Origin of the sequence: Pseudomonas morbosilactucae (assembly GCF_023241665.1) — a bacterium.
Lineage (GTDB): Bacteria > Pseudomonadota > Gammaproteobacteria > Pseudomonadales > Pseudomonadaceae > Aquipseudomonas > Aquipseudomonas morbosilactucae.
Window position 1 is genome coordinate 1 of the sequence record NZ_JALQCX010000033.1, and the last position, 111,686, is coordinate 111,686.

Annotated in this window: 103 protein-coding genes, 1 other RNA gene and 5 pseudogenes (1 of these 109 running past the window's edge); 48 read left to right on the plus strand and 61 right to left on the minus strand. The window is 60.8% G+C overall.

The genetic code is table 11. The annotated features are described in order from the left end of the window. Positions 1-272: 272 nt before the first annotated feature. Positions 273-845, minus strand: coding sequence for a xanthine phosphoribosyltransferase (locus tag M1B35_RS17490; RefSeq protein ID WP_123327812.1), 573 nt, complete (start codon positions 843-845; stop codon positions 273-275). A 127-nt stretch (positions 846-972) separates the two neighbouring features. Continuing rightward, positions 973-2,981: pseudogene (rep, locus tag M1B35_RS17495) on the minus strand (DNA helicase Rep). A 269-nt stretch (positions 2,982-3,250) separates the two neighbouring features. Here rep and M1B35_RS17500 point away from each other — a divergent pair. Then, positions 3,251-4,921, plus strand: a complete 1,671-nt coding sequence (locus M1B35_RS17500; RefSeq protein ID WP_268262625.1) for a putative bifunctional diguanylate cyclase/phosphodiesterase — start codon at positions 3,251-3,253, stop codon at positions 4,919-4,921. On the opposite strand, the gene M1B35_RS17505 is transcribed toward M1B35_RS17500, so the two are convergent. Next, positions 4,918-6,330 (minus strand): NorM family multidrug efflux MATE transporter, encoded by a 1,413-nt coding sequence (locus M1B35_RS17505; protein ID WP_268262626.1) that lies wholly within the window; start codon positions 6,328-6,330, stop codon positions 4,918-4,920. The genes M1B35_RS17500 and M1B35_RS17505 overlap by 4 nt on opposite strands. A gap of 151 nt (positions 6,331-6,481) precedes the next feature. On the opposite strand from M1B35_RS17505, the gene M1B35_RS17510 reads away from it, so the two are divergent. The 3 genes and pseudogenes from M1B35_RS17510 to M1B35_RS17520 all read left to right on the plus strand — a co-directional run bounded on the left by M1B35_RS17510 (position 6,482) and on the right by M1B35_RS17520 (position 10,956). Continuing rightward, the gene (locus tag M1B35_RS17510) at positions 6,482-7,402 is read left to right on the plus strand and encodes a LysR substrate-binding domain-containing protein (RefSeq protein ID WP_123327808.1); all 921 of its coding nucleotides are present in this window, start codon (positions 6,482-6,484) and stop codon (positions 7,400-7,402) included. 191 nt (positions 7,403-7,593) lie between these two features. Further along, positions 7,594-9,570: a methyl-accepting chemotaxis protein gene (locus M1B35_RS17515; protein WP_123327807.1), complete on the plus strand. Its 1,977-nt coding sequence runs from the start codon at positions 7,594-7,596 to the stop codon at positions 9,568-9,570. A 172-nt stretch (positions 9,571-9,742) separates the two neighbouring features. Next, positions 9,743-10,956, plus strand: a pseudogene (locus tag M1B35_RS17520) (aldose 1-epimerase family protein). A gap of 9 nt (positions 10,957-10,965) precedes the next feature. On the opposite strand, the gene M1B35_RS17525 reads toward M1B35_RS17520, so the two are convergent. After that, on the minus strand, positions 10,966-11,643 hold the full coding sequence (locus tag M1B35_RS17525) for an ATP-binding protein (RefSeq protein ID WP_268262739.1): 678 nt from the start codon (positions 11,641-11,643) through the stop codon (positions 10,966-10,968). Between the two features lie 225 nt (positions 11,644-11,868). On the opposite strand from M1B35_RS17525, the gene M1B35_RS17530 reads away from it, so the two are divergent. From M1B35_RS17530 to M1B35_RS17545, 5 genes are all read left to right on the plus strand, one after another. Then, on the plus strand, positions 11,869-12,417 hold the full coding sequence (locus tag M1B35_RS17530; protein ID WP_341870152.1) for a TnsA endonuclease N-terminal domain-containing protein: 549 nt from the start codon (positions 11,869-11,871) through the stop codon (positions 12,415-12,417). Beyond that, complete coding sequence (locus tag M1B35_RS17535) at positions 12,414-14,339, plus strand: Mu transposase C-terminal domain-containing protein (RefSeq protein WP_268262628.1); 1,926 nt, start codon at positions 12,414-12,416, stop codon at positions 14,337-14,339. Before M1B35_RS17530 ends, M1B35_RS17535 begins: the two co-directional genes overlap by 4 nt. After that, the gene (locus M1B35_RS17540; RefSeq protein ID WP_268262629.1) at positions 14,336-15,226 is read left to right on the plus strand and encodes a TniB family NTP-binding protein; all 891 of its coding nucleotides are present in this window, start codon (positions 14,336-14,338) and stop codon (positions 15,224-15,226) included. Before M1B35_RS17535 ends, M1B35_RS17540 begins: the two co-directional genes overlap by 4 nt. Beyond that, entirely contained in the window at positions 15,184-16,305 is a 1,122-nt protein-coding gene (locus M1B35_RS32295) for a TniQ family protein (RefSeq protein WP_425273422.1), read from the plus strand. Before M1B35_RS17540 ends, M1B35_RS32295 begins: the two co-directional genes overlap by 43 nt. 466 nt (positions 16,306-16,771) lie before the next feature. Then, positions 16,772-17,737: a hypothetical protein gene (locus tag M1B35_RS17545; protein ID WP_268262630.1), complete on the plus strand. Its 966-nt coding sequence runs from the start codon at positions 16,772-16,774 to the stop codon at positions 17,735-17,737. A gap of 1 nt (position 17,738) precedes the next feature. Here the strand turns inward: M1B35_RS17545 and M1B35_RS17550 are convergent, their stop codons facing one another. The 7 genes from M1B35_RS17550 to M1B35_RS17575 all read right to left on the minus strand — a co-directional run bounded on the left by M1B35_RS17550 (position 17,739) and on the right by M1B35_RS17575 (position 24,779). Then, entirely contained in the window at positions 17,739-19,463 is a 1,725-nt protein-coding gene (locus tag M1B35_RS17550; RefSeq protein WP_268262631.1) for a hypothetical protein, read from the minus strand. 170 nt (positions 19,464-19,633) lie between these two features. After that, the gene (locus tag M1B35_RS17555) at positions 19,634-19,978 is read right to left on the minus strand and encodes a ubiquitination-like system serine protease family protein (protein ID WP_341870150.1); all 345 of its coding nucleotides are present in this window, start codon (positions 19,976-19,978) and stop codon (positions 19,634-19,636) included. Continuing rightward, positions 19,978-21,354, minus strand: a complete 1,377-nt coding sequence (locus tag M1B35_RS17560; protein WP_268262632.1) for a ThiF family adenylyltransferase — start codon at positions 21,352-21,354, stop codon at positions 19,978-19,980. The genes M1B35_RS17555 and M1B35_RS17560 overlap by 1 nt, the downstream gene beginning before the upstream one ends. After that, positions 21,351-22,442: a multiubiquitin domain-containing protein gene (locus tag M1B35_RS17565; RefSeq protein WP_268262633.1), complete on the minus strand. Its 1,092-nt coding sequence runs from the start codon at positions 22,440-22,442 to the stop codon at positions 21,351-21,353. The genes M1B35_RS17560 and M1B35_RS17565 overlap by 4 nt, the downstream gene beginning before the upstream one ends. Before the next feature lie 242 nt (positions 22,443-22,684). Continuing rightward, positions 22,685-23,104 (minus strand): YegP family protein, encoded by a 420-nt coding sequence (locus tag M1B35_RS32300; protein ID WP_425273426.1) that lies wholly within the window; start codon positions 23,102-23,104, stop codon positions 22,685-22,687. A 20-nt stretch (positions 23,105-23,124) separates the two neighbouring features. After that, a complete protein-coding gene (locus M1B35_RS17570) occupies positions 23,125-23,688 on the minus strand; it encodes a MarR family transcriptional regulator (RefSeq protein WP_268262634.1) in 564 nt (187 codons plus the stop codon). A 23-nt stretch (positions 23,689-23,711) separates the two neighbouring features. After that, positions 23,712-24,779 (minus strand): ATPase, encoded by a 1,068-nt coding sequence (locus M1B35_RS17575; protein WP_268262635.1) that lies wholly within the window; start codon positions 24,777-24,779, stop codon positions 23,712-23,714. A 788-nt stretch (positions 24,780-25,567) separates the two neighbouring features. Here M1B35_RS17575 and M1B35_RS17580 point away from each other — a divergent pair. Beyond that, positions 25,568-25,864: a helix-turn-helix domain-containing protein gene (locus tag M1B35_RS17580; RefSeq protein ID WP_268262636.1), complete on the plus strand. Its 297-nt coding sequence runs from the start codon at positions 25,568-25,570 to the stop codon at positions 25,862-25,864. Further along, a complete protein-coding gene (locus M1B35_RS17585) occupies positions 25,864-27,147 on the plus strand; it encodes a type II toxin-antitoxin system HipA family toxin (RefSeq protein WP_268262637.1) in 1,284 nt (427 codons plus the stop codon). Before M1B35_RS17580 ends, M1B35_RS17585 begins: the two co-directional genes overlap by 1 nt. Positions 27,148-28,360: 1,213 nt before the next feature. Here the strand turns inward: M1B35_RS17585 and M1B35_RS17590 are convergent. The 17 genes and pseudogenes from M1B35_RS17590 to M1B35_RS17670 form a co-directional block, all read right to left on the minus strand. Continuing rightward, positions 28,361-28,870 carry a hypothetical protein gene (locus M1B35_RS17590; RefSeq protein WP_268262638.1) on the minus strand — a complete coding sequence of 170 codons (510 nt, stop codon included), beginning with the start codon at positions 28,868-28,870 and terminating at the stop codon, positions 28,361-28,363. A 68-nt stretch (positions 28,871-28,938) separates the two neighbouring features. Then, positions 28,939-29,193, minus strand: coding sequence for a hypothetical protein (locus tag M1B35_RS17595; protein WP_268262639.1), 255 nt, complete (start codon positions 29,191-29,193; stop codon positions 28,939-28,941). A 1,073-nt stretch (positions 29,194-30,266) separates the two neighbouring features. Then, positions 30,267-30,626, minus strand: a complete 360-nt coding sequence (locus tag M1B35_RS17600; protein WP_268262640.1) for a hypothetical protein — start codon at positions 30,624-30,626, stop codon at positions 30,267-30,269. Positions 30,627-30,848: 222 nt separating this feature from the next. Next, positions 30,849-32,195 (minus strand): phospholipase D family protein, encoded by a 1,347-nt coding sequence (locus M1B35_RS17605; RefSeq protein ID WP_268262641.1) that lies wholly within the window; start codon positions 32,193-32,195, stop codon positions 30,849-30,851. 66 nt (positions 32,196-32,261) lie between these two features. Continuing rightward, the gene (locus tag M1B35_RS17610) at positions 32,262-33,692 is read right to left on the minus strand and encodes a hypothetical protein (RefSeq protein ID WP_268262642.1); all 1,431 of its coding nucleotides are present in this window, start codon (positions 33,690-33,692) and stop codon (positions 32,262-32,264) included. 50 nt (positions 33,693-33,742) lie between these two features. Further along, the gene (locus tag M1B35_RS17615) at positions 33,743-34,903 is read right to left on the minus strand and encodes a S8 family peptidase (RefSeq protein ID WP_268262643.1); all 1,161 of its coding nucleotides are present in this window, start codon (positions 34,901-34,903) and stop codon (positions 33,743-33,745) included. Between the two features lie 69 nt (positions 34,904-34,972). After that, a complete protein-coding gene (locus M1B35_RS17620; RefSeq protein WP_268262644.1) occupies positions 34,973-37,183 on the minus strand; it encodes a S8 family peptidase in 2,211 nt (736 codons plus the stop codon). Next, positions 37,180-38,352 carry an AAA family ATPase gene (locus tag M1B35_RS17625; protein WP_268262645.1) on the minus strand — a complete coding sequence of 391 codons (1,173 nt, stop codon included), beginning with the start codon at positions 38,350-38,352 and terminating at the stop codon, positions 37,180-37,182. The genes M1B35_RS17620 and M1B35_RS17625 overlap by 4 nt, the downstream gene beginning before the upstream one ends. A 212-nt stretch (positions 38,353-38,564) precedes the next feature. Next, a pseudogene (locus tag M1B35_RS17630) lies at positions 38,565-39,416 on the minus strand (YifB family Mg chelatase-like AAA ATPase); the annotation flags it as partial. 114 nt (positions 39,417-39,530) lie between these two features. Further along, positions 39,531-40,280: a phosphocholine cytidylyltransferase family protein gene (locus M1B35_RS17635; protein WP_268262646.1), complete on the minus strand. Its 750-nt coding sequence runs from the start codon at positions 40,278-40,280 to the stop codon at positions 39,531-39,533. A gap of 6 nt (positions 40,281-40,286) precedes the next feature. After that, on the minus strand, positions 40,287-40,925 hold the full coding sequence (locus tag M1B35_RS17640) for a gamma-glutamyl-gamma-aminobutyrate hydrolase family protein (protein WP_268262647.1): 639 nt from the start codon (positions 40,923-40,925) through the stop codon (positions 40,287-40,289). Continuing rightward, the gene (locus M1B35_RS17645) at positions 40,922-43,318 is read right to left on the minus strand and encodes a PEP/pyruvate-binding domain-containing protein (protein WP_268262648.1); all 2,397 of its coding nucleotides are present in this window, start codon (positions 43,316-43,318) and stop codon (positions 40,922-40,924) included. Before M1B35_RS17645 ends, M1B35_RS17640 begins: the two co-directional genes overlap by 4 nt. After that, positions 43,315-44,040, minus strand: coding sequence for a formyltransferase family protein (locus M1B35_RS17650; protein WP_268262649.1), 726 nt, complete (start codon positions 44,038-44,040; stop codon positions 43,315-43,317). The genes M1B35_RS17645 and M1B35_RS17650 overlap by 4 nt, the downstream gene beginning before the upstream one ends. Then, a complete protein-coding gene (locus M1B35_RS17655; protein ID WP_268262650.1) occupies positions 44,037-44,642 on the minus strand; it encodes a hypothetical protein in 606 nt (201 codons plus the stop codon). Before M1B35_RS17655 ends, M1B35_RS17650 begins: the two co-directional genes overlap by 4 nt. Next, on the minus strand, positions 44,603-45,130 hold the full coding sequence (locus M1B35_RS17660) for an adenylyl-sulfate kinase (RefSeq protein ID WP_268262651.1): 528 nt from the start codon (positions 45,128-45,130) through the stop codon (positions 44,603-44,605). Before M1B35_RS17660 ends, M1B35_RS17655 begins: the two co-directional genes overlap by 40 nt. 4 nt (positions 45,131-45,134) lie before the next feature. After that, positions 45,135-46,202 carry a CDP-glycerol glycerophosphotransferase family protein gene (locus tag M1B35_RS17665; protein ID WP_268262652.1) on the minus strand — a complete coding sequence of 356 codons (1,068 nt, stop codon included), beginning with the start codon at positions 46,200-46,202 and terminating at the stop codon, positions 45,135-45,137. Between the two features lie 264 nt (positions 46,203-46,466). Further along, a complete protein-coding gene (locus tag M1B35_RS17670; protein WP_123327797.1) occupies positions 46,467-46,727 on the minus strand; it encodes an accessory factor UbiK family protein in 261 nt (86 codons plus the stop codon). A gap of 418 nt (positions 46,728-47,145) precedes the next feature. Between M1B35_RS17670 and glnK the strand changes: the two genes are divergently transcribed. The 4 genes from glnK (at position 47,146) to sutA (ending at position 49,920) form a co-directional block, all read left to right on the plus strand. Next, positions 47,146-47,484 (plus strand): P-II family nitrogen regulator, encoded by a 339-nt coding sequence (glnK, locus tag M1B35_RS17675; RefSeq protein ID WP_002555808.1) that lies wholly within the window; start codon positions 47,146-47,148, stop codon positions 47,482-47,484. Between the two features lie 33 nt (positions 47,485-47,517). After that, complete coding sequence (locus tag M1B35_RS17680; RefSeq protein WP_123327796.1) at positions 47,518-48,855, plus strand: ammonium transporter; 1,338 nt, start codon at positions 47,518-47,520, stop codon at positions 48,853-48,855. Between the two features lie 213 nt (positions 48,856-49,068). After that, positions 49,069-49,494 carry a secondary thiamine-phosphate synthase enzyme YjbQ gene (locus M1B35_RS17685; protein WP_268262653.1) on the plus strand — a complete coding sequence of 142 codons (426 nt, stop codon included), beginning with the start codon at positions 49,069-49,071 and terminating at the stop codon, positions 49,492-49,494. A 102-nt stretch (positions 49,495-49,596) separates the two neighbouring features. Further along, a complete protein-coding gene (gene sutA, locus M1B35_RS17690; RefSeq protein ID WP_123327794.1) occupies positions 49,597-49,920 on the plus strand; it encodes a transcriptional regulator SutA in 324 nt (107 codons plus the stop codon). An 84-nt stretch (positions 49,921-50,004) separates the two neighbouring features. On the opposite strand, the gene M1B35_RS17695 is transcribed toward sutA, so the two are convergent. The 6 genes and pseudogenes from M1B35_RS17695 to lptM form a co-directional block, all read right to left on the minus strand. Continuing rightward, positions 50,005-50,700, minus strand: a complete 696-nt coding sequence (locus M1B35_RS17695) for an HAD family hydrolase (RefSeq protein WP_123327793.1) — start codon at positions 50,698-50,700, stop codon at positions 50,005-50,007. Next, positions 50,700-51,594, minus strand: a pseudogene (xerC, locus tag M1B35_RS17700) (tyrosine recombinase XerC). Before xerC ends, M1B35_RS17695 begins: the two are co-directional and overlap by 1 nt. 2 nt (positions 51,595-51,596) lie before the next feature. Next, a complete protein-coding gene (locus M1B35_RS17705; protein WP_123327791.1) occupies positions 51,597-52,322 on the minus strand; it encodes a DUF484 family protein in 726 nt (241 codons plus the stop codon). Positions 52,323-52,335: 13 nt separating this feature from the next. After that, positions 52,336-53,166 carry a diaminopimelate epimerase gene (gene dapF, locus M1B35_RS17710; RefSeq protein WP_268262654.1) on the minus strand — a complete coding sequence of 277 codons (831 nt, stop codon included), beginning with the start codon at positions 53,164-53,166 and terminating at the stop codon, positions 52,336-52,338. Positions 53,167-53,170: 4 nt separating this feature from the next. Then, on the minus strand, positions 53,171-54,418 hold the full coding sequence (gene lysA, locus M1B35_RS17715; protein WP_123327789.1) for a diaminopimelate decarboxylase: 1,248 nt from the start codon (positions 54,416-54,418) through the stop codon (positions 53,171-53,173). Between the two features lie 9 nt (positions 54,419-54,427). Continuing rightward, positions 54,428-54,586: an LPS translocon maturation chaperone LptM gene (gene lptM / locus M1B35_RS17720; protein WP_020295979.1), complete on the minus strand. Its 159-nt coding sequence runs from the start codon at positions 54,584-54,586 to the stop codon at positions 54,428-54,430. A gap of 239 nt (positions 54,587-54,825) precedes the next feature. Here lptM and cyaY point away from each other — a divergent pair, with 239 nt between their 5' ends. The 3 genes from cyaY to rnk all read left to right on the plus strand — a co-directional run bounded on the left by cyaY (position 54,826) and on the right by rnk (position 55,948). Next, entirely contained in the window at positions 54,826-55,158 is a 333-nt protein-coding gene (cyaY, locus tag M1B35_RS17725) for an iron donor protein CyaY (RefSeq protein WP_123327788.1), read from the plus strand. A 2-nt stretch (positions 55,159-55,160) separates the two neighbouring features. Next, positions 55,161-55,394 (plus strand): DUF1289 domain-containing protein, encoded by a 234-nt coding sequence (locus tag M1B35_RS17730; protein ID WP_123327787.1) that lies wholly within the window; start codon positions 55,161-55,163, stop codon positions 55,392-55,394. Between the two features lie 140 nt (positions 55,395-55,534). Then, positions 55,535-55,948 (plus strand): nucleoside diphosphate kinase regulator, encoded by a 414-nt coding sequence (gene rnk / locus M1B35_RS17735; RefSeq protein ID WP_123327786.1) that lies wholly within the window; start codon positions 55,535-55,537, stop codon positions 55,946-55,948. A gap of 7 nt (positions 55,949-55,955) precedes the next feature. On the opposite strand, the gene M1B35_RS17740 is transcribed toward rnk, so the two are convergent. The 3 genes from M1B35_RS17740 to M1B35_RS17750 form a co-directional block, all read right to left on the minus strand. Further along, on the minus strand, positions 55,956-58,802 hold the full coding sequence (locus M1B35_RS17740) for a class I adenylate cyclase (RefSeq protein WP_268262655.1): 2,847 nt from the start codon (positions 58,800-58,802) through the stop codon (positions 55,956-55,958). A gap of 174 nt (positions 58,803-58,976) precedes the next feature. Further along, entirely contained in the window at positions 58,977-59,222 is a 246-nt protein-coding gene (locus M1B35_RS17745) for a TIGR02647 family protein (RefSeq protein WP_123327784.1), read from the minus strand. Positions 59,223-59,457: 235 nt separating this feature from the next. Further along, on the minus strand, positions 59,458-59,742 hold the full coding sequence (locus M1B35_RS17750) for a hypothetical protein (RefSeq protein ID WP_123327783.1): 285 nt from the start codon (positions 59,740-59,742) through the stop codon (positions 59,458-59,460). A 124-nt stretch (positions 59,743-59,866) separates the two neighbouring features. On the opposite strand from M1B35_RS17750, the gene M1B35_RS17755 reads away from it, so the two are divergent. Next, positions 59,867-60,526 (plus strand): glutathione S-transferase family protein, encoded by a 660-nt coding sequence (locus tag M1B35_RS17755; protein ID WP_123327782.1) that lies wholly within the window; start codon positions 59,867-59,869, stop codon positions 60,524-60,526. A 60-nt stretch (positions 60,527-60,586) separates the two neighbouring features. Here the strand turns inward: M1B35_RS17755 and argH are convergent, their stop codons facing one another. Further along, positions 60,587-61,981 carry an argininosuccinate lyase gene (gene argH / locus M1B35_RS17760; RefSeq protein ID WP_123327781.1) on the minus strand — a complete coding sequence of 465 codons (1,395 nt, stop codon included), beginning with the start codon at positions 61,979-61,981 and terminating at the stop codon, positions 60,587-60,589. 627 nt (positions 61,982-62,608) lie between these two features. On the opposite strand from argH, the gene M1B35_RS17765 reads away from it, so the two are divergent. The 7 genes from M1B35_RS17765 to rsd all read left to right on the plus strand — a co-directional run bounded on the left by M1B35_RS17765 (position 62,609) and on the right by rsd (position 68,913). Next, positions 62,609-63,355, plus strand: coding sequence for a LytR/AlgR family response regulator transcription factor (locus tag M1B35_RS17765; RefSeq protein ID WP_123327780.1), 747 nt, complete (start codon positions 62,609-62,611; stop codon positions 63,353-63,355). Between the two features lie 127 nt (positions 63,356-63,482). Next, on the plus strand, positions 63,483-64,424 hold the full coding sequence (hemC, locus tag M1B35_RS17770; RefSeq protein WP_268262656.1) for a hydroxymethylbilane synthase: 942 nt from the start codon (positions 63,483-63,485) through the stop codon (positions 64,422-64,424). Next, the gene (locus M1B35_RS17775) at positions 64,421-65,188 is read left to right on the plus strand and encodes a uroporphyrinogen-III synthase (protein ID WP_268262657.1); all 768 of its coding nucleotides are present in this window, start codon (positions 64,421-64,423) and stop codon (positions 65,186-65,188) included. The genes hemC and M1B35_RS17775 overlap by 4 nt, the downstream gene beginning before the upstream one ends. Before the next feature lie 16 nt (positions 65,189-65,204). Beyond that, positions 65,205-66,344, plus strand: a complete 1,140-nt coding sequence (locus tag M1B35_RS17780; protein ID WP_123327777.1) for a uroporphyrinogen-III C-methyltransferase — start codon at positions 65,205-65,207, stop codon at positions 66,342-66,344. Then, a complete protein-coding gene (locus M1B35_RS17785; RefSeq protein WP_268262658.1) occupies positions 66,341-67,579 on the plus strand; it encodes a heme biosynthesis protein HemY in 1,239 nt (412 codons plus the stop codon). The genes M1B35_RS17780 and M1B35_RS17785 overlap by 4 nt, the downstream gene beginning before the upstream one ends. 145 nt (positions 67,580-67,724) lie before the next feature. Further along, on the plus strand, positions 67,725-68,246 hold the full coding sequence (locus tag M1B35_RS17790; protein ID WP_123327775.1) for a disulfide bond formation protein B: 522 nt from the start codon (positions 67,725-67,727) through the stop codon (positions 68,244-68,246). Positions 68,247-68,454: 208 nt separating this feature from the next. After that, positions 68,455-68,913, plus strand: coding sequence for a sigma D regulator (rsd, locus tag M1B35_RS17795; protein WP_123327774.1), 459 nt, complete (start codon positions 68,455-68,457; stop codon positions 68,911-68,913). Between the two features lie 60 nt (positions 68,914-68,973). Here the strand turns inward: rsd and M1B35_RS17800 are convergent, their stop codons facing one another. After that, positions 68,974-69,639: an FKBP-type peptidyl-prolyl cis-trans isomerase gene (locus tag M1B35_RS17800; protein ID WP_268262659.1), complete on the minus strand. Its 666-nt coding sequence runs from the start codon at positions 69,637-69,639 to the stop codon at positions 68,974-68,976. Between the two features lie 193 nt (positions 69,640-69,832). Here M1B35_RS17800 and M1B35_RS32305 point away from each other — a divergent pair, with 193 nt between their 5' ends. Together M1B35_RS32305 and M1B35_RS32310 are read left to right on the plus strand one after the other, a co-directional pair. After that, positions 69,833-70,372: an AlgP family protein gene (locus tag M1B35_RS32305; RefSeq protein ID WP_425273423.1), complete on the plus strand. Its 540-nt coding sequence runs from the start codon at positions 69,833-69,835 to the stop codon at positions 70,370-70,372. Continuing rightward, positions 70,366-70,908, plus strand: a pseudogene (locus M1B35_RS32310) (hypothetical protein); the annotation flags it as partial. The gene M1B35_RS32305 and the pseudogene M1B35_RS32310, both read left to right, overlap by 7 nt. On the opposite strand, the gene M1B35_RS17810 reads toward M1B35_RS32310, so the two are convergent. Beyond that, positions 70,905-71,369, minus strand: a complete 465-nt coding sequence (locus M1B35_RS17810) for a TIGR02444 family protein (protein ID WP_268262660.1) — start codon at positions 71,367-71,369, stop codon at positions 70,905-70,907. The pseudogene M1B35_RS32310 and the gene M1B35_RS17810 overlap by 4 nt on opposite strands. 50 nt (positions 71,370-71,419) lie before the next feature. Here M1B35_RS17810 and M1B35_RS17815 point away from each other — a divergent pair, with 50 nt between their 5' ends. The 3 genes from M1B35_RS17815 (at position 71,420) to M1B35_RS17825 (ending at position 74,640) form a co-directional block, all read left to right on the plus strand. Next, positions 71,420-73,330, plus strand: coding sequence for an ATP-binding cassette domain-containing protein (locus M1B35_RS17815; protein WP_123327770.1), 1,911 nt, complete (start codon positions 71,420-71,422; stop codon positions 73,328-73,330). Further along, a complete protein-coding gene (locus M1B35_RS17820; RefSeq protein ID WP_123327769.1) occupies positions 73,330-73,911 on the plus strand; it encodes a mechanosensitive ion channel family protein in 582 nt (193 codons plus the stop codon). The genes M1B35_RS17815 and M1B35_RS17820 overlap by 1 nt, the downstream gene beginning before the upstream one ends. Before the next feature lie 96 nt (positions 73,912-74,007). After that, positions 74,008-74,640, plus strand: a complete 633-nt coding sequence (locus M1B35_RS17825; RefSeq protein WP_123327768.1) for a LysE family transporter — start codon at positions 74,008-74,010, stop codon at positions 74,638-74,640. Positions 74,641-74,698: 58 nt separating this feature from the next. Here the strand turns inward: M1B35_RS17825 and M1B35_RS17830 are convergent, their stop codons facing one another. The 5 genes from M1B35_RS17830 to M1B35_RS17850 all read right to left on the minus strand — a co-directional run bounded on the left by M1B35_RS17830 (position 74,699) and on the right by M1B35_RS17850 (position 79,517). Beyond that, on the minus strand, positions 74,699-75,442 hold the full coding sequence (locus M1B35_RS17830; protein WP_123327767.1) for a penicillin-binding protein activator LpoB: 744 nt from the start codon (positions 75,440-75,442) through the stop codon (positions 74,699-74,701). Between the two features lie 3 nt (positions 75,443-75,445). Next, positions 75,446-76,033, minus strand: a complete 588-nt coding sequence (gene lpoB / locus M1B35_RS17835) for a penicillin-binding protein activator LpoB (protein WP_123327766.1) — start codon at positions 76,031-76,033, stop codon at positions 75,446-75,448. A gap of 33 nt (positions 76,034-76,066) precedes the next feature. Next, positions 76,067-76,438: a YcfL family putative periplasmic lipoprotein gene (locus tag M1B35_RS17840; RefSeq protein WP_268262661.1), complete on the minus strand. Its 372-nt coding sequence runs from the start codon at positions 76,436-76,438 to the stop codon at positions 76,067-76,069. Between the two features lie 12 nt (positions 76,439-76,450). Continuing rightward, positions 76,451-77,932 (minus strand): COG3014 family protein, encoded by a 1,482-nt coding sequence (locus M1B35_RS17845; RefSeq protein WP_268262662.1) that lies wholly within the window; start codon positions 77,930-77,932, stop codon positions 76,451-76,453. 220 nt (positions 77,933-78,152) lie between these two features. Continuing rightward, complete coding sequence (locus M1B35_RS17850) at positions 78,153-79,517, minus strand: COG3014 family protein (RefSeq protein ID WP_268262663.1); 1,365 nt, start codon at positions 79,515-79,517, stop codon at positions 78,153-78,155. Between the two features lie 230 nt (positions 79,518-79,747). On the opposite strand from M1B35_RS17850, the gene M1B35_RS17855 reads away from it, so the two are divergent. Together M1B35_RS17855 and M1B35_RS17860 are read left to right on the plus strand one after the other, a co-directional pair. Then, positions 79,748-81,646: a cytochrome c/FTR1 family iron permease gene (locus tag M1B35_RS17855; protein WP_123327762.1), complete on the plus strand. Its 1,899-nt coding sequence runs from the start codon at positions 79,748-79,750 to the stop codon at positions 81,644-81,646. Positions 81,647-81,729: 83 nt separating this feature from the next. Then, positions 81,730-82,185, plus strand: coding sequence for a YaiI/YqxD family protein (locus tag M1B35_RS17860; RefSeq protein ID WP_268262664.1), 456 nt, complete (start codon positions 81,730-81,732; stop codon positions 82,183-82,185). Between the two features lie 44 nt (positions 82,186-82,229). Here M1B35_RS17860 and elbB read toward each other — a convergent pair whose 3' ends face one another. Then, entirely contained in the window at positions 82,230-82,898 is a 669-nt protein-coding gene (gene elbB, locus M1B35_RS17865; RefSeq protein ID WP_268262665.1) for an isoprenoid biosynthesis glyoxalase ElbB, read from the minus strand. A 113-nt stretch (positions 82,899-83,011) separates the two neighbouring features. Between elbB and M1B35_RS17870 the strand changes: the two genes are divergently transcribed. Then, positions 83,012-84,244, plus strand: coding sequence for a sterol desaturase family protein (locus M1B35_RS17870; RefSeq protein ID WP_268262666.1), 1,233 nt, complete (start codon positions 83,012-83,014; stop codon positions 84,242-84,244). Here the strand turns inward: M1B35_RS17870 and M1B35_RS17875 are convergent. Then, positions 84,228-84,851 (minus strand): DedA family protein, encoded by a 624-nt coding sequence (locus M1B35_RS17875; RefSeq protein WP_268262667.1) that lies wholly within the window; start codon positions 84,849-84,851, stop codon positions 84,228-84,230. The genes M1B35_RS17870 and M1B35_RS17875 overlap by 17 nt on opposite strands. A 207-nt stretch (positions 84,852-85,058) precedes the next feature. Here M1B35_RS17875 and hemB point away from each other — a divergent pair, with 207 nt between their 5' ends. Both hemB and ppk1 read left to right on the plus strand, forming a co-directional pair. Next, positions 85,059-86,072 (plus strand): porphobilinogen synthase, encoded by a 1,014-nt coding sequence (hemB, locus tag M1B35_RS17880; RefSeq protein ID WP_268262668.1) that lies wholly within the window; start codon positions 85,059-85,061, stop codon positions 86,070-86,072. A gap of 18 nt (positions 86,073-86,090) precedes the next feature. After that, the gene (gene ppk1, locus M1B35_RS17885) at positions 86,091-88,313 is read left to right on the plus strand and encodes a polyphosphate kinase 1 (protein WP_123327756.1); all 2,223 of its coding nucleotides are present in this window, start codon (positions 86,091-86,093) and stop codon (positions 88,311-88,313) included. Between the two features lie 87 nt (positions 88,314-88,400). Here the strand turns inward: ppk1 and ppx are convergent, their stop codons facing one another. The 5 genes from ppx to M1B35_RS17910 form a co-directional block, all read right to left on the minus strand. Beyond that, complete coding sequence (gene ppx, locus M1B35_RS17890) at positions 88,401-89,903, minus strand: exopolyphosphatase (protein ID WP_123327755.1); 1,503 nt, start codon at positions 89,901-89,903, stop codon at positions 88,401-88,403. A 155-nt stretch (positions 89,904-90,058) separates the two neighbouring features. After that, positions 90,059-90,793 carry an amino acid ABC transporter ATP-binding protein gene (locus tag M1B35_RS17895; RefSeq protein ID WP_123327754.1) on the minus strand — a complete coding sequence of 245 codons (735 nt, stop codon included), beginning with the start codon at positions 90,791-90,793 and terminating at the stop codon, positions 90,059-90,061. Next, positions 90,780-91,430, minus strand: coding sequence for an amino acid ABC transporter permease (locus M1B35_RS17900; RefSeq protein ID WP_123327753.1), 651 nt, complete (start codon positions 91,428-91,430; stop codon positions 90,780-90,782). Before M1B35_RS17900 ends, M1B35_RS17895 begins: the two co-directional genes overlap by 14 nt. Then, positions 91,427-92,095, minus strand: coding sequence for an amino acid ABC transporter permease (locus M1B35_RS17905; RefSeq protein WP_123327752.1), 669 nt, complete (start codon positions 92,093-92,095; stop codon positions 91,427-91,429). The genes M1B35_RS17900 and M1B35_RS17905 overlap by 4 nt, the downstream gene beginning before the upstream one ends. 21 nt (positions 92,096-92,116) lie before the next feature. Then, entirely contained in the window at positions 92,117-92,902 is a 786-nt protein-coding gene (locus tag M1B35_RS17910) for a transporter substrate-binding domain-containing protein (RefSeq protein WP_268262669.1), read from the minus strand. A gap of 255 nt (positions 92,903-93,157) precedes the next feature. On the opposite strand from M1B35_RS17910, the gene M1B35_RS17915 reads away from it, so the two are divergent. The 6 genes from M1B35_RS17915 to M1B35_RS17940 all read left to right on the plus strand — a co-directional run bounded on the left by M1B35_RS17915 (position 93,158) and on the right by M1B35_RS17940 (position 99,249). After that, entirely contained in the window at positions 93,158-93,862 is a 705-nt protein-coding gene (locus tag M1B35_RS17915; RefSeq protein ID WP_123327750.1) for a FadR/GntR family transcriptional regulator, read from the plus strand. A gap of 120 nt (positions 93,863-93,982) precedes the next feature. Next, on the plus strand, positions 93,983-94,312 hold the full coding sequence (gene trxA / locus M1B35_RS17920) for a thioredoxin TrxA (protein ID WP_003206727.1): 330 nt from the start codon (positions 93,983-93,985) through the stop codon (positions 94,310-94,312). A 249-nt stretch (positions 94,313-94,561) separates the two neighbouring features. Then, positions 94,562-95,821 carry a transcription termination factor Rho gene (gene rho / locus M1B35_RS17925; protein WP_017125454.1) on the plus strand — a complete coding sequence of 420 codons (1,260 nt, stop codon included), beginning with the start codon at positions 94,562-94,564 and terminating at the stop codon, positions 95,819-95,821. A gap of 127 nt (positions 95,822-95,948) precedes the next feature. Further along, positions 95,949-97,415: a 4-hydroxy-3-polyprenylbenzoate decarboxylase gene (gene ubiD / locus M1B35_RS17930; protein ID WP_123327749.1), complete on the plus strand. Its 1,467-nt coding sequence runs from the start codon at positions 95,949-95,951 to the stop codon at positions 97,413-97,415. Then, a complete protein-coding gene (locus M1B35_RS17935) occupies positions 97,415-98,383 on the plus strand; it encodes a CDP-6-deoxy-delta-3,4-glucoseen reductase (protein ID WP_268262670.1) in 969 nt (322 codons plus the stop codon). Before ubiD ends, M1B35_RS17935 begins: the two co-directional genes overlap by 1 nt. Before the next feature lie 215 nt (positions 98,384-98,598). Then, positions 98,599-99,249 (plus strand): gamma-glutamylcyclotransferase, encoded by a 651-nt coding sequence (locus M1B35_RS17940; protein ID WP_268262671.1) that lies wholly within the window; start codon positions 98,599-98,601, stop codon positions 99,247-99,249. A gap of 5 nt (positions 99,250-99,254) precedes the next feature. Here M1B35_RS17940 and M1B35_RS17945 read toward each other — a convergent pair whose 3' ends face one another. Continuing rightward, entirely contained in the window at positions 99,255-100,232 is a 978-nt protein-coding gene (locus M1B35_RS17945) for an NADPH:quinone oxidoreductase family protein (RefSeq protein WP_268262672.1), read from the minus strand. A 158-nt stretch (positions 100,233-100,390) separates the two neighbouring features. On the opposite strand from M1B35_RS17945, the gene M1B35_RS17950 reads away from it, so the two are divergent. Beyond that, complete coding sequence (locus M1B35_RS17950; RefSeq protein WP_123327745.1) at positions 100,391-100,801, plus strand: flagellar basal body-associated protein FliL; 411 nt, start codon at positions 100,391-100,393, stop codon at positions 100,799-100,801. 130 nt (positions 100,802-100,931) lie between these two features. Here M1B35_RS17950 and M1B35_RS17955 read toward each other — a convergent pair whose 3' ends face one another. The 4 genes from M1B35_RS17955 to M1B35_RS17970 all read right to left on the minus strand — a co-directional run bounded on the left by M1B35_RS17955 (position 100,932) and on the right by M1B35_RS17970 (position 106,307). Continuing rightward, positions 100,932-102,050 carry an ABC transporter permease gene (locus tag M1B35_RS17955; RefSeq protein WP_268262673.1) on the minus strand — a complete coding sequence of 373 codons (1,119 nt, stop codon included), beginning with the start codon at positions 102,048-102,050 and terminating at the stop codon, positions 100,932-100,934. Beyond that, on the minus strand, positions 102,050-104,773 hold the full coding sequence (gene rbbA, locus M1B35_RS17960; RefSeq protein ID WP_268262674.1) for a ribosome-associated ATPase/putative transporter RbbA: 2,724 nt from the start codon (positions 104,771-104,773) through the stop codon (positions 102,050-102,052). Before rbbA ends, M1B35_RS17955 begins: the two co-directional genes overlap by 1 nt. Continuing rightward, positions 104,770-105,735, minus strand: a complete 966-nt coding sequence (locus M1B35_RS17965) for an HlyD family secretion protein (protein WP_268262675.1) — start codon at positions 105,733-105,735, stop codon at positions 104,770-104,772. Before M1B35_RS17965 ends, rbbA begins: the two co-directional genes overlap by 4 nt. A 122-nt stretch (positions 105,736-105,857) precedes the next feature. After that, the gene (locus tag M1B35_RS17970) at positions 105,858-106,307 is read right to left on the minus strand and encodes an EVE domain-containing protein (RefSeq protein ID WP_268262676.1); all 450 of its coding nucleotides are present in this window, start codon (positions 106,305-106,307) and stop codon (positions 105,858-105,860) included. A 196-nt stretch (positions 106,308-106,503) separates the two neighbouring features. Between M1B35_RS17970 and M1B35_RS17975 the strand changes: the two genes are divergently transcribed. Continuing rightward, positions 106,504-106,650, plus strand: a complete 147-nt coding sequence (locus tag M1B35_RS17975) for a hypothetical protein (protein ID WP_268262677.1) — start codon at positions 106,504-106,506, stop codon at positions 106,648-106,650. Between the two features lie 34 nt (positions 106,651-106,684). On the opposite strand, the gene M1B35_RS17980 is transcribed toward M1B35_RS17975, so the two are convergent. The 4 genes from M1B35_RS17980 to M1B35_RS17995 form a co-directional block, all read right to left on the minus strand. Continuing rightward, positions 106,685-107,290, minus strand: coding sequence for a 5-formyltetrahydrofolate cyclo-ligase (locus M1B35_RS17980; protein ID WP_123327740.1), 606 nt, complete (start codon positions 107,288-107,290; stop codon positions 106,685-106,687). A gap of 91 nt (positions 107,291-107,381) precedes the next feature. Further along, a non-coding RNA gene (gene ssrS, locus M1B35_RS17985) (6S RNA) lies at positions 107,382-107,560 on the minus strand. Between the two features lie 23 nt (positions 107,561-107,583). Beyond that, a complete protein-coding gene (locus M1B35_RS17990) occupies positions 107,584-107,907 on the minus strand; it encodes a cell division protein ZapA (protein ID WP_123327739.1) in 324 nt (107 codons plus the stop codon). Continuing rightward, a complete protein-coding gene (locus M1B35_RS17995) occupies positions 107,904-108,113 on the minus strand; it encodes a TIGR02449 family protein (RefSeq protein WP_123328119.1) in 210 nt (69 codons plus the stop codon). The genes M1B35_RS17990 and M1B35_RS17995 overlap by 4 nt, the downstream gene beginning before the upstream one ends. Positions 108,114-108,253: 140 nt before the next feature. Between M1B35_RS17995 and M1B35_RS18000 the strand changes: the two genes are divergently transcribed. The 4 genes in view from M1B35_RS18000 to M1B35_RS18015 are tightly spaced (at most 27 nt apart) and all read left to right on the plus strand, a layout consistent with a single transcriptional unit that may run on beyond the window. Continuing rightward, entirely contained in the window at positions 108,254-108,811 is a 558-nt protein-coding gene (locus M1B35_RS18000) for a YecA/YgfB family protein (protein ID WP_123327738.1), read from the plus strand. A 27-nt stretch (positions 108,812-108,838) separates the two neighbouring features. Next, on the plus strand, positions 108,839-110,173 hold the full coding sequence (pepP, locus tag M1B35_RS18005) for a Xaa-Pro aminopeptidase (RefSeq protein WP_268262678.1): 1,335 nt from the start codon (positions 108,839-108,841) through the stop codon (positions 110,171-110,173). Next, positions 110,170-111,357 (plus strand): 2-octaprenyl-6-methoxyphenyl hydroxylase, encoded by a 1,188-nt coding sequence (ubiH, locus tag M1B35_RS18010; protein WP_123327736.1) that lies wholly within the window; start codon positions 110,170-110,172, stop codon positions 111,355-111,357. Before pepP ends, ubiH begins: the two co-directional genes overlap by 4 nt. Further along, positions 111,350-111,686: the 5' portion of a DUF4442 domain-containing protein gene (locus tag M1B35_RS18015; RefSeq protein ID WP_268262679.1), read on the plus strand. Its footprint extends 149 nt past the window's final position; only the first 337 of its 486 coding nucleotides appear in the window; it begins with the start codon at positions 111,350-111,352; its stop codon lies off the right edge, out of view. The genes ubiH and M1B35_RS18015 overlap by 8 nt, the downstream gene beginning before the upstream one ends.

Below are 111,686 nucleotides of genomic sequence, written 5' to 3' on the forward strand. Positions count from 1 at the left end.
CCGTCTGAAACCGCCATCGCCGGCAAGCCGGGCTCCTACAGGTGTGGGGCGTACGGGTTTCTTGTAGGCGCTGGCTTGCCAGCGATAAGGCCCGCAAGCACGCCGCTCCGTCTGAAACCGCCATCGCCGGCAAGCCGGCTCTTACAGGTGTGGGGCGTGCGGGTTTCTTGTAGGAGCTGGCTTGCCAGCGATAAGGCCCGCAAACCCGCCGCTCCATCTGAAACCGCCATCGCCGGCAAGCCGGTTCCTACAGGTTTGATACAGGGCATCGATTACTCGATGAAGGTGACCACGCCGCCAGCCAGGGATTTGACCCGGGCCAGGGATTCCACGCGGTAACCCTGGGCGTCCAGTTCGGCGCGGCCGCCCTGGAACGACTTCTCGATCACGATGCCCAGGCCCGCCACGGTGGCGCCAGCTTGCTTGATGATCGAGATCAGCGCCTGGGACGCCTTGCCATTGGCCAGGAAGTCGTCGATGACCAACACCCGGTCGCTGCTGGTCAGGTGCCGTGGGGAAATGGCCACGGTGCTTTCCACTTGCTTGGTGAAGGAGTACACGCTGGCCGACAGCAGGTTCTCGGTCAGGGTCAGGGACTGGTGCTTGCGGGCGAAGATCACCGGCACGCCCAGGTTCAGGCCGGTCATGATCGCCGGCGCAATGCCCGAGGCTTCGATGGTGACGATCTTGGTAACCCCGGAATCCTTGAACAGCGTGGCGAATTCGTCGCCGATCAGCTTCATCAACTGCGGGTCGATCTGATGGTTCAGAAAGGCATCGACCTTCAGGACTTGATCGGAAAGCACGATGCCTTCTTCGCGAATTTTCTTGTGCAGTGCTTCCACGGAACATCCTCAAGTAGCTATGGCCTCCTGTAGAAGCGGGCTTGCCCACGATGCGTTTGGCGGCCTTGGCGCCTCATCGCGGGTTTGCCCGCTCCCACAGGGGTGATTGTTTAAAAAGTAGTCAATTCTAGCGTTTTAACATGGCGCGTATATCTGCCAGCGCGGTGTTGCCGCGAACGGCTTTGACCTCGGTCGGCGTGTCGTCGGTGCCTTCCCACGCCAAATCGTCTGGCGGCAACTCATCGAGAAAGCGGCTGGGCGCGCAGTCGATGATTTCCCCGTACTGCTTGCGCTTGGCCGCAAAGGTAAAGGCCAGGGTCTGACGCGCACGGGTAATACCCACGTAAGCCAGGCGCCGTTCTTCCTCGATGGTGTCGGCTTCGATGCTGGAGCGGTGCGGGAGGATTTCCTCTTCCATGCCCATGATGAACACATAGGGGAACTCCAGTCCCTTGGACGCATGCAAGGTCATCATCTGCACGCCTTCGGCACCGTCTTCCTCTTCCTGCTGGCGCTCCAGCATGTCGCGCAGCACCAGCTTGCCGATCGCGTCTTCGACGGTCATCTCGCCGTCTTCGTCTTTTTCCAGGGTGTTCTTCAGCGCTTCGATCAGGAACCAGACGTTGCCCATGCGGTAATCCGCGGCCTTGTCGCTGGAGCTGTTGGTGCGCAGCCAGTTTTCATAGTCGATGTCCATGACCATGCTACGCAGGGCGCTGATCGGGTCTTCTCCGGCGCACTGCTCGCGCACCTTGTCCATAAAGCGCTTGAAGCGCGCCAGGCGATCGGTGAAGCGCGTATCGAGGTGTTCGCCCAGGCCGATTTCGTCGGTGGCGGCGTACATCGAAATCTTGCGCTCGGTGGCGTAGTTGCCGAGTTTTTCCAGGGTCGTGGAGCCGATTTCCCGGCGCGGCACGTTGATCACCCGGAGGAAGGCGTTGTCGTCGTCCGGGTTCACGATCAGGCGGAAGTAGGCCATCAGGTCTTTCACTTCCTGACGTCCGAAGAAGCTGTTGCCCCCCGATAGGCGATAGGGAATCTGATGATGCTGCAGCTTCAGCTCGATCAGCTTGGCCTGGTAGTTGCCGCGATAGAGGATCGCGAAATCGCTGTAGGGGCGGTCGGTGCGCAAGTGCAGGCTGAGGATTTCCATGGCCACGCGCTCGGCTTCGGCGTCTTCGTTGCGGCAGCGGATTACCCGGATCTCGTCACCGTGGCCCATCTCGCTCCACAGTTGTTTTTCGAATTCGTGGGGGTTGTTGGAAATCAGCACGTTGGCGCAGCGCAGGATGCGGCTGGTAGAGCGGTAGTTCTGCTCCAGCATCACCACTTTCAGGGACGGGTAGTCGACCTTGAGCAGCATCAGGTTTTCCGGCCGGGCACCGCGCCAGGCGTAGATCGACTGGTCGTCGTCGCCCACCACGGTGAACTGGTTGCGCTTGCCGATCAGCAACTTCACCAGCAGGTACTGGCTGGCGTTGGTGTCCTGGTATTCGTCCACCAGCAGGTAGCGCACCTTGTTCTGCCACTTTTCCAGGATGTCGGCGTGGTCCTGGAACAGCTTCACCGGCAGCAGGATCAGGTCGTCGAAGTCCACCGCGTTGAACGCCTTGAGCGTGCGCTGGTAGTGGGTGTAGACGATGGCGGCGGTCTGTTCCTTGGGGTTGCGCGCGGCTTCCAGGGCTTCGGCGGGCAGGATCAGGTCGTTTTTCCAGGCGCCGATCATGTTCTTGATCTCGTCGACGCCATCGTCGCCTGCATACTCCTTCTGCATGATGTCGGTCATCAAGGCCTTGACGTCGGTCTCGTCGAAGATCGAGAAGCCCGGCTTGTAGCCCAGCCGCACATGCTCCTTGCGGATGATGTTCAGGCCCAGATTGTGGAAGGTGCACACGGTCAGGCCACGGCCTTCTCCACCCTTGAGCAGGGTGCCGACCCGTTCCTTCATCTCCCGCGCGCCTTGTTGGTAAAGGTCATAGCGACGATGTACTGGGCGCGGATACCGCAGTTCTGGATCAGGTGGGCAATCTTGCGGGTAATCACGCTGGTCTTGCCGGAGCCAGCACCGGCGAGCACCAAAAGAGGGCCGCCGACATAGTTCACGGCTTCTTGCTGCCGGGGATTGAGTCGGGACATGACGGTCAGGGGAGTCGGTTACGAAATGGGCGGGCATTTTAACAGGCTGGGCGGATTCTGCTGCCTCTCTCCGACTTGTGACGCAAGACGCTATCTAAATTTGCCGGTTTTGATACTTTCCCGCAGGATGCGCGCTGAATATGCGTCTAATGTTCGAGTTAGAGCGTCGGAAGAAACTGCGTTTGATAATCAATATCATCTGTTATTGTTTATTCGCACCCCCACTAATGCCCACCGCCACCTTCTTTTGCAGAGTCTAGGGAGCTAGCTTGTCCAAGCCTGTCGAACCCTTGCGTTTGCTGCTACTGGCCGAAGAGCCAGCGTGGGCAGCGTTGTTGCGTGAGTGTCTCGCTCCATTGGGAGACTCGGTTGTACTGATCAGCGCCCCCACCTGGGATGCTGTCAGCCGTCTGTTCGATGACGACCGCAATGCGGTGTTGTTGAGCGTCCCCCACCTGCAACCGCAGCCGGGTCGTTGCAGCCTGCCCACCGTGTTGCTGCTGGATCAGGAGCCGACAGCGGCCCCTGTGGGTGCGAGCGACTGGCTGGTGCGCGATGTATTGAATGTGGATACCTTGCGCCGTTGCCTGCGCCATGTGCGCGAGCGCGGCGTGCTGGAAAACACCCTGCAGCGCCTGGCCGAACAGGACCCGTTGACCGGCATCGCCAACCGCCAGGGCTTCCAGACCCTGCTGGCAGCGCGCCTGGCGGAAAACGAGGGGCGCGGCCTGGCCCTGGGTCATCTGGACCTGGATAACTTTCGCCACGCCAACGATGCCCTCGGCCACCAGGCCGGCGACCGGCTGATCCTGCAAGTGGTGTCGCGGCTCAAGAGCCAGCTCGAGGCCGGCGACCAGTTGGCGCGGCTGGGCAGCGATGAGTTCGCCTTGCTGATCGACACCCGCCGAGCCCCGCAGCGGGCCGAGTGGATGGCCGAGCGCATCACCGAAGTCATGGCCGAGCCCTACTGGGTCGATGGCGAGAGCCTGTTGATTGGTTGCAGCCTGGGCGTGGCCCACGCCCGGGCCAATGCCGGTGCGGACCCGCTGATGTGGCACGCCCACATCGCCATGCAGCAAGCCAAAAGCACCCAGGGCTGCACCTTTCATATCTTCAACGAGCGCATCAACCGCAATGCCCGCAGTCTTGCCGACCTGGAAAGCGAACTGCGCCGGGCCCTGCGGCGGGACGAGTTGGAGTTGCATTACCAGCCGCGCCTGAACCTGCACGACGGGCAGATCGTCGGCCTCGAGGCCCTGGTGCGCTGGCGCCATGGCGAGCGGGGGCTGTTGCCGCCCAGCGAGTTCGTGCCACTGGCCGAGCAGAGCGGGTTGATCGTGCCCCTGGGCTACTGGGTGATCTCTCGTGCCCTGCGGGATATGCAAGCCCTGCGTGAGCGCGGCCTGCCGCCCCTGCACATGGCGGTCAACTTGTCGTTTCGCCAGTTCCAGGACAGCCAGTTGCTCTCCACCCTGAGCCGGCTGATTGCCGAGCGTGGGGTCGAGGCGCAGTGGCTGGAATTCGAACTGACCGAGACCGCCGTGATGCGTCGCAGTGACCTGGTGAAACAGACCATGGATGCGCTGGGACGCCTGGGCGTGCGCTTTTCCCTGGATGATTTCGGCACCGGCTTCTCGTCCTTCGTTCACCTCAACAGCCTGCCGATCGCCTTGCTCAAGGTCGACAAAAGCTTTGTCGGCGGCATGGAGCAACGCGAAGAGAACCGCAAACTGGTGCACGCAATGATCAACCTGGCCCACAACCTCAACCTGGAGGTGGTGGCCGAGGGCGTGGAAACCCCTGAGCAACTGGCGCTGCTGCGCGGCTTCGGGTGTGACCAGGCCCAGGGCTACCTGATCAGCAAACCCTTGCCCCTCGCCGAACTGGTGGATTACCTGACCTTCGGCGCCCAGCAGCAAACCGTTTTGGGTGCGGTCTAGACCGACAGGTCAGCCACGCCTTGAGCGTTGGCCCGGAGGGACTCGGGCTGGCGTTTGACCATGCGCTTCATCCGCCATTCGAAGGCCAGCGTCAGGCTGATGGCGGCACACGCCAGCCCCAGCGCTAACCCCCACCACACCCCCGTCGGTCCCCAACCCAGGGTGAACGCCATCAGCCATGCCGCCGGTGCGCCGATCAGCCAATAGCAACCCAGCCCTACCAGGAACGTGGTCTTGGCGTCTTTGAGCCCGCGAATCGCGCCCATGGCGATGGTCTGGGTGCCGTCGAACAGTTCGAACCAAGCCGCCACCGCCAGCAGGCTCACCGCCAGGTTGATCACGTCGCGGAACGCCGGATCGTCATGGTCGAGAAACAGCCCGATCAACTGCTGGGGCAACAGCCAGAACACCAGGGCGAAGCCGAGCATGGCCACGGCACCGAAGGCGATCCCCACACGCCCGGCCAGGCGCGCCGACAGTAATTGTCCGGCGCCGTAGTGCTGGCCGATGCGCATGGTGATGGCGTAGGAAATGCCGGCGGGCACCATAAACGCCACCGAGACGATCTGCAGGGCGATCTGGTGCGCGGCCAACTGGGTGCTGCCCATGGTGCCCATGCACAGGGCGGCGAAGGCGAAGAGCCCGACTTCCACCGCGTAGGTGCCGCCAATCGGCAGGCCCAGGCGCCACAGTTCCTTCAAGTACTGCCGGTTGAGGCGCAGCAGCCCCTGGCGCAGCGGGTAGGCGGCGTAGGCCGGGTGCCGGTGGATGTGCCAGGCCAGGGCCAGGGCCATGCAGTTGGCCACGACGGCGGTGACCAGGCCGATGCCCATCAGCCCCAGTTTCGGTAGGCCGAACATGCCGGTGATCAAGGCGTAGTTGAGCAGGAAGTTGGCCACGGTGCCCGCCAGGCTGATGACCATCACCGGCGTGGCGCGGCCAATGGCGCTGGTGAAGCCGCGCAAGGCCATAAAGCTCAGGTAGCCGGGCAGGGCGAAGGGCAGGATCAGCAGGAACTCGCCCGCGGCGACGACGTTGTCGGGCGTTTGGCCGAACAGCAGCAAGACCGGCTTGAGGTTCCACAGCAACAGCCCGGCCACCAGGGCCATCAGCCACGCCAGCCAGAGCCCGGCCTGGGTCAGGCGGGCCGCGCCCGGGATGTCCCCGGCGCCTTGGCGGATGGCAACCAGGGTGCCGACTGCGGCGATCACGCCGATGCAGAAAATCGATACGAAGGAGTAACTGGCCGCCCCCAGGCCGCCGCCGGCCAGGGCTTGCGGACTGAGCCGGGCCATCATCAGGGTGTCGGTGAGGACCATCAGCATGTGCGCCAACTGCGAGGCGATCAACGGCCCGGCCAGCCGCAGGATGGCCCCGAGTTCAATACGTGCTGGATGCTGCTTGGTCATCAGGCTCGGTAGCTCGAAGAGGGGGGAGAGCGCTGATTTTCGGCGCTCTCGGGCGGATGCACAAAGGGATAAAAACGATTGCTCACATGATTAAAACTCATGCAAAGCACTTTCTGGTAGGTTAGCCCTCTCGCGTTATCGGAGTGCCGTGATGTCCCGCCGTCTTCCCCCGCTCTACGCCTTGCGTGCCTTTGAGGCCGCGTCCCGACACAGCTCGTTCACCCGGGCGGCCGAGGAGTTGTCGATCACCCAGAGCGCGGTCAGCCGGCATATCCGCACCCTGGAGGAGCACTTCGCCTGCCGGCTGTTCCTGCGCAGCGGGCGCAACCTGCAACTCACCGAGGCCGCGCGCCTGCTGCTGCCGGGGATTCGCGAGGGCTTCGGCGCCCTGGAGCGCGCCTGCAATACCTTGCGCGCTGAAGATGACATCTTGCGCATGAAGGCCCCTTCGACCCTGACCATGCGTTGGTTGCTGGCGCGCCTGAGCCGCTTCCGCCACTTGCAGCCTGGCAATGAGGTGCAGTTGACCAGCGCCTGGATGGACGTGGACGCCGTGGACTTCAACCAAGAGCCGTTCGATTGCGCGGTGCTGCTGAGCAATGGTCATTTCCCCCCGGATTGGGAGGCCAGTTACCTGTTCCCGGAGTTACTGATCCCGGTGGGCGCACCGAACCTGCTCAACGATCAGCCCTGGGACGTGGAGCGCCTGGCCGCCACCGAGTTGTTGCACCCCACCCCCGACCGTCGCGACTGGCGCAGCTGGCTGGAGCGCATGGGGTTGTCCGAGCGGGTTTCCCTCAAGGGCGGGCAGGTGTTCGACACCCTAGAGCTGGGGATGATTGCCGCCGCGCGAGGGTACGGCGTGTCCATGGGGGATTTGCTCATGGTGGCCGAGGACGTGGCCCAGGGTCGCCTCAGCCTGCCTTGGCCCACCGCGGTGGCCAGCGGCGAGAATTATTACCTGGTTTGGCCGAAAACCCGGCCTGGAGGTGAACGTTTGCGCCGCCTCAGCGATTTTCTCCAGAACGAGGTAAAAGCCATGCAATTGCCCGTTGTAGAGCGGTTGGGCTGAATCGATGAAGCGTCCGTGTGCTCGGCGTTGCAAGATACCTGTCCAGATTGCTCAAGTATTCAAGCTTGCCGCCGAACTCTAGGGAAAGTGGAACCTCCGTTCTGGAAGGTTCGAGCCTTTCTTCCTACTAAAAAATGTTGCCGAGCCGATGACGCGATCAGGACGATCCGGTTGCTTGGCCAGGAGCCGTCATGCCTCAACCTCGTGCCCGGATCGCCTCGCAGCTGGGTCTTGCCCTTGCTGTGATACTGGCGGTCGTGATCAGCGGCAGCGCCCTGTTTGCCCTGCGCTCCCTGGATTCCGCCAACCTCGATACCCGGGAAGAACACCTGGCCAGTGAGGCCCGTTTGCTGGCCGACCAGCTCAACACCTTTCACGGCACCCTGCGCGAAAGCACCCAGCGCCTCAGCGGCCTGTTTGAAAAGCGTTTCAGCGGTGGCTTGAGCGTGCACCCGGATGAACCCGTGACTGTGGCCGGCACCCCGACCCCAGGGTTGCACTTGGGCAACGAAGTGTTGAACAACAACTTCAAGGAAGTTGACGAGTTCAAACAGATGACTGCCGGCGTGGCGACCCTGTTTGTGCGCAGCGGCGAGGACTTCATCCGGGTCAGCACTTCCCTGAGCAAGCAGGACGGCACCCGTGCCATCGGCACCTTGCTGGACCATGCCCACCCGGCTTATCAGAAACTCATGGCGGGCCAGAGTTATGTCGGCCGCGCCTTGCTGTTCGAACGGTCCTACATGACCCAGTACACACCGGTGCGCGACAGCAGCGGGCGAGTGATTGCGGTGCTGTTCGTGGGGTTCGACTATACCGACGCGCAAAACGCCCAGTTCGCCAACCTCAAGCGCTTCCGTATCGGTCACACCGGCTCTCTGGCGCTGCTGGACGAGCAAAAGAAATGGCTGGTGCCGCCCGCGGGCGTGCAGGACCTGGAACAGGCGCTGCCGACCATGCTTGAGCTGGCGCAGACGCCAGGCCAGGGCCGCTTCTGGAGCGACAAGTCCGAGGACTTCTACAGCCTTGCAGTGCCGTTCGAAGGCGGCCCGTGGTCGGTCGTGGCGAGCATGCCCAAGGCGGAAATCCGTGCCGTGACCTGGAGCGTCGGCATTCGCCTGGTCATTGGCAGCCTGTTGGCGATGTTGCTGGCAGTGGGGGCAACGGTCTGGCTGTTGCGCAGCAAGCTGGCGCCCCTGGGTGACCTGGTGCGCCAGGCCGAGGCGTTGGGCGCGGGAGACCTGAGCGTGCGCCTGAAAGTCGCCAGCCACGACGAGATCGGTCAGTTGGCCCGCAGCTTCAACCAGATGGGCGAAGCGCTGTCGACCATGGTCGAGCACATTCGCCAGGCGGCCCAGGACGTCAATGGTCGGGCCCAGGCGTTGTCCGGCTTGTCCGGCGGGGCCTACGAAGGCATGGAACAGCAGTCCGGGGAAATCACCAGCATGGCGGGCGCGGTCGAGGAGTTCAGCGCCACGTCGCTGAACATCGCCGACAACATGGGCAACACCGAGCGCCTGGCCCAGGAGAATGCGCAGCAAACCCGCATTGGCCGGACCTCCATGGAAGAGGCGTCGGCCTCCCTGGAACAGATCGCCGGGGCCCTGAACAGCACCGCGACGGTGATCAATACCCTGGGGCAACGTTCCCAGGAAATCGGCGGCATTGTCGGGGTGATTACCGCGATTGCCGACCAAACCAACCTGCTGGCCCTCAACGCCGCCATTGAAGCCGCCCGTGCCGGCGAGCAAGGTCGGGGTTTTGCGGTGGTGGCCGATGAGGTGCGCAACCTGGCCTCGCGGACCCGCGAGGCGACCGATGAAATCTCGCAGATGATCAACAGCATCCAGCAGGAAACTGGTAACGCCATCAGCACCATGGAGCAGGGCAAGCGGTTGATGCAGGAAGGCCTGTCGCGCAACGCCGACGTGGCTTCGGCGCTGGCACAGATCGACGAGCAAAGCCGTTCCGCGGGCCAGCAGTTCGCTGCCATCACCACGGCCACCCAGGAGCAGAGCAGCACCGCCACCTTGCTCAGCAGTAACCTGCAGAGCATCGCCCTGGCCAACAGCGAGCAGCGCGAAGTGGTGTCGAACCTGGCCGTCACCGCCAAAGAGCTGGAGAAGCTCGCGGCGGACCTGCGCCACGAAGTCGATCGCTTTCGCTGAGCACCCAGTCTGACCGTCCACCCCACGCCTGCACCGAGAGGGACAGGCGTCGGCGGTTCGGCGGTCAGCGCCTCCCCGTGTCGTGCTGGTCTTGGAGTGCTGTTCTTTTAGCTTGCTGAAACGTTTCATCAGCGCTATAAAAATTGCACAACTCCAAGAAAGGCACCCGTTCATGACTCCGCTCAAACTGCTTGTCACCCTTGGCGCCCTGAGCGCTGCTTCCCATGCCATGGCCTGGGACTACGTGCTGCTGGACAGCGACAAGGCCCCGCAAAACCTGCACATCACCAGCGAACAACTGGGGGTCAAGACCGCCCAGCCGTTCTCCGTGACCCTGCGCACCCTCCACGGCGGCCGCAGGAAGGGGTGAGCATTGTCGACATCGACAATGGCGCCATGAAGCTGTCTGTGGTCCCAACCCGGGGTATGAACGTGCTCCAGGCGTCGGTTGGCGATATCCGCCTGGGCTGGGATTCGCCGGTCAAGGAAGTGGTCAACCCGGCTTTTATCGAGCTCAACGGCCGGGGCGGCCTGGGTTGGCTGGAAGGTTTCAACGAACTGGTGACCCGTTGCGGTTACGAGTGGGTCGGCCACCCGGGCATGGACAACGGCGAGCTGCTGACCCTGCATGGTCGGGCGGCGAACATTCCGGCCAGCAAGGTCACCCTGCACATCGATGAAAAGCCGCCCTATGCCATCACCCTGCGCGGTGAGCTCAAGGAGCAGGCGTTCAAGAAGGTGGACTTCTCGGTGGCCACCGAACTGCTCACCGAGCCGGGCAGCGTCAGTTTCAGCCTCAACGACACCCTGACCAACAACGGCGACTACCCCAAGGAATACCAGGCGCTTTATCACAGTAACTTCAGCACCCCGTTCCTCGAACAAGGGGCGAAGTTTGCCGCGCCGGTGAAGCAGGTCTCGCCATTCAACGACAAGGCCAAGGCTGACCTGGGAGATTGGCAGACCTACCGCGGGCCGACCCGTGACTACGACGAAACCGTCTACAACGTGGTGCCGTACGCCGATGCCAAGGGTCAGACCCTGGCCGTGCTGCACAACAAGGCGGGCAGCCTGGGCGTGTCCCTGGGTTTCAACACCCAGCAGTTGCCGGTGTTCTCCCTGTGGAAAAACACCGACACCCAAGGCCAGGGCTACGTCACGGGGCTGGAGCCGGGCACCAGCTTTTCCTACAACCGCCGTTATCAGCGGCCGCTGAACCTGGTGCCGACCATTGGTGCCAAGGAGCAGCGCCAGTTCCAGATCCGCTACAGCCTGCTGGCGGACAAAGGGGCTGTGGATAAGGCACTCAGCCAAGTCAGCCAGATCCAGGATGGTCGTCAGACTGAAGTCCGTCCTACGCCTCTGGTCGACTTGACCCAGGAGTGATCGCCGCGCTCAAGAGCCCGGGCGGTATTGCAGGGCTTCGGCCAAGTGCTGGCGGCTGATCGCCTCGGCTTGCTCCAGGTCCGCCAGGGTTCGGGCGACCTTGAGCAAGCGATGGGCAGCACGCAGCGACAGGGCCAGGCGCTCGCAGGCGCTTTCCAGCCAGTGCTCGTCAGTGCGGGATAACCGGCAGTGGCACCTGAGTTGGTGCAGGTCGAGAAAGGCATTGGCGCAGCCCTGGCGTTGCAGTTGTGTGTTCCGTGCCCGGGCCACCTGGGCGGCGGCCTCGGCACTGTCGGCGCCGGGCCGGTCAGGTGGGTTGAGCGCAGTGGCTTCCCGGGCCACGGTCAGGTGCAGGTCGATGCGATCCAGCAGGGGCCCGGAAAGCTTGTTGCGATAACGCTGGACCTGTTCCGGGGTGCAGCGACAGCGCCCGCTGGGTTCACCCAGGTAGCCGCAAGGGCAGGGGTTCATCGCGGCCACCAATTGAAAGCGTGCAGGAAACTGCACCCGGTCGCGGGCGCGGGCAATGACAATCTGTCCCGATTCCATGGGCTCCCGTAAAACCTCCAGCACCTTACGATCGAACTCGGGCAACTCATCGAGAAACAGCACGCCGTTGTGGGCCAGGGTGATTTCACCGGGCTGGGGTTTTGAGGCAGTGTAGGCTTTCGAATTAGCTGCGAAAATGCCAGGCTAAAGACCTCGAATCACCGTTTCCGTCTACACAAATAGCTGCGAATAATTTTCGAATTTGATACGACAGGATTGGTAATGACTCGAAATAGCTGCGACCAGCCTAAACAAGTTCGCGCGATAAAGCCGACGCGCCGAAGCGTCTCAGGCTTTCTGCCCTTCCGAGGCACAGGTGGCGTGCCGTTCGAGTCGTTGCTCGAGCGTGATTTCCTCAAGCGGATGAGGTTTTCTCATCGGGTCGAGTCTGTGATCGCTCAGCCAGTCCGCGTCGATTTCATCGACTCGCTCGGGCGCGCACAGGTTTATACCCCTGACTTCCTAGTGCATTACCGTCAGCCTGAGGGTATCGACTACAAGGATTACTTCAAGCCGATGTTGGTCGAGGTTAAGCCAGCCTATGAGTGGCGGCAGCACTGGCGCGCCTGGCTCGGTAAATGGAAGGCCGCGCGCCGGTATGCGCGGGAGGAAGGCTGGACTTTCAGCATCTACGACGAGTCGCGCATCCGCGGACTCCCGCTCGAAAACATCACCTTCCTAGAGCGGTTCGAGCGCCTCGACTTTGACCGGGAAGACATCGAGATGGTCCTGAAAACGCTTCGAGAGATGGAGTTCGCACCTGTGCACTACCTGCTGGCTCGTCATTTCAAGGGCCTTTACCGCGATCGTGGTGTAGCGCTGTTGTGGCACCTGATCGCAACTGGCCGGGTGGAGTGTGATATCACCGAACCTTTGAACGAGTACCTTGAGCTTTGGTTGGCCACGCCATGAACATCTATGAAATCGACACGGATGAGCATTTGGTCCCGTTCGAACCGTCAAGGGAGCGCGTACGGGTCGAGATTGGGGAGATGGTCAGGCGCGACAAGCAGATTTTCAGGATCGTCCATTTGCTTGACCTTCAGACCATTGTTGGCGTGGAAGTGGAGAGCGGCCGAAGTTTTTCTCTTCGAATTTCCGAGCTGCAGCCTGTTGAGCTAGAGCGAGTCGAGGGGCTGTACGTCAACCACGATATCTCGACCATCAGCTCTGACGATTGGGCAGTAGCGCAGCAGCGGTTCTCTGCGATCAAGCCGCTGTTACGTGACTCGGTCCTGCCCAGGGGCTGCGTAGAGGAACGTGCCAAAGAGGTAGGCGTCGATACCGCCACGCTGTATCGGTGGCTTGACCGTTATCAAAGTTGGAACGAGGTGCTTGCGCTCGTTCCGCGCAAGCGCGGTTGGCAATCTGGCAACAGCCGGCTGAGCGCTCAGACGGACAAGCTCATCGATGACGTGATTGAGCAGCACTACCTGACGATTCAGCGAAGGACTGTCCAGTCGACCATTGCTGAAATCAGTAGGCAGGCCAAATCACTTGGAATCAGAGCCCCCAGCGCCTCTGCCATCAGGGCCCGGATCAAGCGTATTCCTGAGAAGATCTTTCTGCGCTCGCGCGGGTTCGCCGACCGGGCTCGGAACCGACACACACCTTCTGTAGGTAAATTCCCTGGTGCTGACTATCCCCTGGCGGTCATCCAGATTGACCATACCCCAATCGACTTGATCATTGTGGATGACCGACATCGCAAGCCGATCGGTCGTCTGTGGTTGACCCTGGCGATCGACGTGCATTCTCGAATGATCGCCGGCTACTACCTGGCTCTTGAGGATCCATCGGAGATCTCCGTGGGCATGTGTCTGGCGCACTCGATTCTGCCTAAAGAGAGGTGGCTGGACCTTCACAAGGTCGAGGGCGAGTGGCCAGTCTGGGGCTTCCCTCGCGTAGTACACACGGATAATGGACCTGACTTCCAGGCTGAGAACTTCCGTCGCTCATGTGCGAACTACAACATCGAGAACCAGTTCCGACCAGTGAAGCGGCCCAAGTACGGCGGTCATATCGAACGCCTGCTTGGCACTTTCATGCGGGAGTTGCATGAGCTGCCGGGCACCACCCACAGCAACATTCCTGATCGTGATGGTTACGATTCGGACAAGCATGCCGCCCTTACGATGAGTGAGTTTGAAGAGTGGCTGGTTCGCACCATCATTCTTTACCACAACCGGGTTCACTCAGTGCTCTTCATGAGCCCTGCGCGCAAATGGCATCTGGGTTTTTTCGGCAGTCTTGAAACCGATGCGTTGGTTAGCATCCCGCCGCGGCCGGCGGATTCGATGACTGTTCAGTTGGACTTCATGCCTTCGTACCGTCGAACCGTCCAGCACTATGGGGTTCAGTTGGACGTCTACTACTACTCGGAGGCTTTGCGGCATTGGATCGGTGCGAGTGACCCCGATACGGGCATGGCGCGGAAATTCGTTTTCAGGCGAGATCCTCGTGATATCAGCGTAATCTGGTTCTACGACCCTGTGCTCAAGCAGTATTTCAGGGTGCCGGTGGCTAATCAGGCCTTCCCTGCGGCGACTCTGTGGGAATTTCGGGCGGCAAAGAAACAGGCGGTCGATGAAGGACGCAAGCATGTCGACGAGGCGGTGATCGGCAGGCTGATTTTGGAGCGTCGCCAGATCGTAAACGAGGCCTCTGCCAGTACCAAGAAGGCACGTCGTGATGCCCAGAAGCACAAGGTACACAGCAAAAACACTACGCCGGCGCGGCCTGTCAAAGCGCCTGTGGAAGCGGCGCCTCCTATTCCAGCAGTCGAGGGGCTGTTGCTCGGCGACGATGTTGACCTCACCGGTGATATCCAATGACTGAGTACGCACACCTGCACGCCGACTTCAGACCTGTGCTGCAGCTATCCGCTCGAGAGCGCATTCGCTTCATGGGTGAGCCTCGATGGATTGGCTATAGGTCCGCCCACTACATCTTGGACACCCTTGAATGCTTATTGGACGCGCCCAAGCGGCCGCGGATGCCAAACTTGCTGGTCGTTGGCGATCCGAACAACGGCAAGACCACAATCGTCCGGCATTTCGAGAAGTTGCAGGGCCAGGGCTACGTCGACGAGAACGCTGAGCCAGTGCGGCCAATTATCCTGGCCGAGGCACCGCCATCCGCAGAGGAGAAGGACCTCTATATTGCTATCCTAGAGCGGTTGTGGATGCCGTACAAAACCACCGACTCCAAGGTCACGCTGAGGTTCCAGGTGATCCACGCGCTGCGTGAGCTCAAAGTGCGCATGCTGATCGTCGACGAGATTCACTCGTTGCTGACAGGCTCCGCCACGAAGCAGCGCGAGGTCATGAACGCTCTCAAAATGCTGTGCAACACCCTGGTGATCCCGATCGTCGGTGTAGGTACACCCGATGCAGTGCAGATCCTGCACCTTGATCCACAGCACGCCAGCAGGTTTGACGTGATCAAACTGGAGACCTGGAAGTTGAACCCGGACTTCCAACGCTTGCTGAAGGCGTTTGAAGCTGTGTTGCCACTCAAGCGGCCTTCGGAGATTTACAAGCCAGAGCTGGCCCAGTTGATCCATTCCATCTCAGGTGGCAACACAGGTGACCTCCACAGTCTGCTGATCGAGTGTGCAACGGAAGCAATCAACTCGGGTAAGGAATTTATCGACCGACAACTCATTGAGAGCAAGTCGTGGAAGCGCCCTACACGTGGCATCCGGGAGCGTGTTGTCTAAATCCACGCTGGCCGCTGACACCGCCGATCCTGCCTGATGAGCTGTTCTCCTCTTGGCTAGTGAGAACAGCTCATGCTCACGGGTGTTCCCCCAACACATTGACGAGCGCCGTCTGGCCAAGAGCCCGTGCGTGGGCCTGTGATGTTGACCGGCAACTCTCTGAGGCCAGGATTGATGCGCTGGCAAGGGTAACTGGCTTTAGCGCACAAGCCTTAGCAGCGAGCACGCTATGGCAGCCTACGAGAGTGCTTCACCCAAACCCGATGATGAGACGGATGGGAAATCAGCCTTGGGTTTTGCCGCTGGGGAGTCGTAATCAATCACATGCAGGTGGGCTGTTGTGCTGTCCCCTCTGCATCTGCGGACCGGTTCCTCATTATTTGCTGCAGCACAGGCTTGCTTGGCATACGGCCTGCCCCAGGCATCGAGTGCTGCTGGTTGATCGCTGTCCCACCTGCATGTCTGCCCTCCAGCCAGCCCGTCTTCGTTTTGATACCCCCCTCCATTTATGCCATCACTGTGGTCAATCGTTCGGTAAGCACCCGACTGAGCCAATGGTTATATCTGCGCTCTCCTTTCAGGCGTTTGCGGATGCGGCCAGCCGATCACCAGCGCAGTTCGGACAAGCGTCTGTCAGCTTTTCTGATTGGATGAACATCGCTAGGGTAATGGTCAGCTTCCTCGAATATGCGATACGTCATCCGTCCGATTCTACACGGCGTTTTTGCCAAACCATGGGCGCAGATACCGGGTCATTGGAGCCTTCAGCACTGGGGCTACCTTTCGAATTTCTGGCACCTGCCGAGCGCGCAGGGCTGTTGGGTCAGGCTTGGGTGATAATGCAGGCCGGCCCAGAGCGGTTTATGGAAGCTGCGGCGGAAGCCCGCCTTCCTGTTTCTGCTTTCCCGCTGTCGGCAGTTGGGGGGCCCGAGCTTCTCCTTCAGATGGTCTCGGTACTCGTTCGACACAGTCATCACAGCCCCGGCCGGCTCCCCCATAGACAGTCCCGCACGCCACTCGAAGTGTGGCGTATGTGGCACCGGTTGCAGAGAAGGACGCGTAGAAGTGGTATCTCCTGACTCACTCACCCGCTCTTGTTGCCATGAGTGCGGCCGTGAAATGGCAAAAGCCAAGAAGGTCTATGCGGGCAATCGGTACTGTGAGACGTGCTATCCAAGACTATTCAAACGGCGCATGTGCCGAGGCTGCGGTAATCTTGCGCGCCTGCCCATCTTTGACCCGACCGCCGATTGCACTGTCTGTGAATGCGCCGGGCCCTGCGTGCGCTGCGGCAAGGTTGAGTTCGTAACCGCTCTGCGCGTTCAGTCTGGGCCGGTATGCAAGAGTTGCGTACCCTATTTTCGCGACATAGGGTTGTGCGAAAAATGCGGCAAAGTCACGCAGCGTCTGGCTCGCAGCAAGACCACCGGTCTACGTTGCTGCCCTGCGTGCAGAGGCTCTGCCAAGGCTACATGTCCGAGTTGCCGGCGTCATCGAGTTCTGATTTCTGGGGCCGACGGCGTGTCGCGTTGTCAGCCATGCACCATGAAACCCGCACAACCCTGTGATTTCTGCGGTGCGCTCACGCCGGCGGGGCGCGGTAAGGAGTGTGAGCGGTGTTACTGGCTTAAGAACTTCCAGCGCCGATTGGCGATCAACAGCAAAGGCTTTAGCGCTGACGAAATAGCCACGGTATTTACCCTGTTCGGTCAGTGGCTGCTTGAAAGATCCGGTGCACATAAAGCGGCGCTGAGCATCAACGATCACTACCAGTTCTTCCATCAACTCGATGTCACCTGGCGTTCAGTACCGTCTTACCAGGAGCTCCTTGCGCATTTCGGTGCTGCCGGGCTGCGCAAGGCTGAAAACCCTATGCGCTGGCTGACAGAAACGGGAGCGGTGACCGTCTGTGCGCAGTTGAAAGATCAGCTCACGGAACAGCGCCGCCTTGAAGCGATTCTGGCTGAGCCTGGCGATGGTTGGTCAGCCCAGCTGCTGTCCGGGTACGTCACTGCACTCAAAGCGAGGATGGAACGAGGAGGTACCGATTTGCGCTCAATCAGGCTGGCTGCGCGTACTGCAGCCAACCTACTCAAAAGCGCTCGGCTGAAGGGGCGCACGCTGCCGACACAGAAAAACATTGAATCGTTCTGGAAAAAATCACCCGGCCAGGTTGCGGCAATCACGGGATTCATCAACTACATCAACAAATGCCATGACCTGCAGCTGCAGGCGAAGCCTGACGAACGCCTGCTGCACCAGGCCAAGCGACAGAAGGCAGAGCGCGAGCTCGTGGCGCTGTTGAGTGAGACTGGGGACGCGGAATTCGAAAGGCGGTGGATCGTGAAAGGGCTCGCTTACTTTCATGGCGTGATGAGGGCGAGCTGCAAAAAACTGGTTTACCAGCCCCAGGACTATCGGGGCGTCGCCGGCTACAACATCACCTATGGAGACAAGGTGCTTTGGGTGCCTTCAGCCGGAAGTTATCAGCACGGCGACTACTCTGCCTGAGCTATTTAAGCTCTACGCCAACGTCCTTGAACGCGTTGATCAACCTGCTGCGATAGAGCACCTTGGCGTCATTGCGATGATGTTTAAAGATCTTTGAGCCCGGTGGAAAGAACGACTCCATATGTTTGAACCTCCCCACCACGAATCGAACTTTCGAGCACAACTTTCGAACGAATTCGTCGAACTCTTCGGTGCTGGCGACGTGGGATTTCATGAGCACGCCTGCGTACGCTGGTTTTTCAGGCTTGTCAGGCTGAATCTCGAAGCAAAAGTAATTCTCCCCATCAACCTGGATACGTAGCACCATCAAGCCTCTGCGTGTGCCAGTGGCCCGATCCAGGTATACCCACCAGCGACCGGCTTTATCATCGCTGGGCCACTCAACAGGGGGCTGCAGCAAAATAGCCTTTGGCAGCCCCTGATCACGGAATTTGCTAGGTGTATACCAATTCACTTGGGTTACCCGATCAGGGTTATCCGCCATGATCGACTTGAAGGCGTTCCAGATGTCCATGAGGAAGCCACGCGATTCCAGCTCTCCCTCGGCAGCATGTTCTAGCTTTCCGATGTTCTTGCCCGCGCCGGTGCCCTGTCCAGAGGAATGCGACGTCGCTTCTTCTGGGCGAGGCCCGAGGCGTCCGCGATCGGTTTGGATGACCTCTTTCTTTTTTTGAACCTTGCGCTTTGCTCCGAGGATCTCGAAGGGTGGCGTTTTAACGATGACAGTTTCGGAATGGCCGTCCGGTTCGGCGTGTGAGTGCTCGCTGAGAAACTCTTCTGCTTCGGCGGTGCGGACAGGTCTTGGGAGGACAAGTCGGCCACCCTCTTGACCCTCACTGCTGTCAAATCTTTTGGTCTGCCACTCGATTTCGTCCCCGTCCGGCTGGTTCGTGCCTACGAGATCCAAGCAGAGGAAAGTTTTACCATCATTGATCCACTTGCCGAAGCACTTGATTTTACCTTTGCCCTGAAACCATGGAGTCGCCTTGAGAAAAATCTTCTCGGAAGGATCTCTTGAAATGAATTGTGCGTTGATGTGTTTGATACACCTGGCCGTGTGGTCGTCGTACAGCAAGTGGGCGAGAAAAACTGCGTCAAAATTGCGCATGTACCGTGCGGGCTTTACCAGCCAGCGGAGTTCGTCGCGCCGGGGGGCATCGAAAAGCACTGACATCATGTCTGACCATTTTAGGGTAGCTACGGCGCGGCAAACCTCCATGTTTCTCGCGTAGGCGCGCACGAAGTACTCAGTGCAGGGGATCAACAGGTGCTCGTCGGAGCCGAGCTTGAATTCGAGAAGTTGGCCGTGGTCCTGCGGATATTTGAGTTCATACTCGCTGTTGTGAAAGACGTGAGCTCTATCTTGCTTGAGCAGGTCCCCTCTTGAGGTGAGTGACCAGCCGCCTTCTCCGAAATCGACATCGAAAACACCCTTGTCCAAGCGAGTGTTGGAGATACATTTCCCTTCGCGCCAGATGGTACCGATTCGGTAGTGGGGCAAGCTGCTGAGGGGAACTAGTACAGGGGTGAAGGGCCCTGGTTCGTCCTCGTAGAGCCGTCTGAAGTAGATCTTGGCCAGGGGGATGGATCGGGGCCTGGTATTTTGCTGTATGGGGCCGTACCACCACACGATGTAGTCCCCTTTAAGCCGCATCACCTGGCTATCGGGATGTCGCAAATTAGGACGTCGGTACGAAAAATCAATGCGTTCAACCGTAGCAGCCAAGCCAAGCTCCTTTTCATTTTAGATCGCCATCTATTTGAGTGAGCCGACTCACCGGGGAGAGCTCGACGCAAAATTGGCGCAAATATTGGTTCAATGTGAGAAGTCAGCACTGCTTCACCGAACTATCGACGGCGCTCCTCCAATAAGCGCTTTTCTTCGACAGTAGTCGCTCACTTGCACCAGTTAATACGGCCGTTTTTGAGCCAAAAATGCGATCGGCAGCCGTTGTTCAGCCACACCGAGGGATGAAGCGAAGGATGTCCATTAGAATCGACGCTGTAATCCCACCTAGGCCTGGCTTCATCAATCACCAGAAGCTCGATCGTGCGGCCGCACCCGCAAGGGCACTGCATTCCGACACACCAGTCTTCGCTCCCATCCTTTGCGAGAAGGATCGCGCGGATTGGCATCTTGGAGGGCAGGGAATCCCCCTTGACGACAATGAGTCGCCGAGGGGGAAGCAGGTGTTCAAACCTCAGAACGAGTTTGCGAAAGAATGTCTTGAACACGCTCATCAAGGTGCTCCCAGGGCAGGAAGGCCTAGCAGAGGCTCGTAATTTCCTTGAGCAAGAGTAGGGTTCTCGCCTTTCGGAAGGCCGCTTTCGGCTTCGTACTCCTCATAGCACCCGGAGAGCGAAAACTGAATGCGCGCATACTTGTGGTTGGGGTCTTCCCGGAACGGGAATGCGCGAGCGATAAACTCGTTCACGCATACGCTGGCTGCCCGCATATTCAACGTGATAACGGACGGTGCCTCTTCCGGAATCCCCGAGATGTACCCCTGTTTTACCTGCTCACTGTGGGCCTTGGGGTCCGTGTTTCTCAGTTCCTCGGCACTAAGCGATTGGACGGTGTAGACGTCTCGGTCGAAAAGCGTTGAGCCGCCTGGCTGAACATAGTCGATCCGCCCCTGCACATCATGGATCTGTCGTATGCCCTTATTGGACAAGCGCGTCGGGATGGTCACACCGACATCGAACAGTGGGAGAAGGAAGCTCGAGGCCATAAGGTCGCAGATCAACCTTCCCTGATGCGAGTCCACACAACAGAAGAGAACGTCGGCATCGGCCACAGCCACCACGGATTCCCTGCTGAACACCGTCTCATTGATGGCATTGGCGATGTTAGGGCCACGGATCTGTTCGATGGCATCAGCAAAAACATCGACCTTGGGGCGGGAGTTCTTCGCGTCTGCAAGCGTGGAGTTGAGGATGCGGTTAAGATTCTTGTATTCGACGTGGTCGTGGTCGATCAAGATCAACCGGCCGAAGCCGAGTCGGGTGAGTTGTTCCGCCACAATCGAGCCAGTTCCCGACACACCAACGACCGCTGCTGTGAGATGACCGAGCCTGGCAGTCATATCGGAGGTGAAGGCCAGCGGTGGTTGCTGATCTGAGCAGTCAGGGAACCAGTAACGAATGTCGTCGCCCGGGACAGTCACCATTGCGATGTCCTCGGGAGAGCCGCCATTAGGGTAGACCCGCGCTCGCATGGCTCCATTGGGTGTCATGATCGCTGAGCCGTGGACCGCTTCGACCCCTTGGTATAGAGACACCATAGTGCTCGAGTCACTGTCATCATCGACTTGGGAGAACTGGAACAATCCTCCTGGGTGAGAATGAACAAGGATGATTGAACGCTTTTGAGGAAGCGCTTGATCAATCGCCTGTTCGAGGTAATCGCCTGGCCAGGTGATTGCGTGGGGTTGCCTGACCGCGCACTCCTCGTAGGGCACCAAAATCAGTTCCTTCGACAGGAGCTTGAATGCGGAGCCAGGGGTGCGGGTGCAGATGAGAATAGCTGCGGCCTCTTTACCGTCCCCCGGGAACAGGTATTCCCGGAGAGCTGTATAGATCTCGGCCGTCAGTACGAGGCGAGATCCGTCGTTCACAGGTCGACCTCCTTGTGAATACAGCCGTCAGCCATCGCCAGCTGGGTCATTACGTTGTCGGTCATTGGGTTCCACGCGCGGTGGCGAGACCACCGCTGGAAGGGGACCCCATCAACATCCACCGTTGCCTCCGTTTGCGGGATCAGGGCACCGTCAGCTTTACGGACAGCTGGATACAGGTAGAACATGTCCATGGCCGTGCTCGGGTAGGTCGATGGGATGTTCAAAGCCAATTGCACGACCTCCTCGGAGTAGCCTGAAGGCAATTGGTAGTCGTGGATCAGCAACCAGTGACCACCGCCGCTGGTCAGCCGGGTTTCCCAGTGATGCCCTGCGGCGTTCAGGTGTTGCTCGTCGCGGTCGAGTAGCTTGAACTCGCGACGAACCGGCATAGCCGTCTCGCCGTTGCTCACGTCCTTCTGCGTCAGACGCAGCTTCTCGATGCCTGCCGGGCGCAGGTCGATCTGGTCGTCGATGGTCAGGGCACGCTTGGGCTCATCGCGAACGATCAGGAAAATTTGCCAGTTCTGGTTCGGGTCCAGGCTCGCGGCCGAGATGGCCTCGCGTACCGAGACGATCGGCTTCGAGAAGTCGTACACCTCGCCCTGGATGTTCAGCTTCCAGATGGCCTTGCGGGTGACGAAGCGCTCGATGCCGGCGGCATCCAGATCGATGAGTTGGCTGTCTTCGACTTCCAGATCGGCCTCGTCCTCCCGCTCCAGCAACAGGCGTTTAGCCGGGTCAACCTCGGCGAGCTTGCGTACGGTATGCCCAGAGATTTTCGCGCATGGCCATTCCAGACGAGCACCGTCGACGGCCAGGATGTACTTGCGATCAGACTCGATCACGATAAAGCGGTTTACACCGTCGTGCAGCGTCACCGTTTCTTCAGGGCGGATATCTTCCTGAGCACCCGAGTCGAGAAGCTGCAACACGATCGGCAGCTGGTCGGGCTTGAAACGAGCGGCGGCGGCGATCTGCGCGCCGGTTGCAGTGCGGTCATCGAGACGGACCTGGCGGAACTCCAGATCATGGCCTGCGACCTCAACGGTGAAAAGGATGGGGTGACATGATTGTTCAGTTTGCATGGGTAAAGCTCCGAGTAATTTCCGCACACAGGCGGCTAGGTAGCTTCCTGGATGGAAGCCAGATTTAGCCGTAGAGGAGGAGAGTCCCAATCAGTTCTTGACTGGTGCGGAACACGCGGAGATACTCTTGCTTCGTTTAGAGGCATCTCGACTCAGACTTTGCGCAATGTGGCGTTGCGCTAGGTTTCTCACCTACGTTGTATCGTCCTTCTTTTAGGGCACTCTCTGTTTCTTCCTATCTCCTACTCCGTATCTGTGATCTGAGCAGCGGAAGCGTATCGCTGCACTGCGCTGATAAGTTTTTCTCTTTCTTCAGCTGAAGAGCATACTGGCCCTTGGCTGATAGCCTTGTTGTTCGAAGCTCTCAGGCGGAATGTGAAGCCCGACGCATCGTCCGACCGGATGTAAAATCTGTCGTAGGGCGAATGCTCTCGGCACGATTCAATCCCTTTGATGCAGTTGGCGAGGCTCTGGTGGGCTTCGCTTCGCAGCATCACCTGGTTATTAGCTGTCACGAACTGGTAATACCAGTCTCCTCCCTGTGGCCTGTGAATCTCGAACCTCACTTTCATTGATGAGCTCCTTGCCTTCCTTTCTCGTTCAATTATTCCGTTTAACTGAAGCCCAAAAAAAATGGAGGCATGCCCAAAGCATACCCCCATTTCTCGATAAAGCAACCCCTTTAAACAGAATTGCCGATCACCTTGTAGACGAATTCCTTGCCTCCGCTGTCAGCGGACATCTCTACGCGGGTGATGAACCCTTCCTCGGACAGTCGTTTCAGGCGGGTGCTAGCGTTTTGGACGCTCATCTCGAGCGCCTGGGCAACCTGCGTAGTGGTAACGGAGCGATTGGACATGACCACATTGAGAAGTGGGAGGCTTGACGGTGAAGGTTCTGGGCCAACGAATCTGCAGTGATCGTTCACCCAGCACGTAACTCGAAAATCGCCGGAAATCGCTGCACCCTCAAGGTTTGCAATGATGTCTTCATCAGCTAAATCGCAAATATAAAAGGAGATTTTCTTTGCGTACTGTTTAAATGTGAATATAAGTGACTCACGAAGAAAAGAAACATCGGCTCCATCAATATTCTTGAGGGATATGCCAATTGTTTTAATGCCGACTAGCTTGGCAATATACTCCAACAATTGAGCATGAGCCTTCCTACCCCTAATGGTGCCATAAGGGTTGCTGCTTCCATCCGTGAAGTCGCGAAGGGCGATTATATAAGTTTTCTCGTTCATGAGGTTAGTTTAACCAGAATCAATTAATCTGTCAAGTTGAATTCAAATACTATGTGGGTGCCTAAGAGTTTGGGTAGTCCTAAACGCCAGCTATGTTGATATAGGTCCTGATTCTTATAAGTTAGCGTTACAGAGAAATTTTCCTGCCTAATGCTAACTTTCGCATCAAGGCTCTCGGCGTATCCTGAGCTTCGGTTTAAGCCGGTGCCGCCTGCTCCTTTCCCGCGTTTGCTTAATCCACCTTTACGCATAGCATGGATGAGAAGTTTTGCGTTTGCCCCTTCAAGCGTTTCTGGGAACTGGGCCGCAATCTCAGGATAGTGTTTATCCAGCGCAGGTCTCAGTGTTGAACAGATGCCACGTCCAGAATCAGAAACCACCGCGACGATCGACGTTGAGCCTTGCAGCTTGTAGCTCTGTAGACCAGCAAAACCGGGAATGAGGGTCTCGGAATGCTCTTCTACGTTGCCAATCAACTCACCAAGTACTGTATGCAATTTGTTGGCGTGAAGTTCGCCAAAAGCCGCCATGAAGCTTAACTTAAATCGTTCAGGGACGTTCTCTTCGCCTTCTGCCTCGATTGGAAGAAGTTCAACCAGCCTCTTGTTGTTTGCTTTCAATCCTTCAGCATTAACGCTAGCGGGGCGTCGCGGAAGAACCTTGATGTTCTTGTCGAGTCGCTCGAAGAAAAAAGCTCGCTTAAGATAAGACAGTGCTTCAGGATTTTCGCTGAAGTCGAGCTCGACTATCGCTTTAACTTTCGCAAGTTGGTTGGCAAGCGCAAGAATTCGAGCGGCGGCGCAAAAAAGTACCTTGCGCTCCTTCGGGATTTTCAAAATTATGTGACCGTGGGCACAGTCCAAGGGCGAGCCATGCTTGATGAGTGACCGCTCGAAATGCTCTTGGGTGATCCAGGTGCTACTTGCTGAGAATTCGATTTGAAAGCATGCATTTTTCTTCAGTAACCATGCGGACTTTTCGTTTTGGACGAACTCCTCAAGGTTATCATAAAGAAACTTTGTGACTTCCTTGCGCTCGACATTAAGCAGCTTTGCGATTTCCCGGGCTTTCAGCGCCGGCGTATCACTCAATATCTGGACAATCCTTTTCCGCATGGGTGTTCGCTTAGCTCTCTAATAGTCGACTTTCTTAAAGGGCCCAATACCATTTAGGCCTTTCCGCACCTGAAGTCTAGCCAGATGGGGGGCTGGATTATACAGATAGGCTAGTGAAGTCGAAATGCCACTAGTCGCTTTGGCGAGTGATCCCTTAGTGGCGCCGGGCTAAGGGAGGTTCTGCTCATGTTTTCGGCCACCTTAGTGGCAGGTGCTTGCCGCGGTAAAGCTGTCAAAGGGGGCAAATTTTTAAAGAGCGTGTAGGCCGAAGCCTGAGCCAGCACTGATAGTGACGGCGTGAACAAGGATAGGTTCAATATTTTTACTGTATGGATATACAGTACACGAGAAGTCCTCAAAAGTGCAAGACCAGCACGTAGATAATTGCCAGGATGGTTGGAGCAGCTCTGCACCCCTCACTGCCGTGGCCTGCAGTAATTGAGATTTCAACGCAGAACCAACACTGGGCAGGGTGCGCCGGTACGTAAGTGCGCCGAGCCGGAAAAAGGCTGCAGCCCAGGCGATTCGCGGTTTCCAGGGATGGAGGAAAACTATTTTTTGCGCGGATTAGTACTGAAAAGGCTATATATGACCCTTTAAAGGCGTTTTTTCCTATTAATGGGTCATATATGGTCTTTTTAGATTTTCAGTTGATTTTTTGGCGCGCATATTTTTCCAAAAATGGCCGTATACGGCCAAAATTAGCCGTTTTAATGCTATAATTGGCCACATATAGCCATTAACGGAAAATTTGAAGGCCGGCCATGTCTTTCATGCACTTGCTCCATTCCCCAGCAGATATCGCCCGAGATGTCGGGGAAAACGCTAAGACCCTTCGTCTATCGAAAAACCTCTCCCGCAGGACGCTCGCAGAGAAATCGGGTGTGTCTGAGACCACCATCAAGAGGTTTGAGACCACGGGAGTAGTGACGCTCGAAGTACTGATCCTCTTGGCCACCGCTCTTGATGAGCGTACCGCCGTGACCAGGCTTTTCAGGCCTGATCACCCGAACTCAGTTGAGGAGCTCAAAAATGCCAATCGCAAGCGGGGAATGCGTTGATGTCGAAGGGGTTTAAGCACACTGAAACGCTCACCGTCCTAAAAAACGGCGTGAAGGTCGGAGAGCTTTTTAAAGCCGCTGGGAAAGGGATCTACTTTGCTTACGACCAGGGATGGCTAGCCACTGGCTACAATCTCTCGCCGCTGACAATGGATTGGGACGATAAGCCCCAGCTGGCCAAAGACCCGTCCCTCTTTGATGGGCTCCATGGGCCGTTCGCTGATTCCCTGCCAGATGGCTGGGGCATGTTGCTGATGGACAGGTTTTTCGACAGCACTTTCGGTGATGGCACCCGTTACACCGTGACCGCCCTGGATCGCCTGGCCTACATGGGGGATCGAGCGATGGGGGCATTTGAGTATCAGCCGAAGGCTGAAAAAACGGAGATGGCCGGCCCCGTTGATATATGTCAACTGTATGAAGCTTCTATCCAAGTGCAGGAAGGCGAGACCCAGGAGGTGCTTCAAAAACTACGACTGGCTGGCGGCTCGCCAGGCGGTGCGCGTCCTAAGGCGATTGTTGCCCTGTCCGCTGATGGCGGTAAAGCGACATCTGCATTCGCGCCTCTTCCGCAGGGCTATGCCCACTGGATCGTCAAATTCCGGGCTCTCCACGAGCCAGTAGAGACAGGGGGTATCGAACTCGCTTATGCCGATATGGCACGGGCGGCTGGCGTGACCATGGCCGAGTCGATGATCTTAAATATTCAGATGCCAGATCGACAGGTCGAAAACTTTTTTGCGACCAAGCGCTTCGACCGAGAGGGTGATCGAAAGATACACATGATGACGGTGTCGGCACTGATGTATGCGAATTATCGCGCCCTGTCGTCCATTGACTACCCCAACCTGCTCAAACTTACTCAGGCGATGACCAACAGCTCTGCAGAGGTCGAGAAAATGGCTAGGCTGATGATCTTCAACGCCCTGTGTCACAACCACGATGACCACGCGAAGAACTTTGCTTTCCTATGTCATGACCCTGTGAAAACTGGAGATAAAGAGGTCTGGACGCTTGCACCTGCTTACGACGTGACTTTCGCAAACGCAATGGGTGAGCACACCACCGACTTCGGCGGTCGTAACCCCGGCAAGCCAACCAGGAAGCGGATCATCGAGATCTGCAAGGACTACAAGTACCTCAAGGCAGAGGAGTACATCGAGCAGACCTTGGCCGCGCTGGGCGACTGGAAGAAGGTCTTTACCCAGCTCAAAATTCCTCACAAAGCCGGTGAGTCAATCTTCAACGTCCTAGCCAAGCTGCACCAAGACTTCGAAAAGTAGCTAAAGTGCCCCGGGCGATGCCACGCTGGCAACGCCTGGGTCTTGCGATTCAGTCGTCTTGCTGGTCCTCCACGTCACCCCTGCGCTGCTGAAATGATGAAGTTTTCGATTTGAGGCACTGGGCTTGCTGCAGCCACGTACCTGATGACGGGATTTTATGACCGCCGTCATCTCAGCGGCTGAGATATGGCCGTGACGATACTGCTCCAGAAGATCGAGAACCATCGGGCTTGGGTACACCCAGGCAAGCCGACAGGTATCGAGTACATGGTCGACATTTGCCGTTAGCTGGGACCTTTTCATCGCAGTTACCCCAGCGTGGGTTCCGACACAATTGCTTTCAGTTTAGCTGAATCAGCTCTAGGCTACGCCGAGGCTAGATCGCAAGGTTGGCTGCGGAAATTTCGGACGACTGTCGTTGTTTGAGGCGGCTGTCGCTCTTACCACAATAGAAAGAATTCTTTTAGTTGCCTACACGCCACTTACTGGCCAGGTCACCTTTAACGCTACAAGCTTATCATTATGCGTCTTATAAAGAATCCTTCCGCCTGATAGGTGAGTGTTGAGTTCTAAGCGCATCAATGCATCACGAACACTAGCTCCGATCTGTATCAGTACTTGTAAATAGTCTGCAGGGGCAAGCATTGTAGGAGGAAACGCTAGCCAGTCGACTGGAGCCTCCGATTCTGCAAAAACCGATTCGGACTTATTTACAAGGAATATGATTTCCTGCTTGTTTTCTATAGCGACTTTTATTTCATTGTAGGTTTCATGGTTTAATAACATTTTAGATGCTCTTGGTATAGTTTTTGAAAGTGGCGTTAATTTGTTTTATAGATATATTCCGAGTTTTCTATAAGTTGCGCAAGAGGTTTAAATCAAGGTTCTAGGTAAACAGCGCGAAGTTGTGATTTATTTTGGCTCTTGAGAAACGACAAGCTGTTTTTGGCGCTGTTACCCCCAAGATATACGGTTTGATGCGACCTGTAAGGTCTGGCATAAAATGAATCGTCTCCGATGGCAAGTATAAGTGTGTCCCCGGTGTTACCAAGATACGTGTACGTAGCTGATTCGCGTCAGTTCACTAATCCAGCCGCATACAGGAAGCGGTCGAGGGCGTGCTGCCTTCACATTGGATTTCTTCGCCTTGGTGCGTATCGGTTTTTTTCTCTTCATCTCCAAAATCCTCTGAAATTTCACAGAAAGCTCTCTACTACGCAAAGTAGAGAGACAGCTGTTTTTTAACTTCTTCTATTAGCGCGTTGCGAACAGTATCAATAGGCGTAGGGTTGTCTTGCTCGGAAATACCGTTGCTATAGAGATGGCCAGTCCAGATGCCATTGTTGAGTATGCCGCATATTTCGTGGCCGCCTGTTTCAATTGGTAATGCAGCAAAATAACCTAGATCGCTATGAATGACGCGGTTTTCTAACTTTGGGAAGCGAAACAGCACCGGGGGCGTATTTTTGTCGATGTTTTTGAGCCGAATAATTATTTTCCAAGCGCCAGGGTCATATGGGTACTCAGAGCCTTCTGGTTTAAAAATATGAACAGTAAACTCTTCTTTTAAATGCATCGAATGAGCATTGATAAATTCAAGTACGTGCTTTCGCAGTTGCTCTGCTGGTTTGGTTCCTAGTGCTGCGCAGATGTCCTCGAATTTTTTCTTCTCAGTTTCAGTTACTCGAGTTCTAAGGAATTCACTCCGATCGTTGTTTTCCATGATGAATCCTTTTTTGGACCACAGATAATAAATTCGTGGTCCATTTGGCCTTCCTGGTTGATCCTTTGTCAAGCGAATCCGACGGCAATCCGCAAGTCACTTGAGTATTTTCTGATGAGGAGGGCCTCTACATTCGCCGTTCCAGCCCGGTCTGTTTTTCTGGCAGGAGCAGTCAAGAGCTGCAGCAGGATATTGATGAGGAGGTTCGATTCGTCGCCTTTCTCACGCAAAGAGGAGAATGCATGTGCTACCGCGATGTTGTTTTGCAGGCCGTGCTGCGTGTGGCCGAAGTGATCGATGAAAAGCATTTCGAAGGCGCGCATCGAGCAGGATGGATTTACGCACCGTTTTCAAATAGCAGTTACGTCTGGCGCTCTCGTTGTGCTGTGCTCTATGGATAAACTCTTGGGGCGTTCTTGGGGGGGGGCTGGGATTACTGGTGAATGCCGAACACTCGGCGTGCCTGGCTCGCACCACCTGTACAAGCGAGCTTACATGAGCCTTGGCTGCCTGATTTTCTTTCGCATTAATCTCGAAAATTGCGCATTTAATTCGAAAGCCTACACCCGAGGCTTGAGTCGTCATAGAAGTGTTCCGAAACGACGAGGCGGTGTACCGCCTAAAGCCAGTGGACGTTCAAGGAGGGGCTCTGGACAGCGTCCTCTAGCAAGGCAGGCTGATACAGGATAGCGAGAGGACCTATGGGAGATTCAGAGTTGTATATGGCCGAGATCGAGTCCCAGCCAGCAACTAAAATAAGGGTGCAACAACGAACGGGAGCTGGTGCATTTGTGCTTGTTAAAAGTTTCGCGATTGGCTGCAGGAAGAGCCACTGCTAAGCCCCAGGGACTGCTACAACAGTGGGCCTAGCCGGCGACGCCGTTGGCTGGGGTCTTTATTACGCATAGCCTCTCTGAGGCGCTCAGTTACTTCTGTGAAGACCGCCGGGTCCGCCTCTCGGATAGCTTTGATTAGATCTTCGCGTCGACGAGCCTTGCCCTCAATGATCTCAGTAAAACTGTTATCTGACTGATTAAACCTATTCATTTGGGAGCCTCGTGAGTCGGTCGATGTTCTGAGCGTACCGCACAGATGGCTGGATGAGATGGAGACTACGTAATGGCCTGCGCGGACAGCTACTGCTCTCTAAACCACCTCATTCCATGCGGGCACGCTCTAAGCCCATCGCCAAATTCGCAGACATCGAACCTGCCCAAAAACAATCTGTGCGGGCATGAGCCGTGAGGCCACTGTGTCGGCCCGACTGCGAGCGTTTTCCTCATTAAATGTGGCCACCATGCGGCTATTCTGCAACAGTCCTCTATGTAAAACGAGTGGCTCCAGAGCCTGAAAGCGGTGCCGCCCTAGGAGCACACCGCCGTATGGATGAGGGCATTCAGAAGTTCAGGGAGGCGTTTAGGTCTACTTCCTCACCCCTGAACCAACCCAGAATTTGCGTTTTCTTCATTGAGCCCACAGTAAAGCGCCGTCTCGCTTCGTTCTTGGGAATGTTGTAAGCAGTTGCCAGCTCGCTATCCAATCGTCCCTGGCCGCGTTCCCATGCCAGCTCCAGATCGAGATCGTATTTCTCGAACTGTTTCACAAAGACTGCGCCGGCAGCGTTCAAGTCCTTCTTTTCATACTCGACGCGGATTTCGGCCTCACCTTCATCGAAGGCTTTGCGAACCGGTGTCTCGTCCATGCCCTTGTTAACAAGCTCGGCAATCATTTTTTTCGACCACAATGCGTAATCCATACTGACCATAAATCCTTGATTGATTGGTGATTAGCAGTTCGATGATTCCCTATTCTTGGCTCGAACAGTCTCGCCATGCAAGGCCTTCAAGCTTCGCTTCCGGGGCCGGCATCTTAGGGTGGGTTTGTTCCTTTTTAAGAATGATTTCGAGCCCCAATTTTGCGCCTGGCACGTCCATCATGAAGGTCATTTTGAGCTCAGCTGGCATCCCTGTTTTAGAGCTCAATAGACCTTCACATCATAGCCCAGTGCTCTCAACGCCTTGCTGGTGCGACCGTTGCGCGGTGGGACCACTTCCGGCCGGGCCCAGCCGATCACCTCAGCTAGCGAGTTCAGGCCGTAGCGTGGGATGCTGTACTCCCCGTCGCGCCCAGCATGGTACAGGCGCAACCAGATTTCATTATCCTGTCCTTCATAGAGCACATGGTGGAGTAGTTTACGAACATCCCATCCCTTTCGGTTGCGCTGACGCAGGATCAGTTCGGCAAAGGGCCGCACACGTGACTCCCTATCCAGCGTCTTGAGCTCAGGAAAGCCAAGCTCGGCGGTTGGCACTTTTATTATGTGATCTATGGTGGCGTGGGTGTTACGACACAGAACGGCGAATTCCTCACTAGATAGTCCGAGTACCTTGTCCTGCGCCAGCAACTCACGTACCGTCGGTGCACTCTCATAAAGCGCGTAGTCTTCGTACGATGGTGCTTCCGACAAAGACTTCCACCACCTCAGTTCAACCTCCAATGCAGCCTGCGGGTTGGCCCGATGGCGTTCGTGGAAGTCCTCGAATGGCTTGCGCTGGGCGTCGCCGACATGATTGTAGTAGTAACCATGCAGAAATTGATCGATATGCCAAGCACTTGGCACATCGGCACTCACCCATTCGGGTCGGTAGTCACCCAGTTGTTGCTGGATGCTCTGCAGAATACCGAGCGTTTCTAACCACTCCTGCTTGAAGTTGTCCTTGCGTCGGTCAAAGACGGCCTTTTCTTGGACAAAGCTCGGCCCTCCCCATTCGGGATGGCTGCGCCTCTTGCGCGACTTCTCGTAGATGTCCTTATTCCAGAGGTTGAAACGCTCCATTTCAGCGATGTAATCCTCCGAAATAGGGATGGTCACTTCCAGTTCACGCAGGTAGTCGAAGAGGTCCTCAAGCTGATTGTCCATGCCATTGGCGAGCAACTCGTCCGCTGTCAGGAAAACTCCCGCTTCAATGTTCGTAAGCCACCCGTTATCGGTATGGTTGGCCGAGCCTATGTAGGCGCCGTAGCCTTTCCACCAAATAACCTTGGGATGAAAGCGGTCGGGGACAAATCGTGTAAATACATTGTCTTTTTGATGCTTGAACAGGCGTTTAAGCAGCTCCACCGAAACGGGCACGGTGTGGTCGTAGCGCATCCATAGGTCCAGACGCAGCTTGTTATCGACGCAATGGCCGACCAGATCCTGGGTGATATCGGATGCACTGCTGCCGTAGGCCACGGCAGCCAACACGCCATCCACCTCGATATCGGCCCCAGGTAAGAGGTCGCGCAGGTGTATCCCGTTAACGCGATTGGTGATCAGCTTCATGTCGACTCCTTTCAACGTATTGCGTTGGCCTATGAGAGTTCGATTCAAGCCTCTCTGCGTTGCTGCTCAGTCACTCGGGTTTTGGGGCGAGCAAGCGGGAATATCACGAAAAACGGTATTGCCATCCTCGCCCTCATAGTGCTGTAAACGTAGCGCACAATGGATCAGAGCAACTCGTGCCAACTCAGCACCTACTGAGCGCATCTCTGCAAAGGATTGCAGTCGATCAAATACGTTGCCATGTAGGATTTTGGAGCGACCGTGGTCGTACAGTTCTTTCACCAGCCATCGAAGCGTGCGGGGATAGGGGCCGACCCGAAATTCTTTCTCCTCACGCCAGCCTGTCAGATGGGTCAGCATGTCCAAAATCTTTCCGAATTTTCCGCCCTCTGTTAGGACATCTAAACTGGTACCGATTTTCGCGAGAGCGATAGCTTCGTTTACCTCGCGTGTTCCTTCAGCGAGCCAGTCCAAGGCTGTTGCCCAGCGCATTGCCAGTAGCGGGTGGCGGTGCGAGTCGGGTGTGACCAGGCCATCTAGGATATTGGCGAGCGCAGCTCTAGCAGTGCGGGCGCCCTCTTGCTCGAGCTCTCTCTTCACCCCATGGCCTGTCAAAAAGGGAATTTGTGGAGTTAAGGCCAGGCCTGGAAGGAGGAGGAAACCATTTTGTTCAATGATGGTGTGTTGTGAGACAGGGGGCATCCGCTCATCGGCCAGGGTCTGAATGTGAAAGTTTGAGTTACCGCCCAAGATCAATGACAGCCCATCCAGCGCCGTTTTGCAGATGTGTCGAGCTGCTTTTGATGATAGGGCTCTCTCATAGCCAGACAGGGTGACCCGCACCATAGAGCGGCCAGGTTTGAGAGGGGCATACATCGAGGCGGCAAGCCACGGCATTGGCTCAGGGTCGGGTGATGCAGGGTCTTTTCGTGGCAATAGCTCTCGAAGCAAGGCCGTTTTCCAGTCTTGATTTGCCACTTCACCGTCTATGGTGTTCTGCTTAGTGCCTCTACTGAAATCTACTGTATCGAGCCATTGCTTACGGGTCATGATAGTGACCGGACCAATTACAAACGGCTCGACGCACTCCATCTCGGCTGTGCGTGCCGGGAACGAGTGGGTGAAATCGGTTGCAGTTTGGTTGAGGATCTGCTGGACGTAGTCATCGATCGCTCGCAAGTTCTGCTTAGCATCCTCGATCATCTTGCCCTCGGCATGGAAGTCAGCAACCGTTTGACGCAGCAACGTCACCAGTTCTTTGGTTTCTACTTTTATTGACAGCCGGGGTGCCTCTTTTTGCCAGGCTTGCGCCAGTGCCAGCAGCGCCCGGTCAGCAGCGTGGCTAAAGTGCCTTTGGCGCCCATTCCGAGCAGTCACAAAACCGAAAGCGCCAGTTTCTTCTCGCTTGGGCTCGGTACCTGGTTGGGGTGGCAGATGAAGCCGGTCCAATTCCTCGATCAGCTTCGCCAGGGCGTTCTTTCTGTTCAATTCATTCATGGTTTTGGCTATTGAAGAGTTGATGCGAAAACAGCTACCTAGGGTGATGGTCAAGTAGGGGCAGTCACCAAGCCGTGGCCATAGTCACTGGCATCAAACTCAGGACTGAAGCAGTCCCTCCGAGCATTAGCAACCAAGTGGGATGCAACAGCTTGGGATAGCTGAGGTGAGCGCAGGTCCCGCAGATGTTCCCACCATAGTGCAGCAACCCCCGCCACGTGAGGGCAAGCCATGCTCGTTCCGCCCATCGCCTTTAGGTTGCCGCCCGGCCATGCCGACAGCACATTGACACCAGGAGCAGTCAAGTGAGGCAGGCTGTTGGAGAAGTCTGCAATGGAGTGCAAGGGATTGGGATGTGCCGCGGCAGCGACTGACAGTACACCTTCAGCGGCTGCAGGAAGCGAAGTCGAGATCCGATAATCGTTGTTGATAGCGCGCCGGCTCTCGTTGCCGGCAGCGGCGATGACGAGGGGTGTGGCATTGAAAACTGAGTGGCTTTTGAACACTCCCATCAGCGAGTCGAACAGCCGCAGATTTCCGCAAAACACATCGAGTGCTTCGGAGGTGGCGAGATCGGCTGGCCAGCCTTTACTAATTTTCTCCTCAACCTCTCCTGGAAAATCAAAGCCGAGGGACATTGAAATGATATTGGCTCGCTGGGCCAGCGCCCAATGCATTCCTTGGAAGAGGATGTCAGAGTCTGCATTGTGCTTTCCAATCACTTTCGCAATGAAAGCCTGCTTCACCCCTCGTGCAATGCCGATGCGACGGCCGCCGACATCTCGGCCGAAGATAGTTCCTGCGCAATGAGTGCCATGCCCGTCCCAGTCGCCATCTCCCTCGCCGGTAAAATCTTGCTCCTGCAGCTCAATGCCTTCGAACGCTGGATGGGTACGATCAATGCCGGTGTCGAGCACTGCCACTCTGACTCCGGCGCCGGTGTACGGGGAAAGATGGGCATTAACCGCTGCGACACCCCATGCATCGCCAAATTCTTCAGGCTCTGCAGCTGAACTCAGCGGCCTGATCAGCTTCGTTTTCATAGGCCTAGAGATCGCGAGAACTTCAGGATCTCTACCCAATTCCGCGGCTTCGTGACGCTGCAAGCGCTCGATGACGAGCGATGGTCTCTCGCTACCGGCCTCTGCCACGCTTCGTTTCATCGAGCTAGCTGAAGAGAGCGGTTTTTTCAGGATGATGTACTTATCCATTTGCTTTCCTTGCAAACCACATTGGGCGCACTAAGCGTCGGTGGAGCATGAAGCTCCTGAGATGAGAGCTTATACCCTGACAGGGAGCGCAACCTGTGGCTGTATTTCAACCAGGGCCGAGTAGGCCTCTAGAATTTCAGTGAACAGGTTGGGGTGCTTGGGTGCTTCCAAGGTGATGATCATGGCGTACCGGATCTTCTCCGCCTTATCTGCCGTACCGCCTTTGTGCCGTGCGTTGTAATGGATGTCGAAGGTTGCATCCTTCAGGCTTGAGCCGTACATCGACTTGGAGTCGTGAAGTACGGTCTCCCATTTCCCAGCATCCGAGCGCAGCTCTTCCTCCGTCGCAAACGTCCTTTTCTGAAAGAACGACTTAGACTTGGCATTGGCTGCACCTTCTGCGATCTTGTCCTTGTGGGGGCGGAAGGTCACTTCAAGCCCTGCTCGCGTATACGAGGCGGAGTCTTGAGGGTCCGTTGTCGAGGCGAATGAGAAGGTGGCTTTGACTTTAACTTTGCCTGTGAGCGCTTCCGGAGGAAGGGGGATGGGGGCTCGGATGTATTTACCAGGCTTCAGCTCTCCTTGATACACGATGCGGGCCACACCTGATGGGCAAGTGATCACCTGCATGAGGTCTTCGGGGATTTTTCCCCAGCCAACATCGATCGTATCGTGGCCATTGCGATCAGCTGCATGGATCAGCAATGCCTTGATCGCGAGCGGCGACAAGTCCGGCCCCAAAATAGCCCTTACACCCACCGCTGCGCGAAGTACGTAAGGCGCTGCGAAGCTGGTCCCTAGCAGCGGGACCAAGGTCGGTTTAATGCCTGGAACAAGCGTGTGGAAGTATTGTTTCCCGCCCCCGAAAGCCATGAGGTCTGGCTTGATGACGCCGGGGCTACGCCCCGGACCGCGTGCGCTGTAGGAAGCTCGTGCCCAAGCATCACTGGTGCAGTTGGCGGCGCCTACAGTGACCGCGTTAACGCAGTCTGAGGGTACCAGCACCCTATCCAATTGGACTATTGAGTCACGAGTGCCGTTGTTCCCTGCGGCGATGGTCATGAACGTGTTGCCATCGCTTAGCAGGTGGTCAATCACCGAGGTCCATGCGTGAACATCATCGTCTTCGATGGCGACATCGGGGCCAATGCTCAGATTGATGAACTCGTACTGTCGAGATAGTAGGACTTCCTCGACATGACCCAGCGTGCGATACAGCTCCAATGGATTTTCGAGGCTGGCCCCCTCATCTAGGACGCGCAGATGGTCCACGAATGAGTAGGGCCGATTTGCGCTACCTTCGGGCTCGATTGGACCAAAGAGAAACGCTGAGGTGGCCGCCAGGCCATGTTCCGGTCCTTCTGGATCATCCCCCGCCCTTTCATCAAGGACTCGATAGCTTTTCAGCCACCTGCCGATGGAGTGTTCCTGCGGAAGCCCCGCATCGAGAATCGCAACCCGTGGATCAGAAGACAAAGGTGCTTGTGTTGGAAGCGTGCACTCAACAGCCGGCCCGCTACGTTTTGTAGTCGGCAACAATCCCCGCATCTTGGGAACTGGCCTAATCACTCGCAGGAAGACGAACTCCGCCAGCAACAGTGTGCTTGCTTGCTCCCCTTGTACTGGAACGAACCACAGATTCCCGACTTCGAATCCCAGATCGCTATGAACGGTTACACCTCGCTCAGTAGCAAACGCTACGAATGCCTGCTGAATGAAGGTGCTGTCTTGGTCGGGCAGCATGTGGAGGCCGCATTCGAAATACGTGTCTTGGGCTGAGCCAGGGTTCACGATCCGACCTTCAGGCTCAAATGCGAAGATGCTTTCGATCCTAGTCAGCTCGAGGGCTTCATCTGACTCGCGCTCGACGGTTTCCATCCACTGACTGAAGGCCCTAAAGGCTCTGCGCTTACCAGCGACAAAAATCTCGGTGGTCGTCGTTTCTTTTGGTGCTGTCTTCCTCGTCCAGCTTTCAGGAGTGATCTTGACCTTCCGGCTTCCGATCGACTCAAGGCCCACCGCCCGCAACATGTTGGCCGGGTAAAGGGACTTGGCGATATAGCTCGGGTTCAGGACTAGCCTAGCAACACCGAAATCCTGAGGGCATGCGGCCGGAGAAAGATTGTCGAGCGATGCTGCTGTTTCGTTCGCTTGCTCAGAAAGTCGTTCCTTAGCTCGCTGGAAGGTGTACGCATCGGCTTTATCAATTTTCCTACCAACACCCTTAATGCTTTGTGTCAGGAGCTCACCCCGACCAATGAGGAAGTTCGTTTGGCTCATGCAGTGGTACTCGTCCGTGATGATCGTTTAACAGGAGTTGAAGCAACAGAGCGGTGCTTGCGAATCGTGTCCCGGCTCACGCCAGTTATGTCGTGAATAGCGCGTTGCGAGAGAGATGTTTCGTTATCAAGTAGTAGTGCGAACTCAATCTGTTCTGCGCGTTCCAGATGCGGCGTCTTCAGGCGTACGATGTCCTCAACCAGCTTCTCGGCATTACTGCTGCCTAGCGCCAGGGACCGACGAAAGCGCTGCATATCACGCTCAATATCACTGAAAGAATGTTTCTGGAAGGCATACGAAAGTATCCCTATCCATTTTTCAAAACGCGGAAGATCCGTCCCTAGGAAGCGCTTGATCGCCACAGCCACCGCCTCCGCATCAGGCGTTTTGAACTCAATCACCAGGTCAAATCGGCGCCATAGGGCGGGGTCAATGAGCTCAGGGTGATTCGTCGCTGCAAGCAGCAGGCTCGATGAAGGCCAGTCGTCAACTTCTTGAAGGATGACGGTGACCAGGCGCTTCAATTCGCCGATGTCGCTGTCGTCGCTGCGCCGTTTCGCAATCGCATCAATTTCATCGAGGAACAAAACCGATGGCGTTCGCTTAGCGTAATCAAGGGCGGCTCTGAGGTTCGCACCGCTTTTGCCAAGGAGGCTGCTCATGACTGCAGTCAGATCAAGCACGAATAGCGGCAAGCCAAGTTGGGCCGCTATCCATCGCGCCGTGATGGTTTTTCCTACTCCTGGAGCGCCCACAAACACCGCTGATCTAGTGGGCAGCAGGCCAAGAGAAAGCAGTTTATTGGTCTGCTTTCTCTCTTTAATCAGCTGCGCGAGGCTGGTTTGCACAACCTTGTCCAGCATGGGCGCCGGAAACTCGGGTCCATCATTGAAGACCTTGAGGAGCGATAGCCTAGACTCATCATCTACAGGCAACACGCCCCCTTCGATTTTCGATGGGGCTTCTCGGCGCATAAGGTGTCCATTACCGCTGGGCGCTATGGTGCGAAGGAAGGTTTCCAGCTGCTCAGCCAGCTCTGGCTCCATTCCGCGGTACTGTCTGACAAGACGTGCAACAAAGAGCCGTACATCCTCGCTTTTTTCGCTGAGGGCCAGTCTGGCTACCTGGACTAAATCCGATTTTACTTTGGTCAACTCGTCCGTTTTCATCTGAATAGTCTGATTTTAGGGTGTTTGCGGCCACACATTGAGTGGACTAGATGGTAGCAGGTTGCGCGGTATTCGTCCTGTTGGCAATAGCTGGTTAAGCCCCTGAATTACAGAGGGTCGACGACCGGCAGGGGCCTAGCCATTGAGTTGGCGAAATGCGGCAAGATCAGCCAGTCGCATCTATTTCGATTTTTTCGCATTTAATTCGATAACCTACAGCCGCCACCCACCAGGGCTGCAGCGGAGGCCGAGTGGTGGGGCTGGCGAAACGGCCGTTGCGGCCAATGGCTCAGGGGCACGTGGCTGGTCACGGACTGGATGGCCGCAACCTCCAGGGCTTCCTGTTCTTCCAGGGGCGGCAGCAAACCGGGCAGGCGGCTGGCGAGCAGGGTCTTGCCGGTGCCCGGCGGGCCGCTGAACAGCAGGTTGTGAGTGCCGGCGGCAGCCACCAGCAAGGCACGTTTGGCGGCTTCCTGGCCCTGGACATCCTTCAGGTCGGGATAGGGCGCCTGAGCGCGCAGCAAACCGTTGGCGACAAAGGGCTCGATGGGGTTGTGGCTGTTGAGGTGGGCGGCGGCCTGCAGCAAGTGGTCGACGGCAATCACCCGCAGCCCCGAAGCCAGGCAGGCCTCCTCAGCGTTGGCTTGGGGCACCAGCAAGGTACGCCCGGCGTTGCGTGCGGCCAGGGCCGCGGGTAGCACGCCGCGCACCGGCCGCACCGCCCCGGACAACGCCAGCTCGCCGAGGCACTCGATATTCTCAAGGGCCAGGGTGGGCACCTGGACGCTGGCCGCGAGAATGCCCAGGGCAATGGCCAGGTCGAAACGCCCGCCGTCCTTGGGCAAGTCGGCCGGGGCCAGGTTGAGGGTGATGCGTCGTGCGGGGAAGTCGAAGCCGGAATTGAGGATCGCGCTGCGCACCCGGTCCTTGCTTTCCTTGACGGCGGTTTCGGGCAGCCCTACCAGGGTCAGGCTGGGCAGGCCGTTGGCCAGGTGGACTTCCACCGAGACGGCCGGTGCTTGCACGCCGACCTGTGCACGGCTGTGGACAATGGCCAGAGACATACTCGTTCCTTGAGGCTGTAAAACCGCGTCCTGCGGTTGCTCAAGCGTAGCCCTGGCAACGGGCCCTTGGGCCCGCTGACGCCTGGCAAATGTGCGCAGGATGTTGCGGGGCTATCAGCCTCGCCAGTCGTGGGACCAGCCGGGTTGGGCGATTCGCTGCTCGTAGAGAGCGATGTCCGAGGGGTTGTCCACTTCCACCCAGCCACCACGGATGGCTACGGTGGCGATGGCGATGCCGGCCTTGAGCAGGGCGCGCAGCAGGCTGGTCATGTCGAGCTTGTCGATCTGCGCGTCAGACAGGCCCGACAGCAACCTTTGGACCTGTTGCCAGCCCTGCGGGGTGAACTTCAGCAGGCCCATGTATTGCCCCTGGATATCATCGCGGCTGGCCGCGGACTCACCGATGCCGAGCAGTTGCCCATGCGCCTGGCGAAAGGTTTCGGCATCGCTCAAGGGGTCGTCGAAGCGCGCCGACCACAGGTCCCACCAGGCAAGGTCATAGGTGATGCTCAGGTCGGCGGGCGAGCGCATCAGGTCCTGGATGATGTCCGGGCGGTAGACGATGTCGCCGTAGCACACCAGGGTCGGGGCGCTGGACAGCAAGGCGTCGGCCCGCATCAGGCTGCGCACCATGTTGCTGCTGGCCCAATGGGGGTTGTACAGCCGGCTGCTGCCGTAGCCTTCGAGGGCTTCGCTGCAATAGCCGCTGACCAGGTGCACCTCGTCGACACCGGCGCTGGCCAGGGCTTGCAGCTGCCACTCCAGCAACGGCTGGCCTGCCAGGCGGGTCAGGGGCTTGGGTTGCTCGGCGGTCAGGTCTTTCAGACGGGAACCGCGGCCGGCGGCAAGAATTACGGCTCTCATGTCATTTCACTCAAATAGCCAGTGGCACAGTTGTCGATCGGATTCGTGCAGCGCCGTGTCGCGCTCGGGGTGCCACATGATCCCGGCCACCTTCAGGTGCCGATGCAACAGGGCTTCGCAATGGCCTGCCGCGTCCACGGCCCAGGGGCGCAGGACCTCAGGCACCGGGGCGAGCAATTGCTGGCCGTGAAAGGAGTTGACCGAGCGCGACGGGGGCTGACCCTGCAGCCAGGGCAGCTCTTGCAGGGCGGCGGGCAGCAAGCTGATGGGATGCCGCTGGGCCACATGCACGGCGCGTTCGGCAGGGGCCAGTTGGCCGCCGAAGAAGCGTTGGATCAATTGCAGCCCGCGACACACCCCCAGCACCGGCAAACCCTCTGCCACGCAGTGGGCCAGCAGCGCGTACTCGCTTTGATCCCGCAGCGGGTCGCTGCCGATGTCGTCGCCGCCACTGAGGATCAGCGCTTCCACACCCTGGTCCCGGGCGTAGCTCACGCTGTCATCGCCCAGGCTGGGCAGCAGCAGCCACTGATTGGCGCAGCCCAGCTCGGCCAGCAACCGATACCAGTCCCGGGCCAGACCATCCCGGGGCTCGTGATAAGCCTCGGGGTTGCAGGTGCGCAGGGTGATGCCGATGCGTTTCATGGCTGCACCGGGTTCAGGGTTTTGTCGCGGCAATTGAGGGCGATGCGCGGGCTGCGCAGGATGCGGTTGAACAGTTGTTCGCCGCAGCCAATGGCCGCCGGAATGCCGAATTCGGCACAGCGGATGGCCATGTGGGAGTTGGCCCCGCCGTATTGGGTGACCAGCCCGGCGATGCCCCGGGTGAACACCCAGTCATAGCCGGGGTCGGCATTTTCGATGCAGATGATCTTGCCCTTGAGCGGTGCCGATGCCGGCGTGTCCTGGCGCAGCTCCAGGCCGATGGCTTCGACATTCTGCCGGGTGATGAAATTGGGCAGGCTGCGATGCAAAGGCGCCACGAACACGTCGTCGACCGCGCTGATCAGGTGCCCGAGCTTCAGCGAAATGCCCTGTTCGTAGCTACGCCGAGCTTGGTTGGCGGACTCCAGCAGCACCCGGTCGATGTCATCCATCAGTGGCGCGGTCAGGCTGTCGAGCAGGCTGTGGATATCCAGGAACGACAGGTCTTCCCGGGCCAGGCCGACATCTGCACCCCACTGCACCAGCAGTTGCAGGGCATCGGACAGGTCACGGGTGAACACCAGCTTGGCGTACTCCCGGGCCTGGATCGCCTGGCTGGCGTAACTCAGCAGTTGCTCGCTCGACAGCGGCCAGTGCTGCTCGTCCAGTAGTTGTTGCAAGGCCTGTTGTTCCGTCGACGACAGCTGGAAGGGCGCCTGTTGCTCCGGGCTGGGGTGCAGTTCCACTGCCGCGGCGGCGAACAGGTCGTGACGTTCGTCATAGCGCAGGGAGGTGATGTCGTAGGTGCCGGGGCGCAGGTGGCCGAACTTGGCCACAAAGGCCGGCAGCGCCCGGGCGTCGGCGCAGACCTGGGCATAGTCGCGGGTCAGTTCGGTGGTCACGGTATGAATCGACTGCTTCCAGGCCAGCAGGCGCTCCTGGCTCAGGGCGCCACGGCGACAGGCCGAGCGCATCAGGGCCTCGGCGATGAAGGCGTGACGGGCGAGCATGGCAAACGGCACGGTGCCCTGTTCGCGGCAGTCCAGCAGCAGGCGCTGGATGCTGTCCAGGTCGGCGGGCAGGGCTTCCAGGCGTCGCTGTTGCTGGTGCCGTTCGTGAGCCCGCACCTGCTCCAGCAGGGGGCCAAGGGCGCCGTCACCGCTGCCGCTCAGGGCCTGCCGCGTCAGTTGCTCCAGGGCGCGGCGATAAGTCAGTTGCTCGGCGGGCGTCAGGAGGTTGCCGTAGCGCTCGGCGAAGTCGCTGTCGAAGGTGAAGTCCAGGCAGGTCGGGACGATCTCGAACTCGACCTTGTCGTGCCACTGCGGGTGTGCTTGCAGGCGTTGCAGCCAGGCGTTGACCAACGTGTTGCACAGCGTGGGCTCAAGGCCGGCCGGCAGGAACGAGTTGAAGCTGCAACGCACGTCGATGTACGGGTGGTGGCCGAGCATCACCATCAGCGCTTGATGTCGCGGATGGTGATAGCCCATCAGGGCCCGGGCCTCACGCCAGCTGGCGTCCGTCACCAGCCAGCGATACAGCGACGCCGCCAGGGGGCGGGGGGTGGTGCCGATGATCTCTGCGGGGTTCCAGTCGGGCATGACCCCGAGCAGGGTGCTGTCGCCGTACAGACCCGCCCGCGGGCCCAGGCGTTTGCCCAGGAAGTGCCGGATGTGTTCCAGCTGGCGCGCGACCCGGCGTTCGGTGACCGGGTGCCAGGTGTTGCACAGGGTGATACGCCGCACCTGCAGCACATACACCTGCTGGTGAAGGTCCACGGCGAATTCGATGTCCAGGGGCACGGCGCCGCACAGGGCTTCGAGTTCCCGGCAGGCCTCGAGCACGGCCTGCAGGCGCGGCGAACGCAATTGCTCGCCCTCGGTGTCGCGGTAGATCAGTACGGTTTTCTGGATGCCCAGCCCGCCAGTGATGGTATCGGTGAGCCCGCTCTCATCGTCGTAGTTGATGACGTAGTAGGGCGCGCCGTGCTCCAGGTCGTGGGTCATCACCACGCCGCTCATTTGGATCGAGGTCAGCATCGGCTGGATCAGCACCTGATTGTCTTCGCTCGGGTGCTCGGCGAAGGACGCCATCACCTGTTCGATGGCCGTGCTGAGGGCGTGGGGATCGCTGGCGCACACATTCAGGCAACTGGCGAACAGGCCCGCCATGGAGCTGTTGAAGCCGTCCTCATTCTGCGCGCTGCTGCGCACGATCACGCAGCCGCCATGCTCCATGCCGGCGATGTTTTGCAGCACCTCGGCAGGCCGGTCTCGCCACTGCCCGGCGGTAAAGAAATACAGCGGCAGGATCTGCGAGCGGGTGACTCGCGGTAGCAGGCGCTCCAGGGTTTCGGATTTGGTCCCGAAACGGATGCTCTGTACGGTGCCGCTCATGGCGTCTCCTCGGCGCGATCCACCGCCAGCAGTGCCAAGTGTTTGAGCAGCGGGTGAATGATGAAGTAGGGCGGTTGTTCGGCCTCGGCCGGCAGGGCCTGTAGGGTGCCGGGGTCGTGGCGCCAGCGGGCCAGGACCCGCACCAGCAGGTCGGCGCGGATGGCGTTGTCGTACAGGTAGTCGATGTCCATGCCCGCCGGTGGCAAGGGGTATTGCTGGCGAGCCACCACCGGCCCGGTGTCGATCTGTTCGTCGAGAAGCAAGGCGCTGGCGGCGCATTGGCGTTGTTCGAGCACCTGGTAATACAGGGTGGTGCTGCCACGGTAGTCCGGCAGCCAGCCGGAGTGGATGTGCAGCACCGGCTGGCGTCGCAGCAGGGCCGGCGGTACCAGTTGGCCGCCGTAGCCCGAATACACCAGCAAGTCCGGCGCCTGGCGCTCCACGCAGGCCAGCAGCTCGGCGTCGTCCAGGGCCTGGGCGGCGCAGACTTCGTGGGGCCACTGTAGGGCGTTCAGGCAGGCGTCGAGGTCCTGGCTCAGGTCAGGGCAGAACAGCCCCGGCAGCCGCCGGACTTGAAGGTCGCGGGTGGTCTGCAACGGGCCGCCGCCTGCGCCATAGACAATCACCGACTCAGGTTGGATGCCCGCCGCCGCCAAGCCCTGCAGATAAGCCACAGAGCGTGCGGTGTGGGCACACAAAATGACCAGACGGGGGGGACTCATAGGCCGACCTCCGCAGCGAGGGTGCCGAGCACGTGCTGTTCTTCTGCCAGCAGCCAGGCCAGGTAGGCGCCCTGATCCGCTGTCAGGCGTGCCTGCTGCGAGACCAGGGTATCCGTCAGTTTGAGCAGGGCGCTGAGGTAGTACGCCGCGCCGCTTGCGGCCCAGCCATGCAGCATGCATTCGGCCAGCAACAGGTAAGGCAGCAGGTCTGAATAGGGGCTGTGGGGCTGCGGGCGATGGGGGGCGGCGGTTTCATAGCACTCGTGCAGGCGCTTGCTGACTTCGAATTTTTTCAGCAGGCGAGGCAGCCAGTAGGCGACCCGGGGGCTGAAGGTGCTGCGGTCGGCCCGCAAGTCCAGGCACAGTTGGCTGAGCAGTGTGGCGCTGTCGGTCGTGGCTTCCGGCCCCGGGTCTGCCAGCAGCAGCGGTACCGGCGCGGGAAGTTGTCCACAGGCTTGCAGGCGCGAGGCGCGCCAGGCCTCGACAAAGGGTGCGCCCTGGTACGTGCTGTAGCGATAGGTCTGCGGCGTGGCCAGCAGGTCGCCGGTGCTGTAGGGGTAGTTCAGCATGAAGACGGATACCCGCACAGAAGACGAAGGCATTCCACGTAACCCGGAAGGTCATCGGGGTCGTGGCGATTATGCAGGACCAGGTCCGGGCGTTGCGGCGGCGGGTAGGCGATGTCCATGCCCACCACATTGCTTTGTTCGCCGCGCAGGGCGGACTGGTACAGGCCTTTGTTGTCACGGCTGACCAGGGTGCTCAAAGGCACATCGACAAAGACTTCCTTGTAACTGGAGAAGCGCTGCCGGTTGTCGTCGCTGATGTCCTGGAAGATCGACAGGATGCAGCACACCACATCGATGCCCTGGCTATCGAGCCAGCCGCACAGGGCCTGGATGCGCTCGGCATTCACCCGCCGCCCGGCGATGCTATAGGCGTCGGCCCGCTGGTCATGGCGGAACAGCGCGCGGATTTCGTCGCCGTCGACAAACACGGTCTGCGGCCGCTGCGCCTTCAGGCTGGCATACAGGGCCCGGCCAATGGTGGTTTTGCCTGCACCCGACAGGCCGACCAGCCAGATCACCATGACGTCATCCTTGTTTGATTAAGGTTTCGATGTTGCGCAGCGCCAGTACTGCCAACTCTGCAGAGAAACCATAGCTGGGAGCAAAGTAATGGCGGCGCAGGCGTTGGCGCACGGCAGCCTGTTGTTGCCAGAGCTGGTCGTCGGCCAGGCGTTCAGCCAATTGCCAGCGGGTATCCGGGTCTAGGCTGAAAATGTCGTTGCGCAGCAGGATGTCGGGCGAAGCGTCCCCCGTCAGCTCATCCTGTTCGGCGCCAGGAACATTCAACAACAGCAGGTTCTTGTCCAGGTACAAGGCGCCGAAAGCGGTTCCACCGTAGTCGCACACCACAAAGTCGGCGCAACGGAACAGCTTGAGGTTGTCGTAGACCCACGTGATCACCGCAGTGAACGGGTACTGCTTGAGCTGCTCCATGGCCCCGGCGTCGGCTGGTGCCTCGGCGGACAGCGGATGGGTTTTGACGATCACGTTGTAGCGTTCGCACAGCCCGGCCATGGCGTCGGCGTAACGGCTGATGGACGACAGCTCCAGCCAGGTGGGCAGCCACAGCACGGTTTTCTTGGTCGGGTCCAGGTTCAGGTCGGCCGGCACCGCGCCTTGCAAGGAGGTGTCGCGGAAGTAGGCGTCGTAGCGCGGATAGCCCATCTGGAACGGCACCGCGTCGCAGCACTCGCGCAAGCGCTCGGCCTGCCAGGGGCCGAAGCACAGGATCAGGTCGTAATGGGCGTTCCAACTGGCGAAGTTGTGCTTGGCCTTGCCCAGGGCATACATGAACCGCACCTGGCGGTGGCCCAGGGCTTTGGTCAGCGGCTGGGAGCGGTGGGTGTACATGCTGTGGTTGGACACCACGATGTCATAACGATGGGCGGCGTCCAGCACCTGCTCGCTGTCATGGCAGTGGTAGCCGAGGCCGCCGATCAGCTCGCGGCTTTTGGCCCGTTCTTGCGGGCTGCCGTGCAGCACCACGTCGAAGCCGTCGGCACCGAGCAACTCCCAGACCGCCTGGTAATGGTTGAGCATCTCGGCGGCATGGACGAAGAACGCCAATCGGCTGAAGGGTTTCGGCGAGGTCATAGGGCTACCTGTTGCACAACGGAAAGTCGGTCGGGGTCAGCGGCGCGTTGCAGCGGCCAGCGCATTCTAAGCGGATGTCGGCCAGGTGTGTTCCGGCAGGCGATGGTGCTGTTGAACGGTGGCGGCGAGTGCTGAGCAGGTTATCGGCGGGGGCGAAGGGAAATGAACGGATCGGGCGGAAAATCTTCGCCTGGGGGCAAGGCTCAAGCGGCGGTTACTCTGCACCGCGCTCAAGCCTGCCCCTGGAGCGCGGGGCCTGGCAGGTTACTGCTCGCTGGGATTGAGCTTCGCTTCCAGCTCGGCGACCTTGGCTTCCAGGCTTTCCAGGCGGGCGCGGGTGCGGGCCAGGACCACCATCTGGCTGTCGAATTCTTCCCGGCTGACCAGGTCCAGTTTGCTGAAGCCGCTCTGCAGGAGGGCCTTGAACTGGCTTTCGATTTCATTGCGGGGCAACGGGCTGTCATTGCTGAACAGGCGGGAGGCGTGGCCGCTCAGGGCGTCGAGAAGGTCTTTGGGCGCGAGCATGGGAAGGTCCTGAAATCAGATGGGCCGCAGTGTATCACGCAGTGTCTATAGTCATTCCTGTCGGCACGGCTGCACGCTTTTCGAGCATCCGGCCGGGCGGCTGCGCACCGTTGTTGTGCGTATCCGCGGCAGTGATGGCAAACAAGTAGCGATGCAGCCGGGCAAGGGACTGAAATCATGGGTTTTTCCCGAGCTGGCAAGGTTTCTGCTTAGTGCCTAGTGACCCATGCACTGATGCAGTCGCTGTGACGAATGCAGTGCAGCAGGCGGAGCGGGGAAGTGTTTCGTCAGGAGTGGTTTGCTGGCGTCGGTCTGGCTGAGTAGGGCCGACGATGCGTTACAAAGCCAGGCACTGCGCTTAGACTTGAGTCGGGTTTGTTTTCCTGGGGCAAGTCCACCAATTCGGGAGAGAGTTTTCATGAAGCTAGTCACTGCCATCATCAAGCCGTTCAAATTGGACGATGTGCGCGAGTCGCTGTCCGAGATCGGCGTGCAGGGCATTACCGTCACTGAAGTCAAAGGCTTCGGCCGGCAGAAGGGTCACACCGAGCTGTATCGCGGCGCGGAATACGTGGTCGATTTCCTGCCCAAGGTGAAGATCGACGTCGCCATTGACGACAAGGACCTTGATCGGGTTATCGAGGCGATAACCAAGGCAGCCAACACCGGCAAGATCGGTGACGGCAAGATCTTCGTGGTCAATCTGGAACAGGCTATTCGCATCCGTACCGGCGAAACCGATACCGACGCAATCTAAGCCGCCAAACCCAACGCCCCAGGAGAAAACAATATGACTCTGCGTAAAACCGCAGGGCTAGGAGCCCTTTTGTCCCTCGTAATGCCTGGCCTGGCCATGGCGGCAGACGAAGTGGCGGCCCCAGTCCTCAATTCCGGTGACACCGCCTGGATGCTGACCTCCACAGCCCTGGTGCTGTTCATGACCATTCCCGGCCTGGCGCTGTTCTACGGCGGCATGGTGCGCTCGAAAAACATTCTTTCCGTGCTGATGCAGTGCTTCGCCATCACCGGCCTGATCAGCATCCTGTGGGTCATTTATGGCTACAGCATTGCGTTCGACACCACCGGCATGGAACAGGGCGTCGTCAACTTCAACTCGTTCTTCGGCGGCATGGGCAAGGCATTCCTAGCCGGTGTCACCCCGGCCAGCATCACCGGCCCAGCGGCGCTGTTCCCTGAGGCGGTGTTCATCACCTTCCAGATGACCTTCGCCATCATCACCCCTGCGCTGATCGTTGGTGCCTTCGCCGAGCGCATGAAGTTCTCCGCCATGCTGATCTTCATGGGCGTGTGGTTCACCCTGGTGTATGCGCCAATCGCACACATGGTCTGGTCCGGCAACGGCGGCCTGATGTGGGACTGGGGCGTCCTCGACTTCGCGGGCGGCACCGTGGTGCACATCAACGCCGGTATCGCTGGCCTGGTGGCGTGCATCGTGCTCGGCAAGCGTAAAGGCTTCCCAACCACGCCGATGGCCCCGCACAACCTGGGTTACACCCTGATGGGCGCAGCAATGCTGTGGGTGGGCTGGTTCGGCTTCAACGCCGGTTCCGCCGCTGCGGCCAACGGCACTGCCGGCATGGCGATGCTGGTGACTCAGATCGCTACCGCTGCTGCCGCACTGGGCTGGATGTTCGCCGAGTGGCTGACCCACGGTAAACCAAGCGCTCTGGGCATTGCTTCGGGTGTGGTAGCCGGCCTGGTGGCTATTACTCCGGCAGCCGGCACCGTGGGCCCGATGGGCGCTCTGGTGATCGGCCTGGCCGCTGGCGTGGTGTGCTTCTTCTGCGCCACCAGCCTGAAACGCAAACTGGGCTACGACGACTCCCTGGACGCCTTCGGCGTGCACGGTATCGGCGGTATCCTCGGCGCGATCCTCACGGGCGTCTTCGCTGCACCTTCCCTGGGCGGCTTCGGCACCGTGACCGACATCGCGGCCCAAGTGTGGATTCAGTGCAAAGGCGTAGGCTTCACGGTGATCTACACCGCGATCGTGACCTTCATCATTCTCAAGGTGCTGGATGCCGTCATGGGCCTGCGTGTCACCGAGGAAGAAGAAGCGGTCGGCCTCGACTTGGCGCAACACAACGAGCGCGGTTACAACCTGTAACCCCCGCCCGTCAAAAAATGCCCGGCTTGCCGGGCATTTTTTTGCCTGGTGTTTGTCATTCCAGGAGTGGCTGAAAGGTTTTTTCTACGACGCTATCCGGTGTTTGTCGTAGGGATTTTCCCCAGGCCAATTGCTTACAGCAAAGCGGGAATATTAGGCTCTTTGTTTTTTCCCTGAGCGCGCTAGAATGCGCGCCGAAGCGCGGAGAACTCTATGTGGCAACAGACTCTGATTACCCTGCGGGCAAGGCCCCGGGGCTTTCACCTGGTGACCGACGAGTTGCTCGCCGGCCTGCCCGAACTGAAGGCATGCCGAGTGGGTTTGTTGCACTTTTGGCTGCAACATACCTCGGCCTCGTTGACCGTCAACGAGAATGCCGATCCGGCGGTTCGGCGCGATTTCGAACGTTTTTTCAACACCCTGGTGCCGCAAGGCGTGGCAGGGTTTGAACATGACGACGAAGGCGCGGATGACCTCCCGGCGCACTTCAAGGCCAGTTTGCTAGGCTGTCAAATCAGCCTGCCGGTGTCGGCGGGTCGCTTGGCGTTAGGCAACTGGCAAGGTGTTTATCTGGGCGAGCATCGTGATCATGGCGGTGCTCGTAAAGTCCTTGCCACCTTGCACGGTGACAAGGCTTAAGCCGCTGCCTGGCAGCGGATGTTGATTTTTTTCCAGCAGCCTTCGACAGTCGGCTCAGCTGGGCTATAACTAATCTGCTTTTCGCAAGTCATGAGGTAGAACATGAGCGACGATGATCTGGAAAACGACGACCTCGAAGTAGGCGACGAAGAAGAAACCGAAGAAGGTCTTGAAGCGGCCGCCGAGGATGTAGCGGAAGACGACGGCAGTGATGTTCCTGCCCCGACCGCCAAAGGCAAGGCCAAGGCTGCGGTCTCGGTAGACGAGCTGCCAAGCGTCGAGGCCAAGAACAAAGAGCGTGATGCACTGGCGCGTGCCATGGAAGAGTTCCTGGCCCGTGGCGGTAAAGTGCAGGAAGTCGAGGCCAACGTGGTCGCCGATCCGCCCAAGAAGCCTGACAACAAGTACGGCAGCCGGCCTATCTGAGCCTGCCTACCTGCTTGCTGAAAAAACCCGCCGTCGCTGCGGGTTTTTTCATGGGCAGAGAAAAGCTGCGGTCAGCGGCTGGGTTTACTTCCAGCGGCTGAGGAGGGCGGGGAGCTCGGTCAGGCTGCGGATCTCGGCGTCGGGTGCGCGCTCGGCCTCCCAGGTTTTGCCGCCGGGATTGAACCAGATGGCACGCAAGCCCGCTTGCTGGGCGCCGGCAATGTCGTCACCGGGGTGGTCGCCGATATGCACCGCGGTATCCGCCGTGGCCTGGCCCCGCTGCAGGGCTTCGTGGAACAGCCGCGAATCCGGCTTGGCGATGCCGATGTCTTCGGCACACAAGGCAAACTTGAAGTAATCCGCCAGGCCCAGGCGGCGCACGTCGGCGTTGCCGTTGGTGACCACACCCAGGGCGTAGTCATTGGCCAGGGCTTCGAGGGTCGGGTGTACCTCGGGAAAGATTTCCAGCTGGTGCCGGGCATGCAGGAAGACTTCGAAACTCTGGTCGGCCAGTTGATTGGCCTGGGCATGGTCATAGCCGGCCTCTTCCAGGGCGTGGAACAGCACCCGGCGACGCAAGGCACTGATCCGGTGCTTGAGGCTCGGCTCCAGGCCCAGCACCCGTTCGCGAATCGCCCACAGGTGTTCCACCGGCACGCCGCCCAGGTTTGGCGCGTGATCGGTCAGCCATTGGCGCAGCGTGGCTTCGGCGCTGACGATCACGGGCGCGGTGTCCCACAGGGTGTCATCGAGGTCGAAGGTGATCAGTTTGATCGTCATTACTCACCGCCTTTGGTGCGTTTGGCCCGTGGATGGGCGCTGTCGTAGACCGCCGCCAGGTGCTGGAAGTCCAGGTGGGTGTAGATCTGCGTGGTCTTGATGTCCGAGTGGCCCAGTAACTCCTGCACGGCGCGCAGGTCCTGGGAGGATTCCAGCAGGTGGCTGGCAAAGGAGTGCCGCAGCATGTGGGGGTGCAGGTTCTGCCCCAGCTCGCGGGCCCCCGCCGCCTTGACCCGCAGTTGGATGGCCCTTGAGCCCAGGCGCCGGCCTTGCTGGCTGACGAACACCGCCCCGTCTGGCGGGTTGCTCAAGTCCCGCAGTGGCAACCACTGTTCCAGGGCCTCGCGGGCTTTGCGGCCCACTGGCAGGACCCGGGTCTTGCTGCCTTTGCCATGCACCTGCACCAGGCCGCCGGCCAGGTCCAACTGATCCAGGTTGAGGCCGGTCAGCTCGGAAAGACGCAGACCGCAGGAGTAGAACAGCTCCAGCATCGCTTGGTCTCGGTGGGCCAGAAAGTCATCTTCCACGGCGCCGTCGAGCAGTTGCAGGGTGCGGTCGGTGTCCAGGGTCTTGGGCAGGCGCCGTTCGCCCTTGGGTGGCGCCAGGCCATTGGCTGGGTCGTGATCGCACAGGCCTTCACGGTTCAGGTAGTGGTACAGGCCGCGCACTGCAGACAGCAGGCGCGCCAGGCTGCGTGAGGACTGGCCTTGCTGATGGAGGCGGGCGATCAGGCTGCGCAGGCTTTGGATATCCAGCTGGCCAGCTGCCGACCTGCTGCTTTTGGCAGTAGGCCAGGACCTTGTTCAGGTCGCGGCGATAGGCTTCCAGGGTATGGGGCGACACCTGGCGCTCACTGCGCAGGTGCTCGCAGTAGGCGTCCAGTTGCCGTTCCATGGTCAGCGTACCGAGCGCAGCGAGTGGGTGAACCGCGGCAGTACGCGGCCCAGGACTTCGGCGATGTAGCTGAGGAACAGGGTGCCCACCGAGCTTTTGTAGTGCTGCGGGTCGCGGCTGGCGATGGCCAGGACGCCATGGACGCCTTGATGGGCCAGGGCGACCACCGCGGTAGAGCCGATTTGCTTGCGTTGTTCTTCGCCAAAGAGGAAGTCCAACTCATGTTCGCGCAGGGTGCCGCAGATGCTTTTGCCCTCCGAAAGCAGGCCGCCGATGGCTTCCTGGGCCTGGGCCGCGGTGACCCAGCGACCCACCGGCATGGCGCTGTCGTTGAACAGGATCAGGCTGACGAAGGGCACCTGGAAGTCCTGGCGCAGGCTGTCTTCGACGCTGATCACCAGGTCTTCGAGGCTGGTGGCGTCCATCAGCGCAAGAATCAGCCGGCGGGTCTTGTCGAACAGCCGATCGTTGTCCCGGGCCACATCCATCAGTTGCGAGAGGCGGTGACGCATTTCGATGTTGCGCTCGCGCAGGATTTTCATCTGGCGCTCCACCAACGAGACGGTGTCACCGCGCTGGTGGGGAATACGCAAGGCCGGGAGCAGATCGTCGTGTTCGACGAAGAAGTCCGGATGAGCCTCCAGGTACGCGGCAACGGCCGCCGCCTCCAGGCTGTCGGAAGGTGATTCGTCGGGCTGTTCGGCTGGCACCTGAGGCTTATCGGTCATGGGGTTCGCTCACTCATAGACGGACCTGTCCTTCGTATACGCGGACTGCCGGGCCGGTCATCATCACCGGTTGGCCGGGGCCTGCCCATTCAATGGACAGGCGCCCGCCTGGCAGGTCGATCAATAGTGGCGAATCCATCCACCCCTGGCTGATCGCGGCCACTGCTGCAGCGCAGGCCCCGGTGCCGCAGGCCTGGGTTTCCCCGGCACCGCGTTCCCAGACTCGCAACTGTGCGCGCTGACGGTCGATGACCTGGAGAAAACCGACGTTGACCCGGGCCGGAAAGCGCGGGTGATGCTCGATTTTCGGGCCCAGCTCATGCACCGGTGCGTTGTTGATGTCATTCACCCGCAGCACCGCATGGGGGTTGCCCATGGACACGGCTGCCAGCTCGACACTCTTACCGTCCACGTCCACTGCGTAGCTCTGGGCCTGGGCCGGGGCTTCGAAGGGGATGTCGGCCGGTACCAGGCGCGGGGCGCCCATGTTGACGCTGATCTGGCCGTCATTACGCACGTCCAGCTCAATGATGCCGCTCTTGGTCTCGACGCGGATCTGGCGCTTGGCGGTCAAGCGTTTGTCCAGCACGAAACGGGCGAAACAGCGGGCGCCGTTACCGCATTGCTCCACTTCCGAACCGTCGGAGTTGAAGATCCGGTAGCGGAAATCCACCTCCGGGTTGCTCGGTGCCTCAACGATCAGCAACTGGTCGAAGCCGATACCGGTGTGGCGGTCGCCCCATTGCTTGGCGTGCTTGGGCAGGATGTGCGCGTGCTGGCTGACCAGGTCGAGAACCATGAAGTCATTGCCCAGGCCGTGCATCTTGGTAAAACGCAGCAGCATGGTTTTACTCCGGCAGCAGGCTTTCGCCAGCGAACAACTCGGCTACCGTCTCGCGGCGACGCACTTCAACAGCCTGGTCACCATCGACCAGCACTTCAGCGGCACGGCCGCGGGTGTTGTAGTTCGAACTCATGACAAAACCGTAGGCGCCAGCGGAATGCACGGCCAGCAGGTCGCCTTCCTCCAGGGCCAATGGACGTTCCTTGGCCAGGAAGTCGCCGGTTTCGCAGATCGGGCCGACGATGTCGTAAGTGCGAGGCTGGCTGTCGCGCGGGCGTACGGCACTGACGTCCATCCAGGCCTGGTACAGCGCCGGGCGGATCAGGTCGTTCATAGCCGCATCGACGATGGCGAAGTCTTTGTGTTCGGTGTGCTTGAGGTACTCGACCTGAGTCAGCAGTACCCCGGCGTTGGCCACGATAAAGCGGCCCGGTTCGAAAACCAGGGCCAGGTCGCGACCGTCCAGGCGCTCACGCACGGCCTTGATGTAGTCGCCGGCCAGAGGAGGCTCTTCGTCGCGATAGCGCACGCCGAGGCCGCCGCCCAGATCGATGTGGCGCAGGTAGATGCCGCACTCACCGAGACGATCCACCAGGCCCAGCAGGCGATCCAGGGCATCGATGAACGGGTCGAGGGTGGTCAGCTGCGAACCGATATGGCAGTCGACACCGACCACTTCCAGGTTGGGCAGTTGGGCGGCGCGGATGTACACGTCTTCGGCGTCGGCAATGGCGATGCCGAACTTGTTTTCTTTCAAACCGGTGGAAATGTACGGGTGGGTACCGGCATCCACGTCCGGGTTGACGCGCAAGGAGATCGGCGCGCGAACACCCAGCTCGGCCGCCACCACTTGCAGGCGCTCGAGTTCGTCGGTGGATTCGATATTGAAGCAGTGCACGCCGACTTCCAGGGCGCGACGCATGTCGTCACGGGTCTTGCCGACACCGGAGAAGACGATTTTGTCGGCGCTGCCGCCAGCGGCCAAGACACGTTCCAGTTCGCCACGCGAGACAATGTCGAAACCGGCGCCCAGGCGCGCCAGGACATTCAGCACTCCAAGGTTGGAGTTGGCCTTGACCGCGAAGCAGACCAGGTGAGGCATACCGGCCAGTGCATCGGCGTAAGCCAGGTACTGGGCTTCGATGTGCGCACGGGAGTAGACGTAGGTCGGGGTGCCGAAGCGCTCGGCAATGGCGGACAGCGCTACGCCTTCCGCGAACAGCTCGCCGTCGCGGTAGTTAAAAGCATCCATGGTGTTCCCTTAGTAGGAGTCGTGCTTATGCGATTGCGATTGCGACTTCGCCTGCTCTTCAGGGGATTTGCTGTCATCAGGCAGATACAGCGGGCCTTTCTGGCCGCAGGCAGTAACAAGGCAGGCAACCGCGACGAGCGCAGCAAGGGAAGAGATCAGGCGCTTCATGGCGAAATCCTTGAGAATGCGTAAATTGCGCCCGAGTATACCGGCCACCCGGCAGCTTGCCTATGCGACTCAACTCCCGTCCGGCGGGCCTTTGCCTACGGGGCGTGGGCCGCTTGGGCGGGGTGCGGGAGGAGGGGGTGCCCCAGTTGCCCCTGTGGTCGGTATCCTTTGCATTCGCCGGGATGCGCCCGTATCTTGCGGCGCTTGAGCGTGAGTAGACACTTTTTGAGGTTCCCGCAATGAGTTTGACTGAAGCCCGTTTTCACGACCTGGTCGATGCCACCCAGCAGACGCTGGAAGACATTTTTGAAGACTGCGACCTGGACATCGATCTGGAGAGTTCGGCCGGTGTGCTCACCGTCAAGTTCGAGAACGGCAGCCAGGTGATCTTCAGCCGCCAGGAACCCCTGCGTCAGCTGTGGCTGGCCGCGCGCTCCGGTGGTTTCCACTTTGACTACGACGAAGAGAGCGAGCGCTGGATGTGCGACAAGAGCGAAGAGCAACTGGGCGAAATGCTCGAGCGCATCGTTCTGCAGCAGGCCGACATCAAGCTTGAGTTCGAAGGGCTCTGAGCATGAGCCAGGCCGCCCCGGTTCGTCCGCCAAAGCCGCTCTACAGCAATGTCAGCCCGGCTGTGGGGTCGCCCTGCATCAGCCTCTGCCGACTGGATGAAGAGAAGGTCTGCCGCGGCTGTTTTCGCCATGTGGAAGACATCCGCGAGTGGCGCTCGGCCGATGATGAGCGTCGCCGAGCGATTTGTGCCCAGGCACTCACGCGCAAGCAGGCCGCCACATCCAGCCCCGGCTAGCGGAACGGCCGTGCGGTTTGTTTATTGATGGTGCTGTGGTAGTGTCCGGAAACGCCTCGCCACACCGAGGATGTCGAGAACCCCGTCTTATTTGGCGGGGTTTTGCTTTTTTGTGCAGAAAAAAGGAGTCAGCCTGGATCATGAGCACTGCCCCTTCAATCATTCTTACCCGCCTTGACGTGCAGCGTCTGGAGCGCCTGATCGACAGCCTGGATGACACGCTGCCGGGCGTTATCGCGCTGCAAACCGAACTGGACCGCGCCGAGACCCTGGTGGGTCACGATGAAGTCCCGGCGGGTGTCGTTACCATGAACTCCCGGGTGCACTGCCGCGAAGAAGGCAGTGGCAAGGATTACCACCTGACCTTGGTCTACCCCCAGGATGCCAATGCCGACGAAGGCAAGATTTCGATCCTGGCCCCGGTCGGCAGCGCCTTGCTCGGCCTGCAGGTTGGCCAGCACATCGACTGGCCGGCTCCGGGTGGCAAGACCCTGAAGCTGGCCTTGCTCGAAGTGGAATACCAGCCGGAAGCCGCAGGCGACTTCCACCTCTGATTGACGGCTAGACCTGCTCGAGGGCGTCGTTCAGGGCGCGCTCCAGGCTGGCCTTGTATCGCAGATACACAATGCTGGGGCTTTGCACATCACCGATCAGGCCGGACAGGTCCAGGTCGGTGATATAGCAGCGATAGCGCTGCGGCTCACGGCGTTGCGAGACGATTTCCTGAGCGACCACGGCAAACAGCTGGTCGGCATATTCCAGTTCGGAAAACTCCCGTTGATTGCAGTACAGCGAGACCTGCACCTGCCCGGGTGCAGCCTTGCCGATGATCGCCTGCACGTCATAAAAGGCCTTGCTGACCTGGCTCGGTGGGGCCGGGCGCGGTTCCACGCGCCGGGCGCGGCCGCTGCCTGACGGCAGAATCTGGTAGTAGAGCGTCTCCAGGGGCATCACGTTGGGTGCCGCGTCCAAAGGCAGCAAGGCTTCGCGGCGATACAGGATCGACTGCAGGAAGCGCTGCAGCGGCACCAGCAGGCTTTGCTCGTCGTGATACGGCAGGCGCTGCAGCCACAGGGCGTTGGTTTCATCGAGCACATACAGCTCGGCTTCTTCTTCCACGATCCGGTAGAACACCTGGATGCAGTCCGGCTGGCCCATGGGCAGGATCAGCGCCAGGTCGTGGTCTTCCAGGGCCATCGGGTCCAGGTGCAGCGGGCTGTAGCGGGCCTGCTCCGCGCCAAGATAATCGAGCAGCGCCGGCAAGGTGGCCAGGGCCACATGCTTGACCTGCCCGGGTACCAATTCCAGTACGTGGTAGTGCTGCTGGACCTGCACCAGGTAGCGGTGGTTGAGCTGGCTGAGCAGCAGGTTCTGTGCGGTATCGAAGACTTCCTCGACTCGCTGAGCGATGAACTGCGCGCGGTTGTGGCAGAAACAGCGCACCCGCAGTCGCGGCTGTGGCCCGCTGGGCAGGTTGTTGAGGTAGTCGCGCAGGCAGTCCAGCAAGGCATGTTCGCCGTCGTAACGGCCCACCATGACTTCGTTCCAGCTGTTGAGTGTGACTTGGTCCAGGGTCAGGACCAGGTTCTCGCGAACACCGGCGTAACTCAGGGAGTCGGTGCGCTCGGTGGTCATCAGGATGTTCAGTTCCCGGTGATGTTTGAGCGGGTCGACGCCGACGTTGACCAGTAGCAGCACTTCGCTGGGGACGCTGGCATGCAGCAGTTGTTCTTCGCTGACGGTGGCCAGGGGCAGGGCGACCGTCTGTTGCAGGCTGCCCAGCAGGTTGAACAGCTCGAACTCGCTCAAATCACTGCTGCCGGGGTGCAGGGCCAGGCGCGTGCTGCTGTCGATCACGCCGTTGCGGTGGCACCAGGTCAGCAGTTCCAGCAGCTCGCGGCAGCGCTTGATCGGGGCGAAATGTTCCCATTCCAGGGCGTTCAGGTTGCCGTTGTACAGGCCCCAATGGGTTTGCCCCGGCTCCCGCTTGCTGGGCGACTGCACCAGGGTCAGGGTGTCTTCGGCCAGGTCGGGAGCGATCCCTGGGTTGATGAACTCGACCTTTCCGGCCTTGCGCTCGAACGCTGCATACAGGCGCCGGCCCAGCACATTGAGGTCGCGTTTGTTGATCAGGCTGACGGTCTGTTCGTTGCGGGCGAACTGGGTCAGGAAGCGATAGCTGTAGTTCAGTTCATTGACCAGGGCTCGGCGTTCGGCGCTGACCTGGCGCACTTTCCACTGGCTGCGGCTGTCGAGCATGGCCAACTGCCGTGGCTCCCAGCCCCATTCGTTGGCCAGGCGCTCCAGCAACGAGCGCTGCCAACTGGCGCTGCGGGCTCCGTTATTGCCGGTGAGCTTGCGATTGACCTTCAGGTACAGGCTGCGGCGCACCAGTTCCAGGCGCTCAGGTTCGCCCCGGGCCAGGAGGTACTCCTCGATGCGCCGGTACACCACGATGTACGGGTCCAGCTCATCGAGGTCGAGGCGGTTGGCAAACACCGCTTGCTTGAAGCGCAGGCTCAGGCACTGCACCTGCGGGTGTTCGCTGGCGTAGACCTCGGTCAGCAGCAGCTTGAGCACCGACTTGTAGGGCGACTCGATGCCCTTGAACAACTGCCAGAGCCCTGCACCGATAAACTCGCCGGGAGGGATATGGGCCAGGTGCCCCAGGTCGAGGTTTTCGTCGGCGGGAACAAAGCGCTTGGACAGCAACGTGTGGGTGTACTGCTCGTAGCGCGTCTCTTCGTAGACCGGCACCAACCACCAGAGCGGAGTACGGCCGGCCAGCCAGATGGCGGTGCGGTAAAACTCGTCCAGCAACAGGTAGTGCTGGGTGGTGCCGCAGTTTTCCGAACTTAATTGGGTGTCACGTTCGCCTTGGGCAAAGCGGCGCGGGTCGATCAGAAAGAAGTGCGCTTCGGCGCCCTGGCTGTCGGCCCAGGCTTCCAGCAGTTGGCATTTCTTCTGTAACTCCGCCAGCTCGTTTTCCCCGAGGTTTGGGGCGTGGCACACCCACAGGTCCATGTCGCTCTGATCGGCCTGGGCCAGGGTCCCCAGGCTGCCCATCAGGAACAGGCCATGAATCGGCCGTGGCACGCTGCCGGGCCGGCTCTTGTAGGAAAACGAACGGGTCAGGCGCTGGGCTTCGGCCAATGCCTGGGCGTCGGGTTCGTAATTCGATAGCCCGGCCGGCGTGCTGCCGGACACATAACCGGGCAGCAGCGGGTGATTGACGTGAAAAAACAGCGGCAGCAGGTTGAGCACCAGTTGCTGGCGCGACGACAGGCCTTCCATCGCCCGGCCCAGGCGGCCCTCATTGAGTTTCAGAAAGCGCCCACGCAGCTGGCTGAGTACCTTGCGGTCGATTCCCTCGTCCAGGTCGGGGCGGATTTCATGGGTGCGGGTCATTTCAAGCACTGCTCGAAGATAAGAGGCCTCAGGGCGCTGAGCAGTTTACCGCCAGTCGCCGGTGACCTTTAAGCTGATTTTTGTTTTTTGACGCCAGATTTTTAGCGCTAGGAAGAGGTGTGCCCGCGGAATCCGACAGACGGGGATCCCGTGGGCCATACAGGAGCGTGGCGTTTAAGCGGCTTCGGCGACGGACAGGATGGTCAGCAACCCTTGTGCATGCTCGGCGGCATCCCGACCCAGGCTGGTCAGGTAACCCCCGTCGGGCTGGGTAATCAGTTCTTTATCAAACAGGCGTTGCGCGGCAGAGATGGCAGAAGGCGTAGCGGTCTGATGGATTTTCAAACCTTCCTGGGAGTTGTCCAGGTTGAAGAGTGCAAGGATTTCCAGTTCGGCAACCAACTCAGGGGTATACGACATAAGGACTCCAGACTTTCTAGGAATTAGACGACAGCGTCCTTAAGGTGAACGCAGTTGTGCGGCCTGTCCAGTATTCGCTACGGACTTTTATGCCCTTGGCGGGCGGCGTTTGGCCGCAGTCGGGTTCCCAGTGTAGTCAGGGTTGAACGATCCGTCGGTGCAGATTGCCGGGCGCGGCGACTGGCGTGGTATTGCAAGGGTTTGCAGCACTTGCCCGCCGCGCTCCGGCAACGCCTCAGGACTTTTCTGGCGGCAACTCTGGCAGGGCCCGCAAGGCCGCTTCATACCATTGGGTATTGAAGGCGCGGTCTTCTTCGAGAATGGCGTCGATTTCCACGGCCAGCACATGGGCCATGAGGCTGAGGATTTCTTCCCGTTCGTAGCCGACCAGGGTCAACTTGTTGAACGTGGCCTTGGCCGCTGGTGGGTTATCGCTTTCGATCTGGTTTTCGATGGCTTCAATCAGGGTGGTTTCGGCGAACGCTTCTTCGTCGTTGTCGATATCGGTTGGCTCGCTCATGGCAGGCTCCTCAAGGAAAGGCCGTCAGTTTACCTGTATTCATTGACCTGATGCTGCTGGTCACAGGGCCGTTCACCCTCTATAAGAATCCCTGCCAACCCCCGCGCGGCCTGGAGGCTATGTGATGCTCAAGCTTTATGGATTCTCCGTCAGCAACTACTACAACATGGTGAAGCTGGCACTGTTGGAAAAAGGACTGCCCTTCGAAGAGGTGCCCTTTTATGCCGGTCAGAGCCCTGAGGCACTGGCCATCAGCCCTCGTGGCAAAGTCCCGGTACTGGGTGTGGAGCAGGGCTTTATCAACGAGACCAGCGTGATTCTCGACTACCTGGAGCGCACTCAGCCTGGCCCGGCGTTGCTGCCGAGCGACCCGTTCCAGCGGGCCCAGGTGCTGGCCCTGGCCAAGGAAATCGAGCTGTACATCGAGTTGCCGGCGCGGACTTGTTATGCCGAGGCGTTTTTTGGCATGTCGGTGGCGGAGGCCATCAAGGAAAAAGCCAAGGCCGAGTTGCTGTTGGGTTTTGCCTCGCTGGAGCGGCATGGCAAGTTCGCACCCTATGTAGCGGGCAACAGCCTGAGCGTGGCGGACCTGTACTTTATGTACAGCGTAAGCCTGGCCTGCGCGGTGGGGCATAAACTCTTCGGGGTGGACTTTCTGGCGTCGATGCCGGTGGCGAAAGCCTTATTGGAGCGTTTGGAGCAGATGCCTAATGCTCAGCGCATCGCGGCAGACAAGGACGCGGCCATGCCGCAGTTCCTGGCGATGATCGCCAGCAAGAAGTAGTTTCGCTACCTGCCATGCGCAAGCCCGCTTCCGGTTGGAGCGGGCTTGCTGGCAATGGGATCAGCGGCTGGCCAGCAGCGCCTGGCCACGTACCACGGCAGCCTTGACCTGTGCCGGCGCGGTGCCGCCGATATGGTCACGGGCGTTCACCGAGCCTTCCAGGGTCAGCACGGCAAACACGTCCTGTTCGATCTGGTCGCTGAAGGTGCGCAGTTCTTCCAGGCTCATTTCCGCCAGGTCCTTGCCCTTTTCCACGCCGTATTTCACTGCGTGGCCAACGATTTCGTGGCAGTCACGGAATGGCAGGCCGCGGCGCACCAGGTAGTCGGCCAGGTCGGTGGCGGTGGAGAAACCGCGCAGCGCCGCTTCACGCATGATCGCGTGCTTGGGCTTGATGGCCGGGATCATGTCGGCGAAGGCACGCAGCGAGTCGCGCAGGGTGTCGGCGGCATCGAACAGCGGTTCCTTGTCTTCCTGGTTGTCCTTGTTGTAGGCCAGGGGTTGGCCTTTCATCAGGGTCAGCAGGCCCATCAGCGCGCCGAATACACGGCCGCTCTTGCCGCGCACCAGCTCGGGCACATCGGGGTTTTTCTTTTGCGGCATGATCGAGCTGCCGGTGCAGAAGCGGTCCGGCAGATCGATGAATTGGAACTGCGCGCTGGTCCATAGCACCAGCTCTTCGGAGAAGCGCGACAGGTGCATCATCGCGATGCTGGCGGCCGAGCAGAATTCGATGGCGAAGTCGCGATCGGAGACGTTGTCCAGGGAGTTGCCGCCCACGGCGTCGAAGCCCAGCAGTTGCGCGGTGTATTCACGATCGATCGGGTAGGTGGTGCCGGCCAGTGCGGCGCTGCCCAGGGGCATGCGGTTGGTGCGCTTGCGGCAATCCACCAGGCGCTCGTAGTCGCGGCTGAGCATTTCGAACCAGGCCAGCATGTGGTGCCCGAAGGTCACTGGCTGTGCCGTCTGCAGGTGGGTGAAGCCCGGCATGATGGTCTCGGCTTCGCGCTCGGCTTGCTCCAGCAGGCCTTTTTGCAAGCGGGTGATTTCCCCGAGGATCAGGTCGATCTCGTCCCGCAGCCACAAGCGGATATCGGTTGCCACCTGGTCGTTACGGCTGCGGCCGGTGTGCAGCTTCTTGCCGGTGATACCGATTCGGTCGGTCAGGCGCGCTTCGATGTTCATGTGCACGTCTTCAAGGTCGACGCGCCAGTCGAAATTGCCGGCCTCGATTTCACCCTGGATGGTGCTCAGGCCGTCGATGATGCTGTCGCGCTCGGCATCGGTCAGCACGCCGACCTTGGCCAGCATCGTGGCGTGGGCGATGGAGCCCATGATGTCGTGGCGATACAGGCGCTGGTCGAAAGTGACAGAGGCGGTGAAGCGGGCGACGAAGGCGTCGACGGGTTCACTGAAGCGGCCGCCCCAGGACTGATTGGTCTTGTCAGTGCTCATGAATTCGCTCGTGATGTGCTGAAGAAAGATGGCGTGAAAAGTTGCCGCGGATAATAACAGGGTTGCCCGGGCTGTCGCTGGCACTGGTCGGGGGCATTTTATTTATATCGAGGTGCTTCCGGACGCTTGTCGCCGCTGCTTGAGGCGCGGAGACTGGCTCGGTGACCCTGGACGGTTGGCAGGGTTGGGGTGGGGCCTCAGGCGCAACGGCGATATCGAGTAAAGGATATTTATCGATTGAGCAATATCGTCTTGGCAACCGTCTACAGTTGGACTGTAGGGCCCGTGCGATTGCGCACGCTGTAACGATTTCGCAGCGGGCCTGGCAATCGAATTTCAAGACCGCTTTCGTCCAGACAGCCACCCCATGCAAAGAGGGTGGCGCGGCCAGGGTGGATGCCGACTACAAAGAAGAGGGGGCTTTGTGTTGATGAACCGCATTCCCTGCGACGCCGTCGCGCATCCATCGGCCTTGAGCGGTTTCGGGCAGGCACGGGCAAATTTTGCTGCCCGACCTGCGGCACTTTTTGGCCTTCGCACTAGTCTTAGCGTGGATCGCCGTGACGGACGTCACTTCACCTGTCTACGCTATCCTTGTGCGAGACTCACGCAGGAATCCAGCGCAATATGAATGTCCTGATCGTTGATGACGAACCCCTAGCCCGCGAGCGCCTGAGCCGCATGGTCAGTGAGCTTGAGGGATACAGTGTCCTGGAGCCCAGCGCCACCAATGGCGATGAGGCATTGGCCCTGATCGACAGCCTGAAACCGGATATCGTCTTGCTCGATATCCGCATGCCTGGCCTGGATGGACTGCAGGTCGCCGCCAAATTATGTGAACGCGAGTCGCCGCCGGCGCTGGTGTTCTGCGTCAGCCCCGACGAGTTTCCCGTTGACGCATTCAGCGCCAGCGAAGTCGGTCATCTGCTCAAACCGGTGCGCCCCGAGTCGTTGCTCGAAGCCTTGAAAACCGCCGAAAAACCCAACCGGGTGCAACTGGCGGCGCTGACTCGGCCGGCAGCCGAGAGTGGCAACGGCCCGCGCAGCCATATCAGCGCCAGAACCCGCAAAGGGATCGAGTTGATTCCCCTGGATCAGGTGGTCTATTTCATTGCCGATCATAAGTACGTGACCTTGCGCCATGAAGGCGGGGAAGTCCTGCTGGATGAGCCGCTCAAAGCCCTGGAAGATGAGTTTGGCGAGCGTTTCGTGCGCATCCATCGCAATGCCCTGGTGGCCCGCGAGCGTATCGAACGCTTACAGCGCACCCCTCTTGGGCATTTCCAGCTGTACCTCAAAGGGCTCAATGGCGACGCGTTGATTGTCAGTCGGCGCCATGTGGCCGGCGTACGCAAAATGATGCAACAGCTTTAGGGCGGGGCTTCGACGAGCCACCGGGTGGCTCCCCGCGCCTGTGCGGACAGGGCGCGGCTGATACAAGTCAAAGCGGATTTGGCTGAGCTGTTATTATCTGCCGTATCTATTCAGTACGGATTGATCCATGTCCTCTCGCGAAATCCGCATCGCTACCCGCAAAAGTGCTCTGGCCTTGTGGCAGGCCGAATACGTCAAGGCCCGCCTGCAAGAGGCCCATCCCGGCCTCGTGGTGACCTTGGTGCCCATGGTCAGTCGCGGCGATAAATTGCTTGATTCGCCCTTGTCGAAAATCGGTGGCAAGGGCCTGTTCGTCAAAGAGCTGGAAACCGCGCTGCTCGAGAACGAAGCCGACATCGCTGTGCACTCCATGAAAGACGTGCCCATGGATTTCCCTGAAGGCCTGGGCCTGTTTTGCATTTGCGAGCGGGAAGACCCGCGTGATGCTTTCGTCTCCAATACCTATGCCAGCCTCGACGACCTGCCCCAGGGCAGCGTGGTCGGCACCTCGAGCCTGCGCCGCCAGGCCCAACTGCTGACCCGTCGCCCGGACCTGAAAATCCGCTTCCTGCGAGGCAACGTCAACACTCGCTTGGCCAAGCTCGATGCCGGCGAGTACGACGCGATCATCCTCGCTGCCGCCGGTCTTATCCGTCTGGGCTTCGAGGCGCGCATCCGTTCCTCCATCAGCGTCGATGACAGCTTGCCCGCCGGTGGCCAGGGCGCAGTGGGGATCGAGTGCCGCACCGCCGACACGGAGATTCATGCCTTGCTGGCACCGCTGCACCACGCGGACACCGCTTCCCGGGTGACCGCCGAGCGTGCCCTCAACAAACATTTGAACGGTGGCTGCCAAGTGCCGATCGCCTGCTACGCAGTGCTGGAGGGCGACGAGCTCTGGCTGCGCGGCCTGGTGGGCGAGCCCAGCGGTGGCCTGCTGCTCAGCGCCGAAGCCCGCGGCCCCCGTGGCGCAGCGACGGAGTTGGGAGTTCAGGTGGCTGAAAACCTGCTGGCCCAGGGCGCTGACGACATCCTGCGGGCGGTCTATGGCGAGGCCAGCGAAGAGTGACGGGCTGGCGTTTGCTGTTGACCCGGCCTGAGGACGAATGCGTTGCCTTGGCCGCGGTCCTGGCTGACGCCCAGGTCGCCAGCAGCAGCTTGCCATTATTGGATATCGAGGCGTTACCCCTCTCGCCTGCCCAGCGTTCAACCGTGCTGGAGCTGGATCGTTACTGCGCGGTGATCGTGGTCAGTAAGCCCGCTGCACGCCTGATGCTGGCGCTGCTGGGTGAGCATTGGCCGCAGCCACCGCGCCAACCCTGGTTCAGCGTGGGCGCGGCCACGGGTGCGATTCTCGCTGACCACGGCCTGGACGTGTTCTTTCCCGAGCAGGGGGATGACAGTGAGGCCTTGCTTGAACTTCCCCAATTGCGCGAGGCTATCGAACGGCCTGACCCTCGGGTATTGATCGTGCGTGGCGAAGGCGGGCGCGGGTTGCTGGCTGAGCGCATGCGCAGCCAAGGTGCTAGTGTCGATTATCTGGAGCTCTACCGTCGTGGGGTGCCTGTGTATGCCGAAGGCTTGCTGGCGCAGCGCATTACTGTGGAACGCTTGAACGGCCTGGTGGTCAGCAGTGGACAGGGCTTCAGCCATTTACGGCAGTTGGCCGGTGCGGCCTGGCCGCAGTTGGCGAAGATGCCGTTGTTTGTTCCAAGCCCGCGGGTTGCCGAGATGGCACGCGCCGCTGGAGCTGAAAAAGTTGTGGATTGCCGTGGCGCCAGCGCCGCGGCCTTGCTAACGGCGTTACGGGAGCAACCCGTGCCCGTTCTCTAACGCAAAGGATGGATACGTGAGCGAAACAGCCTTGCCCAAAGATCAAGTGCAGCCGGTGCTTGAGACACCGACCGAACCCGTTCCCCCTGTTGTGCAGCGCCGTGGCAATGGGGTGGCGATTCTAGCCCTACTGCTGGGTGCCGCAGGTGTCGCTGCCGGCGGTTGGGGCATTTGGCAGGTGCGTAGCCTGCAAGCCCACAACCTGCAGCAGTCGGAGCAGTTACAGGCGCTGAACGATCAGGCCCAGAGCTCCAAACTCAGCGAGCAGCGTTTCAGTGCGCGGCTTGAGCAACTGCCGCCAGCGGATGAGCTGGAAGACCGGCGCCGCCTGGTGGCCCAGTTGCAGGGCGATCAGCAGCGTCTCAACCAGCGCCTGGAAAGCGTCCTCGGTGCCAGCCGCAAGGATTGGCGCCTGGCCGAGGCCGAGCACTTGCTGCGCCTGGCCAGCCTGCGTTTGTCTGCCCTGCAAGACATCACCAGCGCCCAGGCGTTGGTCCAGGGCGCGGACGATATTCTTCGTGAGCAGAATGACCCGGGCGCCTTTGCCGCTCGCGAGCAAGTGCTCAAGAGCCTGGCCGCCTTGCGCAGCACCCAGCAGCCGGACCGTACCGGGCTGTTCCTGCAACTGGGCGCCTTGCGCGATCAGGTGCTCGACCTCAATGCCCTGGCCCCCGAGTTTAAGGACCGTGGCGATTCCCTGCCGGGCCTGACCGCCGATGGTGACGGCGCCAGCCTCTGGTCACGAGCCTGGGCGGAGCTTTCGCGGTATTTCCGCATTGACTTCAACGCTGACAAAAACATTCGGCCGCTATTGGCCGGGCAAAGCCTGACCCAGGTGCGCCTGGCCTTGAGCCTGGCCCTGGAGCAAGCGCAGTGGGCCGCCTTGAATGGCCAGGCTCCGGTATACGGGCAGGCGCTGACAGAGGCTCGGGATGTACTGAAAACCAACTTCAATCAGGACGACCCGCAGACCAAGGTCATGGTGGAGCGCCTGGCCGAGTTGAGCCAGCAGCCGGTGACCGTGGTCACGCCGGACCTGGCCAAGACCCTGAGCGCGGTCCAGGCGTACCTTGAGCGGCGCAACCTGAACGCTGAAGACTCGGTGAAACCTCTGGCCAAGCCTGCTGCGAGCACCGCGCAGGAGACCAGCCCATGAAGCGCGTGTATGTGATTGTGCTGTTGCTGATCGCTGCGATCGGCTTGCTGGGTCTGGCGATTGCCGAGCATCCCGGTTACGTGCTGATCGCGTACAGCAACTTCCGTTATGAATCGAGCCTGTGGGCCACCCTGGCCTTGGTTGCACTGATCTGGCTGCTGATCTGGGGCATCAAGCTGCTGATCGAGCTGGTGTTGGTTTCCGGTGGGGTGGTCAACCCCTGGTCGCGGCGCAACCGCAGCCGTCGGGTGCAGATCGCCATCGAGCAGGGGCAGATGGACCTGGCCGAAGGACGCTGGGCCAGTGCGCAGCGGCATCTGCATCGGGCCGCCGAAGCCGAGCGTCAGCCGCTGCTGTATTACCTGGGCGCTGCCCGGGCGGCCAACGAGCAGGGGCACTACGAAGAGTGCGACCGTCTGCTGGAGCGCGCCCTGGAGCGCCAGCCGCAAGCTGAATTGGCGGTGGCCTTGAGTCACGCGCAAATGCAGACCGACCGTGGTGATACCGACGGTGCACTGGTTACCCTGCAGGCCATGCATGAGCGTCACCCCCACAGCGTTCAGGTGCTGCGCCAGTTGCAGCGGCTGCATCAGCAGCGTGGCGACTGGTCGGCGGTGATTCGCCTGTTGCCTGAGTTGCGCAAGGACAAGGCATTGCCCGCCAGCGAGTTGCTGGAACTGGAGCGCCGGGCCTGGGGTGAAAACCTGACCCTCGCCGCGCGTCGTGAAGAAGATGCCACTGCCGGTTTGCAGTCCCTTAATCGCGCCTGGCAACAATTGACCTCGGCCCAGCGCCAAGAGCCGCCATTGATCTTGGCCTACGCCGAGCAACTGCGTCAGTTGGGAGCGGAAGCCGAGGCCGAGGAAGTGCTGCGCACGGCGATGAAGCGCCGGTACGAAAGCCATCTGGCCCGTCTGTATGGCCTGGTGCGTGGCAGTGACCCGGCGCGCCAGCTGCAAACCGCCGAGCAATGGCTGAAGGACCATCCCGATGACCCGAGCCTGTTGCTGACTCTGGGCCGTCTCTGCCTGCAAAGCAGCCTGTGGGGCAAGGCCCGGGATTATCTGGACAGCAGCTTGCGGGTGCAGCGCAATCCGGAAGCCTGTGCCGAGCTGGCACGCTTGCTGGCGCAGTTGGGCGACACCGAGCGCAGCAACCAGCTGTTCCAGGAAGGTCTGGGGTTGCTGGACGAGCGTTTGCTGGCGTCGCCGCTGCCCGTGCCCGCCAGGGCCTGACCTGGCACCCAGTCCGGCTGCCTGAGCAGGGCAGCCGGTTTTTCGCTCTGGTTTTCGTGGTGGCCGCTTTGCGGCATAGCGCTTCTTGAAAGGGGCCTGCGCTTTCTCTACCGTGACTGCCTGTTTCTTCCGTTACGGATCTGTCATGTCGTTGGCCGGCTCGCGCGTGCTGTTCTCCCTGATGTTTCTGCTGGGGGCCTTGGCCTCATGGGCGGCGTTTTACCTGCAATCCGGCGGCGGCCTCGACTCTTGCCCACTTTGGAGTGCGCAGCGCGGTCTTCTGGTGGTGCTCGGCGTGTCCAACCTGATTGCCGCCGCACACGGGCCGCGCCGCCTGGGGCGCTTGCTGTACTGGGGGCTGAATCTGTTCTGGGGCTTGCTGGGCGTGGTCACGGCCGGGCGTCATGTGCTGTTGCAGAACATCCCCTCCGAGCAATTGCTGGCCTGTGTGCCGGACCTGCCGTTCATGCTGCGTCATTTTTCCTGGTGGCAGACACTGCAGTTGGCGTTCAAGGGCACGTCCGACTGTGCTGAGGTCAGCTGGACGTTGCTGGACATGAGCCTGCCGGAATGGAGCCTGCTGGTTTTTGTCGCTGTGCTGATGGTCAGCGGCTACCAGCTATGGCGCCGGTTGCAGGCCCTCTGGCAGGTGCCGGTCTTGTCTTGAGTCAGTATTTGCGCAGGGCAGGCGGATTAAACGCTTGTATGAACTTTATCTCCTGCGTACCTTGAAGCCATTGTCGTGCGGGCATAATCTGGCCCGCACGCGTCATTGGAATTATGTTGCTCGATGCTGTTCTGCCTGGCTGCTGCTTGAGTCTTCAAGCCCCGCAGCGGGTGTAGACGGCATGACCCATAAGGGAAGAGAGATCGCCATGCTCGAAAGTTGTCAGAATGCTCAGGAACGCTGGGGTGGGGTGCACCTGCTGATCGATCGCTGGCTCCAGGAGCGTCACGAACTGGTTCGGGCCTATGACGCCCTCGGTGCCAAACCTGAGGCACTGGCCGAGAGCAAAGCCCCGTTGCAGGAGTTCTGCGCCATTTTGGTGGACTACGTGTCGGCGGGGCATTTCGAAATCTACGAGCAGCTGACCAGCGAAGCCAAGGCCTTTGGCGACAAACGCGGCCTGGAACTGGCGGAGACTCTTTATCCGCGCATCGATGTGATCACTGAAAAGCTGCTGGCGTTCAACGATCTGTGTGATGAAGGCAAATGCGTGGCGCAGAAATTCCAGGAGCTCGGTGGCCTGTTGCATGAGCGCTTCGAACTGGAAGATTGCCTGATCGAAGTCCTGCACAACGCTCACAAGGAAGAAGCGGCTGCCCAAGCTTGAAGGGAGGCGTGAGGTTGACCGAAACGGTGCGCATGGCGCGCCGTTTTTCGTTGTCGGGCCTCAGCTTTTTGTGCCCAGTAATTCGACCTCAAACACCAGAGGCGTGTAGGGCGGGATCAGGTCGCCGGCACCGTCCGCGCCATACGCCTGGGCCGACGGGATCACCAGCCGCCACTTGGCACCCGTAGGCATCTGCTGCAACGCGCTGCGCCAGCCGGCGATCACGCTGTCCAGGCGAAACCACTGCGGTTGCTGGTTCTGATCGAACAGCGTGCCGTCAGGCAGGCGACCCACATAACGTACTTGCACCGAACCGTCCGCGCCGGCCTTGGCGCCGCTGCCGGGGGTGAGTTCGGTGAGCAGGATGCCGTCTGCCAGTTCGCGCACACCGGGCTTGGCTTTCTCGGCGCTGAGAAAACGCTGCTCGTTTTCCAGGGCCACTTCTGTTTGTGGCTTGGCCGATTGCTCGCTGACCTGGGCATCGTGTTGGGCGAGGATCTGTTCGATACGCTCATCCTTGAGTGCCAGGGGCTGGCCTTGATAGGCCGCTTTCAAACCTTCGATCAAGGCCTGGAGCTGCAGCTCGGGGACTTCTTCGCGCAGGCGTTCACCGAGGCTGGCGCCAAGGCTGTAAGCCAGGTCGTGAGCATCATTCGGGGCCAGCTCGGTGGCGGCGTGAGCCACTGGCACAAGCCAGATCAAGGATAAAAAAAGGTAGCGCGACATGGGCACTCTCCGGCCTGAGATGGTGGGGATTATGCCAGTGGCGATGGTCACGCTGGTGAGCAACTTCGAGTCGCGTGCAGAACATTTTCAATCGGCTGCAACGCGGGGCTTTCGATACTGTCAACATGCCCTAGCGGCGGTAGCAGCAGAGGTCTAGTATGAGCCGCAACTCACGTCAGCCAGGAGGTAAACCATGTCGGCCAATAAGAAGCCTGTAAGTACTCCGTTGCATTTACTCCAACAGTTGTCGGGCAGCCTGCTCGAGCATTTGGAAAACGCCTGTTCCGAGGCCTTGGCTGATGCTGAAAAACTGCTCGCCAAGTTGGAAAAACAACGGGGTAAAGCGCAGGAAAAACTGCACAAGTCGCGCACCAAATTGCAGGACGCCGCAGCGGCCGGCAAAGCCAAGGCGCAAGGCAAAGCCAAGGGTGCAGTGAAAGAACTTGAAGACCTGCTGGATGCTCTGAAAGAGCGTCAATCGGAAACCCGCACCTACATTCTGCAACTCAAGCGCGATGCCCAGGAAAGCCTGAAACTGGCCCAGGGTGTTGGTCGCGTGAAAGAAGCGGTGGCCAAAGTCTTGACCACCCGTGATGCCAAGCCAGCAGCGGCTGCGGCGAAGAAGCCTGCCGCCAAACCGGCAGCAGCCAAAGCAGCTCCTGCCAAATCGACCGCTAAACCTGCTGCCAAGCACCCGCCAAGCCAGCGGCCAGTGCTGCCAAGCCGGCGGTGAAACCTGCGGCCAAAACCGCAGCCGCCAAGCCTGCTGCCAAACCGGTTGCGGCCAAAACCGCGGCGGCTAAACCTACCGCCAAACCGGCTGCCAAGGCCCCGGTGAAAGCCGCGGCAAAACCAGCGACCAAGCCAGCCGCCAAAACCGCAGCGGCCAAACCGGCAGTGGCCAAGCCGGCCGCTAAACCCGCTGTTGCCAAGGCTGCGGCCAGCAAGCCAGCGGCGCCTAAAACCCCGGTGAAAGCCGCCGCTAAACCTGCTGCGAAACCAGCCGCTAAACCGGCTGTCGCTGCCAAACCAGCCACTGCAGCCAAGCCAGCCGCGGCTGCTGCCAAGCCCGCTGCTAAACCGGCCGCCAAGCCAGTGGCGAAAAAACCAGCCGCCAAACCTGCTGCCGCTAAACCGGCCACCGCTCCTGCGGCCGCCAAGCCAGCGACACCTGCCGCACCTGCTCCAGCTGCTTCGCCAGCACCGGCAGCCACTCCGGCGGCTCCTGCGTCGGCCGCTGCCAGCAGCACCCCAGGCAGCGCTTCCTAAGCGCTGGTCACCGCGACACGCAGCACCTGCAGCGCGTCGCGGTTGAAGTTGGCGGCTTCGGCCGCCACTCCTTCCAGCCAGGCCGACAAATCGTCCGCCTGCCCCTCTGGCCAGTTCTCGGCCACATCTTGCAAACGCATTAACAATTGCCGTTCCGCTTCCAGTTCCAGGGCTTTGACCTGTTCGCGCAAGATCCGCAGTTCCGGATCCTGGCCGGACGCCGGGCGCCATTGATTGCGTAACTGGCGTAACGGTTGCACCACGTCCCGGTGCCAGGGCTCGGCCTGCTCGCGTAGCAACTCAAGCCGTTGCGCAGTGCAGGCCACGCCACGCTCTCCGAGCCAAGCGGCGCACAGCAGCAGACAGACATTGGCACCGGCCCCCTGCAATTGCAGGCACGCCGCTTCGACGCCGGAAAGGGCGTAGGTCTTGAGGGTAAAGCTCCACAGGTCAGAGGACATATTCCTACTCGCGCCAGTTGCGAGCGAAGCTGGTAGACTCCGCCGCCATTATGATTCGACTTCAGAACCTGACTTTACAGCGTGGCCCGCAACGTCTGCTAGAAGACGCCGAGCTGACCCTGCACGCCGGCCATAAAGCCGGCTTGATCGGTGCTAATGGCGCCGGCAAATCCAGCCTTTTCGCCTTGTTGCGCGGTGAGCTGCACCCGGATTCCGGGGACTGCTTCCTGCCCGCCGACTGGCGCATTGCCCACATGCGCCAGGAGGTCGATACCCTCGAACGCCTGGCCGTGGACTATGTGCTCGATGGCGACCTGCGCCTGCGTCAGGTGCAGCGTGAGCTGGCGGCGGCCGAAGCGTCCCACGACGGTGCTGCCCAGGCGCGCCTGCATGCCGAACTGGACAGTGCCGACGGTTACACCGCCGACGCCCGGGCGCGCAAATTGCTGGCGGGCCTGGGGTTCACCAACGAGCAGATGGACCGTCAGGTCGGCGACTTCTCCGGGGGCTGGCGGATGCGCCTGAACCTGGCCCAGGCGCTGATGTGCCCGTCGGACCTGTTGCTGCTCGACGAGCCCACCAACCACTTGGACCTCGACGCCATTATCTGGCTCGAAGAGTGGCTCAAGAGCTACCCGGGCACCTTGCTGCTGATCTCCCACGACCGCGACTTCCTGGACGCCGTGGTGGATCACGTGGCCCACGTCGATCAGCGCAAGATCACGCTTTATCGCGGCGGCTACAGCGCCTTCGAACGCGCCCGTGCCGAGCGTCTGGCCCAGCAACAGCAGGCCTACGAGAAGCAGCAGGCGCAACGGGCGCACATGGAAAGCTACATCGCTCGCTTCAAGGCCCAGGCCACCAAGGCCCGTCAGGCCCAGAGCCGGATCAAGGCCCTGGAACGCATGGAAGAGCTGTCGGCGGCCCATGTCGATTCGCCGTTCGACTTCACCTTCCGCGAGTCGATGAAGATCTCCAGCCCCTTGATCGATCTCTCCGACGCGCGCCTGGGTTATGGCGAGCGGGCGGTGCTGGAGAAGGTCAAGCTGCAACTGACCCCCGGCGCGCGGATCGGTTTGCTGGGCCCCAACGGTGCCGGTAAATCGACCCTGATCAAGAACCTGGCCGGTGAGCTACAGCCGCTGTCGGGCCGCCTGACCCGTGGCGAGAACACCGTGGTCGGCTACTTCGCCCAGCATCAGTTGGACTCCCTGGACTCCAAGGCCAGCCCGTTGCTGCACCTGCAACGCCTGGCCCCCACCGAGCGTGAGCAGCCTCTGCGCGACTTCCTCGGCGGCTTTGATTTCCGTGGTGCGCGCATCGATGAGCCGGTGCTGAATTTCTCCGGCGGCGAAAAAGCCCGCCTGGCCTTGGCGCTGATCGCCTGGGAGCGGCCCAACCTGTTGCTGCTCGACGAACCCACCAACCACTTGGACCTGGAGATGCGCCTGGCCTTGACCATGGCCCTGCAAGAGTTCAGTGGCGCGGTGCTGGTGGTGTCCCACGATCGCCACCTGCTCAAAAGCACCACCGACAATTTCTACCTGGTGGCGGACGGCAAGGTCGAGGAGTTCGACGGCGACCTGGACGACTACACCCGTTGGCTGGTGGATTATCGCCAGCGCAATGCGCCGGTCAGCAACACCCCGGTCAACCCGGACAAGACCGACAAAAAGGCCCAGCGCCAGGCCGCTGCGGCCCTGCGTCAGCAGTTGGCGCCGCACAAGCGTGAAGCCGACAAGCTGGAAGCCGAACTGGGCAAGGTCCATGAGCGCCTGGCCAAGATCGAAGCCAGCCTGGGCGACAGCGGCATCTACGAGGCGGCGCGCAAGGACGAATTGCGTGACCTGCTGGCTGAACAGGCCAAGCTCAAGGTCCGTGAAGGGCAGTTGGAAGAGTCCTGGATGGAAGCCCTGGAGCTGCTGGAAAGCCTGCAGGCGGAGTTGGAGGCCTTGTCCTGATGGAGGCGTTGCAGTTGTCGTTGCCGGCGCAATGGATCGAGCCGCTGTGGATTGGCGTGCAGATTCTGCTGATCCTGTTGGCGGGCTACCTGGCCCAGCGTTTCGTTGCCCGTTGCCTGACTCGCCTCGGCGAGCGTTACCCTTTCCCGCCGCAATTGCTGATGCCCCTGCGTGGCGGCCTGCGCTGGCTGATCATGGGCAGCGCGCTGATCTTTGTCCTGGAGCGCCTGGGCGTTTCTGCCACGGTGCTGTGGACCGCCTTGTCCGGCTTTGTCGCCGTGGCCGCGGTGGCCTTCTTCGCCATGTGGAGTGTGCTCTCCAACCTGCTCTGCGCGATTTTGATCTTCACCGTCGGGCCATTCCGCCTGGGCGATCTGGTGGAGCTGGTGGACACGGTGGACAAGCCCGGCGTCAAAGGCCGGGTGGTGGCGATCAACCTGCTCTACACCACCCTGATCGAAGTCGAAGAGGCCGGCACCGGCAGCGCCATGGTGCAAGTGCCCAACAGCCTGTTCTTCCAGCGTTCGGTACGCCGTTGGCGCGGTGCCGACGCCTTGCCCCTGGGCTCCGGCGGCAAGTAGCCCTGGGCCTTTGTCGGCGCCGAAAAAAAACGATAGTCATCCGCCAGCCGGCGCATTAGCTTAGGCACCTGAACCGATTTTGAGTCGAGGTGTGCGATGGTTTTTGAGACATGGCTGGCGTTTTTTGCCGCCTGCTGGGTGATCAGCCTTTCCCCGGGCGCAGGCGCTATCGCGTCGATGTCCTGCGGGCTGCAATACGGTTTCTGGCGCGGTTACTGGAACGCCCTGGGACTGCAGCTGGGCCTGGCGCTGCAGATCGCCATTGTCGCTGCGGGCGTGGGCGCCATTCTCGCGACCTCCGCCACGGCCTTCTATGCCATCAAATGGTTCGGCGTGGCCTACCTGGTGTACCTGGCGATCAAGCAATGGCGCGCCTTGCCCAGCGACCTCAGTGACGACGCCGCCATTCGCCCGATCGGCAAGCCCCTGGCCCTGGTGTTTCGCGGCTTCCTGGTGAATGTCAGCAACCCCAAGGCCCTGGTGTTCATGCTCGCGGTGCTGCCGCAGTTCATCGACCCGCACGCGCCGCTGGTGCAGCAGTACCTGATCCTCGGCGTGACCATGATCGTGGTCGATCTGATCGTCATGGCCGGCTACACCGGGCTGGCGTCCAAGGTGCTGCGCCTGCTGCGTACGCCGACCCAGCAACGGCGCATGAACCGCACCTTTGCCGGGTTGTTCATCGGCGCCGCGGGGTTGCTGGCGACCATCCGCAAAGCCGCGATCTAAAACCGCAGGCACAAAAAAAGGCGACCCTTGGGGTCGCCTTTTTTCGTTTACAGACGCTTTAGCGCAGGATCACTGGCGCGCTGTCCGGCGGCAGGTTATTGCGAACCGGTGCACGGCCTGGCTGCTCATAGCCACCGCGACCCAGCTGCTCGGCGATTTGCCGAGCAACGTCTTCACCGAGGGTCTTCGAGACTTCACGGACCACACGCGGGCGATTCAGCGAAACACGAATGTCGCGGCTGTTCACCAGCTTGGTGTCCTGGCCTTCGCCCATGGCGGTAAAGGCCGAGGTGATCTCGAAGGTCTTGGTGTTGATCAGGCTGAAATCCGCCACCAGGGTCAGCCCCAGCACCGCCGAGTAGCTGTTGGTGTTGGCCAGCTCGTTGATGTCCTGGGTGAAGTCGATGTCCGACAAGGTGCCGAACAGCACGTAGTCGGCGCCCTTGAAGTTGCCGGCCTTGATGCGCTTGATCACGTCATAGACGTTGGTCTTGGACGCATCGGTGTGCGGCGAACCTTGCACCAGCTGGAACATGCCGGAGCGCAGGATCTCGCCCTTGATGTCGCCGGTGAACTTACGCAGTTCGCCTTCTTCGATGTAGCTGCTGCTGGACTCCATCTCGTTGTAGCTCGACGAGCCGCTGGCGCTGTAATAACCCTCGCGGTAATTGCTCTGCGCCGAGACCACGTGGATGTATTCCTGCACACGTTCCTGGTAGGCCAGGTCCATGACTGCAACTTTCGGGGCCGCCTGGGCGCTGAACGCACAGGCCAGGGCCAGGATGCCAATCCATGCACGCATTGTTTAACGCTCCGTGGTCTTGCGGATCTCTTTCTCGTCCATCCACTCGGCCAGACCGCTTTCAACGTCGATCAATTGCAGGCTGAACTTGTAGAAGACGTCCTTGTAGTCGCTGCTGCGCTTGACGATGGAGCTGATCGAGCCTTCAAGACGGTATTTGGCGGCGATCATGTTGCCGGTCTTGGCCACCGTGCCTTTCTTGTACAGGCCGCTCTGGTTTTGCAGCTTGAGCTGGTCGACCTGGCTCTGCATGGCGTTGTTGTCGCTGGCGAAGCGGGCGGTGCCGGACTTCATCAACTGGGTCTTGATCGAGGTGGTGATCTCGCGGGTATCGATGTACTCGCTGGTCTTGTTCTTCACGTCGTAGACCTGAACCACCGGGCGACCTTGCAGGATGCCGGACTGGGCCAGGGAGCGAGTCATGGACTCAGCGATCATCTGCAGGTCGGTGGAGCCGAACTCGTTGGTCACCAGTTCCACGGCCTTGCTGTCGCCGTAGCCGATGTTCTTGCCGCCCAGTACAGGCGAGTTGTTGGCGCAGCCGCTGGCCAGAAGGGCGACTACGGCGATGCAGGAAAAGCGTGCAAACATGACGGTGCTCTCTTAATCGAATTCAAAAACGGCTTATTGGGTTTTGACTTCCATGCGGAAATCGGTCGCCTGCGGAACCGGGGCAATGGCCGGCAGGAAGGTGGCCTGGGCGGCGTACAGGTTGAAGACTTTCCAGCTTTCTTCGTCGGCCACCGGGAAACCGTCGTCGCCCAGCCAGACAAAGCGGTAGTACATGGTCATGTTGGTGTGGCTGGTGTTGTTCAGCGCCACCTTGACTGTCAGGAAGCCGTTTTCACGGGCAACCCGCATCGCACCGACGGCGATGTTGTTGAATTTGTTCATCACCACGACCTTGCTCGCGGCGCTGCCGGGTGCCGGAGGTGGAGGGGTGGCGCAGCCGGCCAGGAGGGCCAGTGCGGCGATGGCGATAAGGTTAAAGCGCATGAGCGACTCCGCTTAAGGTTGTTTGAGGGTGGCGATGGCTTGGGCGTTGGGGTTGGCGATCACTTGCGCGGCAAGGCCGCTGGTGAAGACCTGATTGCCGACCACGCGCAGCGCGACCACTTGGTAGCGTTGTTCGATCTTGACCTGGACCCGGGTGCCGCCCAGGGCGTTGGGCAGGCTGATCTGGTGGTCGCCCTGCTTGAGGCGCAGGCGCACCACCTGGGTGTTGTCCGGCAAGGTGCGCCAGGTACGGGTGTCGGCGCCTTCGGTGACCGCCGATGCCAGGCCCACGGCCAGGCCGGCCAGTGGGTTGACGTCGTTCAGTTGCTTTTGCGCCACGCCACGGGTCACGGCGCGCACGGTGGTGCGCAGGATGATCCCCGGCATGTCGTCACGCAGGGCGCGGCGGGACATGGCAGTGGTGCTGTTGAGTTGGGTCAGGTCCTGTTGCTGTTCATCCACCACGATCTGGGTGAACGCCTGGGTCGAGGTGTCCGGCTTGATGACCGGGAACGACAGCGGGGTGATCACCAGGTTGCCGCTGATGGGCAGGGGCAGGGGAATACGGATCGAATCGCGGGCCGGCGCCAGGCCGCTTTGCACCACGATCAGCACGTCGCTGTCGTTGGATTCCACCACCGGGGCGACCACGGCTTTGGCGGCGACCTTTTTCGAGGCCTTGCGGCTCGATTTGCCCGATGGCTTGACGCTGACCAGATCCGCCGGGGCGTCGAGGTTCAGCAAGGCTTTTTCCAGCAGCGGGGTGTTGGGGCGCAGCTCGGCGGCTTTGCGGTAGCCCGGTGCAGCCAGGTCTTTCTCGCCCAGGGCTTCATAGACGAAACCGGCCAGGTAGTGGCTGAACGCACTCTGGTAGCTGTTTTTCAGGTTGACCACGTCTGGCGCGTCAAGGGAGGCCACCGGGTAGCCCTGAAGGTCCTTGTACTCGGTCTTGACCCCTTGCTTCTCGGCCTCTTCCTCGCGCTTGAGGTATTCCTTGTCGCGCAGTTCGGCGATCACGGCTTCGCGTTCGTGGGTCTTCTTGATGGCGCTGCGGGCGCCGTCGAAATCATTCTGGGCCAGCAGGTTGAGGGCCATCTGGGTGGTCAGCATGACTTTTTCGTAGTCGTAGCCTTCGTAGCGACGGACCTTGTCGTTGACCAGGAAGCTGCCGAACTGGGCCAGGTACTTGTCGGTGTCGAGCTTGACCGAGTCTTCCCAGTTGCCCACCACTTGGTCGGCATGCTGCCAGGCGGCCTGGCTACCGTTCAGGTCGCCCTTGGCCCGCAATAGCTCACCTTTCTCGAAGTAATAGAGCAGGTCTTTGTCTTCACCCGTGTTGTTCTTTTCCAGCAGGACCAGAGCGGCGTCGACGTGGCCGGCGCTGAGTTGCTGGTTGGTTTCCTGGAGTTCGTTGTCGTAGCTGCGAAAGGCAGAACAACCGGCAAGGAGGGTGACGGCGCTGAGCGCGAGCGAAGTGAGGGCGCGGGATGCCATGAGCGATACTTCTTCCCTGAAAATTGGCAGCCGAATGCAGGTCTGGCTGTGGGGACCTCTTGGTCTAGGTATCGGGCGATCCTGCCAATTCTTCATTAAAAAATATGGCTGATTCCATATCGCGATAACGAAGGCGCGGCATTATAGACACCGGATGCTGGCTGTGTAATGGCTTTTTAGCTCAACTTTTGCTGCCGATGCCACTACGCCTGCGGGCTGTCTATCGGGCCCGGCTGGCGACGTCTCTAGCCCGCACCGCCTGGCCCGAAACAAACACCTGGCGACCCACCACCCGCAGGTTGATGACCTGATAGGGCAGGTCCACCTTGACCTTGATCGGCGGGCTGTTGGCCACGCTCAGGTGCTGCTCGCCCTTCTTCAGGCGCAGGCGTACCACCTGGGTGTTGTCCGGCAAGGTGCGCCAGGTGCGGGTGTCGGCTTTTTCACGCAGCTCCAGCATGACCAAGTCTTCATCGGCCAGCTTTGGGTTTTTTTTGCGTAGGGCAGCCTGGCGACTGGCCGCCAGCTGCGCGCGCAGGTTGGTACGCAGGATGATCCCCGGCATGTCATCGTGCAGCGCCCGTCGGGACATGGCGCTGGTGCTGTTGAGCAAGGTCAGCGGCTGCGGGCGGCCGTTGACGCTGATGTGGCTGATGGGTGGGGTCGAGGTGTCCGGCTTGATCACCGGGAACGACATCAAGGTCGGTGTGGGCTGGCCTTTGACGTCCACCATCAGGGGCACGCGCACCGAGTCGCGGGCAGGCGCCAGGCCGCTTTGCACAATGATCAGCACTTCGCTCTGGTCAGCACGGGCGGCCGGTTTGTCGAGGTCCCGCAGGGCCTGCTCCAGCAGGGGCGTATGGGGGCGCAGCTCGATGGCCTTGCGATAGCCCGGCGCGGCCAGGGTGCGCTCGCCCAGGGCCTGGTAGACGAAGCCCGCCAGGTAGTGACTGAACGCGCTCTGGTAGCTGTTCTTCAGCTCCAGCACCTCGGGGGCATCCAGGGTGGCCACCGGGTAGCCTTGCAAATCCTTGTACTGCAGATCGATGCCCTGGTCCCGGGCCTGTTGTTCCAGGCGCAGGTATTCCTTGTCCCGCACGCCGGCGATCAAGGCCTCGCGTTCGTGGGTTTTCTTGATCTCGGTGCGGGCGCCGTCGAAGTCGTTCAGGTCCAGCAGGTTGAGGGCCATCTGGGTGGTCAGCATGACTTTTTCGTAGTCGTACCCGTCGTAGCGACGCACCTTGTCGTTGATCAGGAAGCTGCCGAGCTGGGCCAGGTACTTGCCGGTGTCGAAACGCACCTGTTCTTCCCATTTGAAGATTTCCCGGTCGGCGCGGCGCCAGGTGAGCTGGCTGTCGATCAGGTCGCCCTTGGTTCGCAGCAGTTCGCCTTTTTCGAAGTAATAGAGCAGGTCCTTGCTGCGCCAAGGGTTGTGCTGCTCCAGCAGGCCCAGGGCACTGTCAGGGTCGCCGGCGCTGAGTGGCTCGGTGGTGAGCTGCATTTCCTGGTCGTAATCGCGGTAGATCGAGCAACCGCTGAGCAGCAGGGTGCCGAGCAGCAACCCGAGGAGGCGTCGAGGGGCCATAGGCGGTGCTTCTTCCCTGAAAGTGAAGGCCTGAGGGTGGCGCATTATAGGGGCGGATGCACGGTACACAGGCCTGGGCTGGGCGGCGATGTTTTTTGCCTCGGCTACGACCTGGGCTGCAACGCCGGGTGGCAAGCGACGGATGAACGCCTGTAATGCCGATAGGCCTTGAGTGAAGTGCATTGGAAGTGAACAATGTGTTACTTCGTATTTCCATTTGAGATTCGTTCATGACCGCCTTCTCCCGTTCACTGGCGTGGCTGATGCTGCCGGTAGTGGCCCTGTGCAGCTTCAGCGCGCTGGCCGATACGTCCGACAGCGCCGGCAAGGCCCTGCATCTGCTCGATTACATCGGTGCCGACTACCCGTCGACGGTCGAGGCGGGCAAGGTCATCGACGAGTCCGAGTACCGCGAGCAATTGGAGTTTCTCGGCGTGCTCCAGGGGCTGGTGAGCGAACTGCCGGCCAAGCCCGAGCAGGCCGAGTTGAATGACGGCATCCGTCGTTTGCGCACGGCCGTGACGGCGCACGAGGACGGTGCCCAGGTGGCGCGTCAGGCCCGGCAACTGGGGGCTCGCCTGGCTGTGGCCTATGAAGTCAGCCAGGCGCCGATCATCACCCCGGATCCGGCCCGTGGCGCGCCGCTCTATGCCCAACATTGTTCGGTGTGCCACGGCACCAGTGGCAGCGGCGATGGCCCGGCGGGTGTCGGCCTGATGCCGCCACCGGCCAATCTGCGCGATGCCAAGCGCCTGGACCGCCTGAGCCTGTACGCGATCTACAACACCCTGGGCCTGGGGATCGAAGGCACCGACATGCCGTCGTTCGCCGACCAACTGGATGATCGTCAGCGTTGGGACCTGGCCACCTACATCGCCGGTTTCAGTGCCGACCCGGCTGCCGCCAAGAGCGACAGCCCGTTCAACCTGGCCGACCTGGCCCGGCAAACCCCCAGCGAAGTGTTGAGTGCCCAGGGTGCCGAGGCGGCCGCGACCTTCCGCGCCCAGCGTGGGCAGCCGCCCCAGGTCAAGCGTGGCCCGGCCCAGTTGCTCGACTACACCGCCTCGACCCTGGACAAGAGCCTGGCGGCCTACCGCGCTGGCGACCATGAGCAGGCCTACGACCTGTCAGTGGCGGCTTACCTGGAAGGTTTCGAGCTGGTGGAAAGCTCCTTGGACAACGTCGATGCCACGGTGCGTAAAGACACCGAGAAGTCCCTGATGGCTTACCGGCAGTCCCTGCAGGACGGCTTGCCAGTGGACCAGGCCGAGCAGCGTCTGCAGGCGGCCAAGGCCAAGCTCAAGGAGTCCGCGGGCTTGTTGGGCAGCGATGGCTTGAGCTGGTCCCTGAGCTTTATCTCCGGCTTGCTGATTCTGCTGCGCGAGGGCCTGGAAGCGATTCTGGTGCTGGCGGCGATCCTCGCCTTCCTGCGCAATACCGGGCAGCAGTCGGCGGTTCGCAGCGTCAACGTCGGTTGGGCCCTGGCGCTGCTGGCGGGCCTGGGCACCTGGGCCCTGGCGGCTTATGTGATCGATGTCAGTGGTTCCCAGCGGGAGTTGCTGGAAGGGGCGACGGCGTTGTTCGCCAGCGTCATGGTGCTCTGGCTCGGCGTGTGGATGCACGACCGGCGCCATGCGGCCGCTTGGCAGGACTACATCAAGAGCAGCCTGGTGGGCGGGGGCGGGCGTTTCGGTTTTGCGATCCTGGCGTTCTTCTCGGTTTATCGCGAGCTGTTCGAGGTGATCCTATTCTACGAAACCCTGTGGCTGCAGGCGGGCCCGGCGGGTCACAACGCGGTGCTGGCCGGTGGCGCCACTGCGCTGGTGCTGCTGGTGGGCCTGGCCTGGGTGATTCTGCGGGGCTCGGCCAAGCTGCCGCTGGCATTGTTCTTCGGCATCAACGCAGCGCTGCTGTGTGCGCTGTCGGTGGTGTTTGCCGGGCACGGCGTCAAGGCGCTGCAGGAGGCCGGCATTTTCGGCACCCGACCGGTGGCGTTCTTTGACTTCGACTGGCTGGGGATTCACGCTGACGCCTATTCGCTCGGGGCTCAGGCCGTGGCGCTGCTGGCGATTGTGGTGCTGTACAGCCGCAGCCGCCTGAATGAGAAGCAGCGCGTGCGCGCGTCCTGAATCTGAGGCGTCGCTGATCGCGGGCAAGCTCGCTCCTGACCGGGGCGGCTTGCCCGTTTTGCTTTCTGTAGGGAGAACATTCAATGCGTGTGTGGATCGATGCCGATGCCTGCCCCAAGGCGGCCAAGGACCAGGTGGTGCGGTTTGCCCTCAAGCGCCAGTTCGAGGTGCTGCTGGTGGCCGGGCAGCCGCAGATCAAGCCGGCCTTTGCCTGCGTCAGGCTGATCGTGGTGCCCAGTGGACCGGATGCCGCGGACGACTACCTGGTGGAACACGCGGTGCCTGGGGAGTTGGTGATCTGCAGCGATGTGCCCCTGGCTGACCGGCTGGTGAAGAAGGGCGTGGCGGCCCTCGACCCGCGGGGCAAGGAGTTCGATGCGCAGAACATGGGCGAGCGCCTGGCGGTGCGCAATCTGTTCACCGACCTGCGGGAGCAGGGCCAGGTTGGGGGAGGGCAGGGGCCTTACAGCGATCGGGATAAGCAGGCATTCGCCAACGCCCTGGACCGGATTCTGACCCGGCTGGCGCGCCAGGCCTGAACCCTGGTGGCGAGGCGTTTGAGGGCCTCGCCACAGGCAGCGGCTTACTGGTCGTGTTCGTGGGTCAGTTCCAGCACCCGGTCCACCAGCTTGTTGATGCCGGATGCAGCTTCGCTGATGGATTGCGCGAGCATGTAGGCCGGGGTGCAGACCAGCTTGCGGGCCTTGTCCTCGATGATATCGCTCACCGCGCAGTCTTCATGGGTGGCGCCCATCTTGGTCAGGGCTTCGGCAGTGCCGGCGTCGTTGCCGATGGTGCAGGTCACGCCCGGGCCATAGATTTTTGCCGCCAAGGCCGGGGTGATGCAGATCAGGCCCACCGGCTTGCCGGCTTCGGCAAAGGCTTCGGCCAGGGCCAGGACGTCTTCCTGTACCGTGCAAGCGGCCCCTTCCACCGCGAAGTTGGACAGGTTTTTCGCTGCGCCGAAACCGCCGGGAACGATCAGCGCATCAAAGTCCTCGACGTTGGCCTCGCGCACGTTCTTCACCTCGCCCCGGGCGATGCGCGCCGATTCCACCAGGACATTGCGCTGCTCGGGCATGGCGTCGCCGGTGAGGTGGTTGATCACGTGCATCTGCGGGATATCGGGGGCGAAGCACTGGACCTTGGCGCCGCGCTGGTCGAGGCGCAGCAGGGTAATCACGCTTTCATGGATCTCCGCGCCGTCGTAGACGCCGCAACCGGAAAGGATCACTGCAACTTTTTTGCTCATGGGCTTTTCTCCAGATTCATGGCGCTAAATGTCCACTAATTTGTCATGTGTTGCCATAGGGCGATTGCGCGCTGGGACCTAATCTCCGGTATCGAATCCGATCAGGCCGTGTCATGAACTTCATCCTCTATGCGGTGCCGTTTTTCTTCGTGCTGATTGTCCTGGAGCTGCTGCTCGACCGCTGGCGCGGAGTCAATAACTACCGGGTCGCGGATGCGGTAAACAGCATCAGCACCGGGGTCTTGTCCACCACCACCGGCCTGCTGACCAAGGGCGTCGGCCTGCTGACTTATGCGTTCGCCCTGGAGTATGTGGGGCTGTTCCAGTGGCCTGCCGACAGCGTCTGGGTGTGGGTCTTCGCCTTTGTCCTGTATGACTTCTGCTACTACTGGCTGCACCGCCTGGGGCACGAGCGCAACATTCTCTGGGCTGCCCATTCGGTGCATCACCAGAGCGAGGACTACAACCTCTCCACGGCCCTGCGCCAGACCAGCACCGGTTTCTTGCTGAGCTGGATCTTCTACCTGCCCTTGGCACTGTTCGGCGTGCCGCTGCTGGTGTTTGTCAGCGTCGCGGCATTGAACCTGCTGTACCAGTTCTGGGTGCATACCCGGCATATTCCCAAGCTCGGCTGGTATGAGTGGTTCTTCGTCACGCCGTCCAATCACCGTGCGCACCACGCGCAAAACCCTCTTTACATGGATCGCAACTACGGCGGGGTGTTCATTATTTGGGACCGCCTGTTCGGCACCTTCCAGGAAGAGGACGACAACGAGCCGGTGGTGTTCGGCGTGACCACGCCGCTGGCCAGCTGGAACCCGATTTGGGCCAACCTGCAGTTCTATGCTCAGTTGCTGGCGGATGCGCGACGTACCCGAAACCTGTGGGACAAACTGCGAATCTGGTTTATGCCCACGGGCTGGCGGCCGGCGGATGTGGCGGCCCGCTACCCGCTGAACAAGCCGGACCTGGCAAGCTTTCGCAAGTTCGAGGTGCCGCTGGCGTTGGGGCAGCAGGTGTATGTGGTGCTGCAGTTCGCGGTCTACGTCGCCTTGGGCAGCTACTTGATGAACCTGGAGAACAGCTTGTCCACTGCCGGCCTGGTCCTGGGCTGGGGCGCCATGGCCTGGGGGCTGTTTGTGCTGGGGACCTTGCTGGAAAGTCGCCCTTGGGCGTTGAAGCTGGAGGGGCTGCGGCTGCTGTCGAATCTGCCGCTGGTGTGGCTGGCGCCGATGGTTGGGCTGTGGCCGGGCAACCCCTTGGCTTGGGTTGCCCTGCTGCTTTACAGCGTGCTCAGTGGGCTGGCGCTGTATGGCTGCCGCGGCCGTTTCACTCGCTTGGCGTAGGGCTGTCGTTGGCTTTTTTCAGCTCGGCCTGTTCGGCTTCGTAGATTTGCTTGGCCAGGCGCGCGTTCTTGAAGCGGCGGCGCAGCCACAGGCCGACGCCGAGCAGCAGCAACGCACCGAGGACCCACAGCTCGTACTTCTTGATGCTGCCGAGCATGCCTTCCATGATCGCGCCGAAGTGATAGGCCGCCGCTGCCAGGGCGGCCGCCCAGATGGCCGCGCCAATGCCGTTGAGCAACAGGTAGCGGCCCGGCGGATAGCCAGACAGGCCGATGGCCACCGGCATCACCGTGCGCAAGCCGTACACGAAGCGGAAGCTCAGCACCCAGATATCCGGGTGCTTGCGAATGTGCTCCAGCGCCCGGTCACCCATCATCTGCCAGCGCGGTTTGCGTGCCAGTAACTTGCGTCCATGGCGACGACCGAGGAAGTACCACAGCTGATCGCCGGCATAGCTGCCGAAGAACGCCACGACCACCACCAGGTTGATGTCCATGTATCCACGGAACGCGAGGAAGCCGGCCAGGACCAAGATGGTCTCGCCTTCGAAAAATGTGCCTAGAAAGAGGGCGAAGTAGCCGAAATCCTGGAGAAATTGTTGGAGCATTGTCTGGATGCTGGCGAAATGAACGCGCAGCCTACCCCTTCGGCGACAGGGATGAAAGTATCGAAATGTGTCTCGACGTGAACAATTCGGCCAATGACAATGGCTGCGACTGCCGCTTACAGGGCTAAGCACAACTGTCATACGTTCGTCATAATGGCCGCTTATAACTGTCACGCTCGCCCGCCAGCGCGGGCTCAGGAGTCTGCCGTGAGCTTTACCCCCGCCAACCGCCTGTTTCCCGCCACTCGCTTGCGTCGTAACCGCCGTGATGACTTCTCCCGACGTCTGGTGCGCGAGAACCGGCTGTCGGTGGACGATCTGATCCTTCCGGTGTTCGTGCTCGACGGTGAGAACCGGCGCGAGGCGGTGGCGTCGATGCCCGGCGTGGAGCGCCTGACCATCGATCTGTTGCTTGAAGAGGCGGCGCATTGGGTCGAGCTGGGGATTCCGGCGCTGGCGCTGTTTCCGGTGACGCCGGCAGGGCTCAAGTCCCTGGATGCCGCCGAAGCCTGGAACCCCGACGGTATCGCCCAGCGCGCTACCCGGGCCCTGCGTGAACGCTTCCCGGAGTTGGGGGTGATCACCGACGTCGCCCTCGACCCGTTCACCACCCATGGCCAGGACGGCATTCTCGACGAACAGGGTTATGTGCAAAACGACGTCACCGTTGATGCCTTGGTGCGCCAGGCCTTGTCCCATGCCGCCGCCGGTGCCCAGGTGGTGGCGCCGTCGGACATGATGGACGGCCGTATCCAGGCGATCCGTGAAGCCTTGGAGCTGGCCGGTCATGTCAACGTGCGGATCATGGCCTACTCGGCCAAGTACGCCAGCGCCTACTACGGCCCGTTCCGCGATGCGGTGGGGTCGGCGCTGAACCTGGGCAAGGCCGACAAGGCCTCGTACCAGATGGACCCGGCCAACGGCGATGAAGCCCTGCATGAAGTGGCGGCCGATCTGGCCGAAGGGGCGGACATGGTCATGGTCAAGCCGGGGATGCCTTACCTGGACATCCTTTTCCGGGTCAAAGATGAATTCAAGGTGCCGACCTTTGTCTATCAGGTCAGCGGCGAATACGCCATGCACATGGCGGCGATCCAGAATGGTTGGTTGGGTGAAGGAGTTATTCTTGAATCCCTGACCGCCTTTAAACGTGCAGGTGCTGATGGCATCCTGACTTACTTTGCCGTTCGTGCTGCTCAATTGTTACGAGAGCAAAAATAGCCCTCCCAGGAACACGCGATGAATACCGAAGGACTCACTGAAGTTGCCGTAAAAGAGGCTCAGCCTGTGGTCGAACAAGTGGTGGAAACCCCGCCGGAGCTGGAAACCCCTCCGCCGGCAGCGGTGACGGCCGAGGCGCAGCCGGCGCCGGCGATCGTCGTCCCCAACCTGGATGACAGCAGCCTGTACATCCACCGTGAGCTGTCGCAACTGCAGTTCAACATCCGTGTGCTGGAGCAGGCGCTGGATGAGTCCTATCCGTTGCTGGAACGGCTGAAATTCCTGCTGATCTTCTCCAGCAACCTGGATGAGTTCTTCGAGATTCGTGTAGCGGGGCTGAAGAAGCAGATCACCTTCGCCCGGGAACAAGCCGGTGCCGATGGCCTGCAACCCCACCAGGCCCTGGCGCGCATCAGCGAGCTGGTGCACGGTCACGTCGACCGCCAGTACGCGATCCTCAACGACATCCTGCTGCCGGAGCTGGAAAAGCATCAGGTGCGCTTTATCCGCCGCCGTTACTGGACCACCAAGCTCAAGACCTGGGTGCGCCGCTATTTCCGCGACGAAATCGCGCCGATCATCACCCCCATCGGCCTCGACCCGACGCACCCGTTCCCGTTGCTGGTGAACAAGAGCCTGAACTTTATCGTCGAGCTCGAAGGCATCGACGCCTTCGGTCGCGATTCCGGCCTGGCGATCATCCCGGCCCCGCGCCTGTTGCCACGGATCATCAAGGTGCCGGAAGAAGTCGGCGGCCCGGGCGACAATTATGTGTTCCTCTCGTCGATGATCCACGCCCACGCTGATGACCTCTTCCAGGGCATGAAGGTAAAAGGCTGCTATCAGTTCCGCCTGACCCGTAACGCCGACCTGGCGGTAGACACCGAAGACGTCGAAGACCTGGCCCGCGCCCTGCGCGGCGAGCTGTTCTCCCGTCGCTACGGTGACGCGGTGCGCCTGGAGGTGGCCGACACCTGCCCGAAACACCTGTCCGACTACCTGCTCAAGCAGTTCAACCTGCACGAAACCGAGCTGTACCAGGTCAATGGCCCGGTGAACCTGACGCGCCTGTTCAGCATCACCGGCCTGGACAGCCATCCGGAGCTGCAATACACGCCGTTCACCCCGCAGATCCCCAAGCTGTTGCAGAACAGCGAGAACATTTTCAGCGTGATCAGCAAGCAGGACATCCTGCTGCTGCACCCGTTCGAGTCCTTCACCCCGGTGGTCGACCTGCTGCGCCAGGCGGCCAAGGACCCGCACGTGCTGGCGGTGCGCCAGACCCTGTATCGCAGCGGTGCCAACTCGGAAATCGTCGACGCCCTGGTGGACGCCGCGCGCAACGGCAAGGAAGTCACCGCGGTGATCGAGTTGCGGGCGCGGTTCGATGAAGAGTCCAACCTGCAGATGGCCAGCCGTCTGCAAGCGGCCGGCGCGGTGGTGATCTACGGCGTGGTGGGCTTCAAGACCCACGCCAAGATGATGCTGATCCTGCGGCGCGAGGCCGGCGAGATCGTGCGTTACGCCCACTTGGGCACTGGCAACTACCACGCCGCCAACGCCCGCCTATACACCGACTACAGCCTGCTGACATCCGACGACGCCCTGTGTGAAGACGTGGGCAAGCTGTTCAGCCAGTTGATCGGCATGGGCAAGACCTTGCGCATGAAGAAGCTGCTGCATGCGCCGTTCACCCTGAAGAAGGGCATGCTCGACATGATCTTGCGCGAGACCCAGTTTGCCCTCGATGGCAAGCCGGCCCATATCATCGCCAAGTTCAACTCCCTGACCGATCCGAAGATCATCCGTGCGCTGTACAAGGCCAGTCAGTCTGGCGTGCGTATCGACCTAGTGGTGCGTGGCATGTGCTGCCTGCGTCCTGGCATTGCCGGGGTTTCGCACAATATCCACGTGCGCTCGATCATCGGCCGCTTCCTGGAGCACACCCGGGTGTTCTACTTCCTCAATGGCGGCGAAGAGCAGTTGTTCCTCTCCAGCGCCGACTGGATGGAGCGCAACCTCGACAAGCGCGTCGAGACTTGCTTCCCGGTGGAGGGCAAGAAGTTGATCCTGCGGGTGAAGAAGGAGTTGGAGAGTTACCTCACCGATAACACCCACAGCTGGAGCCTGCAGTCCGACGGTCGTTACATCCGTAACACGCCGACCGGCAACCAGAACCCACGCAGCGCCCAGGCAACCCTGCTGGAACGCCTCGGCAGCCCGGTATTGCCCGTGCGTTAACCCCACCGCCTTGTTGTAGGCGCTGGCTCGCCAGCGATCGCGGTCTCAAGGCCCTGGCGGATCCGGGGCCTTATCGCAGGCGAGTGGTTAGCGGACGTTGAGGGTGATGTTGACCCGGGTCAGCCACTCCGCTTCCAGGGCGAAGTCGGCTTGGGTCAGTTGGTTTTCGTCCAGCCAGTTTTCCGGGAACACCACGTCCAACTGGTCGCCGTTGGCGCTGAGCTTCACCTGGGGCATTTCCTGGGTGCCGCGGATGTGGTGGAACAGGATCGCAAAACGCAGCAACACGCACAGGCGGATCAGCTTGATCCCGTCATCGCCGAACTCGGCGAACTTTTCCTTGGGAATATTGCGCCGGTGGCCACGCACCAGCAGCGCCAGCATTTGCTGGTCCTCGCGGGAGAAGCCGGCCAGGTCCGAGTGCTCGATCAGGTAGGCGCCGTGCTTGTGGTAGTGGTAGTGGGCGATGTCCAGGCCCACTTCGTGGACTTTGGCAGCCCAGCCCAGCAACTCGCGCCAGACACCGTCTTCCAGGTCCCAGTCCTCCGCCACTTGGTCGAAGGCATGCAGCGCCTTGCGCTCGACGCGTGCGGCTTGCTCCTGATCCACGTGGTAGCGCTCCATCAGCGAGGTGAGGGTGCGTTCGCGCACGTCCTCGTGATGATGGCGGCCCAGCAGGTCGTAGAGGACGCCTTCACGCAAGGCCCCTTCGCAATGGTCCATGCGTTGCAGTTCGAGGGCATCGAAGATGGCTTCGAGAATCGCCAGGCCCGCCGGAAAAATGGTCCGGCGGTCCGGCTTGATGCCTTCGAAGTCGATCTTGTCGGCTTCGCCCAGCTTGAACAGCTTGCGCTTGAGCCACGCCAGGCCTTCGGCATTGACTTCACCGGTGCCGTGGCCGCCGGCCTTGAGGGCCAGGCCGATGGCGCGGATGGTGCCGGAGGAGCCGATGGCCTCATCCCAGGTCAGGCGGTGCAGGGCATGCTCGATGCTCATGATTTCCAGGCGCGCCGCGGTGTACGCCTGGGCGTAGCGGGCTGGGGTGATCTTGCCGTCGCGGAAATACCGTTGGGTGAAGCTCACGCAGCCCATCTGCAGGCTTTCCCGCAGCAGGGGCTCGAAACGTTGGCCAATGATGAACTCGGTACTGCCGCCGCCAATGTCGGCCACCAGGCGCTTGCCCGGGGTGTCGGCGAGGGTGTGGGAGACACCGAGGTAAATAAGACGGGCTTCTTCTCGGCCGGAGATGACTTCCACCGGGTGGCCGAGGATTTCTTCGGCGCGGCGGATGAACTCGCCACGGTTGCGGGCTTCGCGCAGGGCGTTGGTGCCGACAATGCGCACGGCGCCCAGGGGCATGCCGTTGATCAGTTGGGCAAAGCGCTTGAGGCAATCGAGCCCGCGCTGCATGGACTCTTCGTTGAGCTGGCGTTCTTCGTTGATACCGGCGGCCAGCTGAACCTTTTCACCGAGCCGTTCGAGAATGCGGATTTCACCGTTCTGGGCCTTGGCCACGACCATGTGGAAGCTGTTGGAGCCCAGGTCGATGGCAGCGATCAGGGACAGATTCTTGGCTTGGGATTGCGGCATGGTTTGGGGGTCTCGGTCGATAACCTCGCCATCGTGCCACGATCAATCGCTCGCGCCAACGCGCAGTGTTTAATGCGTTGATTCAGCGCATAAAAGCCTTGGCTGGGCGAACTGCCGCCGGGCACCGGCCAGCCGGCTGCCACAGCGGCGGGGCGTCAAGCGTGCTCGTTGCTGCCAATGAAGTTCGCCAGCTCCGGCGTCTGCGGGTTGGCGAACAGCTCCTTGGGGTCGCCCACTTCATGCACCTTGCCCTGGTGCATGAACACCAGCTTGTCGCCCACTTCCCGGGCAAAGCGCATCTCGTGGGTCACCATGATCAGGGTCATGCCGTCCTTGGCCAGTTGGCGCACCACGCTGAGCACTTCATTGACCAGTTCCGGGTCGAGCGCCGAGGTGATTTCGTCGCACAGCAGCACCTTCGGCGACATCGCCAGGGCGCGGGCGATGGCCACCCGCTGTTGCTGGCCGCCGGACAGCCGGTCGGGGAAGGCGTCGAACTTCTCTGCCAGGCCAACCCGGGTCAGCATCTGCCGCGCCAGTTCGGCGGCGCGGGCCTTGGGCACCTTTTGCACCACTTGCGGGGCAAGCATCACGTTCTCGCCCACGGTCAGGTGCGGGAACAGGTTGAACTGCTGGAACACCATGCCGACCTTCTGCCGCAGGCTGCGCAAGTCGGCGCGGGCGGCGTCCAGGTATTCGCCGTCGACTTCGATGACCCCGTCGTTGATCGACTCCAGGCCGTTGAGGGTGCGCAGCAGGGTGCTTTTGCCCGAGCCGCTGCGGCCGATGATCGCCACCACCTGGCCCTCGTCGATGCTGAGGTCGATGCCCTTGAGCACATGATGGTCGCCGTAATACTTATGCAGGGCGGAAATTCTAAGCAGAGGCATGCAGTCTCCTTTCCAGGTAGCGCGCACTGAGGGACAAGGGGTAGCAAAGCAGGAAGTAACCGAGGGCCACCAAGCCGTACACCATGAAGGGTTCGAAGGTGGCGTTGGCCAACATGCCGCCGGTTTTGGTCAGTTCGGTGAAGCCGATGATCGATGTCACGGCGGTGCCTTTGACCACCTGCACCGAGAAGCCCACGGTGGGCGCCACGGCGATGCGCAGGGCTTGGGGCAGGATCACGTAGCGCAGTTGCTCATAAGGGTTCAGGGCCAGGCTCGACGAGGCTTCCCATTGGCCATGGGGGATTGACTCGACGCAGCCGCGCCAGATCTCTGCCAGGTAGGCACTGGTGAACAGGGTCAGGGCGATGGCCGCGGCCAGCCAGGGCGAGATATCCACCCCCAGCAAGGCGACACCGAAGAACACCAGGAACAGCTGCATCAACAGCGGTGTGCCCTGGAACAGTTCTATATAGGTGCGGGCGAAGCCGCTGGCGAAGCGCTTGTGGGAAATGCGCAGGGTCATGATCAGCAGGCCGATCAGGCCGCCGCCGATAAACGCCACCAGCGACAGGGCCAGGGTCCATTGCAGCCCCACCAGCAGGTTGCGCAGGATGTCCCAGAAAGTGAAATCGCTCATTGGCTGCTCCTTGCGATGTAGCGTCGGCCGATCCAGTTCAGCAACTGGCGGATCAGCAAGGCCATGCACAGGTAAATGAGGGTGGTCAGGGCGTAGGTTTCAAAGGCGCGGAAGTTGCGCGATTGAATGAAGTTGGCGGCAAAGCTCAATTCCTCGGTGGCGATCTGCGAACAGACCGCCGAACCCAGCATGACGATGATGATCTGGCTGCTCAGGGCGGGCCAGACCTTGCCCAGCGCCGGCAGCAGGACTACGTGGCGGAAGGCTTCCATGCGCGTCATGGCCAGGGCTGCCGCGGCCTCCAGTTGACCCTTGGGGATCGCCTGGATGCCGGCGCGGATGATTTCCGTGGAATAGGCGCCGAGGTTGATCACCATCGCGAGCACCGCCGCCTGCCACTCGGAAATCTGCACGCCCAGGGACGGCAGGCCGAAGAAGATAAAGAACAGCTGCACCAGAAAGGGCGTGTTGCGGATCAGCTCGACGTAGACGCCAAAGATCGCCGAGAGGGGCTGGATCTTCCAGGCCCGCACCAAGGCGCCGATGATCCCCAGGCCCACCCCGAACACGGCACCGATGGCGGTCAGCTCCAGGGTGAACAGGGCGCCGCGCAGGAGCAGGCCGGTGTTTTCCAGCACCGGGAGAAAGTCGAACTGATAAGCCATGGATAACCTCCGGGGCCGGGATCAGAGGTCAGCCGGCAGCGGCTCTTTGAGCCACAGCTGGGAGTTCTTTTCCAGGGCGCCGTCGGCTTTGCCGGCCGCGAGGATCTGGTTGACCTTGGTCAACAGCTCCGGCTGGTTCTTGTTCACGCCGACGTAGACCGGGGAGTCCTTGAGCTTGACCTTCATCGCCGGAATGCGTTTCGGGTTGCGCTCGCTGATGGCCACCATCACCACGTTGCCGCTGGCGATCAGGTCGACCTGGCCGGCGAGGTAGGCGGCGATGGTCGAGTTGTTGTCTTCGAAGCGCTTGATGGTCACGCCCTGGGGTGCCACGTTGGTCAGCTCGATGTCTTCGATGGCGCCGCGGGTGACGCTGATGGTCTTGCCTTTCAGGTCGTCGAGGGTGGTGACGCTGGCATCAGGCGGGCCGAACACGGCCAGGTAGAACGGCGCGTAGGCGTGGGAGAAGTCGATGACCTTTTCCCGCTCCGGGTTCTTGCCGAGGCTGGAGATCACCAGGTCGACCTTGCCGGTGGTCAGGAAGGGAATGCGGTTGGTGCTGTTGACCGGGGTCAGTTCGAGTTTGACCTTGAGCTGGTCGGCCAGCAGTTTTGCGGTGTCGATGTCCAGGCCGCGCGGCTTCATGTCCGGGCCCACCGAGCCGAAGGGTGGGAAGTCCTGTGGCACGGCTACCTTGAGGGTGCCGCGGGCGAGCACATCGTCCAGGCCATTGGCGTGGGCTGGGGCCTGGCTCAGCACCAGGCTGGCGAACAAGGCAGAGAGCAGGACGCTGAAACGCTTGGACATGGCAATTCTCCGGGAGGGGCGGGAAGTGTTTTCTGCGTTGCGACACAGCACAGCCCATGCCAAAACCACATAAATCCGCGCAAAGGCCGGGTTTTGCTGGTGTTGCTCGGTCTTACTGGTCTGAACAGTTGAATGGGTTTTCGCACCCTTATCGGGCGTCGCCTGTGGGCGCCGAACCCCCATGGGGCACGACTTGCCGGGCCCGGCGAATAGCTTTACAACTAGGTTTTTCCTGGACTGACCAGCCTGAACTCTATGAACTCCATCAACCGCGCCGTACCTGAAGTGGCGCTGCAAGCCATCCGCCAACTGATCACCGAACAGGGCTTCGGGCCCGGGGATGCGCTGCCCTCGCAGCGTGACCTGGCCGTGCAACTGGGGGTGAGCCGGGCGTCATTGCGTGAGGCGTTGTCGTCCCTGAGCGCGCTTGGGGTGATCAGCGTGCAGCCGGGCAAGGGGGTGTTTGTCCAGGCGCCGGAGCCGCCGGTCGTCGGCGCCGGCTTGAGTTGGCCGTTCGCCGCCCAGGCGTCACCTGTGGATATCTTTCAACTGCGCTATGCCCTGGAAGGCTTTGCCGCCGGGCTGGCGGCGGTGACCCTGACCGCCGATGAGCTGGACGCCTTGCAGGACAATGTTGAGGCGATGCGCCTGGAATTGCGCGCGGCGGACTTTGAAGCGGCGGCGCGGCTGGACTTCGAGTTTCACCAGAAGATCCTCCTGGCCAGCGGCAACCAGGCGATGTTGAGCATCCTCAGCACCAGTGCGCAGATGTTCCTGGAAAGCCAGAAGCTACCGTTCATCCGACCCGAGCGGGCCATGGAGACCTGGCAGGAGCACCGTAAGATCCTCCGGGGGCTGGCCCGGCATGCGTCGGGGGCGGCGCAAAAAGCCATGCAGGAGCATGTCCGGGGCGCGGCCCTGCGTACCGGAATTGCCTTTGTCACCCCTGCCAGTTCCTGAGCCCGACGATACCCAGACTCATGGAGCGTCATAGCGAGAGTCAATCATCTCCGGCTTCCTGAACGGGGTAAGGGCGGATATGATGGGCCACGTTTTTTTGCTTACAACCTGGAGACTTCCATGAGCAGCGATCTTATCAAACACGTTAGCGACGCTAGCTTCGAGGCCGACGTACTCAAGGCCGAAGGCGCTGTACTGGTCGACTACTGGGCTGAATGGTGCGGCCCTTGCAAAATGATCGCTCCGGTTCTGGACGAAATCGCTGAGACCTACAAAGGCAAGCTGACCGTTGCCAAACTGAACATCGACGAGAACCAGGAAACCCCTGCCAAGCACGGCGTGCGTGGTATCCCGACGCTGATGCTGTTCAAGAACGGCAACGTCGAAGCCACTAAAGTCGGCGCTCTGTCGAAGTCGCAACTGGCTGCTTTCCTCGACGCCAACATCTAAACGGCGTTGTCAGAAACGGTCAAAAAAAGCCCCGCAAATTGCGGGGCTTTTTCATGATTGAGGGCTAGACGCTCAGAAACTCAGGTGTTACATTCGGCCCCGCACTGGTTTCTCCACTGCCCCCTGCATGCCGTCGCCGACGCTCTCCTTTCGAACAAGTACGCGATCCTGTCGCCTTCTCTGCGGCGCGGCCTCATTAAGCCAAAAGCTTAATTTCCCCCCCTCCATAAATGATTACGTCATTCCTATATGAATCTGACTGAACTCAAGCAAAAGCCGATTACCGAACTGCTCGAATTGGCCGAACAGATGGGCATAGAAAATATGGCCCGTTCGCGCAAGCAGGACGTGATTTTCTCCCTGCTGAAAAAGCACGCGAAAAGCGGTGAGGAAATCTCCGGTGATGGCGTGCTGGAGATCCTCCAGGACGGCTTCGGCTTCCTTCGCTCCTCCGACGCTTCCTACCTGGCCGGCCCGGACGATATCTACGTCTCGCCAAGCCAGATCCGTCGCTTCAACTTGCGCACCGGTGACACCATCGTTGGCAAGATCCGCCCTCCCAAGGAAGGCGAGCGTTACTTCGCGCTGCTCAAGGTCGACACGATCAACTACGATCGTCCCGAGAACGCCAAGAACAAGATTCTGTTTGAAAACCTGACGCCGCTGTTCCCGACCGTGCGCATGAAGATGGAAGCCGGTAACGGTTCCACTGAAGACTTGACCGGTCGTGTCATCGACCTGTGTGCGCCGATCGGTAAAGGCCAGCGTGGCCTGATCGTTGCTCCGCCGAAGGCGGGCAAGACCATCATGCTGCAGAACATCGCTGCCAACATCACCCGTAACAACCCTGAAGTTCATCTGATCGTGTTGCTGATCGACGAGCGTCCGGAAGAAGTAACCGAAATGCAGCGCACCGTGCGCGGCGAAGTGGTTGCCTCTACCTTCGACGAGCCGCCGACCCGCCACGTGCAGGTTGCCGAAATGGTGATCGAGAAGGCCAAGCGCCTGGTCGAGCACAAGAAGGACGTGGTGATCCTGCTGGACTCCATCACCCGTCTGGCCCGTGCCTACAACACCGTGATCCCGAGCTCCGGCAAGGTACTGACCGGTGGTGTCGATGCCCACGCCCTGGAGAAACCGAAGCGTTTCTTCGGCGCCGCGCGGAACATCGAAGAAGGCGGCTCGTTGACCATTATCGCCACCGCGCTGGTTGAAACCGGCTCGAAGATGGATGAAGTGATCTACGAAGAGTTCAAGGGTACCGGCAACATGGAGCTGCCTCTGGACCGCAAAATCGCTGAAAAGCGCGTCTTCCCGGCTATCAACATCAACCGTTCCGGCACCCGCCGCGAAGAGTTGCTGACCGCCGACGACGAGCTGCAGCGCATGTGGATTCTGCGCAAGCTCCTGCATCCTATGGATGAAGTCGCTGCCATCGAGTTCCTGGTCGACAAGCTGAAACAGACCAAGACCAACGATGAGTTCTTCCTGTCGATGAAGCGCAAGTAAATCGATCAGGCCAGCAAGAGCCGGGGAAACCCGGCTTTTTGCTATCTGACTTTCTCTATTCTGAACCTGTGGGTTCGGCGCTAAACTGCCTGCCCCGAACGCCACGGCCAAAAAACGAGGCTTACGCATGCAGTATCGCGACTTGCGCGACTTTATCAGCGGCCTGGAACAGCGCGGCGAGCTCAAGCGCATCCAGGTTCCGGTGTCCCCAGTGCTGGAAATGACCGAGGTCTGTGATCGCACCTTGCGTGCCAAAGGTCCGGCCCTGCTGTTCGAAAACCCCACCGGTTATGACATCCCTGTGCTCGGCAACCTGTTTGGTACCCCCGAGCGCGTGGCCCTGGGCATGGGCGCAGAGGCCGTCAGCGAGCTGCGGGAAATCGGCAAGCTGCTGGCCTTCCTCAAGGAGCCGGAACCGCCCAAGGGCTTGAAAGACGCCTGGTCCAAGCTGCCGATCTTCCGCAAGATCATTGCCATGGCGCCCAAGGTGGTGAAGGACGCAGTGTGCCAGGAAGTGGTCATCGAGGGCGACGACGTCGACCTGGCGATGCTGCCGGTGCAGACCTGCTGGCCAGGGGACGTCGGTCCGCTGATCACCTGGGGCCTGACCGTGACCAAGGGCCCGAACAAGGACCGGCAGAACCTGGGCATTTATCGTCAGCAGGTGATCGGCCGCAACAAGGTGATCATGCGTTGGCTGAGCCACCGTGGCGGCGCTCTGGATTATCGCGAGTGGTGCGAGAAGAACCCGGGCCAGCCGTTCCCGGTATCGGTGGCACTGGGTGCTGACCCGGCGACCATTCTCGGCGCGGTGACCCCGGTGCCGGACAGCCTGTCCGAGTACGCCTTTGCCGGCCTGTTGCGGGGCAACCGCACCGAGTTGGTGAAATGCCGAGGCAACGACCTGCAAGTGCCGGCCACCGCCGAAATCATCCTGGAAGGGGTGATTCATCCGGGCGAGATGGCCGATGAAGGCCCTTATGGCGACCACACCGGCTACTACAACGAAGTCGACAGCTTCCCGGTGTTCACCGTGGAGCGCATCACCCACCGCATCAAGCCGATCTACCACAGCACCTACACCGGCCGTCCGCCGGATGAGCCGGCGATCCTCGGCGTGGCGCTGAACGAAGTGTTCGTGCCGATCCTGCAGAAGCAGTTCCCGGAAATCACCGACTTCTACCTGCCGCCCGAAGGCTGCTCGTACCGCATGGCGGTGGTGACCATGAAGAAGCAGTACCCGGGCCACGCCAAGCGCGTGATGCTGGGCGTCTGGTCGTTTTTGCGACAGTTCATGTACACCAAGTTCGTTATCGTCACCGACGACGATATCAACGCCCGTGACTGGAACGATGTGATCTGGGCCATCACCACGCGCATGGACCCCAAGCGCGACACGGTGATGATCGACAACACGCCGATCGACTACCTCGACTTCGCCTCGCCGGTGTCCGGCCTGGGTTCGAAGATGGGGCTCGATGCCACCCACAAGTGGCCTGGCGAAACCACCCGTGAGTGGGGCCGGGTCATCGTCAAGGATGAGGCGGTCACCCGCCGGATCGATGCCATCTGGAATCAGTTAGGAATAGATTGATGCGTGTAACCTTGCAGCCCTCCGGAGCAGTGCTTGAGACATTGCCCGGCGAGCGGATTCTCGATGCGGCGCGGCGCCTGGGCTATGAATGCCCGCAGAGCTGTCGCAATGGCAACTGCCACGTGTGTGCAGCCTTGCTGGTGGAAGGCCGGGTGCAACAGGCCGGTGATGTGCGTGATCACGGTGAGTTCTATACCTGCATCGCCGAGCCGCTGGAGGACTGCATTGTGCTCTGGGATGGCGTTCTGGCGCTGGGCGAGCTGCCGGTTCGCAGCCTGTCGTGCCAACTGACCGAGTGCCTGGAGGTGGGCGGCGACGTCTGGCGCGTGCGACTGCGGGCGCCAGCTGGCAAACCGCCGCGTTATCACGCCGGGCAGTACCTGATGCTGGAGCGGGACAACGGCGAGAAGTCGGCCTTCTCCCTGGCATCGGCGCCTCACAGTGGCCGTGATCTGGAACTGCATGTGCTGGTGCGCGAAAACAGTGCGCAAACCCTGCTCCAGCAGTTGCAGCGCAACGGCATGGCCCGGGTCGAGCTGCCGTATGGCGACACCCACTTGGCGGAGCTGCCGGACGGGCCTCTGGTGCTGATCGCTGCGGGCACCGGCATGGCGCAGATGCACAGCCTGATCGAGCACTGCCGGGCCCAGGGGTTCAAGCACCCGGTGCACCTGTATTGGGGTGTGCGCCGGCCGGAAGATTTCTACCAGTTGGAGCATTGGCAGGACTGGCAGCAAACGCCCAACCTCTTCCTGCACAAGGTGGTCAGCGATCTCTGCGGCTGGGAAGGGCGCTGCGGCATGCTGCATGAAGCGGTCTGCGAGGACATCGCTGACCTGTCGGCGGTGCATGTCTATGCCAGCGGTTCGCCGGCGATGATCTATGCCACCCTGGATGCCCTGGTCAACGCCGGGATGGATGCCCACCAGATGCGCGCCGACGTGTTTGCCTACGCCCCCCGGCCCTGAAGTACTCAGGGCGACACCCTTCGTTATAACTGCGTATATAGCCTATTGGTATTTAGTTAATTGATTAAATACCGGTAGGTTATATATCGCGCTCCAACTTACTTTACATCCGCTTGATGGCACTTAACTTGCCTTAAAACTTATGTGTCTTGAAGTTACTGCTGCGCGTTCTATTCAGTAATTCTCTATATGCGAGGAGCCGAACGCTATTCGCCATGACCGCCATTGAAAACAGTTTCTCGAGCCTGGCTTACCCTCCGCGACTTGATCTGGGGCCGCAGCTGACCCACGAGCAATTGCTCAGCTCAATGCAATCCACCATGTCCCGGCACAAAGGCGGCCCGGTCTGGCTATTCGCCTACGGTTCACTGATCTGGCGGCCCGAGTGCTCGGCGGTCGAGCGCATGCGTGGAAGGGTTCATGGCTACCACCGCGGGTTGTACCTGTGGTCCCACGAGCATCGGGGCACGCCGGAGTTGCCGGGGCTGGTGCTGGGGCTGGATCGCGGCGGTTCTTGCAGTGGTTTTGCCTATCGCTTGCCTGCTGAGCAACTGGAGGCCTCGCTGTATGCCCTGTGGCAACGCGAGATGCCTTACCCGTCGTATCGTCCGCACTGGCTCAATTGCCGGCTTGAGGATGGCCAGCAGGTCCAGGCCTTGGGGTTTGTGCTGGAGCGGCACCTGCCCAGCTACGCCGGCAACCTGCCGGATCACGTGCTGAGCCAGGTGTTTGAAAGCGCCTGCGGGCGTTATGGCACCACCCGTGATTACGTCGAGCAGACCGTGCATGCCTTGCGCAGCCACGCCATGCCCGACCGTAACCTGGAAGCGCGGCTGCAACGCTGCAAGTCCTCAGCCGCTTACTGAGCGTCTCAACGAACCTGCACCACCACCTTGCCCACGGCCTTGCGTTGCCCCAGGTCGTTGATGGCCTGTGGTGCGTCGGCCAAGGGATAGACCTTGGACACCAAAGGCTTGAGCTTGCCCACGGCGAACCAGCCGAACAGTTGCTGGAAGTTGGCGGCATTGTCTTCGGGCTGGCGCTGGGCAAATGAGCCCCAGAACACACCGATCACGGCCGCGCCCTTGAGCAGGGCCAGGTTCACCGGCAGCTCCGGGATGCGTCCGCTGGCAAACCCCACCACCAGCAGGCGGCCGTTCCAGGCAATGGAGCGGATGGCCTGGTCGAACAAGTCGCCCCCCACCGGGTCGTAAATCACGTCCACGCCGTTGCCGTCAGTGAGGCGCTTGATCTCGTCCTTGAGGTTGCTTTCGCTGTAGTTGATCAGCTCATCGGCCCCGGCTGCCTTGGCCACTTCGAGCTTCTCGGCGCTGCTGGCGGCGGCGATCACCCGGGCACCCATGGCTTTGCCGATCTCCACGGCGGCCAGGCCCACACCACCCGAAGCGCCGAGCACCAGCAGGGTCTCCCCGGGCTGCAGGTTGCCGCGCTGCTTGAGGGCGTGCATCGAAGTGCCGTACGTCATGCTGAAGGCGGCGGCGGTGTTGAAGTCCATGGCCGCCGGGATCGGCAGCACGTTGTAGCCGGGCACCGCCACCTGCTCGGCAAAGCTGCCCCAGCCGGTCAGGGCCATGACCCGGTCGCCGACCTTGAGGTGGCTGACCTTTTCCCCCACGGCACCGACCACTCCAGAAGCCTCGCCACCCGGGGAGAACGGGAAGGGCGGCTTGAACTGGTATTTGCCCTCGATGATCAGCGTGTCCGGGAAGTTGACCCCGGCCGCATGCACCTCCAGGAGAATTTCGTTCTTCTTCGGCGCAGGACTCGCGACGTCTTCCAGCACCAGCGTTTCGGCGGGGCCGAAGGCTTTGCACAGCACGGCTTTCATCAGGGCTATTCCTTTGGGAGTGGTGGCCGATAAGTGTAAGTGTGTGATCAAAGCGGTCAACGAGCATGCCCGGTCCTGATAGCCAGCCATAAGCTTTGTGCTTGGGCTCTGGCGGGCGGGCCTTTATGCTAGGCCGCAAACCGGATAAGGAGCGAACTGTGAAAGCGTGGATCATGTTGATGCTGGCCCTGTCTCTGCCTGTGGCAGCCATGGCGGAAGAAGCCAAAGAGGGCGAAGGGGCACCGAAAGTCAGTTACCTCAGCCTGAACCCGCCGTTCGTGGGTAACTACGGCCTGGACGGTGGCCCGAAACTCAAGGTGTACAAGGCGGATGTGGCTTTGAAGGTCACGGGTGATCCAGCGGCCCAGGCGGTCAAGGCCAATGAGCCGTTGATCCGCAATCAGTTGGTGGCGTTGTTTGCCCAGCAAACCACCGAAACCATGAACAACGTCGAAGCCAAGGAAAAGCTGCGTCAGGAAGCCCTGAAGCAAGTGCAGCAAGTGATGAACGACGAGACCGGCAAGCCGGTGGTGGAAGACCTGTTGTTCAACAACCTGATCATCCAGTAATCCCGATGTTGTAGGGGCCGGCTTGCTGGCAGTGGTGGTCTTGAGGGCCCTATCGCTGGCAAACCAGCTCCTACAGGGGGCGTGTGCTGTTGTAGGAGCCGGCTTGCCGGCGCTATCGCGGCAAGCCAGGTCATGAGGCAAGGCTTTTACGGAAGCGTGCCAGGGCGACGGCGAAGAACAGCAAGCCGATCGCCGCCAGCGCCAGCAGGTCGGGCCAGACGACGCTGACCCCGGCATCGCGAAACAGGATCGCCGCGCTCAGGCTGACAAAATGCGTCGACGGCGAGCCCTGCATCACCCACTGCAGCCATTGCGGCATGCTGTCCAGCGGCGTGCTGCCGCCGGACAGCAGCAACATCGGGATGATCACCGGGATCGCCAGCAAGCCGAACTGTGGCGTCGAGCGGGCCAGGGTGGCGAGGAAAATCCCCAAGGCCGTGCTGGCAAACAGATACAGCGCGGTGACCATCAGGAACAGCGTCATCGACCCCGCCAGCGGCACCCCCAGCGCGCCTTTGACGATCACCTCCAGGGAAATCCAGGTGCACAGCACCACCACCAGCATGTTGCTCCAGATCTTCGCCAGCATGATTTCCAGCGCCGTCAGCGGCAGCACCAGCAAGTGGTCGAGGGTGCCGTGTTCGCGCTCGCGCAGCAGCGCGGTGCCGGTCAGCACAATGGCCAGGATGGTGATGTTGTTGACGATCTGGATCACCGCCAGAAACCAGCCACCTTCCAGGTTGGTGTTGAACAGGGCGCGGGTGGTCAGCAGCGCCGGTGCCTGGCTGGTCGCGGCATCCTGGCCGCTGTAGTCCAGCAGCTCGCGCTGGAAGATTCGGCCGATGTAACCCGCTCCCATAAAGGCCTGGCTCATGGCGGTGGCGTCCACGTTGACCTGCAACGCCGGTTGCCGTCCAGCCAGCAGGTCGCTCTGGAAGTTGGCCGGCACGTTGATCACGAAGGTGTACTGGCCGCTGTCCATGACCTGGTCCAGCCGGTCATAGGGCAGCAGCACGGCGGGCTGGAACTCCGGTGGTTGCAGGGCATCGGCCAGTTGCCGCGAGAGGTGGCTGCGGTCCTCGTCCACCAGCGCCACGCTGGCGTTGTGCACGCCGATCACCGAGCCGGCGGCGGGCATGTAGATCGCCACGGTAAAGGCATAGAACAGGAACATCAGCAGGACACTGTCATGGCGCAGGCTGGTGAGCTCTTTGCAGCCCAGGCGCAGGATGTGAGCGAACGTGTGCATCAAGCCTCCTGCTTTTTCAGCATGGCCAGGCTCAGCCCGGTGAAGCCAAGGAAGAAACCGAACAGCGCCAGGCATTGCGGCCACAGCTGGCGCAAGTCCAGGGCCTTGGTAAAGGTGCCGACCGCAATGTCGAGGAAGTGCCCGGCAGGGAACAGCTGCCCCATCAGCGCGGCGGTGCCTTCCAGGGACGAGCGCGGCACGATCAGCCCGGAGAACTGGATGGTCGGCAAGCTGGTGATGATCATGGTGCCGAGGATCGCCGCGATCTGGGTGCGGGTGAACGCCGAGATCAGCAGGCCCATGCTGGTGGTCGCCAGTACATAGAGCAGGCCGCCGAAGGCCAGGGTCAGGCCGCTGCCCTTGAAGGGCACGCCGAACAGCCAGCGGTTCATGGCCACCAGCAAGGCCAGGTTGATCAGGCTCACCAGCAGGTAAGGCGCCTGTTTACCGAGGAGGAACTCCAGACGGGTCAGGGGCGTGGCGTAGAAGTTGGTGATCGACCCCAGCTCCTTCTCTCGAACGATGCCCAGGGCGGTGAGCATGGCCGGGATAAAGGCCAGGATCAGCGCCATTACCCCGGGGCCGATGGCGTTCACGCTGACCACATCCTGGTTGTAGCGAAAGCGGGTTTCCAGTTTGGCCGCCGCCCGCAGGTTCTGCGCCGGGCTGCTTTGCGCGGCCAGTTGTTCGAGGTTGGCCTGATGCACCGCCTCTACGTAGTTGCGGCTGGTCTCGGCGCGAAAGGGCATGCCGCCATCCAGCCAGGCGGCGACCACAGGTTGGCGCCCGGCGTAGAGGTCGCGGCCGAAGCCGGGGGGGATTTCCAGGGCCAGCTTGATGTCCGAGCGTTGCAGGCGTCGATGCAGCTCTGCCGGGTCGCGGATCGGTGCCTGCTCATCGAAGTAGCGCGAGCTGCGGAAGGCTTCCAGGTAGGCACGGCTTTGCGGGGTCTGGTCCTGGTCGTAGACGGCGAAGGCGAGTTTCTCCACGTCCAGGGAAATGCCGTAGCCGAAGATCACCATCATGAAAATCGCCCCTAGCAGGGCAAAGCCCAGGCGTACCTTGTCGCGCAACAGTTCCTTGCCTTCCCGGGTGGCCACCGCCAGCCAGCGCGCAACGCTGAAGCCCGATCGGTGGACAGGGGCGGCGCTGGGCGTCTCCTGGTCCTCGGGGGCGGCGGCTGGCGTCGCCTCTATGGCACCCTGGGCCTGCTCCAGGCAGGTGACAAAGGCCGCTTCCAGGGTTTCGCCGGCGAACTGTTGCTGCAGCGCGGCCGGGGTGTCGCAGGCCAGCACCTTGCCGGCGTGCATCAGTGAGATGCGGTCGCAGCGCTGGGCTTCGTTCATGAAGTGTGTGGAGAGAAAGATCGTCACCCCTTGTTCCCGAGACAGCTCCACCAGCAGTCGCCAGAAGTCATCGCGGGCGGCCGGATCGACGCCGGAAGTCGGCTCATCGAGGATCAGCACTTCCGGGCGGTGCAGCACCGCCACCGCCAGGGACAGGCGCTGGCGCAAGCCCAGGGGCAGGGCGCCGGACGGCTGTTCGGCCATCGCTTGCAGGTCAAAACGCTGGATCAGTTCCTCGATCCGCTGGTCACCTTCGGCCTTCGGCAAGTCGAACAGGCGGGCGTGCAGCTCCAGGTTCTGACGCACGCTGAGTTCACCGTACAAGGAGAAGCTCTGGGACATGAAACCCACGCGCTTGCGGGTCGCCAGGTCCTTCGCATTGACCGGGTTGCCCAGCAGTTTGGCGCTGCCTTCAGTGGCCGGCATCAGCCCAGTGAGGACTTTCATGGTGGTGGTCTTGCCGCAGCCGTTGGAGCCCAGGAAGCCAAAGATCTCGCCGCGGCCGATGGCGAAGCTGACCTTGTCCACTGCGGTGAAGTCGCCAAAGCGCAGGGTCAGTTCGTGGGCCTCGATGGCAATGTCCTGGCGCTCGCCGCTGCGTGGCGGGATCACCAGCGGTTCATTGTCGTGGCCGTTGCTGCCCTGGAAGTGGGTAAAGGCGTCGTCCAGTTTGCCGCTGGGGGTGCTGCTCGCCAGTTCGCGGCTGGTGCCTTGGGCGATCAGCTTGCCGCGATCGAGCATCAGGCAGTGTTCGAATTGCTCGGCCTCTTCCATGTAGGCCGTCGCCACCAGCAAGGTCAGTTGCGGGCGTTGCCGGCGCACCTCGTCCACCAGCTCCCAGAAATGCCGACGAGACAGTGGATCGACCCCGGTGGTGGGTTCATCGAGGATCAACAGGTCCGGTTCATGGATCAACGCACAGCACAGCCCGAGCTTCTGCTTCATGCCGCCGGACAGCTTGCCCGCCGGGCGTTCGGCAAAGCGCAGCAGGTCGGTGGCCAGCAGCAAGCTGTGCATGCGCTGCTCGCACTGTTGTTTAGACAGGCCGAACAGGGTGGCGAAAAAACGGATGTTCTCGCTGATGGACAGTTCGGGGTACAGGTTGCCGCCCAAGCCTTGGGGCATGAAGGCGATGCGCGGATACAGGCTATTGCGATGCTTGCGCTGGGTAATGTCGCCGCCGAGCACTTCAAGTTGGCCCTGCTGGAGTTTTTTCACCCCGGCAATCAAACCCAGCAGGCTCGATTTGCCCGCGCCGTCCGGCCCGATCAGGCCGCAGCGAGTGCCGGCCGGCAGGCTGAAGGCGATGTCGATCAGGGCCGGCTGTTGGCCATAGCGATGGTGGATAGCGGTGGCTTGCAGCGCCAGGCCGCTCATTGCAGGTTGGCCGGCCAGTCCAGGGGCGCGGTGCGAACATAGCCGGCGCCGGGCATGCCCGGTTTGGCCTGGGGCACGGCGCTGGGTTCGATCAGGCGGACTTTGACCCGGAACACCAGCTTTTGCCGCTCATCGCGGGTTTCCACTTCTTTGGGGGTGAACTGGGACTTGGCGGCGACAAAGCTGATCTTGGCCTTCAACGGCTGGGCGGGCAGGGCGTCGAGTAGGATGCGCGCCTCGTCGCCCACGGTCAGGCGCCCGGTGACCGAGGCGGGCAGGTAGAGGTTCATGTATTGGTCGTTGGGGTCGATCAGCAGCAAAACCCGGCCGCCGGCACCCAGCACTTCACCGGGTTCGGCCAGGCGCAACTGGATGATGCCGTCGATCGGCGCGCGCAGGCTGCTGTCGTCAATCTCGCTGGTCAATTGCGCAACCTGGGCCTGGGCGGCGCCGATGGCGGCCTTGACCGCTGCCACCTGGGCCTGGGCGGCCAGCACGGCAGCGTTGCCGGTATTCAGGCGAGCCTGCTGTTGGTCGATCAACTGCTGGCTGGCGAAACCGCGCCGAAACAGGGCCTGGGAGCGCCCGAGTTCCTGATGGGCCAGCAACAATTCGCTCTGGCGCAGTTGCACATTGGCTTCGGCGGCGGCGAAGTTTTCCCGCGCACGTACCACTTCGGCTTCAGCCTGGCTGCGTTGTGCCTCCAGGGTGCGGGTGTCCATGCGCGCCAGAAGCTGATCCTTCAACACCTTGTCACCCTCGTTGACCCGCACTTCGGCCAGGCGCCCGGGGATCTTGCTGGCGATCTGCACTTCAGTGGCTTCAAGGCGGCCATTGCCCATGCTCAGGCCTTCGGGCAAGCGGTCGCTGAGGGACTTCCAATAACCAAAGCCCCCTGCACCCAGCAGCAGAATCAATAAGGCAATGGCAAAAAGGCGGGAGGAGCGGTGCGGCGTCGACATGGGAGCATCCTGCGGCTGAAGCGTCCTAGTTTGACGAGCCAAGTCTTGGGCGACTTGATGTTCGTCAACGCAAAGAGCGCCAGCCTAAACCTATTGCCAGGTGGGTGCTTGGCTAGCGTGATTTAGCGCAGGGCGAGCACGGCGGCCCATTGCTCGACGGTGACCGGCATCACTGACAAACGGCTGCCTTTTTGCACCAGGGGCAGTTCGGCGAGGGCGCTTTGCTGTTTCAGGTAGTCCAAGCGCAGCACCTTGGCGAAGGTTTCTACATGGGCCACGTCGATGGCGCTCCAGGCGTTCTTCTCGGCGCTGGCCTTGGGGTCGAAGTAGTGGCTTTCGGGTTCCAGGGCGGTGGGGTCGGGGTAGGCGGCCTGGATAATTCGGCCGATCCCGGCAATGCCTGGCTCGGGGCAACTGGAGTGGTAAAAGAAAAAGGCATCGCCCACTGCCATCGCCCTCAGGAAGTTGCGTGCCTGGTAATTGCGTACGCCGTCCCAGCGGGCTTCGCCGAGGCGCTCCAAGTCCTGGATCGACAGTTCTTCCGGCTCGGACTTCATCAGCCAATAGGCCATCGTGTGTGCTCTCCAAGGGTAATTGGACAAGTTGTCGGGCAATTTTATGACAAACCGACAGTCGGTTGACGCCAGCATTTGCGTGTGGGTTCACGTTATCGCAAAATGCCGGGATTTTAAGCTTGACGCTGCTGCACGGCCTAATAATGGAAACCGCTGCTGTCATCGTGTGTGAAGTGCCTGAGGGGGGCAATCGATGAAACGCAAACCGGATTTACTATGGATGTTGGTTATTTTGTTCGGTTTGGGCGTGGTCACAACGGGTTATGCGCAAAGTCTGTGGTCGAACAAGACAGACGCTCCCATCGAAATCGCACAGCAACAGCAACCTTTCAAGCGTTGATCCTGCCTCCGGCGCCGCTGATTCCAGGTGGCGCCTACTCCGCGAAATACCAGCCTTTGTCCGTCAGCGTTGCCTGTAACGGTACGTCCCAGCTCGCCTGATCCAGCCTTGGCACTTTCTGGCACTCATGGGCCAGCCCCAGCAGTGTCGGCTTACGCCAATTCTTGCGCCGTGCCAGGTACGCCAGGCTGCGGTCGTAGAAGCCGCCGCCCATCCCCAGGCGTCCACCGCCATCATCGAAACCCACCAAGGGCAGAAGCACCAGGTCCAGGGTCCAGACCTTGCGTTGTCGCGCGGGGTCGACCCGGGGTTCGAGGATGCGGAAGCGGTTGGGGCGGAGTTTTTCCCCGGGGCTGACGCGTTGAAAAACCATCTTGGTCCGTGGCCAGGCGCTGAGCACCGGCAGGTAGGTGGTTTTACCCCGGCGCTGAGCCTCGCGCAGCAGCAGGCGCGGGTCGATCTCGCCGTCGGTGGGCAGGTAAAGGGACAGGTGTCGGGCGCGACGAAACAGCGGGTGCTGGGCCAGTTGGCGGTACAGATCGCGTGCGGCCTGGCGTTGTTCGGCGGGTGTCAGGGCGCGACGGGCCTTGCGCAGCATGCGTCGAAGTTGCGGGCGAGAAAGCGGCGCAGGTTCGGTCATGGGTGGGGGGCTTTCGATGGTCGGATAATGCAGAACAGCCTACCCGGAAACGACAATGCCAGCATGGATAACTGGCATTGGTCGAGAATTCAGGCTCCCCAGGTGAACCGCTGTCGGCTTAGCCCTTGAACCCGAAAGTTCAAGGTGGAGGATGCAGTAGGCTTTAAGGCTTTCCGTCTAGCGGACATGCACACCAGCCCAACGTGCAACCTCCAGGGTAGTGCGAATCGGCTCAGGGACATCACCAACTGGCAAGCACCCCAGGGAGTGGCGGGAGTATACCGCAACCACTTTCAGGAATCAGCTTTGCTTGTGTCCGAATCGGTGGCCAGGACCAGATCCACCCGTTCCAGCAGGTCGCGCACTTGCTCGCGGGTCGAGCCGCTGACTTGCGCGTCCGGGCGCTCCTGCTTGTGCAGCAGGTCGTGGGTGATGTTCAAGGCGGCCATCACGGCGATACGGTCGGCGCCGATGACTTTGCCGCTGCTGCGGATCTCGCGCATCTTGCCGTCCAGGTAGCGGGCGGCACTCACCAGGTTGCTGCGCTCTTCCTGTGGGCAAATGATCGAATACTCTTTATCCAGGATCTGCACGGTAACGCTATTGCTTGAACTCATGAGTCTTGCTCCAGGGCCTTGAGGCGCGAAATCATCGATTCGACCTTACGCCGGGCGATTTCGTTTTTTTCTATGAGGTGCGCGCGTTCCTCGCGCCAAGTCTTTTCCTGAGCTAATAAGAGTGTGTTTTGACTCTTAAGTTGCTCGACCCGGGTAATTAGCAATTCGAGTCTGGCCATCAGCGCGTGCAGGTCGTTGTCTTCCATTGGGTCCCACTGAATTTGTCTGATGAGTGGCAACTGGCTGGGCAAACGAGTTGACGCCCTCGATAGTCTTGGCGCGTCTGCCGATGCTAGGATACAAGCCCTTCATTCTAGACATTGCGCCGCTTGGCGCCTAGTTGCCCATGCCCATTCAGAATTCCCCGTACAACGCCTTCGCCACCCTGCTCAGCAGCAGCGGTCACCCTGTTTCGCCTGCCGAATTGCACGGCCTGTTGCTGGGACGCAGTTGCGCCGGCGCCGGCTTTGAAGTCGACGGTTGGTTGGTGGATGCCGCCGAACTGCTCGAAGGCGAGCCGCAAGATAACGTCCGCAACGCCCTGATCGGCCTGCAGGAAATGGTCAAGGGCGAGCTGACCAGCGACGACATGACCGTGGTCCTGTTGCTGCCCAGCGACGATGCGCCGCTGACCGAACGTGCCGTGGCCCTGGGCCAGTGGTGCCAGGGTTTCCTCGCCGGTTTCGGCCTCAATTCCCGTGACAGCAGTGCCCTGAGCACCGAGGCCACGGAAGTGTTGCAAGACCTTGCCGCCATTGCCCAGGTACAGGACGCGCTGGAAGAGTCCGACGACGGCGAAAGCGACTATATGGAAGTCATGGAGTACCTGCGGGTCGCTCCCTTGCTGCTGTTCACCGAGACCAACAAAAGCGTGGCACCGGCTGCCAAGCCTTCTCTGCATTAATCGTTCGACAGGAAACTCCGTCTGCCCATGATCCATATCCCGAAATCGGAATACTCCCGCCGCCGCAAGGCGCTCATGGCGCAGATGGAACCCAACAGCATCGCGATCCTGCCGGCCGCTGCCGTGGCCATCCGCAACCGCGATGTCGAACACGTGTACCGTCAGGACAGCGATTTCCAGTACCTCAGCGGGTTCCCCGAGCCCCAGGCGGTGATCGTCCTGATGCCCGGTCGCGAGCACGGCGAATACGTGCTGTTCTGCCGTGAGCGCAACGCCGAACGCGAACTCTGGGACGGCCTGCGCGCTGGGCAAGAGGGCGCGATCCGTGACTACGGCGCCGACGACGCTTTCCCCATCACCGACATCGACGACATCCTGCCGGGCCTGATTGAAGGCCGTGACCGGGTCTACTCGGCCATGGGCAGCAACCCTGAATTCGATCGCCACCTGATGGACTGGATCAATGTGATCCGTTCCAAGGCGCACCTGGGCGCCCAGCCACCGAACGAGTTCGTTGCCCTGGATCATCTGCTGCACGACATGCGTCTGTATAAATCGGCAGCCGAAGTGAAGGTGATGCGCGAAGCCGCGAGGATTTCCGCCCAGGCCCACATCCGTGCCATGCAGGCCAGTCGTCCTGGCCTGTACGAGTTCAGCCTGGAGGCCGAGCTGGATTACGAGTTCCGCAAGGGCGGCGCGAAGATGCCGGCCTACGGTTCCATCGTCGCGGCCGGGCGCAATGGTTGCATCCTGCACTACCAGGAGAATGACGCCGTGCTCAAGGACGGCGACCTGGTGTTGATCGACGCCGGTTGCGAGATTGACTGCTACGCCAGCGACATTACCCGCACCTGGCCGGTCAACGGCACGTTTTCGCCGGAGCAGAAGGCGATCTATGAAGTGGTCCTGGCCTCCCAGGAAGCGGCCTTTGCCGAGATCGCGCCGAACAAGCACTGGAACCAGGCCCACGAGGCCACGGTGAAAGTGATCACCGCCGGCCTGGTGAGGTTGGGGCTGCTGGAAGGTGATGTCGACGAGCTGATCGCCAGCGAAGCCTACAAGGCCTTCTATATGCACCGCGCCGGTCACTGGCTGGGCATGGATGTGCATGACGTGGGCGAGTACAAAGTCGGCGACCAATGGCGAGTACTGGAGGTCGGCATGGCGCTGACGGTGGAGCCGGGTATCTACATTGCCCCGGACAATCTGAATGTGGCTAAGAAGTGGCGCGGCATTGGCGTGCGCATCGAGGACGACGTGGTAGTGACCAAGCAAGGGTGTGAAATTCTCACCAGTGGCGTGCCGAAAACCGTGGCCGAGATCGAGGCCTTGATGGCCGCTGCCCAGGTGCCGGCGCTGTGAGCCGGGTCAATCTGGCGATCATCGGCGGTGGCCTGGTCGGCGCCAGCCTGGCCCTGTCGTTGCAGGCCGGAGCCAAGGCCCGGGGCTGGAGGATCGTGCTGATCGAACCCTTCGCTCCGGGGGACAGCTATCAACCCAGCTACGACGCCCGTTCCTCGGCGCTGTCCTTTGGCGCGCGGCAGATTTATCAGCGCCTGGGCCTGTGGCAGGAGATCTCTCGCCGCGCCGAACCGATCAAGCAAATCCATGTGTCGGACCGGGGGCGGTTCTCCACTGCACGGCTGTCGGCCATGGAAGAAGGGGTTCCGGCCCTGGGCTATGTGGTGGAAAACGCCTGGCTCGGCCAGTGCCTCTGGCAGGGGCTGGATAAGGACGTGATCAGTTGGCGCTGCCCGGCTGAAGTCACCCGTCTTGAACCGCTGGAAGCCGGCTATCGCCTGACGCTGAATGATGAAACCACCCTGGAGTGCGACCTGGCGGTGCTGGCCGATGGCGGCCGCTCCGGGCTGCGTGAGCAACTGGGGATCGGGGTCAAGAAACGCCCCTACAACCAGAGTGCGCTGATCGCCAATATCACCCCCAGCGAAGCCCACAACGGCATGGCTTTCGAGCGTTTTACCGACGATGGGCCGATGGCCCTGCTGCCGCTGGCGGACAACCGCTGTGCGCTGGTCTGGACCCGCCAGGGGATGGACGCGCAACGCCTGGCGGCGCTGGATGAGCGCGCTTTTCTCAGCGAACTGCAGGGCGTGTTCGGCTATCGCCTGGGCACCCTGAAGCAAGTCGGCGCGCGGCACCTGTACCCCTTGTCCCTGGTCGAGGCCGAGGAGCAGGTGCGCTCCCACCTAGTGGTGCTGGGCAATGCTGCCCACAGCCTGCACCCGATTGCCGGCCAGGGTTTCAACCTGTCCCTGCGTGATGCCCAGGCCTTGGCCGATGCGCTGCTGGCCAGTGACCGCGTGCCGGGGGATTTCGCCACCTTGCAGGCTTATCGTGAGCGTCAGCGCCTGGATCAGGACCTGACCGTCGGCTTCTCTGACCAGGTCACCCGCTTGTTCGGCAGCCAACAGCCACTGGTGTCCTTGGGGCGCAACCTGGGCTTGCTGGGGCTGGACTTGTTGCCTCCGGCCAAGCGCTGGTTTGCCCGGCAGGCCATGGGCTTGGGGACGCGTCCCGATGCGTGAGTGGCTGACCCGGCGCCTGGGCAAGGCACGTTTGCTGCGTTGGATCATGAACCTTTACCCGCCGTATTTTGGCGCTGGTGTGCGAGTACGGGACATCAGTGCGGACTTTCGCGAAGTGCGGGTGGCCATGGGGCTGGGGTGGTACAACCGCAACTACGTCGGTACCCAGTTCGGTGGCAGCCTGTATTCCATGGTCGATCCGTTTTTCATGCTGATGCTGATGGAAAACCTGGGCCGCGAGTACATCGTCTGGGACAAGGCCGCGGCCATTGATTTCATCAGCCCCGGCAAGGGTCCGGTGTTCGCCCGGTTCAGTATCGACGAGCCGT

Bases quoted from the DNA above. Each gene is read 5' to 3' on its own strand.
- M1B35_RS17580 (WP_268262636.1), top strand. From the start codon at position 25,568: ATGTCTTTCATGCACTTGCTCCATTCCCCAGCAGATATCGCCCGAGAT.
- M1B35_RS17910 (WP_268262669.1), bottom strand. From the start codon at position 92,902: ATGTCCAAGCGTTTCAGCGTCCTGCTCTCTGCCTTGTTCGCCAGCCTG.
- ppx (WP_123327755.1), bottom strand. From the start codon at position 89,903: ATGCCGCAATCCCAAGCCAAGAATCTGTCCCTGATCGCTGCCATCGAC.
- M1B35_RS17555 (WP_341870150.1), bottom strand. From the start codon at position 19,978: ATGAGCGTGTTCAAGACATTCTTTCGCAAACTCGTTCTGAGGTTTGAA.
- M1B35_RS17750 (WP_123327783.1), bottom strand. From the start codon at position 59,742: ATGAGCGAGCCAACCGATATCGACAACGACGAAGAAGCGTTCGCCGAA.
- M1B35_RS17755 (WP_123327782.1), top strand. From the start codon at position 59,867: ATGCTCAAGCTTTATGGATTCTCCGTCAGCAACTACTACAACATGGTG.
- hemC (WP_268262656.1), top strand. From the start codon at position 63,483: ATGTCCTCTCGCGAAATCCGCATCGCTACCCGCAAAAGTGCTCTGGCC.
- M1B35_RS17615 (WP_268262643.1), bottom strand. From the start codon at position 34,903: ATGGATAAGTACATCATCCTGAAAAAACCGCTCTCTTCAGCTAGCTCG.
- M1B35_RS17510 (WP_123327808.1), top strand. From the start codon at position 6,482: ATGTCCCGCCGTCTTCCCCCGCTCTACGCCTTGCGTGCCTTTGAGGCC.
- M1B35_RS17540 (WP_268262629.1), top strand. From the start codon at position 14,336: ATGACTGAGTACGCACACCTGCACGCCGACTTCAGACCTGTGCTGCAG.
- M1B35_RS17860 (WP_268262664.1), top strand. From the start codon at position 81,730: ATGCGTGTGTGGATCGATGCCGATGCCTGCCCCAAGGCGGCCAAGGAC.
- M1B35_RS17980 (WP_123327740.1), bottom strand. From the start codon at position 107,290: ATGACCGAACCTGCGCCGCTTTCTCGCCCGCAACTTCGACGCATGCTG.
- M1B35_RS17810 (WP_268262660.1), bottom strand. From the start codon at position 71,369: ATGTCCTCTGACCTGTGGAGCTTTACCCTCAAGACCTACGCCCTTTCC.
- M1B35_RS17900 (WP_123327753.1), bottom strand. From the start codon at position 91,430: ATGAGCGATTTCACTTTCTGGGACATCCTGCGCAACCTGCTGGTGGGG.
- M1B35_RS17790 (WP_123327775.1), top strand. From the start codon at position 67,725: ATGTCGTTGGCCGGCTCGCGCGTGCTGTTCTCCCTGATGTTTCTGCTG.
- rnk (WP_123327786.1), top strand. From the start codon at position 55,535: ATGAGCACTGCCCCTTCAATCATTCTTACCCGCCTTGACGTGCAGCGT.
- M1B35_RS17605 (WP_268262641.1), bottom strand. From the start codon at position 32,195: ATGAAGCTGATCACCAATCGCGTTAACGGGATACACCTGCGCGACCTC.
- ubiD (WP_123327749.1), top strand. From the start codon at position 95,949: ATGCAGTATCGCGACTTGCGCGACTTTATCAGCGGCCTGGAACAGCGC.
- M1B35_RS17650 (WP_268262649.1), bottom strand. From the start codon at position 44,040: ATGAGTCCCCCCCGTCTGGTCATTTTGTGTGCCCACACCGCACGCTCT.
- M1B35_RS17855 (WP_123327762.1), top strand. From the start codon at position 79,748: ATGACCGCCTTCTCCCGTTCACTGGCGTGGCTGATGCTGCCGGTAGTG.
- M1B35_RS17640 (WP_268262647.1), bottom strand. From the start codon at position 40,925: ATGAAACGCATCGGCATCACCCTGCGCACCTGCAACCCCGAGGCTTAT.
- M1B35_RS17975 (WP_268262677.1), top strand. From the start codon at position 106,504: ATGAAACGCAAACCGGATTTACTATGGATGTTGGTTATTTTGTTCGGT.
- rbbA (WP_268262674.1), bottom strand. From the start codon at position 104,773: ATGAGCGGCCTGGCGCTGCAAGCCACCGCTATCCACCATCGCTATGGC.
- M1B35_RS17590 (WP_268262638.1), bottom strand. From the start codon at position 28,870: ATGGAAAACAACGATCGGAGTGAATTCCTTAGAACTCGAGTAACTGAA.
- M1B35_RS17765 (WP_123327780.1), top strand. From the start codon at position 62,609: ATGAATGTCCTGATCGTTGATGACGAACCCCTAGCCCGCGAGCGCCTG.
- M1B35_RS17850 (WP_268262663.1), bottom strand. From the start codon at position 79,517: ATGGCCCCTCGACGCCTCCTCGGGTTGCTGCTCGGCACCCTGCTGCTC.
- lysA (WP_123327789.1), bottom strand. From the start codon at position 54,418: ATGGATGCTTTTAACTACCGCGACGGCGAGCTGTTCGCGGAAGGCGTA.
- M1B35_RS17740 (WP_268262655.1), bottom strand. From the start codon at position 58,802: ATGACCCGCACCCATGAAATCCGCCCCGACCTGGACGAGGGAATCGAC.
- sutA (WP_123327794.1), top strand. From the start codon at position 49,597: ATGAGCGACGATGATCTGGAAAACGACGACCTCGAAGTAGGCGACGAA.
- M1B35_RS17745 (WP_123327784.1), bottom strand. From the start codon at position 59,222: ATGTCGTATACCCCTGAGTTGGTTGCCGAACTGGAAATCCTTGCACTC.
- M1B35_RS17665 (WP_268262652.1), bottom strand. From the start codon at position 46,202: ATGACCTCGCCGAAACCCTTCAGCCGATTGGCGTTCTTCGTCCATGCC.
- M1B35_RS17660 (WP_268262651.1), bottom strand. From the start codon at position 45,130: ATGGTGATCTGGCTGGTCGGCCTGTCGGGTGCAGGCAAAACCACCATT.
- M1B35_RS17990 (WP_123327739.1), bottom strand. From the start codon at position 107,907: ATGAGTTCAAGCAATAGCGTTACCGTGCAGATCCTGGATAAAGAGTAT.
- M1B35_RS17705 (WP_123327791.1), bottom strand. From the start codon at position 52,322: ATGACCGATAAGCCTCAGGTGCCAGCCGAACAGCCCGACGAATCACCT.
- ppk1 (WP_123327756.1), top strand. From the start codon at position 86,091: ATGAATACCGAAGGACTCACTGAAGTTGCCGTAAAAGAGGCTCAGCCT.
- M1B35_RS17610 (WP_268262642.1), bottom strand. From the start codon at position 33,692: ATGAATGAATTGAACAGAAAGAACGCCCTGGCGAAGCTGATCGAGGAA.
- M1B35_RS17570 (WP_268262634.1), bottom strand. From the start codon at position 23,688: ATGAACGAGAAAACTTATATAATCGCCCTTCGCGACTTCACGGATGGA.
- M1B35_RS17995 (WP_123328119.1), bottom strand. From the start codon at position 108,113: ATGGAAGACAACGACCTGCACGCGCTGATGGCCAGACTCGAATTGCTA.
- M1B35_RS17915 (WP_123327750.1), top strand. From the start codon at position 93,158: ATGAACTCCATCAACCGCGCCGTACCTGAAGTGGCGCTGCAAGCCATC.
- M1B35_RS17565 (WP_268262633.1), bottom strand. From the start codon at position 22,442: ATGCAAACTGAACAATCATGTCACCCCATCCTTTTCACCGTTGAGGTC.
- dapF (WP_268262654.1), bottom strand. From the start codon at position 53,166: ATGCTGCTGCGTTTTACCAAGATGCACGGCCTGGGCAATGACTTCATG.
- M1B35_RS17820 (WP_123327769.1), top strand. From the start codon at position 73,330: ATGGAGGCGTTGCAGTTGTCGTTGCCGGCGCAATGGATCGAGCCGCTG.
- M1B35_RS17905 (WP_123327752.1), bottom strand. From the start codon at position 92,095: ATGGCTTATCAGTTCGACTTTCTCCCGGTGCTGGAAAACACCGGCCTG.
- M1B35_RS17830 (WP_123327767.1), bottom strand. From the start codon at position 75,442: ATGCGTGCATGGATTGGCATCCTGGCCCTGGCCTGTGCGTTCAGCGCC.
- M1B35_RS17645 (WP_268262648.1), bottom strand. From the start codon at position 43,318: ATGAGCGGCACCGTACAGAGCATCCGTTTCGGGACCAAATCCGAAACC.
- M1B35_RS17970 (WP_268262676.1), bottom strand. From the start codon at position 106,307: ATGGCCTATTGGCTGATGAAGTCCGAGCCGGAAGAACTGTCGATCCAG.
- glnK (WP_002555808.1), top strand. From the start codon at position 47,146: ATGAAGCTAGTCACTGCCATCATCAAGCCGTTCAAATTGGACGATGTG.
- M1B35_RS17800 (WP_268262659.1), bottom strand. From the start codon at position 69,639: ATGTCGCGCTACCTTTTTTTATCCTTGATCTGGCTTGTGCCAGTGGCT.
- M1B35_RS17530 (WP_341870152.1), top strand. From the start codon at position 11,869: ATGAGGTTTTCTCATCGGGTCGAGTCTGTGATCGCTCAGCCAGTCCGC.
- M1B35_RS17895 (WP_123327754.1), bottom strand. From the start codon at position 90,793: ATGCCTCTGCTTAGAATTTCCGCCCTGCATAAGTATTACGGCGACCAT.
- M1B35_RS17625 (WP_268262645.1), bottom strand. From the start codon at position 38,352: ATGAAAACGGACGAGTTGACCAAAGTAAAATCGGATTTAGTCCAGGTA.
- M1B35_RS17655 (WP_268262650.1), bottom strand. From the start codon at position 44,642: ATGCCTTCGTCTTCTGTGCGGGTATCCGTCTTCATGCTGAACTACCCC.
- M1B35_RS17600 (WP_268262640.1), bottom strand. From the start codon at position 30,626: ATGGATTACGCATTGTGGTCGAAAAAAATGATTGCCGAGCTTGTTAAC.
- lptM (WP_020295979.1), bottom strand. From the start codon at position 54,586: ATGAAGCGCCTGATCTCTTCCCTTGCTGCGCTCGTCGCGGTTGCCTGC.
- M1B35_RS17620 (WP_268262644.1), bottom strand. From the start codon at position 37,183: ATGAGCCAAACGAACTTCCTCATTGGTCGGGGTGAGCTCCTGACACAA.
- M1B35_RS17840 (WP_268262661.1), bottom strand. From the start codon at position 76,438: ATGCGCTTTAACCTTATCGCCATCGCCGCACTGGCCCTCCTGGCCGGC.
- M1B35_RS17505 (WP_268262626.1), bottom strand. From the start codon at position 6,330: ATGACCAAGCAGCATCCAGCACGTATTGAACTCGGGGCCATCCTGCGG.
- M1B35_RS17730 (WP_123327787.1), top strand. From the start codon at position 55,161: ATGAGCCAGGCCGCCCCGGTTCGTCCGCCAAAGCCGCTCTACAGCAAT.
- pepP (WP_268262678.1), top strand. From the start codon at position 108,839: ATGATCCATATCCCGAAATCGGAATACTCCCGCCGCCGCAAGGCGCTC.
- elbB (WP_268262665.1), bottom strand. From the start codon at position 82,898: ATGAGCAAAAAAGTTGCAGTGATCCTTTCCGGTTGCGGCGTCTACGAC.
- M1B35_RS17955 (WP_268262673.1), bottom strand. From the start codon at position 102,050: ATGCACACGTTCGCTCACATCCTGCGCCTGGGCTGCAAAGAGCTCACC.
- M1B35_RS17825 (WP_123327768.1), top strand. From the start codon at position 74,008: ATGGTTTTTGAGACATGGCTGGCGTTTTTTGCCGCCTGCTGGGTGATC.
- rho (WP_017125454.1), top strand. From the start codon at position 94,562: ATGAATCTGACTGAACTCAAGCAAAAGCCGATTACCGAACTGCTCGAA.
- M1B35_RS17545 (WP_268262630.1), top strand. From the start codon at position 16,772: ATGAAACCCGCACAACCCTGTGATTTCTGCGGTGCGCTCACGCCGGCG.
- M1B35_RS17945 (WP_268262672.1), bottom strand. From the start codon at position 100,232: ATGAAAGCCGTGCTGTGCAAAGCCTTCGGCCCCGCCGAAACGCTGGTG.
- M1B35_RS17815 (WP_123327770.1), top strand. From the start codon at position 71,420: ATGATTCGACTTCAGAACCTGACTTTACAGCGTGGCCCGCAACGTCTG.
- M1B35_RS32305 (WP_425273423.1), top strand. From the start codon at position 69,833: ATGTCGGCCAATAAGAAGCCTGTAAGTACTCCGTTGCATTTACTCCAA.
- M1B35_RS17680 (WP_123327796.1), top strand. From the start codon at position 47,518: ATGACTCTGCGTAAAACCGCAGGGCTAGGAGCCCTTTTGTCCCTCGTA.
- M1B35_RS17965 (WP_268262675.1), bottom strand. From the start codon at position 105,735: ATGTCGACGCCGCACCGCTCCTCCCGCCTTTTTGCCATTGCCTTATTG.
- M1B35_RS17635 (WP_268262646.1), bottom strand. From the start codon at position 40,280: ATGAGAGCCGTAATTCTTGCCGCCGGCCGCGGTTCCCGTCTGAAAGAC.
- trxA (WP_003206727.1), top strand. From the start codon at position 93,983: ATGAGCAGCGATCTTATCAAACACGTTAGCGACGCTAGCTTCGAGGCC.
- lpoB (WP_123327766.1), bottom strand. From the start codon at position 76,033: ATGTTTGCACGCTTTTCCTGCATCGCCGTAGTCGCCCTTCTGGCCAGC.
- M1B35_RS17785 (WP_268262658.1), top strand. From the start codon at position 66,341: ATGAAGCGCGTGTATGTGATTGTGCTGTTGCTGATCGCTGCGATCGGC.
- M1B35_RS17670 (WP_123327797.1), bottom strand. From the start codon at position 46,727: ATGCTCGCGCCCAAAGACCTTCTCGACGCCCTGAGCGGCCACGCCTCC.
- M1B35_RS18000 (WP_123327738.1), top strand. From the start codon at position 108,254: ATGCCCATTCAGAATTCCCCGTACAACGCCTTCGCCACCCTGCTCAGC.
- M1B35_RS17585 (WP_268262637.1), top strand. From the start codon at position 25,864: ATGTCGAAGGGGTTTAAGCACACTGAAACGCTCACCGTCCTAAAAAAC.
- M1B35_RS17875 (WP_268262667.1), bottom strand. From the start codon at position 84,851: ATGCTCCAACAATTTCTCCAGGATTTCGGCTACTTCGCCCTCTTTCTA.
- M1B35_RS17595 (WP_268262639.1), bottom strand. From the start codon at position 29,193: ATGCGCGCCTTCGAAATGCTTTTCATCGATCACTTCGGCCACACGCAG.
- M1B35_RS17935 (WP_268262670.1), top strand. From the start codon at position 97,415: ATGCGTGTAACCTTGCAGCCCTCCGGAGCAGTGCTTGAGACATTGCCC.
- M1B35_RS17940 (WP_268262671.1), top strand. From the start codon at position 98,599: ATGACCGCCATTGAAAACAGTTTCTCGAGCCTGGCTTACCCTCCGCGA.
- M1B35_RS17845 (WP_268262662.1), bottom strand. From the start codon at position 77,932: ATGGCATCCCGCGCCCTCACTTCGCTCGCGCTCAGCGCCGTCACCCTC.
- cyaY (WP_123327788.1), top strand. From the start codon at position 54,826: ATGAGTTTGACTGAAGCCCGTTTTCACGACCTGGTCGATGCCACCCAG.
- argH (WP_123327781.1), bottom strand. From the start codon at position 61,981: ATGAGCACTGACAAGACCAATCAGTCCTGGGGCGGCCGCTTCAGTGAA.
- M1B35_RS17870 (WP_268262666.1), top strand. From the start codon at position 83,012: ATGAACTTCATCCTCTATGCGGTGCCGTTTTTCTTCGTGCTGATTGTC.
- M1B35_RS32300 (WP_425273426.1), bottom strand. From the start codon at position 23,104: ATGGGGGTATGCTTTGGGCATGCCTCCATTTTTTTTGGGCTTCAGTTA.
- M1B35_RS17515 (WP_123327807.1), top strand. From the start codon at position 7,594: ATGCCTCAACCTCGTGCCCGGATCGCCTCGCAGCTGGGTCTTGCCCTT.
- rsd (WP_123327774.1), top strand. From the start codon at position 68,455: ATGCTCGAAAGTTGTCAGAATGCTCAGGAACGCTGGGGTGGGGTGCAC.
- M1B35_RS17695 (WP_123327793.1), bottom strand. From the start codon at position 50,700: ATGACGATCAAACTGATCACCTTCGACCTCGATGACACCCTGTGGGAC.
- M1B35_RS17535 (WP_268262628.1), top strand. From the start codon at position 12,414: ATGAACATCTATGAAATCGACACGGATGAGCATTTGGTCCCGTTCGAA.
- M1B35_RS17685 (WP_268262653.1), top strand. From the start codon at position 49,069: ATGTGGCAACAGACTCTGATTACCCTGCGGGCAAGGCCCCGGGGCTTT.